The 115,343-nt window shown below is 45.5% G+C and carries 103 protein-coding genes, 1 tRNA gene, 3 rRNA genes and 3 pseudogenes (2 of these 110 cut by a window edge); 44 read left to right on the forward strand and 66 right to left on the reverse strand.

Annotated elements, in window-relative coordinates; all coding sequences use genetic code 11:
- The 5 genes in view from paaE to paaA are tightly spaced (at most 11 nt apart) and all read right to left on the reverse strand, a layout consistent with a single transcriptional unit that may run on beyond the window.
- On the reverse strand, nt 1-477 hold the 5' end (the start) of the coding sequence (gene paaE, locus QJR74_RS14420; protein WP_304372494.1) for a 1,2-phenylacetyl-CoA epoxidase subunit PaaE. The gene continues 591 nt to the left of window position 1, outside the view; 477 of the gene's 1,068 nt are visible here — the first part of the coding sequence; its start codon is at nt 475-477; its stop codon lies off the left edge, out of view.
- 7 nt (nt 478-484) lie between these two features.
- The gene (gene paaD / locus QJR74_RS14425) at nt 485-982 is read right to left on the reverse strand and encodes a 1,2-phenylacetyl-CoA epoxidase subunit PaaD (protein ID WP_304372495.1); all 498 of its coding nucleotides are present in this window, start codon (nt 980-982) and stop codon (nt 485-487) included.
- A gap of 11 nt (nt 983-993) precedes the next feature.
- Nucleotides 994-1,740, reverse strand: coding sequence for a 1,2-phenylacetyl-CoA epoxidase subunit PaaC (paaC, locus tag QJR74_RS14430; RefSeq protein WP_304372496.1), 747 nt, complete (start codon nt 1,738-1,740; stop codon nt 994-996).
- A 7-nt stretch (nt 1,741-1,747) separates the two neighbouring features.
- Nucleotides 1,748-2,035 (reverse strand): 1,2-phenylacetyl-CoA epoxidase subunit PaaB, encoded by a 288-nt coding sequence (paaB, locus tag QJR74_RS14435; protein ID WP_304372498.1) that lies wholly within the window; start codon nt 2,033-2,035, stop codon nt 1,748-1,750.
- A 10-nt stretch (nt 2,036-2,045) separates the two neighbouring features.
- A complete protein-coding gene (gene paaA, locus QJR74_RS14440; protein ID WP_304372500.1) occupies nt 2,046-2,975 on the reverse strand; it encodes a 1,2-phenylacetyl-CoA epoxidase subunit PaaA in 930 nt (309 codons plus the stop codon).
- 284 nt (nt 2,976-3,259) lie between these two features.
- On the opposite strand from paaA, the gene paaZ reads away from it, so the two are divergent.
- On the forward strand, nt 3,260-5,314 hold the full coding sequence (gene paaZ / locus QJR74_RS14445; RefSeq protein WP_304372501.1) for a phenylacetic acid degradation bifunctional protein PaaZ: 2,055 nt from the start codon (nt 3,260-3,262) through the stop codon (nt 5,312-5,314).
- A 108-nt stretch (nt 5,315-5,422) separates the two neighbouring features.
- Here the strand turns inward: paaZ and mdlD are convergent, their stop codons facing one another.
- From mdlD to QJR74_RS14470, 5 genes are all read right to left on the reverse strand, one after another.
- A complete protein-coding gene (gene mdlD / locus QJR74_RS14450; RefSeq protein WP_304372502.1) occupies nt 5,423-6,733 on the reverse strand; it encodes an NAD(P)-dependent benzaldehyde dehydrogenase MdlD in 1,311 nt (436 codons plus the stop codon).
- A gap of 34 nt (nt 6,734-6,767) precedes the next feature.
- On the reverse strand, nt 6,768-8,123 hold the full coding sequence (locus QJR74_RS14455) for a c-type cytochrome (protein ID WP_304372503.1): 1,356 nt from the start codon (nt 8,121-8,123) through the stop codon (nt 6,768-6,770).
- Nucleotides 8,124-8,125: 2 nt separating this feature from the next.
- Nucleotides 8,126-10,324: a PQQ-dependent dehydrogenase, methanol/ethanol family gene (locus QJR74_RS14460; RefSeq protein ID WP_304372504.1), complete on the reverse strand. Its 2,199-nt coding sequence runs from the start codon at nt 10,322-10,324 to the stop codon at nt 8,126-8,128.
- A 26-nt stretch (nt 10,325-10,350) separates the two neighbouring features.
- Nucleotides 10,351-11,226, reverse strand: coding sequence for a transporter (locus QJR74_RS14465; RefSeq protein WP_304372506.1), 876 nt, complete (start codon nt 11,224-11,226; stop codon nt 10,351-10,353).
- Between the two features lie 555 nt (nt 11,227-11,781).
- Nucleotides 11,782-12,282 carry a GNAT family N-acetyltransferase gene (locus QJR74_RS14470; protein WP_304372507.1) on the reverse strand — a complete coding sequence of 167 codons (501 nt, stop codon included), beginning with the start codon at nt 12,280-12,282 and terminating at the stop codon, nt 11,782-11,784.
- Between the two features lie 63 nt (nt 12,283-12,345).
- Between QJR74_RS14470 and QJR74_RS14475 the strand changes: the two genes are divergently transcribed.
- Nucleotides 12,346-12,924, forward strand: a complete 579-nt coding sequence (locus QJR74_RS14475; protein WP_304372508.1) for an XRE family transcriptional regulator — start codon at nt 12,346-12,348, stop codon at nt 12,922-12,924.
- Between the two features lie 66 nt (nt 12,925-12,990).
- On the opposite strand, the gene QJR74_RS14480 is transcribed toward QJR74_RS14475, so the two are convergent.
- The gene (locus tag QJR74_RS14480; protein ID WP_304372509.1) at nt 12,991-13,185 is read right to left on the reverse strand and encodes a hypothetical protein; all 195 of its coding nucleotides are present in this window, start codon (nt 13,183-13,185) and stop codon (nt 12,991-12,993) included.
- Nucleotides 13,186-13,437: 252 nt separating this feature from the next.
- Between QJR74_RS14480 and QJR74_RS14485 the strand changes: the two genes are divergently transcribed.
- The 3 genes from QJR74_RS14485 (at nt 13,438) to QJR74_RS14495 (ending at nt 16,944) form a co-directional block, all read left to right on the forward strand.
- Entirely contained in the window at nt 13,438-14,811 is a 1,374-nt protein-coding gene (locus QJR74_RS14485; protein WP_304372511.1) for an aminotransferase-like domain-containing protein, read from the forward strand.
- 10 nt (nt 14,812-14,821) lie between these two features.
- Nucleotides 14,822-15,277, forward strand: coding sequence for a YlaC family protein (locus QJR74_RS14490; protein ID WP_304372513.1), 456 nt, complete (start codon nt 14,822-14,824; stop codon nt 15,275-15,277).
- A gap of 437 nt (nt 15,278-15,714) precedes the next feature.
- Nucleotides 15,715-16,944 carry an MFS transporter gene (locus tag QJR74_RS14495; RefSeq protein ID WP_304372515.1) on the forward strand — a complete coding sequence of 410 codons (1,230 nt, stop codon included), beginning with the start codon at nt 15,715-15,717 and terminating at the stop codon, nt 16,942-16,944.
- 149 nt (nt 16,945-17,093) lie between these two features.
- Here the strand turns inward: QJR74_RS14495 and QJR74_RS14500 are convergent, their stop codons facing one another.
- The gene (locus QJR74_RS14500; protein ID WP_304372516.1) at nt 17,094-17,291 is read right to left on the reverse strand and encodes a hypothetical protein; all 198 of its coding nucleotides are present in this window, start codon (nt 17,289-17,291) and stop codon (nt 17,094-17,096) included.
- A 727-nt stretch (nt 17,292-18,018) separates the two neighbouring features.
- Here QJR74_RS14500 and QJR74_RS14505 point away from each other — a divergent pair.
- Nucleotides 18,019-18,156, forward strand: a complete 138-nt coding sequence (locus QJR74_RS14505) for a hypothetical protein (RefSeq protein ID WP_304372518.1) — start codon at nt 18,019-18,021, stop codon at nt 18,154-18,156.
- 7 nt (nt 18,157-18,163) lie between these two features.
- On the opposite strand, the gene QJR74_RS14510 is transcribed toward QJR74_RS14505, so the two are convergent.
- The 3 genes and pseudogenes from QJR74_RS14510 to QJR74_RS14520 form a co-directional block, all read right to left on the reverse strand.
- A complete protein-coding gene (locus QJR74_RS14510; protein ID WP_304372519.1) occupies nt 18,164-18,421 on the reverse strand; it encodes a hypothetical protein in 258 nt (85 codons plus the stop codon).
- Nucleotides 18,422-19,018: 597 nt separating this feature from the next.
- Nucleotides 19,019-19,441: a hypothetical protein gene (locus tag QJR74_RS14515; protein WP_304372521.1), complete on the reverse strand. Its 423-nt coding sequence runs from the start codon at nt 19,439-19,441 to the stop codon at nt 19,019-19,021.
- Nucleotides 19,438-20,145 (reverse strand): annotated as a pseudogene (locus tag QJR74_RS14520) (hypothetical protein). Before QJR74_RS14520 ends, QJR74_RS14515 begins: the two are co-directional and overlap by 4 nt.
- Nucleotides 20,146-20,949: 804 nt before the next feature.
- On the opposite strand from QJR74_RS14520, the gene QJR74_RS14525 reads away from it, so the two are divergent.
- Complete coding sequence (locus QJR74_RS14525) at nt 20,950-21,900, forward strand: lipopolysaccharide biosynthesis protein (RefSeq protein WP_304372522.1); 951 nt, start codon at nt 20,950-20,952, stop codon at nt 21,898-21,900.
- Between the two features lie 971 nt (nt 21,901-22,871).
- Here the strand turns inward: QJR74_RS14525 and QJR74_RS14530 are convergent.
- Nucleotides 22,872-23,687: an SDR family oxidoreductase gene (locus tag QJR74_RS14530; protein ID WP_304372523.1), complete on the reverse strand. Its 816-nt coding sequence runs from the start codon at nt 23,685-23,687 to the stop codon at nt 22,872-22,874.
- Nucleotides 23,688-23,705: 18 nt separating this feature from the next.
- Entirely contained in the window at nt 23,706-24,722 is a 1,017-nt protein-coding gene (locus tag QJR74_RS14535) for a zinc-dependent alcohol dehydrogenase family protein (protein ID WP_304372525.1), read from the reverse strand.
- A gap of 489 nt (nt 24,723-25,211) precedes the next feature.
- Between QJR74_RS14535 and QJR74_RS14540 the strand changes: the two genes are divergently transcribed.
- The 6 genes from QJR74_RS14540 to QJR74_RS14565 all read left to right on the forward strand — a co-directional run bounded on the left by QJR74_RS14540 (nt 25,212) and on the right by QJR74_RS14565 (nt 31,842).
- Complete coding sequence (locus QJR74_RS14540; protein ID WP_304372526.1) at nt 25,212-26,780, forward strand: ABC transporter substrate-binding protein; 1,569 nt, start codon at nt 25,212-25,214, stop codon at nt 26,778-26,780.
- The gene (locus tag QJR74_RS14545; protein ID WP_304372527.1) at nt 26,780-27,832 is read left to right on the forward strand and encodes an ABC transporter permease; all 1,053 of its coding nucleotides are present in this window, start codon (nt 26,780-26,782) and stop codon (nt 27,830-27,832) included. The genes QJR74_RS14540 and QJR74_RS14545 overlap by 1 nt, the downstream gene beginning before the upstream one ends.
- Nucleotides 27,829-28,677, forward strand: a complete 849-nt coding sequence (locus QJR74_RS14550) for an ABC transporter permease (protein ID WP_304372528.1) — start codon at nt 27,829-27,831, stop codon at nt 28,675-28,677. The genes QJR74_RS14545 and QJR74_RS14550 overlap by 4 nt, the downstream gene beginning before the upstream one ends.
- Nucleotides 28,667-29,500, forward strand: a complete 834-nt coding sequence (locus QJR74_RS14555) for an ABC transporter ATP-binding protein (protein WP_304372529.1) — start codon at nt 28,667-28,669, stop codon at nt 29,498-29,500. The genes QJR74_RS14550 and QJR74_RS14555 overlap by 11 nt, the downstream gene beginning before the upstream one ends.
- A gap of 2 nt (nt 29,501-29,502) precedes the next feature.
- Nucleotides 29,503-30,180: an ABC transporter ATP-binding protein gene (locus QJR74_RS14560; protein WP_304372530.1), complete on the forward strand. Its 678-nt coding sequence runs from the start codon at nt 29,503-29,505 to the stop codon at nt 30,178-30,180.
- A gap of 93 nt (nt 30,181-30,273) precedes the next feature.
- On the forward strand, nt 30,274-31,842 hold the full coding sequence (locus tag QJR74_RS14565) for an ABC transporter substrate-binding protein (RefSeq protein ID WP_304372531.1): 1,569 nt from the start codon (nt 30,274-30,276) through the stop codon (nt 31,840-31,842).
- Nucleotides 31,843-31,892: 50 nt separating this feature from the next.
- Here the strand turns inward: QJR74_RS14565 and QJR74_RS14570 are convergent, their stop codons facing one another.
- The 4 genes from QJR74_RS14570 to QJR74_RS14585 all read right to left on the reverse strand — a co-directional run bounded on the left by QJR74_RS14570 (nt 31,893) and on the right by QJR74_RS14585 (nt 36,597).
- Nucleotides 31,893-32,693: a glucose 1-dehydrogenase gene (locus QJR74_RS14570; protein WP_304372532.1), complete on the reverse strand. Its 801-nt coding sequence runs from the start codon at nt 32,691-32,693 to the stop codon at nt 31,893-31,895.
- 138 nt (nt 32,694-32,831) lie between these two features.
- Nucleotides 32,832-33,620: an alpha/beta hydrolase gene (locus QJR74_RS14575; protein WP_304372533.1), complete on the reverse strand. Its 789-nt coding sequence runs from the start codon at nt 33,618-33,620 to the stop codon at nt 32,832-32,834.
- A gap of 112 nt (nt 33,621-33,732) precedes the next feature.
- Nucleotides 33,733-36,012, reverse strand: a complete 2,280-nt coding sequence (locus tag QJR74_RS14580; protein ID WP_441007661.1) for a TonB-dependent siderophore receptor — start codon at nt 36,010-36,012, stop codon at nt 33,733-33,735.
- A gap of 135 nt (nt 36,013-36,147) precedes the next feature.
- Nucleotides 36,148-36,597, reverse strand: a complete 450-nt coding sequence (locus QJR74_RS14585; protein WP_304372535.1) for a DUF4385 domain-containing protein — start codon at nt 36,595-36,597, stop codon at nt 36,148-36,150.
- Nucleotides 36,598-36,905: 308 nt separating this feature from the next.
- Between QJR74_RS14585 and QJR74_RS14590 the strand changes: the two genes are divergently transcribed.
- The 3 genes from QJR74_RS14590 (at nt 36,906) to QJR74_RS14600 (ending at nt 38,625) form a co-directional block, all read left to right on the forward strand.
- Complete coding sequence (locus tag QJR74_RS14590; RefSeq protein ID WP_304372536.1) at nt 36,906-37,439, forward strand: GNAT family N-acetyltransferase; 534 nt, start codon at nt 36,906-36,908, stop codon at nt 37,437-37,439.
- 62 nt (nt 37,440-37,501) lie between these two features.
- The gene (locus QJR74_RS14595) at nt 37,502-38,218 is read left to right on the forward strand and encodes an aspartate/glutamate racemase family protein (protein WP_304372537.1); all 717 of its coding nucleotides are present in this window, start codon (nt 37,502-37,504) and stop codon (nt 38,216-38,218) included.
- Entirely contained in the window at nt 38,215-38,625 is a 411-nt protein-coding gene (locus QJR74_RS14600; protein WP_304372538.1) for an ASCH domain-containing protein, read from the forward strand. Before QJR74_RS14595 ends, QJR74_RS14600 begins: the two co-directional genes overlap by 4 nt.
- Nucleotides 38,626-38,627: 2 nt before the next feature.
- On the opposite strand, the gene QJR74_RS14605 is transcribed toward QJR74_RS14600, so the two are convergent.
- Together QJR74_RS14605 and QJR74_RS14610 are read right to left on the reverse strand one after the other, a co-directional pair.
- Nucleotides 38,628-39,245, reverse strand: coding sequence for a LysE family translocator (locus tag QJR74_RS14605; RefSeq protein WP_304372539.1), 618 nt, complete (start codon nt 39,243-39,245; stop codon nt 38,628-38,630).
- Nucleotides 39,246-39,285: 40 nt separating this feature from the next.
- Entirely contained in the window at nt 39,286-39,783 is a 498-nt protein-coding gene (locus QJR74_RS14610; protein WP_304372540.1) for a DUF1543 domain-containing protein, read from the reverse strand.
- Nucleotides 39,784-39,888: 105 nt separating this feature from the next.
- On the opposite strand from QJR74_RS14610, the gene QJR74_RS14615 reads away from it, so the two are divergent.
- The gene (locus QJR74_RS14615; protein ID WP_304372541.1) at nt 39,889-40,623 is read left to right on the forward strand and encodes an AzlC family ABC transporter permease; all 735 of its coding nucleotides are present in this window, start codon (nt 39,889-39,891) and stop codon (nt 40,621-40,623) included.
- Nucleotides 40,620-40,913 (forward strand): AzlD family protein, encoded by a 294-nt coding sequence (locus QJR74_RS14620; RefSeq protein WP_304372542.1) that lies wholly within the window; start codon nt 40,620-40,622, stop codon nt 40,911-40,913. The genes QJR74_RS14615 and QJR74_RS14620 overlap by 4 nt, the downstream gene beginning before the upstream one ends.
- Before the next feature lie 159 nt (nt 40,914-41,072).
- On the opposite strand, the gene QJR74_RS14625 is transcribed toward QJR74_RS14620, so the two are convergent.
- Nucleotides 41,073-42,074, reverse strand: a complete 1,002-nt coding sequence (locus tag QJR74_RS14625) for a zinc-binding alcohol dehydrogenase family protein (RefSeq protein WP_304372543.1) — start codon at nt 42,072-42,074, stop codon at nt 41,073-41,075.
- 95 nt (nt 42,075-42,169) lie between these two features.
- Here QJR74_RS14625 and QJR74_RS14630 point away from each other — a divergent pair, with 95 nt between their 5' ends.
- The gene (locus QJR74_RS14630; protein ID WP_304372544.1) at nt 42,170-42,529 is read left to right on the forward strand and encodes a winged helix-turn-helix transcriptional regulator; all 360 of its coding nucleotides are present in this window, start codon (nt 42,170-42,172) and stop codon (nt 42,527-42,529) included.
- 176 nt (nt 42,530-42,705) lie between these two features.
- Here QJR74_RS14630 and QJR74_RS14635 read toward each other — a convergent pair whose 3' ends face one another.
- The 6 genes and pseudogenes from QJR74_RS14635 to QJR74_RS14660 form a co-directional block, all read right to left on the reverse strand.
- Nucleotides 42,706-43,146: a GNAT family N-acetyltransferase gene (locus tag QJR74_RS14635; RefSeq protein ID WP_304372545.1), complete on the reverse strand. Its 441-nt coding sequence runs from the start codon at nt 43,144-43,146 to the stop codon at nt 42,706-42,708.
- A 394-nt stretch (nt 43,147-43,540) separates the two neighbouring features.
- Nucleotides 43,541-45,169, reverse strand: coding sequence for a type I restriction-modification system subunit M (locus QJR74_RS14640; protein ID WP_304372546.1), 1,629 nt, complete (start codon nt 45,167-45,169; stop codon nt 43,541-43,543).
- Nucleotides 45,166-46,380, reverse strand: coding sequence for an AAA family ATPase (locus tag QJR74_RS14645; RefSeq protein WP_304372547.1), 1,215 nt, complete (start codon nt 46,378-46,380; stop codon nt 45,166-45,168). The genes QJR74_RS14640 and QJR74_RS14645 overlap by 4 nt, the downstream gene beginning before the upstream one ends.
- On the reverse strand, nt 46,377-47,711 hold the full coding sequence (locus QJR74_RS14650) for a restriction endonuclease subunit S (RefSeq protein ID WP_304372548.1): 1,335 nt from the start codon (nt 47,709-47,711) through the stop codon (nt 46,377-46,379). Before QJR74_RS14650 ends, QJR74_RS14645 begins: the two co-directional genes overlap by 4 nt.
- Complete coding sequence (locus QJR74_RS14655; protein WP_304372549.1) at nt 47,701-50,727, reverse strand: type I restriction endonuclease subunit R; 3,027 nt, start codon at nt 50,725-50,727, stop codon at nt 47,701-47,703. Before QJR74_RS14655 ends, QJR74_RS14650 begins: the two co-directional genes overlap by 11 nt.
- 24 nt (nt 50,728-50,751) lie before the next feature.
- Nucleotides 50,752-51,366 (reverse strand): annotated as a pseudogene (locus QJR74_RS14660) (IS1595 family transposase).
- Nucleotides 51,367-51,415: 49 nt separating this feature from the next.
- Between QJR74_RS14660 and QJR74_RS14665 the strand changes: the two are divergent.
- Nucleotides 51,416-52,113, forward strand: a protein-coding gene (locus QJR74_RS14665) for an IS1 family transposase (RefSeq protein ID WP_304372550.1) whose coding sequence is annotated in 2 segments (ribosomal slippage) — nt 51,416-51,665 and nt 51,665-52,113 — 699 coding nt in all. Because the reading frame shifts where the segments join, the coding sequence is not laid out codon by codon here.
- On the opposite strand, the gene QJR74_RS14670 is transcribed toward QJR74_RS14665, so the two are convergent.
- From QJR74_RS14670 to ravA, 20 genes are all read right to left on the reverse strand, one after another.
- Complete coding sequence (locus QJR74_RS14670; protein ID WP_304372551.1) at nt 52,104-52,508, reverse strand: TnsA endonuclease N-terminal domain-containing protein; 405 nt, start codon at nt 52,506-52,508, stop codon at nt 52,104-52,106. The genes QJR74_RS14665 and QJR74_RS14670 overlap by 10 nt on opposite strands.
- A gap of 216 nt (nt 52,509-52,724) precedes the next feature.
- A complete protein-coding gene (gene glmS, locus QJR74_RS14675; RefSeq protein WP_304372552.1) occupies nt 52,725-54,557 on the reverse strand; it encodes a glutamine--fructose-6-phosphate transaminase (isomerizing) in 1,833 nt (610 codons plus the stop codon).
- A gap of 35 nt (nt 54,558-54,592) precedes the next feature.
- Nucleotides 54,593-55,969, reverse strand: a complete 1,377-nt coding sequence (gene glmU, locus QJR74_RS14680; protein ID WP_304372553.1) for a bifunctional UDP-N-acetylglucosamine diphosphorylase/glucosamine-1-phosphate N-acetyltransferase GlmU — start codon at nt 55,967-55,969, stop codon at nt 54,593-54,595.
- Nucleotides 55,970-56,125: 156 nt separating this feature from the next.
- Nucleotides 56,126-56,545, reverse strand: coding sequence for a F0F1 ATP synthase subunit epsilon (locus QJR74_RS14685; RefSeq protein ID WP_304372554.1), 420 nt, complete (start codon nt 56,543-56,545; stop codon nt 56,126-56,128).
- Nucleotides 56,546-56,568: 23 nt separating this feature from the next.
- Nucleotides 56,569-57,966 (reverse strand): F0F1 ATP synthase subunit beta, encoded by a 1,398-nt coding sequence (gene atpD, locus QJR74_RS14690; RefSeq protein WP_241627131.1) that lies wholly within the window; start codon nt 57,964-57,966, stop codon nt 56,569-56,571.
- A 30-nt stretch (nt 57,967-57,996) separates the two neighbouring features.
- Nucleotides 57,997-58,863: a F0F1 ATP synthase subunit gamma gene (gene atpG / locus QJR74_RS14695; RefSeq protein ID WP_099824397.1), complete on the reverse strand. Its 867-nt coding sequence runs from the start codon at nt 58,861-58,863 to the stop codon at nt 57,997-57,999.
- 51 nt (nt 58,864-58,914) lie between these two features.
- Entirely contained in the window at nt 58,915-60,456 is a 1,542-nt protein-coding gene (gene atpA, locus QJR74_RS14700) for a F0F1 ATP synthase subunit alpha (RefSeq protein WP_304372555.1), read from the reverse strand.
- A 14-nt stretch (nt 60,457-60,470) separates the two neighbouring features.
- Nucleotides 60,471-61,004, reverse strand: a complete 534-nt coding sequence (gene atpH, locus QJR74_RS14705; protein WP_048913083.1) for a F0F1 ATP synthase subunit delta — start codon at nt 61,002-61,004, stop codon at nt 60,471-60,473.
- A gap of 14 nt (nt 61,005-61,018) precedes the next feature.
- A complete protein-coding gene (gene atpF, locus QJR74_RS14710) occupies nt 61,019-61,489 on the reverse strand; it encodes a F0F1 ATP synthase subunit B (RefSeq protein ID WP_092676886.1) in 471 nt (156 codons plus the stop codon).
- Nucleotides 61,490-61,597: 108 nt separating this feature from the next.
- The gene (gene atpE / locus QJR74_RS14715; protein ID WP_028684986.1) at nt 61,598-61,837 is read right to left on the reverse strand and encodes a F0F1 ATP synthase subunit C; all 240 of its coding nucleotides are present in this window, start codon (nt 61,835-61,837) and stop codon (nt 61,598-61,600) included.
- A gap of 48 nt (nt 61,838-61,885) precedes the next feature.
- Entirely contained in the window at nt 61,886-62,704 is an 819-nt protein-coding gene (atpB, locus tag QJR74_RS14720; RefSeq protein ID WP_099824391.1) for a F0F1 ATP synthase subunit A, read from the reverse strand.
- A gap of 8 nt (nt 62,705-62,712) precedes the next feature.
- Nucleotides 62,713-63,093 carry a F0F1 ATP synthase subunit I gene (gene atpI / locus QJR74_RS14725; protein WP_304372556.1) on the reverse strand — a complete coding sequence of 127 codons (381 nt, stop codon included), beginning with the start codon at nt 63,091-63,093 and terminating at the stop codon, nt 62,713-62,715.
- Between the two features lie 418 nt (nt 63,094-63,511).
- Nucleotides 63,512-63,808, reverse strand: coding sequence for a hypothetical protein (locus QJR74_RS14730; protein WP_304372557.1), 297 nt, complete (start codon nt 63,806-63,808; stop codon nt 63,512-63,514).
- 153 nt (nt 63,809-63,961) lie between these two features.
- Nucleotides 63,962-64,582, reverse strand: coding sequence for a 16S rRNA (guanine(527)-N(7))-methyltransferase RsmG (gene rsmG / locus QJR74_RS14735; RefSeq protein WP_304372558.1), 621 nt, complete (start codon nt 64,580-64,582; stop codon nt 63,962-63,964).
- 49 nt (nt 64,583-64,631) lie between these two features.
- Entirely contained in the window at nt 64,632-66,521 is a 1,890-nt protein-coding gene (gene mnmG / locus QJR74_RS14740) for a tRNA uridine-5-carboxymethylaminomethyl(34) synthesis enzyme MnmG (RefSeq protein WP_304372559.1), read from the reverse strand.
- 431 nt (nt 66,522-66,952) lie between these two features.
- The gene (gene mioC, locus QJR74_RS14745; RefSeq protein WP_304372560.1) at nt 66,953-67,393 is read right to left on the reverse strand and encodes an FMN-binding protein MioC; all 441 of its coding nucleotides are present in this window, start codon (nt 67,391-67,393) and stop codon (nt 66,953-66,955) included.
- 153 nt (nt 67,394-67,546) lie between these two features.
- Complete coding sequence (asnC, locus tag QJR74_RS14750; protein WP_048913076.1) at nt 67,547-68,008, reverse strand: transcriptional regulator AsnC; 462 nt, start codon at nt 68,006-68,008, stop codon at nt 67,547-67,549.
- Nucleotides 68,009-68,053: 45 nt separating this feature from the next.
- A complete protein-coding gene (gene ovoA, locus QJR74_RS14755) occupies nt 68,054-70,177 on the reverse strand; it encodes a 5-histidylcysteine sulfoxide synthase (protein ID WP_304374065.1) in 2,124 nt (707 codons plus the stop codon).
- Between the two features lie 55 nt (nt 70,178-70,232).
- Nucleotides 70,233-71,693 (reverse strand): ATPase RavA stimulator ViaA, encoded by a 1,461-nt coding sequence (gene viaA / locus QJR74_RS14760; protein WP_304372561.1) that lies wholly within the window; start codon nt 71,691-71,693, stop codon nt 70,233-70,235.
- Nucleotides 71,690-73,186: an ATPase RavA gene (gene ravA, locus QJR74_RS14765; protein ID WP_304372562.1), complete on the reverse strand. Its 1,497-nt coding sequence runs from the start codon at nt 73,184-73,186 to the stop codon at nt 71,690-71,692. The genes viaA and ravA overlap by 4 nt, the downstream gene beginning before the upstream one ends.
- A gap of 202 nt (nt 73,187-73,388) precedes the next feature.
- On the opposite strand from ravA, the gene kup reads away from it, so the two are divergent.
- Nucleotides 73,389-75,257 (forward strand): low affinity potassium transporter Kup, encoded by a 1,869-nt coding sequence (gene kup, locus QJR74_RS14770; protein ID WP_304372563.1) that lies wholly within the window; start codon nt 73,389-73,391, stop codon nt 75,255-75,257.
- Between the two features lie 44 nt (nt 75,258-75,301).
- Here kup and QJR74_RS14775 read toward each other — a convergent pair whose 3' ends face one another.
- Nucleotides 75,302-76,177, reverse strand: a complete 876-nt coding sequence (locus tag QJR74_RS14775) for a LysR family transcriptional regulator (RefSeq protein WP_304372564.1) — start codon at nt 76,175-76,177, stop codon at nt 75,302-75,304.
- A 98-nt stretch (nt 76,178-76,275) separates the two neighbouring features.
- Between QJR74_RS14775 and budA the strand changes: the two genes are divergently transcribed.
- From budA to rbsR, 9 genes are all read left to right on the forward strand, one after another.
- The gene (gene budA / locus QJR74_RS14780) at nt 76,276-77,058 is read left to right on the forward strand and encodes an acetolactate decarboxylase (RefSeq protein WP_441007618.1); all 783 of its coding nucleotides are present in this window, start codon (nt 76,276-76,278) and stop codon (nt 77,056-77,058) included.
- 12 nt (nt 77,059-77,070) lie between these two features.
- Nucleotides 77,071-78,750, forward strand: a complete 1,680-nt coding sequence (gene alsS, locus QJR74_RS14785) for an acetolactate synthase AlsS (RefSeq protein WP_304372565.1) — start codon at nt 77,071-77,073, stop codon at nt 78,748-78,750.
- A 13-nt stretch (nt 78,751-78,763) separates the two neighbouring features.
- The gene (locus QJR74_RS14790; RefSeq protein WP_304372566.1) at nt 78,764-79,537 is read left to right on the forward strand and encodes a (S)-acetoin forming diacetyl reductase; all 774 of its coding nucleotides are present in this window, start codon (nt 78,764-78,766) and stop codon (nt 79,535-79,537) included.
- 248 nt (nt 79,538-79,785) lie between these two features.
- Entirely contained in the window at nt 79,786-80,205 is a 420-nt protein-coding gene (gene rbsD / locus QJR74_RS14795) for a D-ribose pyranase (protein ID WP_304372567.1), read from the forward strand.
- Nucleotide 80,206: 1 nt separating this feature from the next.
- A complete protein-coding gene (rbsA, locus tag QJR74_RS14800; protein WP_304372568.1) occupies nt 80,207-81,721 on the forward strand; it encodes a ribose ABC transporter ATP-binding protein RbsA in 1,515 nt (504 codons plus the stop codon).
- Nucleotides 81,718-82,689, forward strand: coding sequence for a ribose ABC transporter permease (gene rbsC / locus QJR74_RS14805; protein ID WP_304372569.1), 972 nt, complete (start codon nt 81,718-81,720; stop codon nt 82,687-82,689). Before rbsA ends, rbsC begins: the two co-directional genes overlap by 4 nt.
- A gap of 23 nt (nt 82,690-82,712) precedes the next feature.
- A complete protein-coding gene (gene rbsB, locus QJR74_RS14810; RefSeq protein WP_304372570.1) occupies nt 82,713-83,588 on the forward strand; it encodes a ribose ABC transporter substrate-binding protein RbsB in 876 nt (291 codons plus the stop codon).
- A gap of 49 nt (nt 83,589-83,637) precedes the next feature.
- Complete coding sequence (gene rbsK, locus QJR74_RS14815; RefSeq protein ID WP_304372571.1) at nt 83,638-84,561, forward strand: ribokinase; 924 nt, start codon at nt 83,638-83,640, stop codon at nt 84,559-84,561.
- Nucleotides 84,562-84,571: 10 nt separating this feature from the next.
- Entirely contained in the window at nt 84,572-85,567 is a 996-nt protein-coding gene (gene rbsR, locus QJR74_RS14820; protein WP_304372572.1) for a ribose operon transcriptional repressor RbsR, read from the forward strand.
- On the opposite strand, the gene QJR74_RS14825 is transcribed toward rbsR, so the two are convergent.
- A complete protein-coding gene (locus QJR74_RS14825) occupies nt 85,564-86,958 on the reverse strand; it encodes a DHA2 family efflux MFS transporter permease subunit (RefSeq protein ID WP_304372573.1) in 1,395 nt (464 codons plus the stop codon). The two genes, rbsR and QJR74_RS14825, sit on opposite strands and share 4 nt — an antisense overlap.
- Nucleotides 86,959-87,493: 535 nt before the next feature.
- Here QJR74_RS14825 and QJR74_RS14830 point away from each other — a divergent pair.
- The 4 genes from QJR74_RS14830 to rrf all read left to right on the forward strand — a co-directional run bounded on the left by QJR74_RS14830 (nt 87,494) and on the right by rrf (nt 92,620).
- Nucleotides 87,494-89,036, forward strand: a 16S ribosomal RNA gene (locus QJR74_RS14830).
- 86 nt (nt 89,037-89,122) lie between these two features.
- Nucleotides 89,123-89,198 (forward strand) — tRNA-Glu (locus QJR74_RS14835).
- Nucleotides 89,199-89,389: 191 nt separating this feature from the next.
- Nucleotides 89,390-92,297 (forward strand): 23S ribosomal RNA (locus tag QJR74_RS14840).
- A 207-nt stretch (nt 92,298-92,504) separates the two neighbouring features.
- Nucleotides 92,505-92,620 (forward strand): 5S ribosomal RNA (gene rrf / locus QJR74_RS14845).
- The 16S, 23S and 5S rRNA genes sit together here with 1 tRNA gene alongside, the layout of an rRNA operon.
- A 56-nt stretch (nt 92,621-92,676) precedes the next feature.
- Here rrf and mobA read toward each other — a convergent pair.
- Entirely contained in the window at nt 92,677-93,234 is a 558-nt protein-coding gene (mobA, locus tag QJR74_RS14850) for a molybdenum cofactor guanylyltransferase MobA (RefSeq protein ID WP_304372574.1), read from the reverse strand.
- Nucleotides 93,235-93,329: 95 nt separating this feature from the next.
- Here mobA and QJR74_RS14855 point away from each other — a divergent pair, with 95 nt between their 5' ends.
- From QJR74_RS14855 to QJR74_RS14870, 4 genes are all read left to right on the forward strand, one after another.
- Nucleotides 93,330-94,316 (forward strand): serine/threonine protein kinase, encoded by a 987-nt coding sequence (locus QJR74_RS14855; RefSeq protein WP_304372575.1) that lies wholly within the window; start codon nt 93,330-93,332, stop codon nt 94,314-94,316.
- A gap of 25 nt (nt 94,317-94,341) precedes the next feature.
- Nucleotides 94,342-94,968, forward strand: coding sequence for a thiol:disulfide interchange protein DsbA (gene dsbA, locus QJR74_RS14860; RefSeq protein ID WP_304372576.1), 627 nt, complete (start codon nt 94,342-94,344; stop codon nt 94,966-94,968).
- A 334-nt stretch (nt 94,969-95,302) separates the two neighbouring features.
- Nucleotides 95,303-98,080: a DNA polymerase I gene (gene polA / locus QJR74_RS14865; protein ID WP_304372577.1), complete on the forward strand. Its 2,778-nt coding sequence runs from the start codon at nt 95,303-95,305 to the stop codon at nt 98,078-98,080.
- Between the two features lie 16 nt (nt 98,081-98,096).
- Complete coding sequence (locus tag QJR74_RS14870) at nt 98,097-99,065, forward strand: D-cysteine desulfhydrase (RefSeq protein WP_304372578.1); 969 nt, start codon at nt 98,097-98,099, stop codon at nt 99,063-99,065.
- On the opposite strand, the gene QJR74_RS14875 is transcribed toward QJR74_RS14870, so the two are convergent.
- The 6 genes from QJR74_RS14875 to QJR74_RS14900 all read right to left on the reverse strand — a co-directional run bounded on the left by QJR74_RS14875 (nt 99,056) and on the right by QJR74_RS14900 (nt 105,117).
- Nucleotides 99,056-99,589 carry a lipocalin family protein gene (locus QJR74_RS14875; RefSeq protein WP_304372579.1) on the reverse strand — a complete coding sequence of 178 codons (534 nt, stop codon included), beginning with the start codon at nt 99,587-99,589 and terminating at the stop codon, nt 99,056-99,058. The two genes, QJR74_RS14870 and QJR74_RS14875, sit on opposite strands and share 10 nt — an antisense overlap.
- Before the next feature lie 24 nt (nt 99,590-99,613).
- Nucleotides 99,614-100,267 carry a DUF421 domain-containing protein gene (locus tag QJR74_RS14880; protein WP_304372580.1) on the reverse strand — a complete coding sequence of 218 codons (654 nt, stop codon included), beginning with the start codon at nt 100,265-100,267 and terminating at the stop codon, nt 99,614-99,616.
- Between the two features lie 119 nt (nt 100,268-100,386).
- Nucleotides 100,387-100,971, reverse strand: a complete 585-nt coding sequence (locus tag QJR74_RS14885; RefSeq protein ID WP_304372581.1) for a YceI family protein — start codon at nt 100,969-100,971, stop codon at nt 100,387-100,389.
- 162 nt (nt 100,972-101,133) lie between these two features.
- Nucleotides 101,134-102,399 (reverse strand): TonB-dependent receptor, encoded by a 1,266-nt coding sequence (locus QJR74_RS14890; protein ID WP_304372582.1) that lies wholly within the window; start codon nt 102,397-102,399, stop codon nt 101,134-101,136.
- 26 nt (nt 102,400-102,425) lie between these two features.
- Nucleotides 102,426-103,778 carry an 8-oxoguanine deaminase gene (locus tag QJR74_RS14895; protein ID WP_304372583.1) on the reverse strand — a complete coding sequence of 451 codons (1,353 nt, stop codon included), beginning with the start codon at nt 103,776-103,778 and terminating at the stop codon, nt 102,426-102,428.
- Nucleotides 103,771-105,117 carry a nucleobase:cation symporter-2 family protein gene (locus QJR74_RS14900; protein WP_304372584.1) on the reverse strand — a complete coding sequence of 449 codons (1,347 nt, stop codon included), beginning with the start codon at nt 105,115-105,117 and terminating at the stop codon, nt 103,771-103,773. The genes QJR74_RS14895 and QJR74_RS14900 overlap by 8 nt, the downstream gene beginning before the upstream one ends.
- Before the next feature lie 292 nt (nt 105,118-105,409).
- Here QJR74_RS14900 and QJR74_RS14905 point away from each other — a divergent pair, with 292 nt between their 5' ends.
- Nucleotides 105,410-106,549, forward strand: coding sequence for a porin (locus tag QJR74_RS14905; protein ID WP_304372585.1), 1,140 nt, complete (start codon nt 105,410-105,412; stop codon nt 106,547-106,549).
- A gap of 43 nt (nt 106,550-106,592) precedes the next feature.
- Here QJR74_RS14905 and tauD read toward each other — a convergent pair whose 3' ends face one another.
- From tauD to QJR74_RS14930, 5 genes are all read right to left on the reverse strand, one after another.
- Nucleotides 106,593-107,429 (reverse strand): taurine dioxygenase, encoded by an 837-nt coding sequence (gene tauD, locus QJR74_RS14910; protein ID WP_304372586.1) that lies wholly within the window; start codon nt 107,427-107,429, stop codon nt 106,593-106,595.
- Nucleotides 107,419-108,228: an ABC transporter permease subunit gene (locus QJR74_RS14915; RefSeq protein ID WP_304372587.1), complete on the reverse strand. Its 810-nt coding sequence runs from the start codon at nt 108,226-108,228 to the stop codon at nt 107,419-107,421. Before QJR74_RS14915 ends, tauD begins: the two co-directional genes overlap by 11 nt.
- Nucleotides 108,225-108,998 carry an ATP-binding cassette domain-containing protein gene (locus tag QJR74_RS14920; protein ID WP_304372588.1) on the reverse strand — a complete coding sequence of 258 codons (774 nt, stop codon included), beginning with the start codon at nt 108,996-108,998 and terminating at the stop codon, nt 108,225-108,227. Before QJR74_RS14920 ends, QJR74_RS14915 begins: the two co-directional genes overlap by 4 nt.
- A complete protein-coding gene (tauA, locus tag QJR74_RS14925) occupies nt 108,995-109,978 on the reverse strand; it encodes a taurine ABC transporter substrate-binding protein (protein ID WP_304372589.1) in 984 nt (327 codons plus the stop codon). The genes QJR74_RS14920 and tauA overlap by 4 nt, the downstream gene beginning before the upstream one ends.
- Nucleotides 109,979-110,104: 126 nt before the next feature.
- Nucleotides 110,105-110,479 carry an RcnB family protein gene (locus QJR74_RS14930; protein ID WP_099824918.1) on the reverse strand — a complete coding sequence of 125 codons (375 nt, stop codon included), beginning with the start codon at nt 110,477-110,479 and terminating at the stop codon, nt 110,105-110,107.
- Nucleotides 110,480-110,741: 262 nt separating this feature from the next.
- On the opposite strand from QJR74_RS14930, the gene QJR74_RS14935 reads away from it, so the two are divergent.
- The 4 genes and pseudogenes from QJR74_RS14935 to QJR74_RS14950 all read left to right on the forward strand — a co-directional run bounded on the left by QJR74_RS14935 (nt 110,742) and on the right by QJR74_RS14950 (nt 113,278).
- Nucleotides 110,742-111,500 carry an alpha/beta fold hydrolase gene (locus QJR74_RS14935; protein ID WP_304372590.1) on the forward strand — a complete coding sequence of 253 codons (759 nt, stop codon included), beginning with the start codon at nt 110,742-110,744 and terminating at the stop codon, nt 111,498-111,500.
- A gap of 263 nt (nt 111,501-111,763) precedes the next feature.
- Nucleotides 111,764-111,973, forward strand: coding sequence for a hypothetical protein (locus QJR74_RS14940; protein ID WP_304372591.1), 210 nt, complete (start codon nt 111,764-111,766; stop codon nt 111,971-111,973).
- A gap of 535 nt (nt 111,974-112,508) precedes the next feature.
- Nucleotides 112,509-112,964 (forward strand): annotated as a pseudogene (locus tag QJR74_RS14945) (STM2901 family protein).
- Entirely contained in the window at nt 112,958-113,278 is a 321-nt protein-coding gene (locus tag QJR74_RS14950; protein ID WP_304372592.1) for a DUF1493 family protein, read from the forward strand. The pseudogene QJR74_RS14945 and the gene QJR74_RS14950 overlap by 7 nt, the downstream one beginning before the upstream one ends.
- Before the next feature lie 297 nt (nt 113,279-113,575).
- Here the strand turns inward: QJR74_RS14950 and QJR74_RS14955 are convergent, their stop codons facing one another.
- A complete protein-coding gene (locus tag QJR74_RS14955; RefSeq protein WP_304372593.1) occupies nt 113,576-114,439 on the reverse strand; it encodes a YicC/YloC family endoribonuclease in 864 nt (287 codons plus the stop codon).
- Between the two features lie 138 nt (nt 114,440-114,577).
- On the opposite strand from QJR74_RS14955, the gene QJR74_RS14960 reads away from it, so the two are divergent.
- The gene (locus tag QJR74_RS14960) at nt 114,578-114,994 is read left to right on the forward strand and encodes a DUF3574 domain-containing protein (RefSeq protein ID WP_304372594.1); all 417 of its coding nucleotides are present in this window, start codon (nt 114,578-114,580) and stop codon (nt 114,992-114,994) included.
- A gap of 32 nt (nt 114,995-115,026) precedes the next feature.
- Here the strand turns inward: QJR74_RS14960 and QJR74_RS14965 are convergent, their stop codons facing one another.
- Nucleotides 115,027-115,343: the 3' portion of a NupC/NupG family nucleoside CNT transporter gene (locus tag QJR74_RS14965; RefSeq protein WP_304372595.1), read on the reverse strand. 868 nt of this gene lie beyond the right edge of the window; only the last 317 of its 1,185 coding nucleotides appear in the window; its start codon lies beyond the right edge, outside the window; its stop codon occupies nt 115,027-115,029.

The following is a 115,343-nucleotide window of genomic DNA, read 5'->3' on the forward strand; positions in this document are numbered from 1 at the left end:
TTGGCGGAACATCATGGTTTGGCTGCTACGGTTACCGTAGAGTAGTGTGAATTGGCTACTTGGTTCCTGTAATAAGGTGGCTGAAATAATGGCTAACATCGGCGTGATCCCAGAACCGGCGGCGATAGCCAGATAGTGTCCTTGCCTGTCGGCTTGCGGTTGGTAACCGAAGTTACCTTGCGGCACCATCACTTCTATCTCTGAGCCGACCTGAATGCCTTCGCGGGCGAAGTTAGAAAAGCGCCCGCCCTCTATCGCCTTTACCGCCACGCTGACTTGGGTTGGCGAGACGCCCCGACAGATAGAGTAGCAGCGACGTAGCTCTTCACCGGCGACGCGGGCTTTCAGGGTTAGATGCTGCCCAGGGCGAAAACGATAAGCCGCTTGCAGTAACTCAGGAATGGCAAAAGTAATGGTAACGGCCTCCCGCGTTTCAGGTTCGACGCTGGCGACCTTTAAAGAGTGAAATGTCGTCATAGCAGCCTCAGATACATTTAAAATAGTCAAAGGGTTCGCGGCAGTCGTCGCAGCGGTAAAGCGATTTACAGGCGGTGGACCCAAATTCGCTGATCAGCGAGGTCTGGTGGCTGCCACAGCGAGGACAACTCACCTCGACCGGCTCGGCAGCATGGCAACTATGCCCCACCGGCGGGCTAATCCCGTAATGACGTAAGCGTTGACGGGCCTCGTCGCTCATCCAATCGGTGGTCCAAGCCGGATCAAGCTGCAACACGATATGAATCGGGGTAAAACCCTGGTCAGATAAGGTGCTCTGCATCGCCGAAATCAGATGTTCAGTCGCGGGGCAACCAGAATAAGTGGGTGAGAAGCCGATAACCCAACCCTCTCCTTGCTGATGAACACTCCTTACCATCCCCAAATCAGTAATGCTTAATACCGGTATTTCAGGATCGGGAATCTGGCTGAGTAAGTGCCAAATTTCTGGGATTTCTGCGGGAAGAATCTGCTGTAAACGTTGCATCGTCAGCTCCTTTACCATTGCTGCCCCGGATAAGATCGCGGCAAAATTTGCATTTCTGCCAGCATGGGTCCGAGATGTTCAGTGTGCAGCCCCTGTTTACCGCCTCGGCGATAAGCCGCCTCCTGTGGTAACGCTAAACCTGCTTGACGAACACCGGCAGTGACTTCTTCCAACCACGGCGCTTCAAGCTGCCGAGGATCAATGCCAATACCCGCCGCCGCCATGGCGTCATCGTGCTCATCCGCCTCAAACAACTCAGCGGTAAAACGCCATAATTCATCAATCGACCCTTGCACTTTCTGTGCAGATAACGCCGTCCCTTGCCCTAATCGCTCAAGCCAGCCGCGGCTAAATCGTAAATGGTATTTCACCTCTTTTAAGGCTTTCGCCGCGATTGCCGCAATCTGCGGATCCTGACTCGTGATCAAACGACTGTAGAGCGCGACATGCCAAGCATCGATGAAATATTGCCGAACCAAGGTATCGCCGAAATGACCATTAGGTTGCTCGACCAGCAGCAGATTACAGAACTGACGCTCATCACGCTGAAACGCTAAGCTGTCTTCATCTTGGTCGCCAAGACGCTGCGCCGCATACGTCAGGAAATTTCTGGCTTGGCCTAAAATATCAAGACCGATGTTGGCGAGTGCGAGGTCAATCTCCAGTTCCGGTGCATGACCACACCATGCCCCCAGCCGTTGAGAAAGCACCAAGCCGTTATCGCCAAGTCGTAACACGTAAGTTGTTAAACTATCCATCAGGACCTCACATATGCTCGATGCCATCAGGCAGTTGGTAGAAGGTGGGATGGCGGTAAATTTTGCTTTCTGCTGGCTCGAAAAACTCACCACGGTCTTCTGGCTGCGAGGCGATAATTTCAGCCGCTTTGACGACCCAAATTGAACACCCCTCACTACGACGTGTGTAGGCATCGCGAGCATTTTCTAACGCCATCTGATCATCTGCGGCGTGTAAACTGCCAACATGGCGGTGGGAAAGCCCTTGATGGCTGCGAACAAACACCTCGTATAACGGCCAATAATGTTGATTCATAACCGGCTCCTTAAGCGACATCGCGCTGCGCGCGTTTCTCAGCGTGAGCTAAGGCGGCTGCTCTAACCCAAGCTCCCTCTTCCCAAGCTTTACGCTTAGCGGCTAAACGTTCGTGATTACAAAGCCCGCGGCCGTTAATCACCTCATTGAATTCTTGCCAATCGATCTCACCAAACTGGTAGTGACCTGTGTTGGTATCGAGTTTTAAATCCTTATCTGGCACTTGCATGCCCAGTAACTCGACTTGCGGTACGGTGTTATCGACAAACCGCTGACGTAATTCGTCATTACCGAAACGCTTAATTTTCCAAGCTAAGCTTTGTGCACTATTCGGTGACTCATCATCGTTTGGTCCGAACATCATCAATGCCGGCCACCAGAAGCGATTGATCGCGTCCTGTAACATAGCTCGCTGTTGTTCGCTGCCTTGTGAAAGGACCATACAGGCTTCAAAACCTTGACGCTGATGGAAACTTTCCTCTTTACAGATTTTCACCATCGCACGGGCATAAGGTCCATATGAGGTACGACATAGTGCCACTTGGTTCACGATGGCTGCGCCATCCACTAACCAACCAATGACTCCGATATCTGCCCAGTTAAGAGTGGGGTAATTAAAGATGGAGGAGTATTTCATCTTACCCTCTAGCATCTTCTGGTAGAGGTCTTCACGCGCACAGCCTAAGGTTTCTGCTGCACTATAAAGATATAGCCCGTGACCTGCCTCGTCCTGAACCTTGGCCAGTAAAATAGCTTTGCGTCGTAACGAAGGAGCACGAGTGATCCAATTCCCTTCAGGCAACATCCCGACAATTTCCGAATGAGCATGTTGGCCAATTTGGCGGATCAGGGTCTTACGATAAGCCTCCGGCATCCAGTCTTGAGGCTCTATCGCCGTTTCCTGTGCGATAGCGTTTAGAAAGCGTTGTTCATGACTCATATCAGCACCAGTCGATTCGTTAAAAATAATTAAATTTAAATAAGTGAATCATTAAATCAATACTAATACGTTACACCTATGTTAATAAAGACCCCAATCTTTGTTTAGTTATTCTGTGATCAATCTCTCATCAATTATCAATATATAGTTGATTTAAAAGAAAATAATAACCACACCAATTTGAGATGTTAATCACAAGTTAATCAATAATTAATAAAGGCACTTTAAAATGATTCACAAAAAAACTAGATTACTTATATTGGTGAAACATTTTGGGGTGTGAGATGCAAAAACTATCTAGCTTTGTCTGTAATCAATGGCAAACCGGTCAAGGAGAAGGTCGCGTTATCCGTCACGCTATCACTGACGAAGCGCTTTGGGAGGTGAGCAGTGAGGGGATCGATTTTGCTGCAGCCTGTCACTATGCCAAAACCGTCGGTGCTCCAGCCCTGCAAGCAATGACGTTTATAGAACGGGCAGCCTTACTGAAAGCCGTGGCGAAACATCTTTTGGCAGAGAAAGCCGCGTTTTATGAGATTTCGAATCAAACCGGCGCGACGCGTGCCGATAGCTGGGTCGATATTGAAGGCGGGATTGGGACACTTTTTACTTACGCCAGCCTTGCCAACCGTGAATTACCCGATGATACCCTCTGGCCTGAGGACCCACTTATCCCACTGTCGAAAGAAGGTGGATTTGCCGCCCGCCATGTCTTGACGTCAAAACAAGGGGTCGCCGTCCATATAAACGCCTTCAATTTTCCTTGCTGGGGAATGTTGGAAAAATTGGCCCCCACTTGGCTGGCCGGTATGCCTGCCATCATTAAGCCAGGCACGGCAACTGCTCAGGTCACACAGGTTATGGTTAAATCGATGGTTGAGAGCGGGCTAGTTCCTGATGGGGCGATCAGCCTGATCTGTGGATCCGCCGGTGATCTCCTTGATCAACTCGATAGTCAGGACGTCGTGACCTTTACCGGATCGGCAACGACGGGCCAACAGCTCCGTGTGCACCCTAATCTCGTCAAACAGTCGATTCCTTTTACTATGGAAGCAGACTCGCTAAATTGCTGTGTGCTGGGAGAGTCCGTAACGCCAGAAGATCCAGAGTTTGGTTTATTTATTCGCGAGATTGTTCGAGAAATGAGTGCCAAGGCGGGACAAAAGTGTACCGCCATTCGTCGAATTATGGTGCCAGAAGCACAACTGGATAACGTACGAACAGCGTTACTTGAAAAATTGACCGCAATCCCAGTAGGAGACCCAAGTCAAGCTGGAATCAAAATGGGCTCCTTAGTGAATCGCGCACAACAGCAGGATGTCCAACATCAAGTCGATACCCTATGCCAAGCAGGATGCGAGTGCTTACTCGGCGGTCACATCGACCCACAGCTTCCTGGCGCCGCTTACCCGTTAACCTTACTTTATTGTTCGCAACCTGACACCACATCTGCCGTCCATGCAATTGAAGCCTTTGGACCCGTCGCAACACTTATGACTTATCGTGATAACGACCATGCTATGACACTAGCTCGCGCTGGTGGAGGGAGCCTCGCGGCAACCTTTGTCACCCATGATGATAAGGCTGCGCGTAACTTTATCGCCGGAGCCGCCCGTGCTCATGGACGAATACAAATTTTAAATCGCGAATCCGCTACTGAATCGACGGGTCATGGTTCCCCCCTCCCACAATTGGTACATGGCGGCCCAGGTCGGGCGGGTGGGGGTGAAGAGTTAGGCGGGTTACGCGCGGTGAAACACTACCTTCAACGCACCGCGATTCAAGGAAGCCCTTCTATGCTTGCTACCATCGGCCAGCAATGGGTTCGGGGTGCAAAAGTCCAAGAAGATGTCGTGCACCCTTTCCGTAAATACTTTGAAGAACTTCAACCAGGGGATAGTTTACTGACTCACCGTCGAACTCTCACCGAAGCCGATATTGTCAATTTCGCCTGTTTAAGTGGCGATCACTTTTATGCCCATATGGATAAAATTGGCGCCGAGGCCTCTTTCTTTGGCGAGCGAGTCGTCCATGGTTATTTTATCGTTGCCGCCGCGGCGGGCCTTTTTGTGGACGCGGGGGTCGGACCAGTCATTGCCAATTATGGCTTGGAAGGCCTGCGTTTCCTACAACCGGTGAAACCTGGCGATACCATTCAAGCGCGATTAACCTGCCAACAAAAAACCATCAAACGCCAGCGTAGCGCGGAAGAACGTGCCACAGGGGTTGTACAGTGGGCGGTTGATATTATGAATCAGCATCAGGAGGTGGTCGCGGTCTATTCTATTTTGACCCTGGTCGCACGTCGGGAAAGTGATTTTCCGACTGAATTAAAATGAGAGTGGGAACATTAACGATTCAGATACATCATTATTGAATGTGTCTTAAATTGAGACACGTCAATCTTGTTTCCTTCCCCCCACAACTGTGGGGGGATACCGTCATCTCTATTCAACAATTCGAATAGATTTACGGTGAGTAAAAGCTTGGAAACTAAAGAACCCGTGATATTCACCCATACCAGATCCCCCCACCCCACCGAACGGTAGATAAGGGGAGAAAAAGTGGGTTAATGTGCCGTTAACTTGAGCATCCCCACTCGGTACCGCGCTAATCACTTTTTTACCTGTCGCCGTATCCTTGGTAAAGACATAAAATGCGAGAGGATTCGGGTGACGACGGTTAATCTCCTGTACCACTTGATCAACCTCTTCATAGTTTACGATAGGTAATACTGGCCCAAAGAGTTCTTCCTGCATCAACGCATCATCCCACTGTACATCCGAGACAACGGTCGCCTGTAAATAGCGATTAGCGGGATCGGCTTGGCCACCCATTTCAACATGACCATGAGTCTGCTTAAGCAGTTCGAGTAGATGCTCCACCTGCCGCTGGCTGACGACTTTACCGGTGGAGTGAACATCAGGAAGCTGTTCGCGAATAGCTTGAGTTAACCTATCCACTAAAGCGGCTTTGAGGCTAGAGGGGACTAACACATAGTCTGGTGCGACACAGGTCTGGCCGCTATTAGTATATTTACCAAACATCAGCTGTTGGGTGACTTGATCGAGGTCGGCATCGGGCAAGATTAAGAAAGGCGTTTTTCCGCCGAGTTCTAATACTACAGGCGTTAGATGCTTGGCGGCAGCTTCCATCACCACGCGGCCGACGTTAGGGCTTCCGGTAAAGAAAATAAAATCAAAAGGTAAGCTGAGCAGTAGCGTGTTTTCCTCTCTGGCCCCTTGTACCACCGCCAGATAATGACTATCAAACGCAGTATTAACGATATCCTCAATAACCTTTGCCGTTAACGGAACTTGCTCTGAAGGCTTGATAATGGCGGTATTACCGCCAGCTATAGCCCCGACGACGGGTCCCAGTGCTAATGCGACAGGATAGTTAAAAGGTCCAATAATATAATTCACGCCGTAAGGCTCATGCTGATAGGAACATGAAGAAGGGGCAAGAATAGTAGGGGTTTCTACCTGCTTTTCAGCACACCAGTCGTCGAGATGGGCGAGCGCAAAATCAATTTCAGAAACAACCTCACCGATTTCCCCCATATCAACCAATGCCTTATCACGGCCAAGATCCTCTGCCATGGCGGCGTACAACGGTTCTTTATGAGCCAGTAAACTCTCTTTTAACTTTATTAACGCCTGTTTACGGAAGGCGACATCACGCGTTTCCCCTTGGGAAAAAAAGGTTTTTTGCTGCTGGAAGATCTGCTCGATTTGCGTTTTCTCAGTATATTGCATGGGTTATCCTTTCGTTTCTTAGGTGTTGTAAAAGTTACTTCGCGTTATCGTGCGCATCGTGGTGGCTTTCGATTTGAAAGGTCCACTGCTTACCGTAAGGTTGTGCCTGCATAAAGGTCCACCCCGCTGTATTACCCGCGCCTGCATTACCGCCATCACGGATAATCTGTTCGACATCCTGTGCCGTGACGCTGGTAGAACTGTGATTCCCCCAAGCTCCCCGTAAGTAGTTAATCAGATCAGCTGTCTGCTGCGAGCTGAATTGATCCGCATAGGCGGGCATGCTAACGGTAGAAGGTGCCCAATTCCCCGCAGGCAAGGTAGCCCCCTCTCGAATAATTTTGACCAAAGAATCTGGTAGCGGACCTGTGACGATAGAATTACCGCGAAGCTGCGGGAACATCCTCGCGATACCTTCCCCTTGCCGGCCATGACAGATGGCGCAGTTATCTTGATAAATCGCCTCTCCCGCTGGAGATGTCGTGTTCGATGCGACGACCTCCTTATCAGCAGTCTTACTCACAGGAAGTGTTTTCAGATACTTAGCAATCGCATGGAGATCTTTATCAGTGAGGTATTGTGTACTCCAACTAATCACGTCCGTCATCGGTCCGAAAGAGGCGGTGCGATCGGTACGCCCCGTTTTTAGATACGCGACGATTTCATCCTCAGACCAACTTCCTAAGCCGTTGTAATGGTCCGCACCTAGATTAGGTACAGACCATCCATCAATGACGGTCCCACCGGCTAACCAATGTTCGCCTTGCTGTTCAGTTAAGGCTTTTTCTTGCATCGCCATCCCCCGCGGCGTATGGCAAGATCCGCAGTGACCCAAGCCTTGTACTAAGTAGCTGCCTCGCGCGACTTGCGGATCACTGTAGGTCTGGGCGTTAAAAGGCTTGGCTTCCGGTGCGAAAAGCCCGCGCCAGATCCGTAATGGCCAACGCATCGATAGCGGCCAAGGGATCTCGGTCTCTTTATTGACGGTGGAGTCAGCCTCTACGCCATGCATAAAATAGGCATACAGAGCTTTGACATCGTCATCACTCAGGCGCGAATAACTGGGGTAAGGCATGGCAGGATAAAGTGTTCGACCATCTTTACGAACCCCCTGACGCACTGCATTGCCGAACTCTTCGAGGCTATAACCACCAATCCCTTGTGCGGGATCAGGGGTAATGTTTGTCGAGTAAATGAGCCCGATAGGCGATTTAATTGCCAAGCCACCGGTGAAAGGTTTCCCCCCCACCGCGGTATGACAGGCCACACAGTCTCCCGCTCGGGCCAAATATTCGCCTTGCTGGATTAACCCCGAATCAACCTGCGCGCCATAGCTCGCCATACTCGAGATAAATAATGCTAACCCCGTGAGAAATAGATTCTTGTTCATGGCTATTTCTCCGGCATAAAGTTAGGGCCAATGATGACTGACCCAGGGATCTGCTGAGGATTTTTTCGTGCATCGACCTCTCTCTGATAAGTCGTATTCCCGCGCTGGATGAGAAACTGACGAATAGACTCAATCTGTTCAGTCGTCATATTTTTCTTAAATCCGACCATGCCATAAGCAGTCAAGGCACCGTCGCCAACGACCCTATAGAAAGCATCAGCGTTACGTATCGCACCAGACCACCGTAGATCAGGTAATACGCCGCCCGATTCACCATTATCGCCATGACAGGCGGCACAATAGTCCATGTAGTGGCCATAGCCATTTTTCGCCTGCTCAGGGTCAAATTTTTCCGGTGGCTTGACGGGTAAGAACCCCTTAGTGTTGACAGGTGGTAGGGTTTTATCCCCATCTAAGGAGAAAACGACAATACGCGATTTATTGACTGTCCAGCCTCCCGTTCTTGCTACGCCACCCATTAAAAGGGGATAGATACCGCCCCAGCCGACCTCGACCGCAACATATTGCTTACCTGCCACGGAGTAAGTCATCGGCGCTGCCATCACTGCGCTTTGTAGGGATGTCTGCCAGAGTTGTTGGCCAGTCGTCGCATCGTAAGCATTAAAAAGACCATTAGTCAGACCTTGGAATACCAGATTACCGGCGGTAGCGAGTACCCCTCCATTCCAAGGGCCTTGATGATTGACGGTAAAAGCAGGTGCCTGCTTAACCGGGTCCCAGGCAATCAACCATCCTTTCAGGAGTTCACCAAATTGGGTCTTCACCTTCGCATCATCCGGCGCGCCAATTTTCGACATATCCAGACCGAGGTTTAGACCTTGCGGCTTAAGCTTCGCATCTTGACTCGGCACATAGTTAAAGGGGATCTGTTGGGCGGGAATATAGACGTATCCTGTTTTTGGGCTGTAGGCCATTGGCTGCCAATTATGCCCACCTAAATCACCAGGAAGACCAAACCAAGGCTTTCCGGTAACCGAATAAAGGGCAGCGGGAACGGTGTTCGGACGCCCCGTCTTAGGATCAATGCCTTTTGCCCAATTGACCTCAACATAGTTTTTGGCTGAGAGAAATTCTCCAGTTTTGGCGTCGAGAATATAGAAAAATCCATTTTTCGGGGCATGCATAATCACATGGCGAGGCTTACCCTCCACCAGGATATCTGCAGTCATAATCTGTTGGGTCGAAGTGAAGTCCCATTGATCTTGCGGCGTTTCTTGAAAATGCCAAACATACTCACCGGTTTCAGGACGTAGGGCGAGAATACTACCAAGGAAGAGATTGTCACCTTTTCCCCCTGAACGCTGTTGGTAATTCCACGGAGAACCATTTCCTACACCGATATAGACTAAGTCAGTGACGGGATCATAGGTAATCGCGTCCCAAACCGTTCCCCCTCCCCCCGACTTCACCCAGTTCCCTGGGCCCCAGGTTTTGTAGGCCAAGTCGGCGAGTGGTTTGTCAGAAACGGTATGATCAGGTTTATTTCCTGGCGCAGGGACGGTAAAGAAACGCCACTTTAATTTCCCTGTTTCCGCATCAAATCCAGAAACAAAACCTCGCGCACCAAATTCTGCCCCCGCATTACCAATGATGACTACACCTTTGGCCACACGCGGCGCACCATCAACGATATAGCTACGGACATCACCTAACTGTGCATCGTGCGGAATAGTGTCGGTTTCCCAAACAAGTTTGCCGGTCTTCGCATCCAGCGCCACTAAACGTCCATCAAAAGTACCGAGGATAATCTTCCCATTCCAGAAAGCGGCTCCGCGATTAACCGTGTCACAGCAACCTTTTACCGCCGAATCCCCCGGAACTTTTGGATCGTACTGCCAAAGTAGCTGACCGGTATCCGCTTTATACGCTCGGACTTTACTCCAGTTAGTGGTTGCGTAAAGCACACCATCGACAACCAATGGTGTCCCCTCTTGACCTCGATTCGTATCAAAATCTTGGTACCATGCGATGTGTAACTGCTTAACGTTTTTATCGTTAATTTGCGATAACGGTGAATAACGTTGTTCAGAGTAAGTTCTTCCATAAGTGAGCCAGTCCTGTGGCGTCTTATCTGCATTGATAATCGCCGCTCCCGTATCTTGTGCATAAACCTGATGAGTCATGCTTGAGAGTAACGAGAACAGAATAGCTCCAAGGCTAAATTTATAATTATTTTTCATTAGGCATCGCTCCAGTATTACATCCTTTAAAACATCTGCATCAAGCGAATTTTGATCACACTTTCCGACTTAAATCCGTTTTCAATACTCGCGTCTCGCCCCCACGTCCCGAGTAATTGGGTATGGGAAGGGAACATGTAAGCCGCACCGAAGGAATATTTATTTTCTGCAGGTTTTCCCTGGCTAATACCGTCTACCGAGGAGTTTCCTCCCCACTCTTTGGTGTAGGAAGTACGAATATCTAACGCGGGGGTGAGCAGGTACCGTAAGTGAACCTGCCCTTGATATAAGGTGTTTTGTGCGAGGCGGCTCGACTGCACGCCATAATCGTTATTATCACCGAACTTTGTTGCATCCATGCCCACATCAAGCATCAACTTATCGTAGAGGGGGGTACTAAAGGCTACTTGTAAGGCGTATTTCCAGCGATTCTCCCCCATATTTAGGCTCCCTTCATGGCGATAACGCCCTGTCGGTGCGTAAAGGAAAGGCGTCACGCCAAAGTAAGTTTGTGTCGTCGGGTTGTTGTAGAGCCAAACGGTGGAGGCCAGAATCAGATCCCCTACCCCTTGAGTATCACCCATATCACTCCCCCCCAGACGTCCATTGACATGACCGAAAGGAAGTAAAAATTGTGGATCGATGGTAAAGCCGCCAAGTGTTGTAAAATGAATTACCCTTAAAACTGAAACATCTTGATTTAGTTTTGTGTCACGTTTTGTTGAATGTCCTTGTGAGACATAGTTCCCACTGTGGGAGTGGGTGTAGTAAAGTAGCCCAAGGTTAGTCCCAGCAGGCATAGCGGTGTAATCACCCGCATCAAAATCGATAGCTGAAGCCGTATTGCCGCCCCACCAAATAACACTAATTACTAATATTTTCTTATAATTATATCTCTTCATTTGCTCACTCCACGCTAGTACACCCCTCACCGGCTACTCGAATGATGATCACGGAATTCTTATACTAAGTCTCCATGGTTTCATTCATCTGAAGGATTGATCCAATAAGAATTAGTATTGTCAAACCTAGCTTAAGAGTTAGGAAAAACAATACATCCGATACAAATTACAAACAATAAGATCAAAATCAGAATCATTTAATTAGCAGTTTTAGCCTGTTTTACACATTAAAAAGAATTAATAAACAGAGGCACGTCACAATGCTGAGTGACGAGCGTAAAAAAAACGGAGTAAAAACGAACAGAATGAAGGCGGTAGACAATGCAGACGGAAACGGCTGCGCGGAAAATGTAAAATCAGCCGTTGCACTATTGAGGGGAGAAAAAGAGGTAATTGAACACTGAGTCATGACAAAAATAGTGATTACCATGCAGTGGATGGACGTGTTGATAAGGAACGGTAGAGTGGCGATTAACCGGTTTTCTTCAGTATTAACCGGTAATAATCAATGTATCACTTAATTTACGCCACCCTCCTTGACCGATAATTATTCTCTTACGCTTCGCTACAACGAAGCTGCAAAAAGGTCAGATCTAGCCAACGACCAAACTTTATACCTACCTCGCGAAGCGTGCCAACCTCAACGAACCCCAGTTTGCTATGCAAGCTAATCGATGCCGTATTCGTCGACTCGATACCGGCAACCATAATGTGTTTGCCCTGTTCAACCGCCAAGGGGATCAGAGATTGCATCAAACTTTTACCGATACCCTTGCCCTGCATGGCCGGATGAACGTAAACCGAGTGTTCGACCGTATGGCGATAACCGTCCCAAGGTCGCCAATCCCCATAGGTGGCGTAACCCGCGACATTACCTTGCTCATCGATGGCGACTAAGACTGGAAAACTAGCTTGCTGGCGAGCCTGTAACCACTCTTGGCGATTCGCTCTATCTACCGTGTTATCGTTCCAAATTGCTGTAGTGTTAAGGACTGCATCGTTGTAGATCTCGGCGATAGTTTCAACATCGCTAGCAATAGCATGACGGATTAGCATAGTAGACACCTCGTTCAATATTCACTAAAGTAGACAAATTAAACACTATATTATTTATTCACTATGAAAGATGAAATGTCTAGTAAAGAAGATGAAATTATTCAGCGTATTGCAGGCAAGGTCAGAGAAGAGAGAGAAAAAAAACATTGGTCGTTAAGTGATCTCGCCGAGCGTTCAGGTGTATCGCGCGCGATGATCCATAAAATCGAACGGGCAGAAAGCAGCCCAACCGCGACTATTTTGGCTCGTTTATCGGCCGCTTTTGATATGTCGATGTCTCAGCTTCTCGCCGAAACTGATACACGAAGAGGTACGCTGATTAAATTAGCCGAGCAGCCGACGTGGACAGATCCTGAAACGGGATACTTACGTCGACAAGTCTCGTCTTGGCAGCTTCCTGTGGATATCGTGAGTATTGAATTACCCGCACAGTGTTCAGTGACGATACCCACGGTATCTTATCCTGCTCGTCGTCAGCTAATTTGGGTGAGTGAAGGAGAGTTAACCTTTACTGAGGGCGAGCGCGCGACGGTATTGTCCATAGGGGATTGCCTTGAGCTAGGGGAACCGACTGAGTGTACTTTTCACAACGCTACCGAGACCCTCTGTCGCTATACCGTGGTGGTGGTAAAGCCTGCATAACCGAGTCAGTGGTAGACTGAGCAGCCATCGATTTGAAGCCGTTCCACGTCCAAAGGCATTACTCTATTACGCTGCGCGAATGGTAAAGGCGGTTCGTAATAACGCTTCCGCTTGATCGATTTTTTCAGCATCATTAAGGTGGTGTATAGCTTGAAGTAAACTTGGCAGGGTAATAGGTCGCTGTTGGGCAAGGAGTTGAAGTACTGTTTGGCCAATAATTTCTTCCAGAAATCCATCATGACTCACGATATTAGTATCCATATTATAATCCCTAGAATTCTCTACAATTTTTTATATCAATAACTGTAGAACAAGCCTTTAATTAACTCTACTCGTGAGAAAGTGAATACGTTAAAAAGTATTTCACTTAGTAATTACAGTCAGTTTAGAATTAAATTAAAATTTATATATATCAACATCATAGTGTATTAAATATAGAATTAAATTTTAATATTTGCGAAAAAAAATAGATAAAATTAAAATTTACCTCACGAATTTAATGAGGTCGTCAATATGTTCACTCTTTTAAAATCCCATTTAGTGGTTCTTCGCCCGAGTGAGCAACCTGATTATATTTTACGCTTTTTAATTTCACAGATTGAACAAGGGAATCTCGCCCCTGGATATAAGCTACCTTCTGTACGGGAATTATCGTCTCAACTACAGATTAACTATGCCACTGTGCAAAAAGCCTATCATCAATGTAAATTGGCAGGCGTTATCACCTCACGCCCTGGAAAAGGCAGTTTTATTAGCCGCCGCGGAATTGTTGAAGCGTTACAAACTAGCCATGATTTGACCTCGATGAACTCGCCGCTGAGCGAGCACTCTGAAGCGTTATCCTTAGAATTAAAACAGCAAGCCATCTCATCGGTCTACGACTATGATTTTCGCAAAATTTTTCGCTACCAATCCACACTCGATAACGTCGACATTCGTCAAACAGGTCTAGATTGGTTAGGTAAAAAAGTCCTTCAGCCATCGGTAAATCGGATTTTACCCTGCGCGGGAATTCACGAAGGCTTACTTGCGCTATTTATCCTGCACCAGAGAAAAGGTACCATTGCGCTCCCTCACTACTTTTATTCCGGTTTAAAATCGATTATTCAACTGATGGCGACCCCTTATGTCACGATACCTTGTGATGAGGAAGGTCCATTACCCGAAGCCTTAGCGAAACTGTGTCAGGAAAACCAGATTAGCGCGCTATATATTAATCCCAATATTAATAATCCAACCACCGTCACGCTTTCAATTAATCGTCGGCTTGCGTTAGCGGAAGTCGCCAAGCGCTATCACCTATCGATCATCGAAGATGATGCCTATGGCGCCCTTTCCAGCCAAGGAATAGCGACCTTTAGTCAGATCCTCCCAAGCCAAACATGGTATTTAAATGGGCTATCGAAAAGCTTCGCCCCGGGGATGAGAATGGCGTGGGTTTATGGTCCATCCGAAGCCGATACCCATCAACTGTGTCAGGTCATGGGGGCATTAAAAGTAGGGGATAACCCTCTGACTCACCAGATTGTTCATAAATGGATTAGTTCTGGTGTTGCTCAACGAACCGCAGAGGAGACTCTCAAAGCAACTAGGGTAAGGGTGAAGTTATTTTGTCGATTATTCCCCGATGATAACTTTAAAATCTCCGAGGATGGCTTCCATGTCTGGTTTAGTTTGGGTAAGAAAAATGCTTACGAGATTGCTTTCCTACTGCAACAGGCAGGAATTTCTGCAACCCCCTCCAACGAGTTTAGTTTTGAAAAAAACGATGAGAGCTTTTTACGTATTAGTTTAAGCGGTTACAGCTCCCTTTCAGCATTAGAAATCGCGCTAAAGAAATTTCGCGATGTGTTAAATACCCTCTATTTAAAGCAGACCCAGATATAAGGTGAACGATATGAGCGCAGTACAAGAGATCTTACAACGCGAACTCACACGGATTAATCTTGAGGAGAAACGCGATGATAAGCTAATTTTCGATCCACGTTTTGTGTTCGAAAAAAAAGGCCTCTACGCCATTATGCTCGGGATGTTTATCCTAACTATAGGGCTGCTTATCTATTCGGATATTTTTAGTCGTCTCGATGTGTGGATATGTGTAGCAATTTTTGTCTTATTAAATGGCTTTTTCTTTTTCCATATCACCCCGTCCTATCATCTCGATGATATCGATAAAATTGCATGGAAAAATTGTTATACCGGTGAATGGTATCGAGAGGTCCCAGTGCGATCTGCCGTTATCGATCAGATCCTAAACTCTGATCAAGTCTCTGATCAGAGTAAGCATGAGATCCATCGCCTTCAAGCCTTGGGGGCTGAAATATTCTTTCGTGACCTGGCGAAAATGCACTAGCTCCTCTTTGTCATATTTCTTGTATTTCGTTACGTCGACAGTGATTACTTTTAAATTGCTAGTCACTGTTTGACGATAAGCTCCCGTAAGCTTAATGCCTCAATAACCTTGGAGGCATCAGTATGAAAAAATCTTATTCCGCACTATTGCTTATAGTAATCTCATTAGCTACCAGTGCTCACCCCTCACATCCACGACTTTTCCTATCTCCATCCCATCAGTATCGCCCTCAATGTCCCGACACTGCCGAGTCACCCGATGAATTTATGCAAGGCCCGCTTCGTGAAATAAAACGCTAATGGCGTCGGAAGACTGGTATGAGTTTTACCTCTCCAGTCTCCATCGACTTTACAATAAAGAGGAATTATTGAGTAAATTTGGTTTTTTAGCTGAAAAATAAGAAGATAGTGGACCCACTCTGCAAACTACTATTCACTATGCCAAACAAAAAACAAATCACCCCTCTAAAAGCGATCATTGCTGCTATCAGTGGTTACGCAATGGATGGATTTGACCTCTTAATTCTTGGATTTATATTACCTGCAATCAGTATCAGTCTTTCTCTTGATTCAGCACAAAGTGGGGCCTTAGTGACTTGGACCTTAATTGGGGCAGTAATTGGCGGAATACTTTTTGGATTTCTCAGTGACCGCTATGGCCGTATCAAAATGCTGACCACGACTATCTTAATGTTCGCGATCTTCACTGGACTCTGCGCGTTGTCGCAAGGCTATTGGGACTTACTGACCTACCGTACTCTAGCGGGTGTCGGTCTTGGAGGAGAATTTGGTATCGGGATGGCCCTTATTGCCGAGACATGGCCAGCGCACAAACGTAATCGTGCTTCGGCTTGGGTCGGTATGGGATGGCAGCTTGGCGTATTGCTCGCCGCAATGATTACCCCGCTTCTATTACCCATCATTGGCTGGCGAGGAGTTTTTTTAATCGGCTTGCTCCCCGCATTATTCTCTTTTTTTCTACGCCACGGAATGGATGAACCCGCGGAATATCGTCAGGTTCAGCAACAGAAACCTCGATTAGGCTTAAAAAAAAGCTTAGCTATGTTATGTCGTGACCGCACGACAACCAAAGCCAGTCTGGGGATATTTATCCTCTGTTCTGTACAAAATTTTGGCTATTACGGATTGATGATCTGGATGCCCACCTATCTTTCTCAACAATTCGGTTTTTCGCTCACCAAATCAGGTCTGTGGACTGCTGTCACCGTGCTGGGCATGATAATCGGTATCGGTCTATTTGGCTTCTTAGCGGATCGATATGCCCGTTGGAAAATTTTTATCCTCTATCAACTGGGTGCGCTAACGATGGTAATTCTTTATGCGCAACTACAAGATCCTATGACTATGTTAATTGCGGGTGCGGTAATGGGGATGTTTGTCAATGGCATGGTCGGGGGTTATGGCGCGTTGATTTCTGATACTTACCCAACTGAAATTCGTGCAGTGGCTCAAAATGTACTGTTTAATCTTGGCAGAGGAGTCGGGGGCTTTGGTCCTTTGGTAATGGGGATCATTACGAGTCACGGCTCCTTTGTTCTCGCCATCAGCTTACTCGCTATCCTCTACTTACTGGATATCATAGCAACATTATTCCTTGTCCCTAGACAACAGCCAACGGCTGAAGATCTCTTGGGAGCCATCGGATAATATTCTGCCGTCTTCGTTGGTACGCTTTTGGCGAAGGCGGGTTTGAAAGCGTAGCCGCTTGATAAATGCTGTACATGAGCTTTGGGTTGAAATAATAGTGGTAAATATTATTATTTTTACCTCATCTACGGTACTGCACTATAGATATCCTAAAGCAGATATCTATAGATTAAATATTTAAAAGCGGAAGACAACAGCATATAAATAATGCCTGCGGCTAAATAGATAAAAGCGAATTTTAACGGCCGTTTACTCAACTCTTTTTTTGCGCAAAAAAGCATAAAAGCGCCCCATAGCACACCAAAAACGAGAGCATTTATCACCGCTTCTGTTGCGTTAGCTTCCATCAATCCACTTCCCCATCAGCTCTCTATTTTTCTCTAAATAGTACTAATTAATATCACGAATAGCTATCGAACCAAAAAATAACCAAATACTATAGTAATATAGCGGGAAAATAGTCTTTTTTTACTTTTTAAAATTCATATAAATATAAAATGGATTGAATAGTTGTTTTTGAGAAAAAATAGCTCTATTTATTTTAATAAAACTAGATAAACCTAAAAGCTCTTTGCTAATACGACCTATCGGTAAGCTCCTTCTCGGCATAACTCGGTGTATTGAATCAAAGGTAGACGCTGGTTAATGAGAACCTCAGAGGTAATAATCAAGCCCCCGCTATAAGTCATCGAGCTAGGGTAAGGAAGGACCAAAGCTCCCGCGCTTGGTGATATACTGCTAGCCGAGTAGGTAATCTAGCGAGTTTAGAGAGTAAAAAGATTTACCAACGTCTGTGTAGGCATCTGCTTCGGCGAATGCCTTGAGCTAGGTTAAATTTTTTAAAATTTTTTTATGAACCCACATATCGCTAAGCCCCAGCGTACATGCGGGCTAGGCCAAATTATGTAGAATATCCGCCGTATAAAATTGAATATTTCTTAATACTTACCAGAAATTAATGGTTTTATATGTTAGGCTGCTAACTGTATAGCATGTACATGGTTGGAGGGTATCAAAATCAAGGAAATAGACCTGGGTATTCCCTTAAGAATTATTGGACGAGCAGTACGGCTGATGGTTGAAAGTGATTTAGCTATGGGGAAGGAAGATATCATCGCCCAAATACATACGATGAGTCTGTCAGTCACTGATGCCGAAGAGCTTATCTATTATCGGTTAGCTATCCAAACCGTAGCGAGAAAAAGTCATTAATCTACTTTTACTTTCCACTTAGCCGACAATCTTTTATTGCATAGTTTTCGTTTAGTTCCGGCGCTTTACACCCTGATTTTTTTTCGTGAAGTGATAAAACGATTGATTTCAATGCAGAAATTTCTTCACTACAAGTTGCTTTCGATAACTTATCTTGAAAGACGTTTAACAGAGCGTCGAGAGTAATCGCCTCTTTGTTATCGAGCAACTCAACTGATACTTCACCATATAAACGATCTATAGTTTCTTCAGGGATTAAAGCCATACCGCGCGGATTCCTCTACATTTTTACTGAAATAATTTTACTTAATTTCCTCGACGACTCAACCCCCAAAATGGATTTTATCCCTACCTGTTCTAGCCAGGGACTATGGTTAATAAGGAATGTACGTTAAGTCTTTTATTGATAATGTTTTTTCATCAGAAGATTACTCGTTTTTTGGACATAGTTTCTTTAAGAGAGTACTGAATAAGAGTGAGTGAGCGAGTTAAAGATAGTTAATTATTAACTAAATATTAATTACTTAATAGTGCCCCCCTTAAATTTTTCTTTAAGTTGTTGCCACTCCTTTACCTATAACGCAGATAGGGTCGCTTAACGCTGATATGTTCGAGGACATAGTTAATGATACTAAGGCAGTAATTAATTATTTAATATGAAGATTATTATGGGACCATTCACTTACTTTTTTCCTGTTACGGCCAGAAGTATTTAGTTGCCTGTTGAAATGCTTTCGAATGATGGTTTCTAGCTTATTTAGGCACCTAAAAAATTTTCACATAATATGCATTAGCATGGGGTTTAACGTATTTTGGATAGCGAATGGTAAAGTATTATTAATATCTTTTAACAGCTTAATATTTATAAGGGTCTATATATCTGTATAAAAACACCTATTTGAGACTGAATATTGCCCACACTTACTTCATCCTTAACGGTCGAACTCTGCCAGCATTCAGCTTGAACATTACATTCCGTTTGAGGTTCATACCCTTCTGCCTTTAAATACTCGCGAATGGATTGAGTACTACTCACCCCGTAGAATTTAATAGTAAACACCTCGGCTTCGCTTCCAGAAATTCTACCGTAGGAAAAATTATAGTGATCGGAGATACGAGGCGCCCTTTTCAGGAGTTCAGGGGTGTAGTAGTCATACTCCCATTTATCTTGTAAAGTATAATATGCACTACTTGTAAAACCTGCTCTAAGCAACGGCCAGTTTAAGGTGATAAATCCAACGGATATAAATAACAATATTGCTGTTACGATGATATATTTCTTCACATGCCCATCCTACTATTCCCTGCCCCCAGAACAAAAAATGTTTTATCGTTATCGTTCGGACGGATTATGTTTCCTGATGAAAAATCGTTATAGGGAATAACGCTTTTCATGAATAAAGGTAACTCACCTAAATAGGGCTGTGCATTAGATCTTTCTGCAGGGTCTGGAAATAATAACGGATGGAAGGTGTCATTCTTCCAGCGTCCTATTTTACCGTAGTGATCCCAGCGTCTAAGCGCTTTTTCCTTACTTACTGGCTTAAGCAAAGGAAATGGATTAATGATCGAGATAACGCGGTAAAATCCTAGTAAATCGGAAACTAAATTCTCACCACTAAAACCACTATCAGAGAAGATATTATTAGGGAATCCTCCTTGGTACGCTTCAAATTTTCTAGCCACCGTCATCATCATTGCTAAAGCAATTTGCTTTCTTTCTTCCACTGGCCTACCGTGTCGTATTTGCCAAGTGATTACTTTTCCTGTCCTAACCTGTCCCCATAACCCACTCATTCCTTGAGAGTATTGAACATTATAAAATTTATTTTTTGAAGCTCCACCCTGTGCCATTGAAGATAAAAGGTTTCTTATATCACGGCCCTATGCATGGCCTAAATCTACCCATCCAAGCACCTCGGTATAAATTAATCCATAATGAGAGATGAACGCATCTTTACCATCTATGATATCTGATCGTTTACTCATAAAACATCCTTTTTTATTAATATGTTCTCATAACAACTAAAGATATTATTATTAAATAGAGAGATATTAAGGGTTACTATATAGCAGTAATACAAAGGAGTAGATATAAGAATATTTACGAATGGCTGTCTTTCAAGGTATTTCGATATTCATAAGTTAATTTTTTCAAGTTTTATTGTAGTAATGCTTTATCTGCAGTGGTATGAACAGCTTACGTTCAGATAGATTTGATTAAACTCTTTCTCCAGACGTTACTTTGACAATCTTTCTCTGAATCGCCTTTATCTAGTATCAGTTGAACCAGTGATCAGCGAAGACAGTATTCGATTCATGCAAATGGAGTGTTTTAAACAAATTAACTTATGACCAATGAACCCAAACAAACCTTAAGTCGCTATTTTTTATTATTAGCTGCCTCTTCTTATCGGAATCTCCCTTCTTGAGGATTGTAGTTTTCAAAGATGATTATGGTCTAATTTCTAATACGCTAAGTAAAAATACCCTTATATTACCTCTTATCTAGTATTCGTAGAGAATATGAAGGTTTCTATCACCTCCACTTCCCGATGTAAAAAATAATATTCAGTTAGATGTAGGGATATACTCTTAATGGTTGAATTGGAGAGTATAGGTTAAGGTATAAAAAGTATTATCTACTCGACTTATTATTTGACATTAATTTCATTGTTTTTAAAAAAACATAATTTTTATAAAAATACTCTGGAATATCGATGGTAAATATTTTAAAATATTAAAGAATAACTAAAAATTGGCTATACCAGAAATAAAAAAAAGAGGGGTTTAATGAAAGTTTATTTTTTTAATTGGACTGCTGATTACGAAAGGATTTCGATAGATTATCTTCGTAGTAAATCATCTGTTGATGATATAAAAATAAAAAAAGATCTTTGGCGGTGGCATAAACGACTTCGACATGTCGGTTTCCCTTCCGATCTACTTATACGTAGATACATAAAAAAGAAACTAAAGGATATTAATGATGACGATTTGATAATCTTTAAAGATGATAGATTACATACACCTATGATTCAGTCCTTTTTAAAAGAACTACCAGGAAAAAAAATACTTTTACTTAGAAATCCGGTAAGCAGTAATTATGTCTCTAATGTAAGGGTTCACTTTCAGTCAATTTATACATTTGAAAAAGATAAATCTGAACAATTTGGTATAAAATATACACCTCAATTTTTACCTATTGGTTATTCAGATTTGAATAGATTCAACTCACTAACGTTAAACAACAAAAATAAAAATTGTTTTTTCCTCGGTAGGGATAAATCAAGAGTTTCAATTTTAACAATGCTATCCGAAAAGCTAAAAAAAGTTGGCTGCAATATAGACTTTTCAATCGTCAAAGATAAAACATCAACCATTAACTCTGATTTTTATATTGAAGAAGAAATACCTTATTATCATAGCCTATTAAAGATGATCCTATCTGATGTTATTGTTGAAATAAACCAAGATGGTCAAACAGGTTATACGCTTAGAACTATGGAAGCCCTTTGCTTTAATAAGAAGCTCATTTCAAACAATTTGAATTTATTGAATGAACCATTTTACTCATCAGAAAGAATTTTTATTATTGGAGTTAGAAGATGGGAGGAATTAGAAGTTTTTTTAGCTTCTGAAATCTCACCTCTAGACGAAGATACTCTCTATAAACATAGTCCTGATTTTATGTTTAATACATTACTAATAGATTCGGATAACGCTGATAATTTACTTATATAGTAATGTTAGGATGAGTAAGGTATTCCTGTTTTAGATATGCTTAACTTTTATGGTTAGGCTGTTAAAAATTACCGGAGGAAAGCATCAATAATTTATATCTTGAGGGTAGATATAATTGTTTCCCTCCAAGAAAAAAATTGGTGCAAATATATTTTAAAATATAAACTCAACTTGAAAATTTATTTTTATAAACCTCTCGCAAGGGTAAATCCCCCATTATATACATTTAGGTGATAAGCTTTATCAACTTGTGATATTCTCCATAACATTTTAAGAGGAAGATTTTAATCATAAAAGATAGTTGAAAAATTGATCTATAAAATTCAAATTTTCATTAAAATTAGATAGTTAGGGTTAAAATACACCATGCAGAAAAGCACGAGATTTATATGTGGTATATCATTACCCACAAAGCTTTAACTTCCTAACCTACTAAATTTAAATTTTTTCGATATTTAAATTAATCAGGAGTGAGTAAAAAATTATTATCAAAAATAGTTTTACCCTGAGAATTAAGCAATTGAAAAATATTACTGAGAAAATAAAAAAGGTTAATATAGTCGTAATTCATTTTTGAAGAATATGGATGAATAATATTGTAATAAGTTCATTGATGTCTTTCAGGTTATATACCCATTTCTGTCTTAGGTTTATTGACGGTTAAATTACTTTGTTATGAGTCGTAGTATCCGCCATTGATTATAGATGTGACTGACTTTATATCATCCTACTACCTCAAACCTCTTCAGCATGATAGCAGGTTCGTGAAGATAGCTTAACTTGCCGCAAACGATCAAGGAGAGGGGGAGTTAGGCGTGGTATCAGAAATCTCAGCTACCCTCTTTGTGAGGGTAATAGCAAACCAGGTGAGCCACTAGAGATAGGGATCTAGCGGCTTTATAGTATGAAGAATTTCTGCATGGGTCGGTAATTAACTTCGCCAGATACTCCTAAAGAACATCTGGTGAAGCCTAAGGATACTTAATAGAAGCAGTAACTCCTCCATCGATTAATATATCGCTACCACTGATATAGGTTCCTTTTGGTCCAAAAAGGAACTCGGCAAGATCACCAATCTCATCTGGGGTGCCTCCACGACCTGCTGGCGAATTTGCCAGCATAGTACGGTAATACTCCCCACGTTCAGCGCTAGTCAGTTCGTCATAGGCTAAAGGGGTATAGACGATGCCCGCGCTAATACAGTTGATCCGCGCCCCCCGTTTACCCCACTTGACGGCTTCAGATGCAACGCGTAGCGCATTGCCTCGCTTAGCGATTTGGTAGGCATATAAGCTGTCGTCAATCTCTTTGATCCACGGCAAATCGATCAGCGCCTCGGGGGATAACAGGGCTAGATCATCCGCGGTTTTTTGCGAAAGCGCATCGACGGCTAACCGATGGCTGGATTGAGAACCGATTACTACCCCTGAACCGCCAGCAGCCATAACTTTACCAAAGGCTTCAAATACCACTGCAGACCCGTAGAGATCGACCCGTAGTAGATTTTGTGCTGCCGATTGAGAGGGGGAAAGCCCCGCCGTATGGATAACGCCTTTTATTTCACCTAGCGCCGTCGCGGTGGCGACTAACGCCTCAATAGAATCACGAGAAGAAACATCTACATGCGTGGTACTGACCTCAAAACCGGCTTTCTTTAAGGTCTCTTCTACCGATTTCGCCGTCTCAATATTGATATCAGCAAGGAGAATTTTTTTACCTACGCTGACGCGGCGTGCGATAGCTTGAGCAATAGCACCACTACCGATTACAACAATAACGTCTGACATAAAATACCCTCGTTAACCCTATAGAGTGAGTAATGTTTTGATTGCTTTACGCTGATCCATGGCGGCATAGCCTTCTGCGACATCGGATAACGGCAGCACTAAATCAAAGACTTTTCCTGGCTGGATTTTGCGCGCCAAGGTGAGGTCGAGTAGTTCAGGTAGAAAGCGTCTTACTGGCGCAGGGCCGCCTAACATCCCCGATTGAGCGAAAAACATCTTCTGCCCGTCAAAGGTAACGCCATGCGGTACGCCGACATAACCGATCATACCGCCAGGTCGAACAATACTGGTAGCTTGCTGCATCGACTGCTCCATCCCCACACACTCTAAGACCGATTCGGCTCCAATCCCTCGTGTTAGCTCCATTACTCGTGCAATGCCTTCTTCACCCCGTTCGGCCACGATATCTGTCGCACCAAACGCTTTAGCTAAGGCTTGGCGTGAAGGATGGCGACTCATCGCAATAATGCGTTCGGCGCCGTAGTGTTTAGCGGCAATCACCGCCATTAAGCCTACTGCCCCATCACCAATGACTACTGCGGTGGACCCCGGCGTCACCCTTGCTGCATCGGCCGCATACCAACCTGTACCTAATACATCAGAAACTGCTTGGAGATCAGGATAGAGCGAGGGATCGGGTAAATGGTCGAGCCCGACTAATGTCCCGTCCGCTAACGGAATGCGGGCATAGGGTGCCTGAGCACCGGTCATAAACTCACGTTGCTGACAGGAGGATTGAAAACCATATTGGCAATGAGGACAGGTATTGTCTGATAGGCAGAATGACCCGACTACGAATTGCCCTTTTTTTACCGTTTTGACTTCACTACCGATTTCTACCACCACACCGCAGTACTCATGGCCCATCGCTTTAGGGCCATCAAAATCGCCGTAGCCGCGATAAGGCCAGAGATCTGATCCACAGATACTGGTTACCGCAAGTTGAATAATGGCGTCTGTTGGCGCGAGTATTTTCGGATCGGCAACCTCTTCGTAACGGACATCGCCCGCACCGTACATCATCGTTGCAAACATTGTTAGCTCCCATTGAGTGAGTATGTGATTGCTCAGCGCTTAGCATTGGTTAGATATGAATTTGTGTCGTCGTGAGCATGGCTGCAAACAGAAAAAAATTACGTATTGAAGTGCGTCTATCATGAACGCAGGGGGTTTTCGATTGAGTGGCACGAGCTCAGCCCCCTCGACCATATATTCTCACAAGCCAAAAATTGCTAGCAGAATCCTAAGCTATCGTTAGGTAATGATGGCAATAAAAGCGACAACAGACTAGAGGTCGAATAATGCATGACATTATTAATCTCATTCATTAATCACCACTGAGTGGCGAGAGTCAGCCATCCACAATTAATCGCGGCACTGGCTAGCAGAACGTAAAAAAATCTTATAAATTACTTAAGTGATAAAGAACAGAGTAGATATAACAATAAAGAATAATAAGATGCGCGACAGTGAGACGATACACTCACTCAGTCCGGCAAACACCCCGTTTAGCAAGGAACAAAAATGAAAAAAACGTTGATAAGTCTTTTATTCACCGCATCGCTGACTGCGCTCTCCGCACAGAGTGCCACGCCGCCAAATACCTTAGTGGTCGCGCAATCGCTAGATGATGCCATTAGCTTTGACCCCGCTCAGGGCTTTGAAACTTCTACCGTCCAAGCTTTTACTAGCTTATACCAACGCTTACTACAGTCGGATCCCTCGCACCCTGTCGATTTACGCCCAACACTGGCGACGCATTGGCAAGCCGGAAGCGATAATCGGAGTCTGACCTTCACCTTACGTGACGGGGCAACCTTTGCCAGCGGTAATCCTGTGCGTCCTGAAGATGTGATCTTCTCATTATCACGCGTCATCAAGTTAAACTTAGAACCCTCCTTCGTACTGACACAGCTTGGCTGGAATGCAAAAAATATCGATAGCCAGCTGACCAAGACCAGCGCTAATCAGGTTACGCTACATTGGGATGCGGCAGTCAGTCCAGCCTTTGTACTCAGCCTGCTCTCGGCACCGGTTGCCTCTATCGTTGATGAGAAAGAAGCATTAAGTCACCAAGTTAACAACGACATGGGCCATCAGTGGCTATCTAGCCATTCAGCGGGTAGCGGTCCTTATCAAATTCGTCGCTACGTTCCTCATGAAGTCCTATTGATGACGGCCAACCCGCGCTCGCCAGCCGGTGCCCCCAAACTCAGCACCCTATTAATTAAAAATGTTCCCGAAGCGGCAACACGTCGTCTCTTAATTGAGCAAGGGGATGCGGATATTGCGCGTAATCTAGGAAGTGATCAGTTCAGTGCGCTACAACATAAATCCGGTGTCACGCCAGTCTCTGTCCCTATTGCCTCGCTTTACTACCTGCTCTTTAATACCCAATCTTCCGCGGCGCTTAACAACCCCGCTTTCTGGGAAGCCTCGCGTTATCTATTTGATTACGATGGTATTGCGAATGGCTTGTTAAAAGGGCAATTCTCAATTCACCAATCGTTCTTACCCAGCGGCTATTTAGGCGCCCTCAATGATACGCCTTATACCTATAACCCGGAGAAAGCAAAAGCCATCTTAGCGAAAGCTGGCCTCTCTAATATCTCCTTTAAGGTTGTGGTCAATAACCAACCGCCTTACTTAGATATTGCGCAAGCGCTGCAAGCCAGCTTTGCGAAAGGTGGGGTTAAGATTGAGCTGATTCCAAGCCTAAGCAGTGAAGTGACCGCTAAGATGGCAAGCCATCAGTTCGATGCAACCGTTACCTCATGGGGCCCCGACTATTTTGACCCCAATACCAATGCCGCTGCCTTTGCCACTAATCCAGAAGATGGCAGCAGTACCCTTGCTTATCGCGCTGGCTGGCATATCCCTGAGTTAACGGCTGAAACACACAAAGCCGTGGCGTTAACCGATAACGCCCAACGTGCGGCACTGTATGAAAAATTACAGCGGCAAGTACAGAAAAGCTCACCTTATGTCATCGGTTTACAAGCTCACCAGTTGATTGCCTTACGAAGCAACATTAAAGGGTATCAGCAAGGCATGAACCCTGACATGGTCTATTACAACCAGGTAACGAAATAATGGCAGTGTCTGCGTCCACTTCGGGTCGTAGCATGCCGGTCAGGCGGCTAATACAGCGCCTGGCGGGTAATCTTTTTTCACTGATGATTACCCTGCTCGGTTTGTTAGCGTTTACCTTTACCTTGTCACATCTCTCACCGGTCGATCCGGTATTACAACTGGTGGGAGATCACGCTACCGCATCCACTTATGCTCAAGTTCGACACCAACTCGGACTCGATCACTCGCTGCCTGTTCAGTTCTGGCACTACCTACAGCAACTCGCTCATGGCCACCTCGGTGTGTCGCAAAGTACAGGACAACCCGTCATTGATGACCTGTTACGCACCTTCCCAGCAACCTTTGAACTTGCAACCTGCGCGCTTATCCTTGGAGCGACCTGTGGCATTTGTTTGGCACTGGTATCGGTATGGCATCCTAAAAGCTGGATTGATCATAGTGCTCGAGTCATCTCGTTACTCGGCTATTCTGTTCCGGTATTTTGGATCGGTTTGCTTGGATTGTTACTTTTTTATGCCGGATTGCATTGGTCGGCAGGGCCGGGGCAGCTCGACGATCTCTACGTTTATACCTTGGAACCCAAAACCGGTCTGGTCATCATTGATAGTTGGTTATCCGGCGATCGTGAGATGTTTATTAATGCGTTACAGCATCTATGGTTACCAGTGGTGATCTTGGGGTTACTCTCAATGGCCTCGATCACACGACTGCTTCGCGCAGCGTTATTAGAAGAGAACAGCAAAGAGTACGTCACCCTGGCACGGGCCAAAGGGGCCAGTCGCTGGAGAATTGTCTGGCACCATTTACTTCCGAATACACGTGGAACCCTGATTACCGTCGTCATGCTCTCCTACGTTTCTCTGTTAGAAGGCGCAGTATTAACTGAAAGTGTGTTCGCTTGGCCGGGACTCGGCCGCTATCTAACCAATGCGTTATTTGCGTCAGATATTCCTGCCATCTTGGGAGCAACCCTCATTATAGGAAGTTGCTTTATTATCATCAATGCCCTAACCGATGCGTTAGTATGGCTTACCGACCCGAGAACACGATGACCGAGACTTCCTTGCCACTCCGTACAGTCCGGCCTAATAAGCGCCGATGGTTACTGATCATTGGTTATAGCCTATTAGCATTACTTATCGCCATGGCGCTATTTGCCCCTTGGCTTTCGCCTTATGATCCCAACGCTCAAGTTATGGCTGACCGGTTACTACCACCCGACAGCCACCACTGGTTTGGTACGGATGGTTTTGGCCGAGATCTATTATCACGCGTGATTTACGGCACACGACCTACGCTCTTATTAGTGGTATTTATTCTGATCCTGACCGTACCGGTCGGTATGACGGTGGGCATTACCGCGGGATATCTAGGCGGTTGGGTTGAACGAATTTTGATGCGTATTACCGATATTTTTCTGGCATTACCAAGCTTAGTTATCGCTCTCGCGATGGTTGCGGTGCTAGGACCTAGTATCTTAAATGGCGCCTTGGCGTTGGCACTCACCAGTTGGCCCCCCTTTGCGCGACAAGCCCGCGCGGAAACACAGCAATTAAGACGAAGCGATTATTTAGCAGCCGCTAAAATGCAGGGAATTAAGGGTTTACCCTTGATGTTTGGTCATCTGCTACCACTTTGCCTACCTAGCGCGGTAGTTCGTGCCGCCTTAAGTCTTGGCGGAATTATTCTCTCTGCTGCGGGCTTAGGCTTTCTCGGTATGGGCGTTCAGCCCCCAACCGCTGAGTGGGGATCGATGGTAGCAGAAGGCGGTAAAGTGATTTTTGACCAATGGTGGGTGGCAGCAGCGCCAGGCGGAGCAATTCTTTTGGCAAGCTTAACCTTCAATTTCATCGGTGACGGTCTGCGGGACCGCTTGGATAGTCGCAATGACAGCTAATACCACCCCATTTATTATTGCTGACCAGCTTACTATCGGCGTTCCTGGCGGTCGCCCCTTAGTCGACGGAATCTCCTTTAACATCGGAAAAGAGCGGGTAGCGTTAGTCGGAGAGTCTGGCTCGGGTAAGTCGCTGACGGCCCGCAGTTTAATGGGACTGCTTGCCCCATCGCTGAGCCTTAACGCCTCACAACTCTCCCTTGCCGGGAACGATTTACTGCATCTTAAAGCCTCACAATGGCAAGCTCTGCGGGGGGGAAAAGTGGCAATGGTGATGCAAGACCCGAAATATGCCTTAAATCCTTCTAAAACCATTGGTTGGCAGGTTGAAGAGCCGTTAATTTTGCACCGTAAACTCTCCCGCCGCCAGCGCCAAGAGAAGGTATTGGCGATGCTCGAGGCCGTGGGGCTAACCAATCCGCATCAGCTGATTAAACGCTACCCTAATCAACTCTCTGGGGGAATGGGGCAGCGCATTATGCTGGCCATCGCATTGATTACCGATCCCGAGTTTCTGATTGCTGATGAGCCGACATCGGCATTAGACCATGCGATGCGTGACCAAGTTCTCTCCTTGATACAAGAGCTCGTGGCGCAGCGCGATATGGGATTATTGCTGATCAGTCATGACTTACAGCAAGTCGCAGACCACTGCCAACGGGTCATGGTGATGTATCAAGGACAGATTCTCGACCGCTTAGCGGCAAGCGATCTTGCGCACGCGACCCATCCTTATACCCAAACGCTCTGGGCTTGTCGGCCTAGTCTAGCGACCAAAGGTAAGCGCTTACCCACGCTAGATCGGGCAGCATTGGAGAGATAATTATGAGCGCTATTACAGTTAACCACCTCAATGTCTTTCACCCTCAGGGATATCATTTACGGCAAGTGGTGGAAGATGTCAGTCTAACAGTGGAACCTGGTGAATGTTTTGGGCTTGTCGGCCCCTCTGGCTGCGGAAAATCGTCGCTACTCTGGGTGATGGCAGGTCTTAATCCCCATTGGAGCGGGGAGATGGTATTAGCGGGTACTCACGTACAGTCCGGTTCCTCTTTTACCGGACAGTTACGCCGCGATGTCCAGATGGTGTTTCAAGATCCCTATGCCTCTTTACATCCTCGTCACCGTTTACGCCGTACGCTCGCAGAACCCTTAAAGCGGCTAGGTTTCGATAATATTGATGACCGGATAAGCCAAGGTTTCCAGCAAGTTGGCTTAGCGAGCGCATTGATTGACCGTTATCCCCATCAACTTTCAGGAGGGCAGCGGCAGCGGGTCGCTATTGTCCGTGCGCTACTTCTGGAGCCAAAAATACTACTACTCGACGAGCCAACCTCCGCGCTGGATATGTCAGTGCAGGCGGAAATATTGAATTTACTCAATCAATTAAAAGCCGAGCAGCAGTTAACGATGGTGTTAGTGAGTCATGATCCAGATGTGATCGACCACATGTGTGACCGCTCAGTCACCATGCAGGCTGGGCGAATTACCCAGCTTAGCTAAAAACTCGCTTTAGATATCACTTAAAACGAATATTCAGTCGAAGAGATCGACCCTATACTCCTAATAACGCATCGTTATTAGGAGGCTTTACGAGTGAAACCCTATCTTCCGTTATTCCTTGCTACCCTCTTTTCCTCCGCCAGTTATGCGGCAACGCCACCGGATAGTTTGGTAGTTGCGATTCCCTTGGATGGTATTATTAGTTTTGACCCCGCAGAGAGCTTCGAAACGGTGAGTACCAGTAGTCTGGTAAATATCTATCAAGGTTTAGTCAGTGCCGATCGTAATCATCCGCAACAGATAGTGCCCGCGGCGGCGGCAAGTTGGACGACCGGTAGCCAGCCGCATAGCCTGCGTTTTACCCTAAAACCTCATCAAACCTTTGCTAGTGGGAATCCGCTCACTGCTGAGGATGTGATTTACTCGTTAAGTCGCGCCGTAAAATTAAATAAAGCGCCGGTCTTTATTTTAGGGGAATTTGGCTGGACCCCTGAGAATATCGATGCCTCATTACAAAAAATCAGTAATACAGAGGTCGAGATTCGTTGGCAGAGTAATATAGGCCAAGATCTTGCCCTACGATTACTGTCTGCGCCTGTCGCCTCGATAGTGGACCAAAAATTAGTAAGTGAGCACCAACAAGCGGGGGATTACGGGAATAACTGGCTTAAGAATCATTCTGCTGGCAGTGCCGCTTACAGCATCCAACGCTATGTTCCGCAACAAGCCTTACTGTTAGAAAAAAATCCGCATAGCGCTATCCAACCCAAAATAGCGCATGTTTTATTGAAAGGGGTGCCTGACGCCAGCGCTCGCCGGTTATTACTCACGCAAGGCGATGCTGACATCGCCTATGGATTAGGCGCCGATCAGTTTGCAGCATTGCGCCAGACCTCTGGCGTGAAAGTGGCAAGTTTTCCCTCTAGCCTAATTTATTACCTCGCCTTTAATACCCAAGATAGCCAACAACCGGTATTGAGAAATCCAGCCTTGTGGCAAGCGGCGCGCTGGTTAGTGGATTATCGCTCTCTCTCACAACAATTATTGAAGGGGCAGTATCAAGTTCACCAATCTTTCTTACCGATAGGGTTTGATGGGGCGTTAGAAAAAACACCTTTCACCTTGGATGTGGCGAAAGCAAAACAAATTCTAAACAAGGCAGGCATCAAACCCGGTACTGCCTTTACTCTCTCCTTCACTAATCAACCGCCCTACAGCGATATCGCCCAAGCGTTACAAGCCAGCTTCGCTCAAGCCGATATACAGATTAAGCTCCAGCCTGTGCCTGAAGCGGAACTCTGGGGGAAAATGCGTAGTCGCCAATTCCAATCAATTTTCACTTATTGGGGAGCTGATTATATAGACCCCAATACCAATGCCAGCACCTTTGCCTATAACGTGCCGAATGGCCCGAAAACCTTGGCGTGGCGAGTCGGCTGGTCTATTCCACAACTCAGTGAATTGACACAGCAGGCCGCGGCGACCAGCGATGCAGCGAAGCGCCGAGCGCTCTATGGGCAGATTCAGACTAGCGTGATGGAAGATTCACCCTTTGTTGTGGCGTTACAAGGCGCGCAGCAGGTGGGGTTACGCAGTAATATTGAGGGGGCACAGCAGAGTTTAGGGGTCAGTATGCTCTATTTTGACCAGATCGCTAAATAGCGAAGTGAATAGGGGGTAGCGTCGACTCTACCCCCTTTCAAACAGTAGCGTTAGCCGTTACCTCTGAATTCAGGGTATAAGCTCATGCCGCCGTCGATAAAGAGTGTCGAACCATGAACGTAGTCAGACAGATCACTGGCCAGCCACACCACCGCATTCGCCACATCTTCTGAGGCACCGATACGACCATAAGGAATTAACTCCAGCAGCTTCTTCGCCGCGTCCCCTTCGGTGTTCTCGGCATTAATTGCCGTTGCGATAGCGCCCGGGGCGATCGAGTTCACTCGAATCTGCTCTTCGCCAACCTCTTGCGCGATACTGCGCATCAGTAGATCCACCCCACCTTTTGATGCGGCATAGTTCACATGACCCGCCCAGGGGATAAGTTGGTGGACAGAGCTGACATGAATAATTTTGCCGTTCGCGCGACTAACTTGGCGCTGCCCTTTCTGTTTACGGAACTGTAATAACGCCGCTTGTGCCGTCAAAAATTGACCGGTAAGGTTAACATCAATCACCTTTTGCCACTCTTGTAGCGTCATATCACCAATTGCAGCATCTTTTTGCAGGCCTGAGTTGGCAACCAGAATATCTAGCCCACCGAAGTGTTCAACCGCCTGCGCAATTAAGTGGTTCACATCGTCTTGCGACGAGACATCACCCTGTACAGCGATAGCTTGACCACCTTGTTGACGTATTTCCTCAGCCAGCTTTTCAGCAGGCTCGGCTTGGCTATTGTAATTAATGACGACACTGGCTCCGGCCTCGGCAAGCCCTTTTGCACAGGCATAGCCTAGACCCGAGCTGGCACCAGTTACGAGGGCGACTTGCTTAGCTAACGATATTTGCATTATGACTCCTGAGCTAGTTTCAATAAGAGTGAAGCATGGTATTGAGTATAGGACAGGACTGGAAATTTGATCGGATTCACAAAAAAGAGGGGTAAGACACCCCCGCTCAATAAAGAGCGGAGAGTGACAGAATGACTATTATTGACTCACGTCGTTAAGCGCGTCCTGCAGCGAAGCGCCGAACATAGCCCCGTGACTCAATCCAGGATAATTAACGACAGAAATCCCCAGACCTTGCTTTTGCCATTGAGCAACCCGTGGTGACAAATCGATAGCGGGAGCGACACCTGCTCTAGCCGGTTGCGAGGATCCAACCATCAATGTAAGGGTTGCCGGGTTCTTGGTTTGCGCCTGAATATCATCGACTAAAAATTGAAACCCTTGGCCCAACGACGGACTTGCGGAGAAGTAGTGACTAAACCGAGTGGAGTGTAGATAAGTATCTAACACAAACAATCCTCCAAAAGAGTGCCCCCATAAAGAACGTTGCGCCTGGTTGATAGGTAAGGCCGCCTCACTCTGTGGAATGATTTTCTGTTCCAGTAAGAAACGGAAAATAGCACTACCGCCGCCAACTCGTCCACGACCTAGCATCGAGCCGCCCTCAGTAGCATCTTTCTTGATAGGAGTATAATCAAACGATCGTGCTGCCAGATCAAAAGGCAGTGGCGTATCGTAGCCAATGAATACTAATACAGCTGGATTTTTCTGGCTTATCCCCTGTAATTGAGACTCATTAATACGGCTGAGGCTCGAATTGCCGTCTAACAGATATAAAATGGGGTAACCTTGCGCAGGGGCAGGCTTGTTAGGCACCGCGACCCAGATTTTGTAATGTCGCTGGTCATCTACGGAATCGAGTTTATACATCCTAAAACGATAGAACTGCGATCCCTGATCGGCAATTGATGGACCCAGAGGCGCCATATTAGGCCTTGAAAGAACACTCGGCGAATTCACTAAAAGTAAAAACAGTATAATCACCGCTTTTCGATAAAGACCTAACATAACGCCCTCGTTTTATTATTAATAAACTAGATTAGAAGTGCATACCGACTTCCATATAATAAGTTCTTCCGGACTCATTATAGGTATTAGCGCCCGCTCCCCACAGATAAGCGCCAGTTGTGGCATTACCTGTCGTTTGGGCATTGCCTTCACGGAAGTGCCGCTTATCGAAGAGATTATCGATGCCCGCGGTTAAATCAAGATTCTTATTGATGGTATAAGTACCACTCAACCCGACAATGGCGTAAGGTGAAACTTCACGCGTTTCACTGCCCGAAGTACGTTCACCCTGGTAGTTATACTTTTTCGGCTTTTGACGACCATACCACGTTAAGGTGCCCTCGAAGGATAACTTATTCGTTGCCTGCCAATCCAAGGTCGAATTTATCGTGTATTTAGGGATAACTGATAAATAGTCATGGGTTGTCTTATTTTCATTTTTCAGAATATAAGTCAGGTTATTTTTTAGGGAAAGTGTATCCGTAATAGGGAAATTAAGCGTCCCCTCAATCCCTTCCACCACCGCTTTCGGCACATTCTCCCATTTATAAATATTCGCAGTGCCATTGTTATATTCACTGGTATAACCGGCCTCAATTTTATTGTGGTAATCGTTGCGGTACCAGGTCACGCCTGCCTGCACATCATTAGCATTATGGTATTCGATGCCAATTTCTTTATTCACGCTAGTTTCAGCGCTGAGATCCTTATTACCTTGCAGGTAACAACTGCCACCGCCGTAACAGCCTTGACCGTTGCTGTATAAAAGATAGTTAGGGTTTGTTTGATAGAGGTTCGGCGCCTTCCAAGCACGAGCAATCCCCATTTTCAAGGTAAAATCGCCTCCCAACTCTTGGGAGAGGTTTAAGGATGGGCTCCAGTCTCCACCGGAAATACTTTGGTGGTTAAAGCGAATACCCGGGACGAGTTTAGTGCTATCGGTCAGCTGCATATTGTCTTCAGCGAAAATACCATAGATATCCGCTGAGCTATATTTAGAACGCCCGGTACTGGAAATACCGTCAACGCTACCCGCACTGGCCGTCACAGTATTAGAAGTTGGATCTCGCATCGCTTGGTGGTTAAATTCAGCTCCTACCGTCAAAACGTGATCGACCCATGCTTGGAAAGGAATACTGACATCCGAGTGTACGTTAGTATCGTACAGAGTAATGGTCGAAAACCCAGTATTGGTCGTACTAAATATGCCGGATGCGCCACCCGTTAGGCCTTCATTCAGTCGTGTATTACGCGTTTTTTCAAACTGAACATAGTTATTGGTGGAGACACCATTATCCCATAGACCGGTATATTTAAGCGCTAGCGTTTGTCGATAGAGGACGTTGGTTTCATTACCGTAATTCGCTTTGACTAACGCATTACTATTGGTATTTTGTGTATCTCCCGCATAGATGTTCCCTTGACGACTAAATCCCGTATCGAGCTCAAGATTCTGGTTAGGGGCAAATTCCCAACGTAGTGCGGAATGAATGTCACGATTTAGCGAGCCTTCGCGCCCTGCAGGATAAGTGCCTGCGTAGGTCCCTGTACGAGTTTGTGTGTGGCTCTTATTGATATCTTGCGCATCGGCCTGGGTTTTACTCCAGTTACCGTATAATCGGAAAGTAAGGTTATCCGCTAATTCACCGCTCAAGCTCGCGTTATAGCGTTGAGACGCCCCCTCAGCTTTATGTTCAGGAGAGTTGAAGTAAGTGTTGAAGCTTCCGTGCCACGCTTTACTGGTCGGTTTAGTAATAATATTGACCACGCCACCCATTGCGCCGTTGCCATAGAGTGCGGCCGCCGGTCCACGAATCACATCAATACGCTCAATCATTTCCGGTGGTACCCAGTTAGTATCACCGCGTGTATCGCGCTCGTCACTCCAGCCATAGCGAACTGAATTACGGCTGGTAACAGGCATGCCGTCGATCAGTATCAGCGTATTTTCTGGACCCATCCCGCGAATATCGATCTGCCGGTTATTACCGCGTTGGCCACTGGTGGAGTTACCCGTGAGGTTAACGCCCGGTTGCGTACGAATTATTTCGGAAAGATCACGTTGGATAGGGTGTTTCTTAATAGCTTCGCTGGTGATGGTGGAGACGCCTGGAGCTTGAAGCGTCTGCTGGCGAGCGGTTACGACTAATCGCCCTTCAGTCGACTTATCACTGAGCGTGTCGTTGGTATCGGACTCTTTTTTTACGGTTTTATCCAATGATGTGGTATCGGTTGCCGCCACAGCAGTAGCTTGTAGCCCGACAATCATTAAAGGAATAAGGAGCGGACGTATTACTTTTTTTATAACCATGGGTGTATAAAGCGCTAAGCAGGAAGAGAGTGCCAATAGAGTAACCGAATGCATAGTAATGTAAATGATATTGATTAGCATTTACATTTTCTTATCACTCTCCTTGCTTTACATTGTCGCCAGCACTGAACGGAATTATCCAAACTGTTGCTGATGACGCTTTTTACGCTGCAGATAGTCGTCATCCTCTCTGAGTTTATCCCATGAATGTTTAAAGATTTTTGCCGCCGCCGCTTTCTCTTCATCGAGTTGATAAGGGAGAATTTCACGATTCTTGTCATATTTTTTACCGCCAGGATGGTTGGCGTAGCGTCTAGCACGAGTATATCCCATCTGTATAAATTTACGCGCCATATCCATTCCCACAAAATCGTCTTGTTTTCGATAATCCTCAAAGAGTTGCATGATTTTCTTAGCAGAGGCGGTTGCACTGGCGACATCTTTAAATCGCCAATAGGGAAGAATTTCACTTTTATAAGGTTCGACCATCAACACTCCCTGTTCCCCTCGCCCTACTTGGTAGCGTTCTGGATGCTTACGAAAATCAATACTTGAAAAATCTTGTTGGTAGTCGAATTTTTTCATAAATCGCCTCTCCTTATTTACTTGCTATTAAGTATAGGTGAGAGTGATAAGGGCGAGCGGGGAATGATTGGATTTACAAAGTATCTCAAAATAATCGTCTTCACAGAGTGTGAATAAATTAGACCTTATCGCGTAAGTATCATTATCCTAGACTTCGCGATGTTTTATTTCTAATAATTATTAGATCAATAAGTCCTTTATAAAATCGCTATCCAATAATGATAAGGCTATAGACATAATAAGCTGAGTCGATCTGTTCATGTTATAAGATATTTAAACCCTATCTTAATTGACCGAAGGGAAACTCGATGAATGATATTAACGCTTCAAGACTGGAATATCGCAGCTTATCTCACAGTGATTGGCCATTTTTCTTGGCTTTGAATGCTGATCGTCGAGTGATGTCTTTTATCAGCGATCCCCTTGATGAAGAAACGATCCGCCGCGACTACTTTGAACCACGTTTACAAGCTTGGGAGAAAGGTAGTGAACATTGGCTTTGCCTGGTGATCAGCGAAAAAGACACAGGCAAACCTATTGGTGTAACGGGTTTTATTGAACGTAATGAAGGCATCGCTGAGGTGGGATTTATTCTCAAACCTGAGTACCAGAGGAAAGGTTACGGAAGCGAGTCTTTAACAGAGATGATTAAATTAGCCTTTACCCATTATAACTACCATAAAGTCATCGCCACCGTGACGGCAGGAAATGAAGCCTCACGTAAAACGCTAATAAAATGCGGATTCCAACAAGAAGGCAGCTTAAGGAAAAGTTATTATCTGAATGGGCGCTGGCAAGATGACTGGCTGTTTGGATTACTCAAAGAAGAGACCCACTATTGATATTTAACTAGTCATCGACTTATCAATAGGGTAATCAGGAAATCACTTTAAGAGCGCAAGTAATGAATAAAAGTAAAATAGGTATTTTAGCGGGTATGGGGCCACGATCCACCGCCCCTTTTCTCGAAAAAGTTATCGATGAATGCCAACGGCAATATGGGGCAACCTATGATATGGATTTTCCCGAAATTCATATTATTTCTCTACCGACACCTTTTTATCCTGGTAGCGCGATTGATTCCGCGAAGATGATTGAAGCTTTACAGAGAGGGATTACCGATTTAGTAAAGAGTAACGTGAGTTTACTTTCAATCCCTTGCAATCTTGCGCATTGTTATTTTGACGAAATAAGCGAGGTTTCACAGGGTATCCCATTATTACACATCGCTGATGCGCTCTATTCTTTTCTACCACCGCCGCCATCAGCTGTCTGTATACTTGCCACCCTCCCCACCCTGGAATCCGGTTTTTATCAACAGAGGCTGGCTACCAAGGGGATCACTCTTGTCGATTCCAAGGTGTTAAGGGAAAAGACAACGGCTCTCCTTCCAGTGATTAAAGCTGAGGGCTACCACAGTGACCGCGTTCACGCTTTGTGGCAGGAAATCATCACTGAGATAGCAAAATTAGAAATTAATGAGGTTATCATCGCCTGTACTGATCTTAGTCCTCTGACCACTATAACCCATGGATACTCCATCACCTTTATTGATTCGATGGCGGCTTTAGCGGTGAAAACAGTTAGTGAGTATTTACGTCAAAGAGAGGAGCTGCCATGAAGGTAATGAAAGAACTGAAGGCAAAATATCCCAGCGCACTCGCCTGGGGATTTGGGGATAGTGCTGCAATGGCAGATGAACTTTCCCATCATATCGTCGCTGGGCGTAAAACCGCTTCCTGCGGTTCACTTGCTGCCTACCTAAGTGAGGAATTACCTCCCACTGTGGGGAGCTACCATATTATCCTCAATGGTCGCGAAGAGCCCGTTTGTGTAATTCGTATCATTGCGATGCGGATTGTGACGTTCGATAAGGTAGAGGCTGAATTTGCCTATAAAGAAGGCGAGGGTGATCGTAGCCTGAATTATTGGCGACAGGAACATGAAGCCTTCTTTACCCGAGAAGGAAGTTTCAGCCCAACCATGGAACTTGTCGCGGAAGAGTTCGAATTAGTCGAAGTTGTCTAAGATTACTTCAAGAGTATCTTTAGCCCAAGCAAGCCTAATAGCCCTGCACTAAGACGATCTATCGTCACTTTACAGCTTAGGTAAAAACGACGCAGGGTAGCGCGACTTAGGATCAAGGCGACAAAAATAAACCAGACGAAATCGATTAAGAACGTCATTCCCGGCACCATAAAATAGAGCGTCGTCGATAAATGAGGTTGGAGCAATGGGGTAAATAGGCTCGCAAAGACAATGGCTGTGTTTGGGTTACTGAGTTGCGTAAACAGTCCACTGAAAAAAGCTTGGCGGAAAGTCAGCACAGAGATAGCTGAAGGCTTGCCTTTTGCTCGCGGTTTTTGACGTAACATGTTGACTGCGCTGACTAGCAAGTAACCGCCGCCCAGAACTTTCAAAACATTATGCAGTTCCGGAATCATTGTTAACACTGCATGTAATCCTGACAGAGCAGCCAGTGCAAAAACCATTGCCCCAGCCCCTAAGCCAATGGCCACTCCGAGTGAGGCGTAAAAAGATGAGGAAAGCGCAACGCGGGTAGCGAGCAAAAAACTCGCACCGGGGCTCATTGCGCCAACGGCAATAGCCAAAGCGATCGTACCAAGCTGAAATAATTCGCTGTTCACGTTTCCCCTCAGTTATTTTTTCGCCTAGATGCGTAATCACTTATATCGGTTGATAACCCTGCCAAGCAGGACGGTCAAGTTGCCCCTCAGCCATTGGGGTTAAGTGCAGATAGCCCTCCCCAACTTTATCGAGTAATAAGCAATTATCAACGTCTTTAAGGTTATCTTTATGCTGATGCGCTGCCCCGGATAATAACCGACTTAATGCCTGTTTTTTTGCCTGCTTCGCATCTTCAGCGACAAATAGTCCAAATTCATGGAGCTCAGCCAGCGTGTCGGAACGGTAAGCTCCGACATTGACGAAAAAAAGCTTCTGTGACGTCGTCGAGGGGGTAGCTTGTAAACTCACACTGTAGCCATCAACCCACGTGATCTGGGTGTAGCCATCAAGATGAACTTTATTTTTATCCCCAAACCATGCCTTTTTTAACGTTGGCCAGGCTTCCTCAGGCGTGTTGGCTGCCACAAATTGAATATCATGGACTTCAATATTCGACTTCCCGGCATTGCCCCCAAGATAGAACATATATAAATTCACTCAAATCTCCCAATATCGACTCGATTTCGTCTCGTATTTTATATAATTGCCGCTTAGTATAGTGACTATAAGAATATCTTATCACAGCCATTTAAAGAGGATCGTATGGCGCAACCTTCGTACCAGCCCCCCTCCCAGCGTCAGTATTATCACGAATTTTTACGCGGTGCGACAATGGTCATTCCGGTAATGATTGGTGTGCTTCCTTTTGGCCTATTATTAGGCGCTCAAGCGGCTCAAAAAGGATTGTCTGTCGGTTTATTAAGTATGATGACCGGCTTGAATTTTGCCGGGGGATCAGAGTTTGCCGCCGTTGCGCTATGGAGTTCCACCCCGCCGCTCATCACTATTGTCTTGGTCAGTATGCTAGTAAACAGTCGCCACTTAGTGATGGGCGCCGCCCTTGCGCCCTATATTAACCATTTGCCTCGTCGAAAAGCTCTAGCCGCATTATTCTTTATGTGTGATGAAAATTGGGCGCTCGCCATGGCAGATGCCACCCGCCGTCGTGCGGCAGGACAAGAACCCGCCTTCAGCTTGAGCTTCTATTTCGGTTTGGCGGTTACCCTTTGGACAGTCTGGCTAATCTCGACCACCTTAGGGGTAATACTGGGGCCTGAGCTCGGTGATATAAGCCGTTGGGGCTTTGATATGGCATTTCCTGCGGTATTTTTTGTTTTACTAAAAGGGATGTGGAAAGGGTTGCGCTGTGCAATCCCTTGGCTAGTGAGTTTACTCAGCGCTGGCTTTGCTTATCATTATTTGCCTGGGGCGGCCTATGTCCCGATTGGCGCCATTACCGGTATTATTACTATTGTATTAATGGGAGCTAAGGTGTGAATATTTTACCTGTCGCGACCATTTTACTGATGGCGTTGAGTACCTACTTTACCCGCATTATCGGCTATTTATTACTCCGTAATCGCCAGCTCAGTCCGCGTATGCAAGCCGTAATGGATGCTGCCCCCGGTTGTGTATTAATCACTATTATTTCGCCCTATTTTGTCACCGATAAACCCGCCGATCTTCTGGCGTTAGTCATTTCACTCTTAGCAGCATCACGCTGGGGCCTTTTACCCGTGGTGGTTATTAGCGTGGTAAGTACAGCGGTGTTACGGTTTTTATTGTAGTGGCAAAAAGAGAGGGGCATTGCCCCTCGTTGAAGTTTTATAAACTCTCTCTGGCCCATGATGACGTTAGTCGATATTCAACTACTTTAGGGTTTCACGGACTGTTTATATCTCTTCAGGTCTCTTGATATTTCAACAGCCAAAGAGGCTAACCAATGGTTAGAAACCCGATAAGATAACTTTCCCCTTAGCCTTACCCGATTCGATTAGTTGATGTGCTTGCGTTAAGTTCTCAACATTAATAGGTCCCAATACCGTATCCATTGTCGTCTGCACTTTCCCCTCCTCAACCAAAGTCGCGAGCTGATGTAAAATCTCGCCTTGTTGCGCCATGTCTTTCGTTTCGAACATAGAACGAGTAAACATTAACTCCCAGTGGGTGGAAATAGATTTAGGCTTTAACGGCATGATATTGAGGCTTTCTGGATCATCAATTAAGCCAAATTTACCTTGAGGGGCAATAAGGTCTGCAATCTGCTGCAGATAAGTCTCTGTCGCGTTCGTTGAAAAGACATAATCTGGCTGGGCTAGTCCTAATTGCGCCAATTGTTCCTCTAGCGGTAAGTGATGATTGATCACATAGTCAGCGCCTAATGCTTTCACCCAATCTTGAGTCTCCGGGCGAGAGGCGGTCGCAATCACTGTCATCACTGTTTTGGCTTTGAGTAATTGAATGGCAATTGAGCCGACACCGCCGCCACCGCCAATAATTAAGATGGACCCACTCGATTGCTGAGTGATACCGAAGCGATCGAAAAGCATCTCCCAAGCAGTCAGTGCAGTAAGCGGTAGCGCTGCAGCCTCTTCATTCGATAATGACTTAGGGACAAGACTGATAATACGTTCATCAACTGCTTGATATTCAGCATTACTCCCTTCACGGGTTAAATCACCGGCATACCAGACTCGGTCACCCGCAGTGAAGTTTTCGACCTCGCGACCGATTTCAACCACTTCTCCCACCGCATCCCATCCTAAGATGCCCCGAGAATGTGTCGGGATGGATCCGTTCCTCACTTTGGTATCTACCGGATTGACTGATATTGAAGAAATTTTCACCAATACATCCCGTGTATTAAGCTCTGGGTGTGGGGTTTCAATCTCAAAGAATTGATCGGTGGCCTGACCCGTTGTTGGGGATAAACACGATATCGCCTTCATTGTAATCTCCTGTTGTTTTCCCCCATAATAGTTCAATAAAAAAATTCGGTTATACCCACACTTTTGGGTACTAGTTACATAAAAGGTACTATTGGATGGCTAAAATCAAACACTCAAGATTTGACTGCACACCAGGTTGTTCGGTCGAAGCAGCAATAGGCCTATTGGAAGGAAAATGGAAAAGTATCGTTCTGTGGCATTTACTTACGGATGAAGTGCTGCGGTTTAGTGAACTTCGCAAACGAATCCCAGTTGTTACCCCGAACGTACTGACTCGACAATTACGAGAACTGGAAGAAGATGGGCTGATTGTTCGTAAGGTGTTCGCCGAAGTCCCCCCACGAGTCGAATACCGGTTGTCGCCCTTAGGTAAAACCTTAGCTCCGATATTAGAAGCATTAAAAGCCTGGGGTGACGAAAATATCGACCTCTACGGTAAGGCGGTTCAGAAGTGATGTTTGAGTAATATAACCAATTGCTTAGGTTAAATTGGGGGTAAAAATTTAGGTAAGGATTTCAACTTAATACCTAAATTTTAAAAACTTGGTGTTATTGTCGCAAACTTTACTATCTGACGATGTTAAATGTGGGATAGATATAAAGCGAGTTTACTCATCTCTATTCAGTTAATTCATACCTTGATGCTGTAGCGGACGAAATCCTCCAGAACTGCCAGCCGATCGTAGAGCACCCGTGCTGGATTGGATTCACGTGTAATCCAGTAAACTTTCGCCCATGATTTATCCTTAGCCTCGTCCCGGATAGCTTCTATAAGTGACTTTCCAGCTCCGATGCCTCGCTTTTTCTCGTCAACATACAAGTCTTCCAGATAGCAGAGTGGGCGCGTCACCCAAGCACCTTCGTGCAAAACAAAGATGGCAAAGCCGATAATATCTCCATCCATTTCAGCAACTCTACACATCAGGGGGGAATCTGAGGACAAAGCACGATTCCAAGTAGATAAGGTGATTGATCCATCTAGATCACATCCTGCAAAGGTTAGATATTTCCTCCACAAAGTGATCCACGCCTCGTGGTCTTCTGCTTTAACCTCACGAACGTTGATACCCATCTTTTATCCTCATATCAGTTTTCAAATACTGGTAGTAAACACCTAATATTTTGTAATGTTAACTTTTTCGATAGCGCTCTCTAACATAAGGTGATATTGCGCGCTTTACTCAAACGCTCACAGATCCGCTCGGCTGATTGTCCCTATTAAAAAAGCCCAGTCTGCTTTCAATTAGCAAAACTGAGCTTTTTATTTTACAACTAGTTTGTCATCCAATAATCAATGTAAACAGACAATAAAGTATCATACTCAAATTGCAGTAAGTAACTGATTTTTCATTCCAAAGTAAACAATAAAATTTCATACTAGATGCTATTTATTATTTACAATTATGAATTTAGGAACAATAAAGTATCATACTAAATTGTTCCAATCATGGAATTTTCATCTTGTTTTAGGGCAACTCGGATAATCCGATCTCTCTTAAAAAGGCATTATGGGTATCTTTAGATTGTTTAATTTCTTCAGCAATTTTTTGAAGATTTTTATTAACCTCTGTCAAATCAATCTCTTTTTCAGCTTCTGAAGTATTAATATATCTAGAGATATTAAGATTGTATTCATTTTTATTCTTTATCTCATCCAAACTTACACGTTTTGAATAACGCTCTTCTTCTTTACGATATTGATAGGTATCAACAATTCTCTCAATATCTTGTTCGCGTAAGTAATTTTGTTTTTTACCTCTTTCGAAGTAATCAGCAGCATTGATAAACAGGACATCATCAAATTTCTTGCAGCGCTTTAAGATTAAAATACATACAGGAATGCCTGTTGAGAAAAACAGATTTGCTGGTAGTCCAATTACTGTATCGATATGACCATCATCAATGAGTTTTTGTCGTATTTTTTGCTCAGCTCCTCCACGGAATAACACTCCATGTGGCAAGATAATAGCCATGACTCCATCATCTGCTAAAAAATGGAAACCATGCAACAGGAATGCAAAGTCAGCAGCCGATTTAGGGGCCAAACCGTAATCTTTAAAGCGAAAATCTTTAGCTAAAGCTTCAGTCGTATCCCATTTTAAACTAAATGGTGGATTAGCTACAATGGCATTAAATGTAATTTTCTTAGATGGATTTAGCTCATTTAGAATATCCCAATCATTTGCTAAAGTATCACCATGGAATATTTGAAACTCAGTATCTTTTACGCCATGTAAGAGCATATTCATACGGGCTAAGTTATAGGTGGTAATGTTTTTTTCCTGACCGTAAATTTTACCTACCTTGCCATTATGCTCTTTTACTTGATTACGTACATTTAGTAATAATGAGCCCGAACCACAAGCAAAGTCTAAGATCCGATCTAAAGATTTTTTATAACCAGTACTAGGGTCTTGACTATCTAAAGATACAATTCGAGATAAAATTGTCGATATCGGTTGTGGTGTATAGAATTCACCTGCTTTTTTACCAGAACCTGATGCAAATTGTGCAATTAAGTATTCGTAAGCATCACCTAATGTGTCATTATTTGTTGAGAAATTAACAAGCTTTTCTTCAATACTACTAATGATTGAGCATAGTTTGGTATTGCGTATCTTGTAATCTTTACCTAATTTTTCAGAGTTAAGATTAATCTCAGAGAAGAGACCATTAAAACTACGTGCGAAAGATTGTTCTTCAATGTATTTAAAACCAGCATTTAATGTTTTAAGTAGATCATCATGTTGAGTACGTGCAAGTTCTGCAATATTACTCCATAAGAATTCGGGTTTAATCACATAGTGAATTAAACTTCTCATACTATCTTCAAAGTCAGCCACATCTTCAGCATTATTGGCATACCAAATATTAAGTGATGTCTGCTTAACTAAACCATCATCATTTTTAATTGGTTTTGGATAATCTTGCCCGAGTTCTTTAGCAGCAGCTTCTTCATAGTTCGCAGATAAATAACGCAAGAATAGGAATGACAACATGTAATCCCGAAAGTCATCTGCATTCATTGAGCCACGTAATTGGTTTGCAATGTCCCAAAGTAAGGCACCAAGTTTTTGCTGTTCCTGTTCGGTCATGACTGAATTTCCTGTGGGGTAGCTGTTTGAGTAGATGTAGATGTGGCTAGCTGAATAGCCTCACCGACAGTAGGTAACTGAAATGGATAGTTTTCTAAAAATGCATTTAGAATATCTTTAAATAATTTTTGATTATCAGGTAGCATGTTTCGTGGCTCATATACGGAATATTGACCATGACTCATCAAGTTTAACGCACGTGAAAAAAGTTTCTCATTATCAATATCTTTCATACAAAATGAAAAATCTTCAGCCCCAAAAAAAGAAGCGGTTTTTTCCATAATACTACGTAAAATATTAAAATGATAAGTATAAAGTTTCGATGGAATAGCATGAGCAGCTTCATGTAACTCTTTTAACATAGCAACATGGTAGAAAAAGGGTGTATCGCCTGTAGTTTGTAACTGGTATTCATTTGTAAGTTTATTCTTGTACAGAAAATAGCATTTATGATTATGATTTTTTATTTCATTGGTCATAATATTGAAGAAGAGGCCATGATGCGTAGAGATTAGTACTTTGACATTATCTTGTGCTTCACGTAATAAAATAGCTAAATCACTTGCTATAGCAATCACATTATTCTCATCTAATGATGAAATAGGATCATCAATATAAATATAGCTAACCCAGTCATAGCCTTCTTGTCCATCAATAGCTAATTCGCAGATTGCTAAAAATGTACACCAAATGAATAAATTTTCTTCTCCACGAGAGATTTTAATGTTATCAACTGTACAAGTAGATAATTCAGAAGAGTTATAAGGTTTGTAAATTTCATTTCGACTGAAAGAGACAGTCCGAACATCCTCACCTTTTACTGGTTCATATTGAATCTTAAAATCAAAGTCTGCAAATTTTATTAAATGGGCTCTAATTTTATTTTCTAAATCAATCTCTTCATCAAAAACATTGAAGAATTTTGAATATTTATTTAAACAAAGTTTACGATTAGTATCATCTTCTAAGTCATTATCCCAAGTAAATAAATCTTCAGTGAAAGCATTAAAATAAAGAGTATCTCCTTTGCTAGTCCTATTCCTTACTCCTATCATTTTTCCTTTATTTTTAAACTCCATTGATAGACGAGTTTTTCCTGTACCGTTATAAGCGTAAAGAAGTATGTAATCTTTACTTTGCAAGTCACTTCTAAAAAGCTCAACTATTCTGTTCATAGTTTTATATTTTTTAATACTTCTTTGATTACTCATGCGCAAATTTCCTCAACTACTGGGAATAATTGTTGCATTAAGCCTATCTTATGTTTTTTAAGTTGCTCAATATAATTTGTCTGATTGGAAATTAAACTATCAAGTGAAGTAAAGCAGCAAGCAACTTTTTCTTGCTCTAGAAGAGATGGCTGCATAACATTTATTGATAAAAACTTATCAATAGAAATATTATAACGACCTGCTCTAGCACCCTCATTTACAATTTTCTTAATTTCACTTTCATAGGTTTTAGACTCGAAAAAATACTCCCAAAAAACTGGATTTTGATTTTTTTCAAAGCGGAAACATTTATAAATAGGTGAAACGATTCCACTTTCATAAAGAGAAAGTCTTTTAATCGTTCCATAGGTTGAATTTTTAGTGATTCGATCGTTATATACAAAATCATTCTTTTTTAAAACGATATACCGCTCAGTATTGTCTCCAGCAACTTTTTTTAAGAAATAATCCGCTTGAGAAACTACTCCATGTTCATTAGAAAGAGATAAAACTTTAATTTCATCACCTGTAGAATTTTTCTTCTTAACAGGTTTAGCAATTTCAGACAGCTCAATGCCCTTCCATTTTTGACTAAATTTTCCTAATCTTAACTTCGGTAAATTTTCTCCATTTTTAGGAAAAAGCAGTTGTAGAAGGCCAGTTCTGTGTTCTTTATAAAGTTTAAGTTTGAATGATGAACTTTCTATAAGCTTATCTAGAGATGAAAGAAAATCAGCTATTTTACGCTGTTCATCTGCTGAAGTTGGGAGATATATTTTGATCCCAGATAGTCTTCCAGCGGAAATACCTAGAACTTTAGTACCTTGTGATTCTTTTTGAATTTGTTGACGCAAATATCTTGAACTAAATAAATAGCTCGAAAATCCTGTAATAAGTGAATTATCTATCTTTCTAGCTAATAAAGTATGGGTACCAGATATAACTTTTTCATTATTCAAATTTATGATTTCGATATGTTTTCCGACATCTTTCAAATCTTCGGATGCATCAGCGAAAATTATGTCTCCCACTTGACAGTAATTATCAGGAGAAATTTTATCTAAATTTACATTTGCATTCACATATGGAACTTCTTCTAACTCTATATTGAATAAAGTTGAAAATTTAGTATGAATATCACCATAGTGTATATTTTTAATATTGCCTGATTTGTAATTTAAAAATTCTCTTGAAAAACTATTGGTAGTTTTAAAAGTAAACAAAGATTTAAAAGGCCTAACCTTCCAACCTAAATCCTCTTTAAATTCATAAAAGCGGATTCGTGGGAAATACTGTTCTTCATCATTTTTCAGTAATTGATTATTTAACATGTGCACCCCACCCAGAAATTTCACGCCCATTAGCACGTTTTTGCATTGGTTCAGTTAAATCCTGTATTAAAGCTTTACGAGTTTTACTACGTTCTTTCCAGCCTAAGCCAAGCGGGGAAAGTAACTCATGTAGTAAATCATTATCTAAAATCATGAGAGCTAGTGTTGCATCAACAAAGAGTCTGAGAGCTTCATCTTCTAAACCATATTTTTCAGCGATTTCTTCAATTTTATAGTCAGTTTTTTCTAGTTTAAATTGCTCAAAACCACATTTGATATCTTCTACACTCAAACCTTCACCGATTTTTAAACTGAAGATATATTCCTTGATATCTTCAGCATCATCGACAAACTTAGCATCGCTGCTAATTAGATTGAGCAGCTCTTCACGGGTCATACTCTGTTTTTCAGGTGATGTATGGCTGTAATCACTAATCAGTTTCATGATGTAGTCATAGTCAATCATTGCAGAGTTAAATAAGACAAATTCAAAATCAACTTGCTGTACTGTCTCATCTGAGACATTATCTGGATTGTCTTGCTTTGGCTTTAAACGCTTTGCAGTCTCTAAGTAAACAGATTGAAAACTTCTCAATTCATCTTTAGGCATAATCTTATTGATAGATTCAGTTTGCTCTTCAGTTAAATCTGTGTATTGACTTAATTGAGTTTGTAAGCGTTGAATTTCTTTGAATTTATTAATAAATTCAGCTTTTGCGGTATCGCCTTGTAAGTTAATAACTTCTTCAGGGGTGGTTGGTAGCCCTTTTGATTGCATGAACGTATCGAGTTTCTGTTTAGCAACAGCAAGTTTAGCAATTACTTGTGTAGCTGATTCAACTAGCCAGATTTCTTTAATATGATCGTCTTTTTCTAAGTTGGAAAATAATTTTACTGACTCATCAACAGCAGACTCTAAGCCTCGGAAGTCGATAATTGTCCCATAAGGTTTAGAATCATTTAAGACTCGATTCGTTCGTGAAAATGCTTGAATTAAACCATGATATTTTAGGTTTTTATCGACATATAAAGTACTAAGATATTTAGAATCAAAACCTGTAAGCAGCATATCAACTACAATCGTGATATCAATTTTCTGTGCTTGAGGAAAAGCCTGACTATTTGGATATATCTGATCTTTAATGCGCTGTTGAACATCTTGATAGTAATTATCAAACTGTGCCAAGCTGTGACTGGTACCAAATTGAGCGTTATAATCATTGATGATTGTAGTTAAAGCTTGCTTTTTTTCATTTGGCTTATCTAAGTTATCTAATTGCTCATTTGGTAAATCTTCAGATAGCTGTTTGACATCAGCATCACCTTCGGCAGGAGGAGAGAAAACGCAAGCAATATTTAATACGTGGTAATCTGGATTGGTTTCTAATAATTCTTCTTGTTTTGTCTTAAATAAATGGTAATAACTAATTGCATCATTAATTGAGCTTGTTGCAAATATGGCATTAAACTTTCGCTCATGAGTTGCGTGATGATGCTTATTAAGAATGGCTTCAACAATTTTTTCTTGGGTTATAGGATCACCCACACGAGCTGTAATAGGTTTATTTTGATCAACCTGAGCAGCACGAAAATATTCAATATTAAACTTTAAAACGTTTTGATCTTCTATTGCATGAGTAATGGTATATGCGTGTAACTGTTGTTGAAAAATATCTTTTGTTTCAGCGTAACTTGCTTCTCTTCCATCTATCCTTTGCACCGTTGAATTTTTTCCAAAAATAGGTGTACCAGTAAATCCAAATAGTTGTGATTTAGGAAAAAACTTTTTGATTGCTTGATGATTTTCACCAAACTGTGAACGATGACACTCATCAAAAATAATTGCGATTCTTTTATCTTGAAGAGGTTTTAATTGTTCTTTAAAGCTTGGAGATTTTGAACGTGAATTCTTAGTTTTTTTAAGATTGTCTGACTGATCATTTAACGCAAGCGCTAACTTTTGAATTGTGGTTACAATGACCTTATTACTATAGTTCGTAGAAAGTAGGCGTCGAACTAATGAAGCTGTATTGGTATTTTCCTCAACGCATCCGTCTTGGAATTTATTGAATTCTTCACGTGTTTGACGATCTAAGTCTTTGCGATCAACCACAAATAAGCATTTTTCAATATCGGGATTATCTTTAAGTAAAGTTGATGCTTTAAATGAAGTTAAAGTTTTACCACTACCTGTAGTATGCCAGATATATCCATTACCACGATTTTGTTTAATCGTTTCGATGATCGCTTCAACAGCATATATTTGATAAGGCCGCATGATCAAGATTTTTTGTTCTGTCGTTACTAGAACCATATAACGGCTGATCATTTTTCCTAGTTTACATTTATTTAGAAACTTTTCAGAAAACTCATGCAAATCATTGACTTTACGATTATCAGGATCAGCCCATTGATAAATTGGTAAAAACTGTTCGTCAGCATTGAAGTTGAAATGTTGCTCTTGGTTATTGCTAAAATAATAAGTTTGCTTTTGATTGCTAACAATAAATAATTGCATGAACACAAATAGAGTATTGGTATAACCATTACCAACATCATTTTTATAGTCCACAATTTGTTGCATTGCACGACGAGGAGAAATATCTAAGGTTTTAAGTTCAATTTGAACTAAAGGTAAGCCATTAATTAAAATAATAACATCGTAACGATGATGACTATTCTGAGAATTTACACGGAACTGACGGATGACTTCAAATTCATTTTTACACCAGTCTTTTGTGTTAACTAGAGTGTAATAAAGAGGCGTACCATCTTCTCGGTCAAAAACATGCTGTACTCGTAACCGTTGAGAACAAGCGAATACATCAGAGTTAATATTTTCTTGTAATAAGCGCTCAAATTCAGCATCTGTAAGCTGAACTTGGTTTAACTCATTAAACTTATTCCGAAAATTAGCATTGAGTGAGTCTAGATCATGAATTTCATTTTTTTTATATTTTAACTCTTCAAGCTTAGCTATAAGTGAATTTTCGAGATTGTTTTCGGAGCTAGACATGTTATTTCATAGGGTATTAGAAAGTTAAAGAGGATTATTCCTTAAAATTTTAAGAATTTCAAGATATAGATTATCATGTAGATAATTAAATCGAAACTCTGTTTCTTTAAGGTGCAAATAAAAGGTCTTTTTGGGAACGCCATTAAACTTTGTGAGTCGTCTTTTAGTATAGCTCCAAAAACTCTCAATTCCGTTAATATGACTTTCCCCTCTAACAAATTCATTGGCCCCATGGTGAACCCTAAAATGCTTATCAAAGCCTAAATCAACCAAGCCATCATAACCCCGCCATCCATCAGAATGAATCACAGATTCAGGATCAATTTTTCATCGAATGATGCCTTGTAATGTTGCTTTTGAACAATCAGAGACAATTTCTGTATATACTTTACCTTCTCGTTTCAAAAGTCCAAAGACAATCGTTTTTCCACTCGCCCCACGTCCTCTTTTTCCTCTTACTCTTTGTGCTCCGAAGTAAGACTCATCCACTTCAATGGCTCATGATAAAGGAGAGGATTGCTCACAAACTTCGGCTAATCGTGCTCTTATTTTTAGAAAAATGGTATTAACAGATCGAGTAGAAATATTTGTCAAAATAGCGGTATTGATTGCTGTTAAATCCATCGAAAAATAGGTAATGCTACCAACTTGCTGATTTAGTGTATGATATCTATTTTGAGCTTATAACATGGCTTCCCTACCTATTCATTGTCCTGCTTGTTCTGCAACTAAAGGTGTCGTACGTAACGGTAAAAGCACTTCCGGCCATCAACGTTATCTCTATCAACATTGCCGTAAGACATGGCTGCTCTCTTTCACTTATGCCGCTTCTTATCCGGGTAAGCCTCAACAAATTATCGACATCGCTATGAATGGCGTCGGGTGTCGGGCAACAGCAGAAATTATGGGAATTGGACTCAATACGGTTCTTCGCCACTTAAAAAACTTAAACCACTCTCAGTAACAACGAGACTTAACCCCGGTGCTGAAGTCATTATCTGTGCAGAGCTTGATGAACAGTGGGGTTGGGTAGGCTCCAAGTCTCACCCTAGATGGCTGTTTTATGCCTATAATAAACAGCATAAGTCGGTCATTGCTCATGTATTCGGAGAAAGAAATCTGGATACACTGGAACGTTTGCTGGCTCTACTCTCTGAGTTCGATATCGTGGTCTGGATGACAGATGGTTGGCCGGCTTACGCGAAAAGACTGAAGAGAGAGATACATACTAATAGTAAACGTTTTACTCAACGTATTGAACGGCATAACCTAAACCTAAGGCAGCATATCGCTCGTTTAGGGCGCAAGACGTTATCGTTTTCAAAGTCGGTTGAATTGCATGATAAGGTAATAGGGTATTACGTAACTTTAAATCACTACCAATAAATTGGAGTCACCACCGGAATTTCTTTACTTTTCCAATAACGTCGTTCGATTTCTAGCTTTTCAATTGTACGGATATTTTCAAGGTCTTTCTGATATTTAGCCTGTATACTAAATCGAGGATTTATAGGGTCGGAACTGAATACATAAAAATCCGTACTCATTATCTGCTTAATGCCTCTAACGGCTGGGTGTGGAATAAAATTTAAATCGGCAATTTCTTCAGTTTGTTCTATTCGAAGAGGGAATTGTTCTCGTATATTTTGAATAAATGGATTCCATTCTAAAATTAAGAAAATAGCAAGCTCTAAGTCTAATAGTAAATGGTGTGTCCGCTTCGTTTTATGACCATAAACTCGATGAGAGCGACCACGTGACGATAGATCACGGACAGTCAACCAAGGTTTATATGATGAGAATTCACCATCACCTCGACCATCTTTGATCTATTTCTGTTGTTGTTGGACTGATAGCATAAAAAAACACCTGTTGTGTTCATTTGAAATGAGCATAACAGGTGTTCATAAAACAAACAATATAGTATGATACTTTATTGTTTAGTGTGAGACTTTATTTTCTGCTCACAATAATCAAAGCACTATCCGCGCTTAGCTTTACTCTACCGTTACCGATTTCGCTAAATTACGAGGTTGATCGACATCTGTTCCTTTAATCAGCGCAATATAGTAAGAAAGCAGCTGCAGTGGGATGGTATAGATGATCGGAGCAAGCACCTCTTCGACATGTGGCAGTGGGATAATTTTCATATTCGGGCTATCACTAAAGCCGGCATCTTGATCGGCGAAGACATAGAGTAAACCACCGCGAGCCCGTACCTCTTCAATGTTGGACTTTAGCTTTTCCAGTAGTTCGTTATTTGGCGCAACAATAATAACCGGCATATCGGCATCAACTAAAGCCAACGGCCCGTGTTTTAGCTCGCCCGCCGCATAAGCTTCGGCATGAATATAAGAGATCTCTTTAAGCTTTAATGCCCCTTCCATGGCGATAGGGTATTGATCGCCACGACCTAAGAACAAGGCATGATGTTTGTCAGAAAAATCTTCCGCTAGACTCTCAATGTTCTTATCTTGCGAGAGTATTTGTTCAATACGCCCCGGTAAGGCTTGTAGTGCATGAATAATCTCGTGTTCCACCGCTTCAGGCTTACCATTCAGGCGAGCCATCTGTGCCACCAGCATTAAGAGTACGGTTAATTGGGTAGTGAACGCTTTGGTCGAGGCGACGCCGATCTCGGTACCCGCCTTGGTCATTAACGCCATATCCGACTCGCGTACCAAAGACGAGCCGTTGACATTACAGATTGTCAGCGCGCCTAAGTAGCCAATCTCTTTGGATAAACGAAGGGCTGCAAGGGTGTCCGCCGTTTCGCCGGACTGCGATAAGGTAATCAGTAGGCTATCGGGACGTACCACCGATTTACGGTAACGAAATTCCGAGGCAATCTCGACATCGCACGGAACACCAGCAATAGCCTCAAACCAGTAACGGGAGACTAAACCGGAGTTATAAGAGGTTCCACAGGCAACAATTTGAATATGCTTGGCGCGAGAGAGTAGCGCAAGACCTGACTCCCCTAATTCGCTTAGATCAATTTGCCCGTCATGGAAACGACCTTGTAGAGTATTCTTAATCGCGATCGGTTGCTCGTAGATCTCTTTTTGCATGTAGTGACGGTAAAGACCTTTATCGCCAGCATCATATTGAGCAGACGATTCGATGACTGCGCGAGTCACTGGCGTTTCGTCACGTTGGAATAGGGAGACGGTGCGGCGAGTTACTTCAGCGACATCACCTTCCTCTAAAAAAATAAAACGACGGGTGACCGGTAATAACGCCAGCTGGTCAGATGCCACAAAATTCTCACCCACCCCTAAACCAATCACTAATGGGCTGCCAGAACGTGCAGCGACCAGAACTGAAGGGTCATTGCTATCCATAATCACCATGCCATAGGCACCGCGTAATAATTTAATCACGCGTTGTACCACTTCACGTAAGCTACCACCATGCATTTTCTGCTGCTGGTGGATTAAGTGAGCAACCACTTCGGTATCGGTTTGTGAGGTAAAAACATAGCCATCGGCCAGCAGCGCTGGGCGTAACTCATCGTGATTTTCGATGATACCGTTATGTACCAGTACAATATTATGAGAAACATGTGGGTGAGCGTTCACTTCGGATGGAACACCGTGTGTGGCCCAACGTGTATGCGCAATACCAGTGCCGCCTGTGACGGGTTGTTGCTCAACTGCATCCACCAGCGCCTGCACCTTACCTAAACGACGAAGACGCGTTAAATGCCCCTGTTGGTCAGCCACTGCCAAGCCCGAAGAGTCATAACCGCGATACTCTAGACGGCGTAGGCCTTCTAATAAAATTTCAGCAATATCACGTTGTGCTACCGCACCCACTATTCCACACATAACATTATCCTAAACTGTTTGAATGTAAGCCGTTTTTACGAGTTACTTTTCTTTCTTGAGGGCTGCCAACCGGCTTTGCTTAACTGCTCTTTGGGGTTGTAGGCCAACGATGCTGAGGCTATATCACGCATCACCGTGGTACCTGCAGCAATAGTCACGCCGTCACCGACCGTAACCGGTGCAATAAGTTGAGTATCTGATCCCACAAAGACATGATCACCGATCACCGTTTGGTACTTATATTTACCGTCGTAATTACAGGTAATGGTTCCTGCACCAATATTGACATCACTGCCAATAGTCGCGTCGCCAAGATAGCTTAAATGACCAGCTTTCGTCCCTTTACCTAGTTGAGATTTTTTAACTTCGACAAAATTGCCGACATGAACCTCTGCCGCTAATTCAGCGCCTGGACGTAATCGTGCAAACGGGCCGACAGTACAGGCCGTACCGAGCTCGGCACCATCAATCACGCTATAGGGGCTTATTTCTGCGTTATCACCGATCACACTGTTACGGAGAATACAGCCAGCACCAATTTTGACGTTATTTCCCAGTACCACATCACCTTCGATAATCACATTGCAGTCAATTTCAACATCACGACCATGAGTTAAATGACCACGAAGATCGAACCGCGAAGCGTCACGTAACATAACACCCGCCAATAATAACTGCTCTGCACGGTCGTGTTGATAAATACGTTCTAATTGTGAGAGCTGTAAGCGATTATTCACCCCTTCCGTTTCACTCTGCTTCGTCGGATGAACCGCACAGATTTCACGTCCTTCGCGGTGAGCAAGCTCAATAATATCGGTGATATAATATTCACCCTGCGCATTGTTATTCGTTAGCTGACTCAACCAACGTTTTAAGTCTCCACCGTTGGCCAATAAAATACCCGTATTGACTTCTTTTATGGTCAACTGCTCGGCTGAGGCATCTTTCTGCTCAACAATACCGGTTATTGTATCGTGATCACGCAGAATACGACCATAACCGGTTGGAGTATCGGTTATGACTGTCAATAAGGCGATGCCACCATGAGGTTTCGAGGCATGTAAACGGCGTAAAGTATCAGCGGCGATTAGCGGAACATCACCGTAAAGCATTAAAATGTCTTCATCATCACTGAATGCAGGGGCAGCTTGTTGCATGGCATGGCCGGTACCTAATTGCTCTGCTTGATAAACCCAATGCAGGTCGGGGTCGGCTAAATGGCTTTTTAATAATTCGCCACCATGGCCATAAACAAGATGGATTTTTTTTGCTTCAAGGACTTTGGCTGTATCAATGACGTGCTGCACCATCGGTTTACCTGCCAAGTGGTGTAACACTTTTGGAAGGTCGGAATACATCCTTGTCCCCTTGCCTGCTGCAAGGATCACCACACTCATCGCTTTACTAGACATACAGATCCTAATTCGTTTGATTCGCTTGAAGAGATAATCACTTTACTGCACAGGATACACCATATTTCTCTTACCAAAATTAGATATTGTGAAGAAAAATAGCTAAAAAAAATGCCAGCCGGTAAGGGCTGGCATGATTCAGAGCACTAGGCCTGATTACATCGCTTTTCTGGTCAGTTCAATGACCCGCAGCTTGGCAATCGCTTTCGCCAGTTCCGCAGAAGCCAGAGCATAATCAACATCAGTGTTGTTTTTACTCATAGACTCTTCAGCTTGACGCTTCGCTTCAAGCGCCTGCGCTTCATCTAACTCTTCGCCACGAATCGCGGTGTCCGCCATTACGTTAACGTCGTTAGGCTGAACTTCCAAGATACCGCCAGAGAGGTAAATAACCTCTTCGCTATTATCTTGTTTAACGATACGAACCAAACCAGGCTTAATGGCGGTCAGTAACGGGGTGTGGCCGTGGAAAATCCCTAGCTCACCTTCGCTACCTGACACCTGGATATGTTGAACAACACCAGAGAACATCTCTTTCTCTGCGCTGACAACAGTCAGGTGAAAACTTTTAGCCATAATTATTCTCCTGGAAACTGTAATTACAGTTTCTTCGCACGCTCAACGGCTTCTTCGATGGCACCAACCATGTAGAATGCCTGCTCTGGCAGGTGATCGAATTCACCTTCCATGATGCCTTTAAAGCCACGGATAGTATCTTTCAGAGAAACATACTTACCTGGTGCGCCAGTAAAGACTTCTGCAACGAAGAACGGCTGAGACAGGAAGCGCTGAATTTTACGAGCACGAGAAACCAGTAGCTTGTCGTCTTCAGACAGTTCGTCCATCCCAAGGATAGCGATGATGTCTTTCAATTCTTGGTAACGTTGCAGTAATGACTGAACGCCACGTGCCGTATCATAGTGATCTTGACCCACGATTAATGGATCCAGCTGACGACTGGTAGAATCCAGTGGGTCAACCGCTGGGTAGATACCCAGAGAAGCAATTTGACGGCTCAGTGTCACTGTTGAATCTAAGTGAGCAAAGGTGGTCGCTGGTGATGGGTCAGTCAAGTCATCCGCAGGAACGTAGACCGCTTGAACAGAGGTGATTGAACCCGCTTTAGTAGAAGTGATACGTTCTTGAAGAACACCCATCTCTTCTGCCAGAGTTGGTTGGTAACCTACTGCCGAAGGCATACGACCTAACAGTGCTGAAACTTCGGTACCGGCTAGGGTGTAACGGTAGATGTTGTCAACGAACAACAGTACGTCACGGCCTTCGTCACGGAACTTCTCAGCCATAGTCAGACCAGTCAACGCAACGCGCAGACGGTTTCCTGGTGGCTCGTTCATCTGACCGTAGACTAACGCTACTTTATCGATAACGTTTGAGTCAGTCATTTCGTGATAGAAGTCGTTACCTTCACGAGTACGTTCACCGACACCGGCAAACACTGAGTAACCTGAGTGCTCGATCGCGATGTTACGGATCAGTTCCATCATGTTTACGGTTTTACCTACACCCGCACCACCGAATAGACCAACTTTACCGCCTTTTGCAAATGGACAGATCAAGTCAATAACTTTGATACCTGTTTCCAGAAGCTCAGTGGAGTTCGCCAGCTCTTCGTAGCTTGGTGCAGCGCGGTGGATAGGGTTAACTTCCACAGTACTACCGTCTTCGTTCGTCAGCTCACCTTTCATATCGATTGGTTCGCCCAGAACGTTCATGATACGACCTAGGGTTGCTTTACCGACTGGAACCTGGATAGGTTTAGCCAGGTCAGACACTTGAAGACCACGCTTCAAGCCATCAGAAGTACCCATTGCAATCGTACGAACAACACCACCACCTAATTGCTGTTGAACTTCCAGCACTAAGCGAGCGTCGCCATTTTGAACCTCAAGAGCATTGTACACCTGTGGTACTGCATCTTGAGGGAATTCGACGTCAACGACCGCGCCGATAATCTGGACAATCTTTCCAGTTGCCATCTTGAATCCTCTACCTAATTCGTTACCTGGTTAAACCGCGGAGGCCCCCGAGACGATCTCGGTAAGTTCCTGGGTGATGCTGGCCTGACGAGCTTTGTTGTAAACCAACTGGAGCTCTTTGATCAGGTTTCCGCCGTTGTCGGTTGCAGCTTTCATCGCCACCATACGTGCGGCCTGCTCGCTGGCCAGGTTTTCCACAACACCCTGATAAACCTGAGATTCGACATAACGGCGCAGCAAAGTATCCAGCAACGCTTTCGGATCGGGTTCGTACAGGTAGTCCCAAGTTTTCGTCTTCAACTCTGCTTCGCCTTCAGCTGGCGGTAACGGCAGCATCTGGGTAACGGTTGGGGTCTGGGACATCGTGTTGTTAAATTTGTTGCTAACGACATAAAGCTTGTCGATACGGCCTTCATCGAAGGCTTGTAACATCACTTGGACTGGACCGATGATATCAGCCAGTGCAGGTTTATCGCCTAAGCCACTTGCTTGAGCAACAACGTTACCGCCAACAGCTTTAAAGAATGAGAGCCCTTTCGAACCGATAATGGCCAGATCGCTCTGAACACCTTTATCAGACCAAGCTTTCATCTCTGTCATTAATTTTTTGAACAAGTTAGTGTTCAAACCACCACAAAGCCCGCGGTCGGTAGAAACGACCAAATAGCCGACGCGCTTAACGTCACGCTCATCCAGGTAAGGGTGCTTGTATTCCAGATTTCCTAACGCTAAGTGACCGATCACTTTGCGAATAGTCTCTGCATACGGACGGCTGGCTGCCATGCGTTCCTGCGATTTACGCATTTTGGAGGCGGCTACCATTTCCATCGCTTTGGTGATTTTCTGCGTATTTTTTACGCTTCCAATCTTACTACGTATCTCTTTTGCGCCGGCCATGAGCTTCTCCTCAAAGTCAGGCGGCCTGCTTACTCAGCAAGCCGCAAGACATTACCAGGACTGGGTTTTCTTGAACGTTTCGAGGAGAGCTTTGAACTTCTCTTCGATTTCGCCGTTGTAATTACCAGATTGGTTGATTTCCTGCATCAGTTCCGCATGCTCGCGAGCAGCATAAGCTAACAGAGCAGATTCGAAGCTGCCGATTTTAGACAGTTCAACATCGCTCAGGAAGCCACGCTCAGCAGCAAATAGAACCAGACCCTGTTGAGAAACAGACATTGGCTCGTATTGCTTTTGCTTCAGCAATTCAGTCACTTTCTGACCGTGATCTAATTGCTTACGAGTCGCTTCATCAAGATCTGATGCGAATTGGGAGAATGCTGCCAATTCACGGTACTGTGCTAATGCGGTACGAATACCACCAGACAGTTTCTTGATGATTTTGGTCTGCGCTGCACCACCCACACGAGATACAGAGATCCCTGGGTTAACGGCAGGACGGATACCGGAGTTAAATAGGTTCGATTCTAAGAAGATCTGACCGTCGGTAATAGAGATTACGTTAGTCGGAACGAACGCAGAAACGTCACCCGCTTGAGTTTCGATGATTGGCAGCGCGGTTAATGAACCGGTCTTACCTTTCACTTCGCCTTTAGTGAAGTTTTCAACATACTCAGCGCTAACACGTGAAGCACGCTCTAGCAGACGAGAGTGGAGATAGAAAACATCACCAGGGAATGCTTCACGTCCTGGTGGACGACGTAGCAGCAGTGAAATTTGACGGTAAGCAACAGCTTGCTTAGACAAATCATCATAAACGATCAGCGCGTCTTCACCACGGTCACGGAAGTATTCACCCATCGCACATCCTGCATAAGGTGCAAGATATTGCAGTGCAGCAGATTCAGAAGCTGAAGCCACGACAACGATAGTGTTAGACAGTGCACCGTGCTCTTCTAATTTACGAACAACGTTCGAAATCGTTGAAGCTTTCTGACCGATAGCAACGTAAACACATTTGATGCCTGAATCGCGTTGGTTGATGATTGCATCGATCGCCATCGCGGTTTTACCGGTCTGACGGTCACCGATGATCAGCTCACGCTGGCCACGGCCGATTGGAATCATCGCATCAACTGCTTTGTAACCTGTTTGAACAGGCTCATCAACAGATTGACGGTCGATAACGCCTGGAGCAATCATTTCAACTGGAGAGAAACCGTCGTTTTCAACAGGTCCTTTACCATCGATAGGTGCACCAAGAGTGTTAACAACACGGCCTAACAGACCACGTCCAACAGGAACTTCTAAAATACGGCCAGTACACTTCACTTTCATGCCTTCGGCAAGATCAGCGTAAGGACCCATCACTACTGCACCAACAGAGTCGCGCTCTAAGTTCAGTGCGATAGCGTAACGGTTGCCGGGTAGGGCAATCATCTCACCCTGCATAACATCATTGATGCCATGAACACGGATGATCCCGTCACTTACAGAAACAATTGTACCTTCATTGTGAGCTTCGCTCACGACATCGAACTGAGCAATACGCTGCTTGATCAGTTCGCTGATTTCGGTGGAATTCAGTTGCATATGCTCCAGTCCCCTTAAGACTGCAAGACGTCTGCTAGACGATCTAGACGGCCACGGATACTTCCGTCGATGACCGTATCACCCGCACGGATGATGACGCCTGCCATTACAGACTTATCGATTTTGCAATTCAGCTTAACTTTGCGTGATAAACGTTTTTCCATCGCGGCACTGATTTTAGCCAGTTGCGCTTCATTCAATGCGCTTGCAGAGATAACGTCGACTTCCGCCGTTGCTTCATACGCATCACGTAATTGAATAAAGCTTTCCAGAACTGCAGGAAGCGCGGTCAAACGACCATTTGTAGCCATTACCTTAACCAGGTTCTGACCATGGGCATCAAGTTGATCACCGCACACAGCGTTCACCGTGGCAGCTGCTTTTTCAGAGGCGATAGCACCTGAAAGTAAATCAGCAAGCTGCGGAGTGCGAACGACTTCTGCGGCAAATGCTAGCATGCTCTGCCAGCGATCAATAGCTTGGTGCTCAACAGCAAAGTCAAAAGCTGCTTTGGCGTAGGGGCGAGCTACAGTAATAAGTTCAGACATCAGCCCCTCCCTCCTTACAGTTCAGCGACCAGTTTATCAACGATGTCGCTGTTAGCAGCTTCATCCACGGAACGCTCGATGATTTTCTCAGCTCCTGCGACAGCCAGTAACGCAACTTGCTTACGTAGCTCTTCACGGGCACGTTTACGCTCAGCATCAATTTCTGCCTGCGCTTGTGCGACGATCATAGTACGTTCAGCATCTGCTTCAGCTTTCGCATCTTCAAGAATCTGTGTACGACGTTTGTTCGCCTGCTCAATAATAACCTGAGCGTCTTCTTTGGCTTTTTTCAGCTGGTCGGTCGCATTAGCTTGCGCGATATCCAAGTCTTTCTTTGCTTGTTCTGCAGAAGATAAACTGTCAGCAACTTCTTTCTGACGTTTTTCGATAGCAGCCATAATTGGCGGCCATACGTACTTCATACAAAATAAGACGAACAGGATAAATGCGATGGCCTGGCCGAGGATTGTTGCATTAATATTCACAGCACAATGCCTCTCAATAAGTTAACTTGCTCTGCCGCTTGTCATAATAACAAGCGGCAGACTCTGTTCTTCGTTTATTGGCTTGCTTAACGCTCGCCAACAACGTTACTAGGCGACGGCAAACATCACGTAGAGACCCAGACCTACAGCGATCATAGGAATTGCATCCACTAGACCCATAACAACAAAGAATTGAGTACGCAGCAGAGGAATCAGGTCAGGCTGACGAGCAGCGCCTTCCAAGAATTTTCCTCCAAGGATGCCGATACCGATCGCAGCACCAATAGCAGCCAGACCCATCATCACAGCGGCAGCCATGTACAGCAGATCCATATTCACGTTTTCCATGACAGTCTCCAGTTTGTTTCAATCAAATCAATAATGTTGGTGTAAAAATCAATGCTCTTCAGATGCCATCGACAGATAGACAATCGTGAGGACCATGAAAATGAAAGCCTGTAACGAAATAATCAAGATGTGGAAAATGGCCCATGGCACATTCAGAACCCACTGTGACCACCACGGTAACAGACCTGCAATCAGGATAAAGATCAACTCACCCGCATACATGTTACCGAACAGACGCAGACCCAGTGAAACAGGTTTCGACAGTAAGCTAACACCTTCAAGAATCAGGTTGATAGGGATGAAGATCGGATGATTGAAAGGTTGTAAAGTAAGTTCTTTAGTGAACCCGCCTACCCCTTTCATTTTGATGCTGTAGAACAGAATCAAAATAAATACGCCCAGTGCCATCGACAATGTCACGTTTACGTCAGCTGATGGGACGACACGTAATGCTGGCAGACCTAGTACATGCTCACCAATATATGGCAGCAGGTCGATAGGTAGCAGATCCATGAAGTTCATCAAGAAGACCCAGACGAAAATTGTCAGTGCCAATGGAGCGATCAGTTTGCTTTTGCCATGGTACATATCACGTACGTTGGCATCGACAAAACCTACAACAAGCTCAATTGCCGCCTGAAGCTTACCTGGCACTCCGCTCGTTACGTTTTTAGCAACTTTACGGAACAACACCAGAAAGATCAGTCCCAGGACAACAGAAAAGAACATAGAGTCCAGATTCAGTATCCAGAATGTTGCCGGAGCGTCGTGCGCATTCACCAACTGGAAAGTACGAAGGTCAATCTGTAAATGAGTCAGATGGTGACCAATGTATTCCTGTGGGGTTGAGATTTCTCCTGCGGACATGATGCTTCTTACCCTTTTTTGTTAATTACAACCGGTGCGATAACTTGAACTACACACACCGACAACCAGCTTATTGCAAGGGGCCAAAATGCAGCCCCACACACACCTAACGCCACAATAAGCATGATGATGGTTAAAATAACCTTCATCGCTTCACCGAATGCAAAGCTCCAGGCAACACGCCCTTTTGCTGGTGATTGCCCTTGCAGGCGCCAGGCCAGAAACGTAAATAGGATATTAGGCAACCAGGCCGCTATCCCTCCTGCTAGAGCAGAAACTCCATCGTGAGTGCTTTTTAGGGTAAAAAGAAGACCTAGAACGATTAATGTTCCAAGCTGGATAATCAGTACCGCCTTAGCCAATCGCATACTGTAAAAGGCTAGTGACATAACGTGAAAATTCCCCTTTAACCCGGAATGGTATTTCGTGTGCTTAAAAAGCTGCTGTGGCCACTTAAAGAGTGAACAGCAAAAGCCGTGCAAATTATACGGGGAGCACCTACGATTTCAATCTGTAACTTGCGAAAAGATGAACAATTATTTAAATTTCTTTCAGAAAAGCGTTATTCAACGAATAATTACGAAAAAATAACTAAAATAAGCGAGTCAGTGACAGTTTACTTCGTTAAAAATTAACGTAAATAAAACATTATTGAAACAATATCACTTCTCGAGTGAATTAATCCTTATGAATAATAAGGTTAAAATCGCAGCTTTTAGTAAGATAAATGACGAATATTTTTACTTTTTGAGTAAGTTGAAAAGCAGAAATATTATCTTTTCATACTTCTGCTTTTCAGCCTATCGATTAACGGCCTTGAGCCGCTTTCTGTTCATTGATGCTATTTTTATTTTTGACAATGCTCACTACACCCAGGCCGATACCTAAGGCGGCAGTAATCGGAGCGATGCCTACTGCAGCACCAATACCAGCCCCCAATTGTAAGCCAGACCATTTAAATGAAGTCTTTAAATTACTGACCTTACACGCCTGATCAACAATTGTTCCAATCGCTAAGCCCATTACGGCACCAATCGGTGTGGTTACAAACCCAAAAATCCCCCCAGAGACTTGCTGAGATTGCTGTACTGTTAATTCTTTCATAGTGATTCCTTTCATAACGGTTAATGATTACTGTTAACGACACATGTCAAAGTGCGCAGTAAGAGTAAATGATCATTTTTATCTTTGTAAACAGATAGTTATGTAGGATTTTAGCTTTAACTATGAAAAAAGGAACCTTATCGGTTCCTTATATTAAATTTTCTTCAGTATTAGTAGATGACGTTCTTCATCTAACTGAGGAACAACCAATCGATGCGATGCTTCAAGATGGATATCTTTGGGTAAAGATTCACACTCTTCAGCAGGATATTGCCCTTTTAACGCATAAAAGCGTCCATGTTCTTCCGCTGGAAGATGCTGACACCAATGCAACATATCATTGATTGAAGCAAAAGCTCGGCTAATCACCCCATCAAATGGCGGTGTGGCGGGATATTCTTCAACGCGTGACTGGACTGGAACAATATTTTCCAGTTTCAATTCATGTTGGACTTGTTTTAAGAATCTAACGCGCTTCCCTAAACTATCAAGTAGCGTAAATTCCGCTTCTGGCATCACAATAGAAAGAGGAATCCCCGGTAATCCTGGTCCCGTCCCAACATCGATAAAGCGTTTACCCAGTAAATAGGGGGCGACCACAATACTGTCCATGATATGGCGGACAATCATCTGTTGTGGATCACGCACTGAGGTAAGGTTATAAGCTTTATTCCATTTATCTAACAATTCAACATAAGCAACAAGACGCTGTTTTTGTTGATCGGTAAGAGAAATGGCCGACTGGTTGAGTAGTTTTGATAGTTGTGTAATCACAGAATTTATTCCGAAAGGGAGAGGAAGTTGTCACTTCCTCTCAACTGACTTAAGCACTTTTACGCAGCAATCCTTGCTTTTTAAGCCATATCAGCAAAATTGAGATGGCCGCAGGAGTAATACCGGAAATACGAGAAGCTTGACCAATGGAGGTTGGCTTATGGTCGTTAAGCTTAGCCACCACCTCATTGGACAAACCGTTAACGTTTTTATAATCAAGATCGACAGGGAGTAGCGTATTTTCATTACGCAGATGTCGCGTGATCTCTTCTTGCTGGCGAGCAATATAACCTTCGTACTTCACTTGAATTTCAACTTGTTCCGCCGCGAGAGGATCCGTTACTGAAGGCGTAAACAAGGCTAATTCAGTCAACGCTTGATAGGTCATTTCAGGACGACGTAATAAATCTTCTCCGTTCGCCTCTTTGGTCAATGGTGCACTCAGTAATTGGTTTAGATCCTCGACATTGGTCGATTTAGGATGGACCCAGATATCACGCAAACGCTGACGCTCAAGCTCAATCATTTCCAATTTTTGGTTAAATGCCGTCCAGCGAGTCTCATCAACCAACCCAAGCTCACGGCCAATTGCGGTGAGACGTAAATCAGCATTATCTTCGCGGAGCATTAAACGATATTCAGCGCGTGAGGTAAACATACGGTAGGGTTCTTTGGTTCCTAACGTACAGAGGTCGTCGACGAGTACACCGATATAGGCTTCATCACGTCTTGGCGTCCACGCCTCTTTATCAGAGGCATAACGTCCGGCATTCAAGCCCGCAAGTAATCCTTGTGCTGCCGCTTCTTCATAACCGGTTGTCCCATTGATCTGCCCAGCAAAGAATAAGCCCTGGATATGTTTGCTCTCTAAGGAGGGTTTCAGGTCACGGGGATCAAAGAAATCATATTCGATAGCATAGCCAGGTCGAATGATCCGCGCATTCTCCAGTCCCTTCATCGAATGAACAATTTGCATTTGTACGTCGAAAGGTAAACTAGTTGAAATACCATTAGGGTAAATCTCATTACTAGTTAGCCCTTCAGGCTCTAAAAAGATCTGGTGCGCATTACGATCAGCAAAGCGCATGACTTTATCTTCGATCGATGGGCAGTAACGCGGGCCAATACCTTCAATGATCCCCGCATACATTGGGCTACGATCCAAGTTATTACGAATAACATCATGCGTGTTTTCATTGGTATAAGTGATATAACACGCCATTTGTTCTGGGTGTTGCGCGGCATTTCCCATGAATGAGAAGACTGGGCTTGGGTTATCACCGTGTTGTGGCGCGAGTTGACTAAAGTCGATCGTACGCGCATCAATACGTGGCGGTGTGCCGGTCTTTAAGCGATCAACACGCAAAGGTAATTCACGTAAACGGCGAGCCAAGGGGATCGATGGCGGATCACCAGCACGGCCACCACTAAAGTTATCTAGGCCGATGTGAATTTTACCGTCTAAGAAGGTCCCTACCGTTAAAACAACTGAACGAGCTTTAAATTTCAAGCCCATTTGAGTGACAGCCCCCACAACCTGATTATTTTCTACGATCAGATCGTCGACAGCTTGCTGAAAAATCATGAGGTTAGGTTGATTTTCAAGAGCAGTTCTAACAGCTTGGCGATAAAGGACTCTGTCGGCTTGTGCACGAGTCGCCCTGACCGCCGGGCCTTTACTGCTGTTTAGTATCCTAAACTGAATACCTGCATGATCGATAGCCGTGGCCATTAACCCACCCAAGGCGTCCACTTCCTTAACCAGATGGCCTTTACCGATACCACCGATCGCGGGATTGCAGGACATCTGTCCCAACGTATCGATGTTATGAGTCAACAATAGCGTTTTTTGGCCCATACGAGCCGCAGCCATTGCTGCTTCTGTGCCAGCATGACCCCCACCAATGACAATAACGTCAAAAGGATCTGGATAAAACATGAAGTGTACCTCGGTTGATGAAATATCTCGGACTGAATGTCCAGGTGATGAATTCTACTTAAATAATCGAATGGGGGAAAGTGGCACGATCCTTAAGGTTTAAAAGAAAGATCTTTATTCTGTATATGATCTTTCTGTTAGATCTCTTATTAGGATCGACCTTTTCTGTGGATAACTACCAATTCCTCAACAATATCAGACTGTTCGATGGGATCAATTCATGTGAATGATCGGTGATCGTTATCCGTATAAGCTGGGATCAAGATCGGCACTTATGCACAGCTCAATAAGTGAACTAAAGTTATATGGTGGATAACCACGGGTTTTACGCATGATTACCCTATAGTTATCCACATAATTTTAGGGATCTTTCTTTCAAAAACAGAGTAAAAAACTAGGGATCTCGAAAAAAAAACGATCTAACGCGGGGATTAAATCTTCTCTACCCACTCCACCAGCCACTCTTCAGCCGGATCTTCAGGAATTTCGTGTTCGAGCACATCAATTTCAAGGCGATCACCTATACGGGTGGCACCAAGTTGGGTTAATTGATCATCTAGCGTCTTTATCGCACCACAAAATAGATCGTACTCTCTATTACCGAGTCCTATCGCGCCATAGCGAACACCGCTGAGATCGGGTTTTTGTTCTGATAAGGCTTCACTGAAGTCGAGCAGATTATCCGGTAACTCGCCAGCACCATGAGTGGAGGTGACAATGATCCAAATTCCTTCTAACGGGACTTCATCGAGCTCTGCGCCATGAAGTAATTCACTGGTATGACCTGCTTCGCTTAATTTATCCGCGAGATGTTCTGCAACATACTCAGCACTCCCCAGTGTGCTACCCGTAATAAAAGTAATTTCAGCCATATGCCCTCCTCAATAAAGGCGGCCATTGTACTCGGTGATCAAGCGGTGATCCACCTGTGGATAATAGGGGGATTATTATTTTTTAACTATTTAGGAAAGATTGAGCACTGTGGATCAAAGCACTGATAACTTTATCCACAGTATTGAGTGCTATTAAGCTTTGATCGGGCGATCAATAGGGTTTTGGAGTGAGATCAGGGTTTCCGTGGACTGTATTTCATCAATGGTCTGGATCTTATTGACCAATACATGCTGCAAAGCATCGATGGATCGACACATGACTTTGATAAAGACACTGTAGTGGCCGGTGGTGTACCACGCTTCGACGACCTCATCGAGTGCTTCAAGCTTTTGTAAGGCAGCAGGATAATCGCGTGCACTTTTTAAAATAATGCCGATAAAGCAACAGACATCGAATCCTAGCTTACGGGGATCGACCGCAATATGGGTACCGGTTATTACACCGCTTTGGCGCATCTTTTCAACACGAACGTGGATGGTCCCCGCACTAACGCCAAACATTTTGGCCAGTTCTGCGTAAGGCGTTTTCGCCTGTTTAAGCAGTACATTAAGAATATCTCGATCCAGTTCGTCGAGTTGAGAGGCATCAGACATATCATAATCCTTGAAAAAACAAACGCCCTAACGGGCGCTTGTGCTCTACGCTTTACGGCGCCAATAACTTGCTTGTGCCACGGTATATTGATGTTTTCGAGCCGTCTCACGGATAACAAACGGAATATCTTCCGCCGACTGAATTTCCTCAAAATCGTCGCGTAGAAGTCGTTGTAAGCTTTGGTAGGTTGTTACGGCTTCACCATTCTCACGAATGCCCCCTAACCAATTTTCTTTAGGCGTGAACTCTTCTAACCAAGTGTAGGGTGAAGAGAGCATCAGCACGCCACCGGGTTTAAGTAACGCGCTAAGACTTTTGAGGAAGCGTGTTGGCTCGCGTAAACGATCAATTAAGTTTGAAGCAAAGATAAGATCATACTCAGCGCGTGTCACCTTTAAATTGCAGGCATCCCCTTGTTTAAAATCCACCTTTTGCCACTGTTCAGCGGTAATGGCTAAATCACTGAGGCGGACTTGATGATAATCGACCAGTTCGCCTTCGGTAGGCAGAGCGTAGCGGAAATCCTCCCCGGTCATCAGTTGTAGCGCCACATCAATAAAGCGTGCGGAATAGTCGATACCGGTTACCCGATCAAAGTAACGACTGAGCTCAAAGCTGGCACGGCCAGTGGCACAGCCAAGATCCAAGGCATGAAGGGTGCTGTGGCAATGGGGGATCACTTTTTCGACCAAGGCTTTGGCATAATTTTCAACCCCGAAGCGGTTCTCGCCATACTGAAAGTCGAGATATTGGGCGACCATGGTGTCAGTTTCGTAAGGATTTTTTAGCATAGTTTCCTGATGAGTCGATTCTACGTAGCGAAAGCCAGCGTGTTGGAAAAAGTGGCGCCGGAAAGCATAGCGTGCAGCTTTTAACGCTTCATTACCGGTGGATATCCAGCTCCCACCCTTAATTAAATTATGTTTCCCATCAAAGGTGGGAGTCGAAAAATCGTCGTAAAGCGGATGAACGGTAAAGCCTTGATAACCGCTGATTGGCGTCGTGGTCCATTGCCAGACATTACCGACGATATCGAAGCACTCACCCTGTTTAAAATGGGTAACTGGGGCTGAAGAAGCCCAGCCTTGTAAATTGATATTGCCGATAGGGGTTTGCCAGTCTGGATGGTCTCCATCGACCTGATCGCGTAACCACGCCCATTCACCTTCGCTAGGGAGCTGAATAGAACGGCCTGATTTCGCTGATTTCCACCGGCAGAAAGCGGAGGCTTCTAATTGATTAACCTCGACAGGCCAGTCCCAGGGAAAATCAATTTCTTCTGCGAGGACGCGAAGCTTAAGGTGATCGGGCGAGGTAATATCGCCTACCCAGAAGGTCGGTTTATCCGCTTTTGTATAGGTTTTCCACCCCCAGCCCTCTTCATCCCACCAGTCGGCGGTTTGATAGCCGCCATCACGGATAAATTCGTAGAATTCGGCGTGGCTCACCAGCATTTTACTGGCGGAAAAAGGCGCTATGGTTTGCTCCTGTTGACCATATTCGTTATCCCAGCCGTAATAGTCGTCTTTTTTACCAAGCGTTAATGCCCCGCCTGATTGAGGGACTAAACTATTGTCAGGAACATCCTGAAGGCGCGATAAGAAGTGTGGACAAACGGGCCAAGCTGGTTGTGGGGTGACCCAATGGATAGGCAGTTGCCGGATAAGCACACTAGAGGTTTCAAGATGAATACGCTCATGTTCGATCCCCATTAATATCGCCCAAGCAGGATCACTCCATTTAATAGGGAGAGTGAGAGGAAGATGAGTAATTACCTCAATAACTTGCTGGCGAACGCGGTCGCGGTAGCGTTGTACCGCTGCAGGAGTGGGCCACTCGTAATGGTCGTCATTCAGATCGTCCCAACTCATCTCATCGACGCCAATCGCCATCATGGCTTCCATTCGCTCATCGATCCGCTGTGTGAGATAACCGCCGGCGATCAACTTATTGATAAAAAAGGTAGCGGTATGCGCGTAATAAAAGATAAGTGGATGGCGAAGCGGAATCGCTTTAGTCGTCCACGCCTGTTCTTCCGTGAGGCAGGTAAACAATTGCTCATACGTGTGCCAAGTGGTTTTAAAGTAAGTGAGAAGTTCTTGTCGTTTCAGCTCAGGATCACTACCTGAGAGCGATGGAGTAAAAGCTGGTGTTAGCGTTGTAGTTATCACGATAGTCGCTTTCCTTAATGATTATGTTCAAACTATAGCAGTCCCTAAATATTTAGCGCCGGACATAGCGCTTTAACCGGCTTTTTAATCCTGTATCAAAAGGCCAGATAAAATCGAAAATAGCGTATAACCGAGGCTTTCCATGATCGGACAGCGTAACGGCATGGAAGCGTTGCTGATGCAGCTGTTGCTGCTGGCGAACCTGTTGTTGAGTCTCTTCGCTGAGACGTTGGCCGACAAAATCAGAAATCACCACGACGTCGGCTTCCTGCCAGCTGTCAGTTTGCAGTAATTTCACCGCTTCTTGTAGGCAATGACCGATATCTGTTCCTCCGCGAAAACGTTGACTCAAAAAACGAATTAGCTGAGGCATGCCACTTTCGGCGGTTAATTCGTATCGAATAATTTCTTGGGTAAACATCATAACAAAGCAGCGGCGGTTTTCTTTAAACGCAATGTTGAGTAATGCTAGGCAAAACGCTTTAGCACAGCGTTCATTAAAGCCGCCCATTGAGCCAGAGGTATCGACGCAGACAATAAACGGACCTTTAGGTTGTTGTTCTTTTTCTTGATAGATAACCGGACGTTGTGTCGTTACAGGCTGGTGGTCTTCACCTTGAAGCTGATAAGTGAGGAGCCGTTTTTCGATCAGTTTACGATAAAACTCGATTTCTAACTCATTCAAGCTCAGTGAAGCCAGTTCCGGTGGTAGAAGGCGTAATACGTCATCACTCTGATGTACGCCTTGAACCTCTTCTGGAAAAGTACTGGTAATCGACTGTAAGCGTTGTTCGAGACCGAGTTGATGATTGTCTGCGGCGATTGCTTTGGATTCTCGGCTACGCCCTAGTTTTTGTGCCAATTCATTGAGTTGCGGTTGGGATCGTAAAAAGTGGCTGTACTCCGTTAAACGTTCGCTGTCTGCGGTATGCAGCGATGATTTACTCAAATCCCATAAACGTCCATGACTCATCTCTTCATCATCATTGAGCAGTGGCGCAAGAAAACCGCTCATCGCGAGTTGTTTTTTTAACTCTTCTATTAATCGCTGTTTATGCTGTTCCAGTAGATCATCGTTGAGCGTTAAGGCTTGTAGAGTCAGGTTCATTCGCCAACGTTGAATAAATAAACTGTGTTGGGCTGGAGTGAGCGACTCTCCTTCTGTCTGCTTGAGTAAGCTTTGCGCTTCGTCGTAAAAAGGAGAGTTGAGTAATTCAAGCTGCTGACAAGTCTGTTGCAGTTGCTGAGTAAATTGATAGTAGGTCAAACCTAGCGTTTGGGTATAGAAAGCGAATTCTTGCGCCAATGGGTCAGGGACAGGTGTATCTTTAAGTTGTTGTGTAATGGAGGCCTTGATCTGCGGTAACTCGCGTTGCAGCATTTTCTTTAGTTTGGGGCTTTTTTCTAAAAGTAGCACTAATTGCGGCGCCGTAAGCACGGTTGCCAAAAAGTCATTCAGATTAATACTGTCATTCAGCGTCAGCAGATTAAGCAATGTATCCAAGGAGATCATTGCTGAGCCTGTTCAATATGTGCCGCAACCTCTTGGAGGCTTGCCTCAATTTCGGCCAGCCAATCACTATTAATAAATAGACATTGCTGCTGTTGGCGGAAGAGGAGCCGTTGCTGCTGAAGACGGTCCTGTAACTGAGAAAATTGAGTAATAATTTCATCAGGTACATCGCTACTCGTGACATCGTCCTCATAGTTTAAGCGTGTCGCTTGTAGACTAATGTCTCTGACTACAAGGCAATCTTGTTCATCGACCGATAAATCGAGAGATTGTGGAAAACCAATACCGTTCAATTTGCCACGCACGTCACCACCTTTTTGTAGCCAGTGATGAAGCGCTTCACGTTCAATAACAATATGTGTGACACGTAAATGATGAAGAGTAAGAGGGTGCTGTAACAGTAAGGTAAAGCTCTCGTCAGTAAGGGTGCTAGGTAACTGATAATGTGGCTTACGGCTAAACATCGCACTTTGCTTCGCGAGTTTGAAGGCTTGGGTCAGGCTCTGCTCTTGATGAAGCGTCTGCTTACGTGCTTGGATTTGCTGCAAGGCTAACAGCATCGGTTGCTGCTGCCAGGCATGGTGGAGTAGCAGGGAACGAATCTCTTGCTCAATAAGCGTGCGCGAAGCGGCGTTATGCCATAAACACTCTTTTAATAAGATGAGATCTACTGGGGCAATCGCTTGTCGGCCACTGAAAAAGGCGCTGGCCTGGAGTAGATGAATGGCTTTCTTCCATCGACGGTCTGAAATATAAGGGGCTTCAGGAAGCTGCTGAAGCTGTTGGCGCAGTCGATAAACGAGTTCGAAGATCGCTTCGGGTAGTGATACCTTCGGAATGGCTTGCTGCCATTGGAAATATTCTTCGTCGGTAATCGCGAGGTTATCGTCTTCCAGCGTAAAGTGACTATCTTCTACTTGTAATAGCATGCCGTGAAAGTGGCGTTTTTCATTAACATTGGTAAGCCACAGACGGATCAACATCCGGTCATAGAGTGCTTCCAATCCACTCTCTTCATCGGGTAATTCATTAGAAGCGCTGATTAATAAGCGCATCGGGATTTTCTGCTCATCTTTGCCATTACGGAATCGGCGTTCATTAATGGCGGTTAAGAGCGTATTGAGTATTGCTGGACCGGCTTTCCAAATTTCGTCTAAGAACACCACTTCTGCATCCGGTAAGTATCCTTCAGTGATACGCTGATACCGTCCTTCATCTTTTAAGGCTTGAATAGACAGCGGCCCGAAGACTTCTTCTGGCGTTGAGAAACGCGTCATGAGATATTCAAAGGCAGTTGCGTCTTTAAACGCACATTTAATACGGCGGGCAATTAAACTTTTCGCAATCCCGGGTGGCCCCATCAGAAAGACACTCTCGCCACTGAGCGCGGCTAATAGACAAAGACGTATGACATCGTGGCGTTCATACAAGCCTTTTTCTAATTGATTACTCAAACGGACAATTCTATCGGCGAGGAGTTGTGCGGGTATCATCAGGCATCCTTAAATCGCAGCTTAGTTCGCTATCTAGCGAGGCGAGCGTAAGTTTTTCTCTTTGCACTGTAAATGATTTTTGTCATTAAGTAATAGCATATGTTAATGCATGATAGGTTTTTTACTAAAACTGTGCATACTGTGCGAACTCTATAAATTATCAAGGTTGTTTAAGACTAATCGATCTAAACAGAAGATTTTTATGAACTCAGAGAATAAACAGTCTACAGCGGCGTTGACACTGGCAGCCATAGGTGTCGTTTACGGGGACATCGGGACAAGTCCCCTTTATACGTTGCGAGAATGCCTTTCTGGCGAATTTGGTTTTGGTATCGAACAACAGTCTGTTTTTGGTTTCCTTTCCTTAATTTTTTGGTTACTGGTAATAGTCGTCTCGCTGAAATACATCAGCTATGTCATGCGTGCGGATAACGCTGGAGAAGGGGGGATCTTAACCCTTATGTCGCTGGCAGGGAGAAATACCCACGCCACTGCCACGGCGGTGGTGCTGATTCTGGGATTGATTGGCGGCAGTTTCTTCTTCGGTGAGGTGGTCATCACCCCAGCCATGTCGGTACTCTCTGCAATAGAAGGCTTGGAAATTGCCGCGCCCTCATTGGACGTCTTTATCGTCCCCATTTCGATAGTGGTGCTGACTTTACTGTTCGTGATTCAGAAACATGGCACTGGGCTGGTCGGAAAGCTGTTCGCGCCAGTGATGTTACTCTGGTTTATTCTTTTAGCAGTATTTGGGATTAATGGGATTATAAAAAATCCAGAAGTGCTACAAGCCTTAAACCCGTGGTATGCCTTACAGTTTTTCTTACACTATAAGACCATTTCTTTCTTCGCATTAGGCTCAGTAGTGCTGGCCATTACTGGCGTAGAGGCGTTATACGCCGATATGGGACACTTTGGTAAACTGCCAATCCGTATCGCTTGGATGCTGGTGGTGTTACCTTCCCTGGTTCTTAACTACTTCGGCCAAGGGGCGTTGTTATTAAAACACCCTGAAGCAATTAAAAACCCATTCTTCTTATTAGCCCCTGATTGGGCGTTAATCCCGATGCTAATTTTAGCGACGCTAGCAACGGTTATCGCCTCTCAGGCAGTTATTTCTGGGGTATTTTCATTAACTCGACAAGCGGTGCGCTTAGGCTACCTTCCGCCAATGCGCATTATTCATACCTCGGAAAATGAGTCAGGGCAGATTTATATCCCAGTGGTGAACTGGCTACTTTATACCGCAGTGGTGTTGGTTATCGTGAGCTTCAAGCATTCGAGTAACTTGGCGGCCGCCTATGGAATAGCCGTCACCGGTACAATGGTACTTACAACGTTACTTTCCTGCACGGTGGCGAAAAAAAATTGGCACTGGAGCTTATTTTCCGTGATTCCGCTTTGTATCTTCTTACTTTGTATTGATGTGCCGTTATTCTCGGCAAACTTAGTGAAGATCTTATCCGGCGGTTGGTTACCTCTGACACTGGCGTTAGTGATGTTTATCATCATGACGACATGGAAGAGTGAACGTTTCCGGGCACTCAGGAAGATGCATGAGCACGGTAACTCACTGGAAGCGATGATCTCTTCTCTAGAGAAACATCCCCCTGTGCGCGTCTCAGGAACCGCGGTCTATATGACCAGAGTGAAGAACATCATTCCTTTCGCGTTATTACATAACCTTAAACATAATAAGGTCCTGCACGAGCGCGTTGTTCTACTGACCTTACGGACTGAGGATGCGCCTTATGTGCATAATGTGCATCGTGTCAGTATTGAGCAGCTATCACCGACATTTTGGCGAGTTGTCGCCAGTTATGGTTGGCGAGAAATCCCTAATATGGAAGATATCTTCCATAGATGTGGTCTAGAAGGCTTGAATTGTCGAATGATGGAGACGTCATTCTTTATGTCAAACGAGTCATTAATTCTCGGTAAACGGCCATGGTATCTGCGCTTACGCGGTAAGTTATTCTTACTGCTACAACGTAATGCCTTGCGCGCACCAGACCAATTTGAGATTCCACCTAACCGGGTCATTCAACTGGGCACCCAAGTGGAAATTTAATAAAAAATAGGCGCATGATGCGCCTATTTTTTTATCAGATAACGTTATTCGTTATCGTCCCTGACTAAGGCAAGAAGATGCCTGATGATAGGTGAGCGATCCCAGCGACGCCATGCTAAAGCGATCTCAGTGGTAAACTGCGGGTCCTCGATTCTCCGATAGGTCACGCCAGGCATCGCAATGATGGTGAGTGATTCAGGCACAAAGGTAAACCCAAAGCCGCTGGCGACCATAGTGATCGAGGCAGACATCTGCGGCGCTTGGGTTGCTAGCTGTGGTACGACACCCTGATCATGGCAAAAACGGATAATCAGGTCATAAAGACTGGGAGCCAACTCTCTTGGGAATAAAATGAGTGGCGATTCTGTAAGGAGGGTATTGAGAGGAATATTCTCGTCTTCCTCGCGAACCACCAGAAACATCCTTTCTTGCGTCAGGGTTTGCAGAGTAAACTCTTGGCTCGTTTGGCAAGGCAATCGGACAAAGGCGGCATCTAGCGCCCCGTCGCGCAAGGATTGCATCAATTGCGACATATTACTTTCTTCTGCAAGCAAGGTTGCAGAAGGGTAGCGCGTTTGGAACTTTTTTAGCCGCTTAAACAGTATGGGGTGGAAGACGCTGGAACAGGCAAAGCCTAAAGTTGCTTTACCGTTGATTCCACGTGCAATACCGCGGGTCTTTTCCAGCGCCTGATCGGTCAACAATAATATTTGCCTGGCTTCTTTATAAAAAGCCTCCCCCGCCTCGGTTAATTCCACCCCACTTTTTAAACGAAGAAAAAGAGGGGTACCAATTTCTCTTTCTAAACGCATAATCTGTTGGCTTAAGGGGGGTTGGGAAATTGACAGCTTCTCAGCCGCACGAGTGAAGTTGCGCGTTTCTGCAACAGCAACAAAATAACGAAGGTAGCGCAGTTCCATATCAATAACGTCTTAAAGTCGGGCCTTCCCTATATTGGAACTCGATAACGTCATAGGTCAACATACTTTCTAAGGTTTTTACTTATAGAGAGGAAAGCATGGCTGATCATCTTATTGATTGCGACTGTGCCTCACAACTCGGACAGATGGTTAAACTGGCCCATCAGCAAGGCCCTGAAAAAGTGATTTTTCAAACATCCTTGATGAGTGCCTTACTAAGTGGGGTTTATGACGGCTCAATGACCGTTGCTGATCTGCTCGAGAAAGGCGATTTCGGTTTGGGCACCTTTAATCATTTAGATGGTGAACTGGTCGCCCTCGATCATCAAATTTACCAACTAAAGTCTGACGGTAGCGCTCAACAGGCAAGAGTAGATCAACAAACCCCCTTTGCGGTGATGACCTTCTTCCAACCAGAGTATTGTCTCGAGCTGGACCAGCCCACGTCACGCCAAGCTATTCATCGACTGATCGATCAGCACCTTCCTTCAGACAACCTGTTCTGCGCCCTGCGGATAGAGGGAAACTTCCAGCAAGCGCAGACTCGCACCGTACCGGAACAGTGTCGGCCTTACCGACCCATGCAAGAAGCGATAGCCGAGCAACCTATCTTTACTTTTAATCAAGAAACCGGCTCGGTGATTGGCTTTCGTACTCCGCAATATATGCAGGGAATCAATGTTGCCGGATACCACGAACATTTTATTACTGAGGATCGGCAAGGGGGCGGCCACCTGCTGGATTACCGATTACTGGCTGGGACGCTGACCTTTGGTGCGATTCACAAGCTAGTGGTGGATTTACCGACTGACCATGAGTTTCTGAATGCCGATCTACACCCAGAAAATCTCGATCAAGCGATACGCGCAGTAGAGAGTTAAGTGGAGACGATGATGCGTAATAAAATCCAAGATAAGCAGTGGCAATCCGGTGCAGACCTCGTTGTCGCACAACTCGAAGCACAGGGCGTGAAGCAGATTTTTGGTATCCCAGGCGCTAAAATTGATCGTGTTTTCGATTCCTTAGTTGATTCATCCATAGAGATGATCCCGGTTCGGCACGAGGCAAACGGGGCCTTTATGGCCGCAGCAATTGGCCGTTTAACCGGCAAAGCCGGGGTAACCTTAGTCACCTCAGGCCCGGGATGTTCCAATATTATTACCGGTGTCGCCACCGCGACCAGTGAGGGTGACCCAGTGGTGGCAATAGGCGGCGCGGTCAAACGCTCCGATAGCGCAAAGCAGGTACACCAGAGTATGGATACGGTAGGGATGTTTCGCCCGATCACCAAATACTCAGTAGAAGTTAATTCGGCGGATGCAATCAGCGAAGTGATCACCAATGCTTTTCGTAAAGCTGAGCTGGGACGGCCCGGCGGCACCTTTGTGAGTCTGCCACAAGATATTATTAATGATCCGGTACGCGGCCATACGTTGCCAGTCATTCCCTCAATGAAACAAGGACCAGCCCCCGTTAATGATATTAAAGCCCTCGCGAAACAGATTGAGCAGGCGAAAAATCCGGTAATCTTGCTGGGTCTGATGGCCAGCCAAGCGGATAATGCACAAGCACTCAAGCAGCTATTGGATGCTAGCCATATCCCGGTGACGAGCACCTATCAGGCGGCAGGAGCGATTACCGAAGCGCACTTTAGTCGCTTTGCGGGGCGTGTCGGACTATTCAATAATCAAGCTGGTGATAAGTTATTACGGCAAGCAGACTTGGTGATCACCATCGGCTATAGCCCAGTAGAATATGAACCCGCTATGTGGAGCGACGGCAATGTTGCCTTGGCTCATATCGATGTCGTGCCTGCCGAACCGGATAATTATTATATTGCGGATATTGAGCTGATTGGTGATATTGCCCAGACCCTCACGCTATTAACCCAACATATCAGCAGTCCACTCATTCTTAGCCCAGAGACGAGCCTAGTATTAGAAGATAGGCAGTTGCAACGGCAAATTCTCTCTACGAAAGCCCATCAGTTAAACCAGTTTGCGATACACCCCTTACGAATCGTGCGGGCGATGCAAGACATCATTAATAACGATGTGTCGTTAACGGTTGATATGGGGAGTTTCCACATTTGGATCGCTCGGTATCTTTACAGCTTCCGTGCACGGCAAATCATTATTTCTAATGGACAACAAACCATGGGGGTCGCGCTTCCTTGGGCTATTGGTGCGTGGCTGGTGGATCCTTCACGAAAAGTGGTGTCGGTCTCGGGAGATGGTGGATTTATGCAGTCCAGTATGGAACTGGAGACAGCGGTAAGACTAAAAGCCAACATTTTGCACATTATTTGGGTGGATGATGAGTACAACATGGTGGCAATGCAAGAACAAAAAAAATACCAACGCGTTTCTGGGGTTAAGTTCGGGGCGATCGACTTCAAGGCCTATGCTGAAGCTTTTGGTGCAGCAGGATTTGCCGTCGAAAGTACCGACCAACTTGAGCCTATTTTACAACGCGCAATGGATGTGGAGGGGCCTGCGGTCGTAGCGATTCCCGTCGATTATTCTGATAATCCACGGTTAATGGAAGCGCTACATCTTAGTCAAATTATCTAAGAAGGATAATAAGATGAAGCATAAAGTGGCAGTAGTGACAGGGGCAGGACAGGGTATAGGTGAAGCGATTGCATTACGGTTGTCCCGTGATGGGTTTGCTGTCGCGGTGGTGGATCTTGATGTGCAGGCCGCTACCCGCGTCAGTAAGAAAATTGAACAAGCGGGGGGAAAGACCTTGGCGATTCAGGCCGACGTAGCCGATCGCGCGCAGGTGTTCGCTGCGGTACAGCAAGCGCAGCAGACGTTTGGGGGCTTCGATGTCATTGTCAATAATGCTGGGATTGCCCCATCAACGCCTATTGAGTCGATCACTGAGGATATTGTCGACAAGGTCTATAACATCAATGTGAAGGGTGTTATTTGGGGGATGCAGGCGGCTATCGAGGCATTTAAGCAACTCGGCCATGGGGGAAAAATTATCAATGCTTCCTCTCAGGCTGGCCACGTAGGGAATCCAGAGCTTGCGGTGTACAGTTCCAGTAAGTTTGCCGTGAGAGGGTTAACCCAAACCGCTGCTCGTGATTTGGCTCCGCTAGGGATTACCGTTAACGCCTATTGCCCAGGCATAGTGAAAACGCCGATGTGGCAACGGATTGATAAAGAGATTTCAGCGGCAGCGGGGCAACCCGAAGGCTACGGAACGGAGCAGTTTGCAAAACGTATTACCTTGGGACGCTTATCTGAAGCCGAGGATGTCGCGGCCTGTGTCTCCTACCTTGCTAGTCCGGACGCTAATTATATGACCGGACAATCGCTATTGATCGACGGTGGAATGGTCTTTAGTTAATCCTTTCCCCCACTGTCTTCCTTAGGCAGTGGGGATCCCCATCTTTATCGAAGGGCTTAGGTCAAAAGCCGATCGTCTAAACATTTATTCCAGTAATGATTTACAGCGTTACATTAATTATTTGGTGTATATCACTGTTTCAGCGAATCGATTCGATGGCTATCACGTTTTTCTTATTACGCCATTGAGCGAGCGATCGGGCTTAGTTCATGCTACTGCCAGCGAAACGTTTCGCTGAGGAGCGAAGTATGAACAAAGGTCATCTTTTACATCCCGATATTGCCCATCTTGTCACGCAACTCGGTCATTTTGAGACGCTAACGATTGCCGATGCAGGACTTCCTATCCCGTCAGGGCTTCCCCGTATTGAACTGGCGTTGACCCAAGGTGTCCCTAGCTTTCGACAAGTGAGCGAAGTGGTTGCTAACGCGATGCAGATTCAAGCGGCACATATTGCCGACGAGATCGTTGAGCATAATCCTCAGGCCCATCAGCAGTTGCTGGCATTAATTGAACGAGTGTCAGTCGAGCAGGGACAACCGATAGAGATTTTCTACCTCTCCCATGAGCAGTTTAAATCGCTCACCCATCAGTCGCGCGCCGTCATTCGTACGGGGGAATGTACGCCTTATGCCAATGTGATCTTTACGGCGGGAGTCACTTTTTAAGATGGAAACTCAATGTCTCTTGGCCCTTACCCATATTGAAAAATCGTTTCCAGGAGTTAAAGCGCTGGATGATGCTTCACTCTGCGTCAAGGCCGGACGCGTCATGGCTTTAGTGGGCGAGAATGGCGCCGGTAAGTCGACCATGATGAAAATTATGACGGGTATTTACCAAAAGGATGCTGGAACTTGCCAATGGTTAGGGAAAGAGACGGTCTTTTCTGGCCCGAAACAGTCACAGGAAGCCGGTATCGGTATTATCCATCAAGAGCTTAACCTAATTGGTACCTTGACAGTGGCTGAGAATATTTTTCTTGGCCGAGAGCCGCGGCTTGCCTTTGGACGTATCGATTGGAAAACACTGTATCGCGAGGCCGATCGGTTACTAGCCCGACTAAAGCTCCGTTTTTCCAGCAAAGTCTTGGTGGATAGCTTATCGATTGGCGATCAACAGATGGTCGAAATCGCGAAAGTATTGAGCTATCAGTCGAAAGTGATCGTGATGGACGAGCCGACAGATGCTTTGACCGATACAGAAACCCTCGCCCTGTTCGAGGTGATTAATGAATTAACCGCCCAAGGGTGTGGCATCGTCTATATCTCTCACCGTATGAAAGAAATTTTTGATATCTGCGACGATGTTACCGTTTTTCGAGATGGCCGGTTTATTGGCGAATATCCCATCGACGATATTGATGAAGAACGCTTAATTGAACTGATGGTGGGTCGAAAGCTTGAGGATCAATACCCCCATCTTGATAAAGCGCCTGGCGCGATACGTTTATCGGTCAAGCAGCTATGCGGTCCTGGTATCCATGATATTAGCTTTACGTTACGCAGCGGCGAGATCCTTGGTATATCCGGGTTGATGGGGTCGGGGCGTACTGAGCTAATGAAAATGATCTACGGCGCCCACCCTATATCTGCAGGCGAACTGTACTTGAATCAACAGCCGATCCATGTGCGAACCCCACAGCAGGGACTAAAACAAGGCATTGTCTACATTTCCGAAGACCGTAAGCGGGAAGGACTGGTACTCGGAATGTCGATTAAGCACAACATGTCACTCACCGCCCTGCCTTACTTCTCAGGTTATGGCGGACGATTGAAACACCACGAAGAACGCCTCACTGTTGGGGACTTTATTCGCTTATTCAATATTAAAACCGACTCAATGGATAAGACTATCGGCTTGTTGTCGGGAGGGAACCAACAAAAGGTTTCTATTGCACGAGGATTAATGACGAAACCGAAAGTCTTGATCCTCGATGAACCGACGCGCGGCGTAGATGTGGGGGCAAAAAAAGAGATTTACCAGCTTATTAACCAGTGTAAAGCACAAGGGTTGAGCATCATCATAGTCTCCTCGGAAATGCCAGAAGTGTTAGGGATGAGTGACCGTATTTTGGTCATGCACGAAGGGCGTATGAGTGGCGAGTTTACTCGGCAACAGGCGACACAAGAAAAACTGATGGCAGCCGCCGTCGGCAAGCAGCATAGCGAGGAGTTAGTCATATGAATCCCACCACCGCCAACCCGATAGTTAAACGCTCGTTATGGCACGGTATTCGCGAGCAAAAATCCTTTATCGCACTACTGCTATTAATTGCGGTAGTCGCAACGCAAAGTAGTAATTTTTTCACCCTAGCGAACCTCTTCAATATCTTACAGCAGACCTCCGTCAACGCCATTATGGCGGTGGGGATGACCTTGGTGATTCTGGCTGCAGGTATCGATCTATCGGTCGGCTCCTTACTGGCCTTCACTGGTGCCTTAGTCGCGTCGTTAATCGGTCATGAGGTTAATGCACTACTAGCCGTTAGCGCAGCCTTAATCGCCGGGGGGCTCATCGGTGGTGTAACGGGGATAGTGATTGCGTGGGGGAAGGTCCAAGCTTTTATCGCAACCTTAGTCATGATGCTGTTACTCCGTGGTGCGACCATGGTCTTTACCGACGGTAGCCCGATCAGTACCGGATTTAGCGATAATAGCGATCATTTCAGCCTGATCGGTATTGGGCAGTTGTTCGGTGTGCCGGTACCCGTGTGGATTATGGCGGTTGTCTTTATTGCCGCATGGTATCTGCTCAATCATACCCGTTTGGGTCGCTACATTTACGCACTGGGCGGTAATGAGGCCGCTACCCGACTTTCAGGAATCAATGTTACTCGCATAAAAATCACCGTCTATGCCCTTTGCGGCGCCTTGGCAGCTCTGGCGGGGACAATTGAAGTTGCTCGCCTCTCCTCAGCGCAGCCCACCGCAGGAACGGGGTACGAATTGGATGCCATTGCGGCAGTCGTATTGGGCGGTTGTAGCTTATCCGGTGGTCGAGGACGTATTACGGGAACCTTGATCGGGGCCTTGATCTTAGGGTTTCTCAATAATGGATTGAACCTGATGGGGGTTTCGTCATATTTCCAAATGATAGTTAAAGCCATTGTTATCCTGCTGGCTGTATTAGCAGACAATAAAAGTCACCAATAACGGTTCACTTTAAGGGTATTTAGATGAAAAAATTAACGGCTCTTTCTCTCTTAATGAGTACGATGATCTGCGGTAATGCACTGGCTAAAGAGACATTAGGCTTAGTGGTATCGACCTTAAATAACCCCTTCTTTGTCTCATTGAAGCAAGGGGCGCAGCGTGAAGCGGATAAACTCGGCTATGATCTCGTAGTGGTAGATTCACAGAATAACCCCGCACGGGAGCTTGCGAATATCCAAGACTTAACGGTACGTGGCACCAAACTGTTACTGATTAACCCAACGGATTCTGATGCGGTGGGAAATGGAATCAAAATCGCTAATCAGGCAAAAATTCCGGTTATTACGCTTGACCGTGTCGCGACGCAAGGGGAGGTGGTCAGTCATATCGCTTCCGACAATGTAAAAGGTGGCAAGATGGCGGGTGACTTTATCGCTCAAAAATTAGGTGAAGGAGCTAAAGTTATCCAGTTACAAGGAATTGCAGGGACCTCGGCGTCGCGTGAACGAGGAAAAGGTTTCGCTGAGGCTGCACAAGCTCATCACTTCACACTTCTGGCTCGCCAACCCGCCGATTTTGACCGTACTAAAGGCTTAAATGTTATGCAGAATTTGCTTCAAGCCCATAGTGATGTCCAAGCCGTATTTGCCGAAAATGACGAAATGGCCTTGGGGGCGTTACGAGCCTTACAGACAGCGGGAAAAAAAGAGGTATTAGTGGTCGGTTTCGATGGGACGGCTGATGGGATTGCGGCAGTGAAACGAGGAAAGATGGGGGCCACCGTTGCACAATTACCTGAGCAAATTGGGGTCACTGGCGTCGAGAATGCTGATAAAGTTTTGAAAGGTCAGGCGATACCTAAAGTCATCCCTGTCGATCTCACTTTAGTCACTCCTTAACGATGTTTAACGCGGTATCGGAATGGGATACCGCGAACGGAAGGCGATAATGCAAGCGAATAAAAAAATGGTGGTACTTGGGAGTATCAATATCGATCATGTCTTGCAGGTCCCGCATTTCCCAAGACCGGGTGAGACGTTGTCTGGAACTCATTACCAGATGAGTTATGGCGGAAAGGGCGCAAATCAAGCCGTGGCCGCCGGGCGTAGCGGTGCTTCCATTACCTTTATGGCCTGTGTTGGTGAGGATGACATTGGCCTAGCAGTTCGTGAGCAGTTGGCGAAAGATAATATTGATACCTCGGTTATCGAGATAGCTAACGGTGAGGCGACCGGTCTTGCGATGATCTACCTCGATGATCAGGGTGAAAATACCATTGGTATTTACCCCGGTGCGAATGCCTCACTGACAAGAGCTTATATAGAGAAACATCGGCAAGTAATTACCGAAAGTGATGCATTATTACTTCAGCTTGAAACGCCACTGGAAAGTGTATTGGCAGCGGCTCGGCTTGCTCATCAACACGATAGTTTACTCGTTTTAAATCCAGCACCGGCACAACCCTTGAGTGATGAACTGCTCTCCCTGATTGATATTATTACCCCTAATGAAACCGAAGCGGAAGCTTTGACAGGAATTAGCGTACAGACCGACCAAGATGCCGAACAAGCGGCCCGTTACTTACATCATAAAGGCATCGATACCGTGATGATTACCTTAGGGGCGCGCGGTGTTTGGCTGAGTGTGAAGGGGCAAGGACAACGTATTGCTGGTTATGATGTTACGGTGAAAGATACGATTGCTGCGGGCGATACCTTTAATGGCGCTTTTCTCTGTCGCTATATAGAAACGGCAGATTGGCAGCAAGCAGTCGATTTTGCGCAAGCGGCGGCGGCTATTGCGGTGTCACGCCAAGGGGCACAAACGTCGATACCTTGGCGTGATGAGATTATCGATTTTCTTAAAGAATAAGGACAGCGTGTTGGCGACGATAAAGGATGTTGCAAGAAAAGCAGGGGTATCGACCTCAACGGTTTCGCACGTTATCAATCAAAATCGGTTTGTGAGCGATAAAATACAGCAACGAGTCTCAGAAGCTATCGCCAGCCTCAATTATACCCCCAGTGCACTGGCACGAAGTCTCAAGCTGAATCAAACGCGTACGATCGGTATGTTGGTCACCGCCAGTAGTAATCCTTTTTATGCAGAAGTCGTTAAAGGCGTCGAGGATAGTTGCTATAAGCGCGGCTATAGCTTAATCCTTTGTAATACTGCGGAGGATGTTCAGCGTATGAGCCGTAGTCTTGAAACATTAATTCAAAAGCGGGTGGATGGTTTATTACTAATGTGTAATGAAGGACACGCTACACTCGCCCCCATATTGCAACGCTATCCAGCTTTACCAATAGTGATGATGGACTGGTCTCCGCTAACTGGCTTAAGTGATGTCATTGAAGAGAATGCCTTGCTCGGTGGAGAGTTAGCGGCCCAGCATCTGATTGATCGGGGGTATCAACACATTGCGTGTATTAGCGGTCCCCTAGATAAGAGTCCAGCACGACGACGGGTAGAGGGATTTAAGCGGGCGCTACGTAATGCGGGTCGGTCAATTAATGAAGCGTATATTATCCAAGGCGATTTCGAGTTTTCTGGTGGGATGACGAGTATGCAGCAGTTATTAACGCTAACGCCGCGACCGGATGCAGTCTTTGCTTGTAATGATGCGATGGCGGTCGGGGTCTATCAAGCCCTATTCCGTGCCGGACTGACTATACCGGATGATGTTGCCGTGATTGGCTATGATGATATCGCGTTATCGGCATACCTTACCCCGCCCCTAACCACGATCCATCAACCGAAAGATACTCTCGGCCAAGTCGCTATCGATTTATTACTTCATCGAATCGAAGAGAAAAAAGGGGGAGCACCCGTTTCTTGGGCACTCACCCCCGAATTGATGGTTAGAACATCGACCTAGCTTTTTTTGGCCGGTCTTTTAATAAGGTTTTCGCCATCACTCTTCATTAATAATAAGAAGGTACTGCCAGCGATTACCGTGACAATCCCCATAGTAATAAAGGTGGCTTGAAACTGTCCTTCCGTTGTCGCTTGGGTGTTCTGCCAAAAACGTAAGACGGCGGCGCTGACACTCACACCAAAACTAATGGCTAATTGTTGAGTGACGGCTAACACACTATTACCACCACTGGCATGTTCATCGGTGAGGTCTGCTAAGGTGATGGTGTTCATCGAGGTGAATTGTGTAGACATTGCCATACCAATAAAGAATAGGGGCGGTAGCAACCAAAGAATGGAGTGTTGCGCAGACTGCAGGGCAAAGCTCATTATCAGTAAGCCAATGATGACACTGATGCCGACAAGCGTTCGGCGATAGCCCTGACGGCGTAGGAGCGGAGTTACTGTCGACTTGGCTAAGATTGCCCCTGCTGCGGTGGCGATCATAATAAAGCCTGCATAAAGCGCGGAATAACCAAAAGCCACTTGTAGTAATAAAGGTATAAGGAAAGGAATACACCCCGTACCTAAACGTGAAGCAACGTTTCCAGCAATCCCTACAGAAAAGGTGCGGATTCTAAACATCGCAAGGTTGATTAAAGGTGTCTTATACTTGACCGCATGCTTTATATAGAAAGCGAGCAGTAAAACGCCCACTACCATTGCGGCTACCGCAACATTTAATGAAACTTGTGCTTCACCCAACAACTCTACGCCAATTGATAGCGCAACGATCGATCCACTAAATAGAAAAAAGCCAAGTGAATCAAATTTCCGCTTCGGTACCGTAAAGTCTGGCATGTATTTACGGGCAAAGAAAATCCCCACCAGTGCAATAGGAATATTGATCAGGAAAATCCAATGCCAGCTGGCGTAGGTCACGAAGAAGCCGCCGAGCACAGGCCCCATCACGGGGCCTAATAACCCAGGCATGGTGACAAAGTTTAATATAGGCAGGAGTTCATTCCGGGGATAAGCACGCAGTAGCGTAAGGCGTGCAACGGGCATCATCATGGCACCGCCGATCCCCTGAACAACACGAGAGATAACCAATAGTCCCAGTGAGTTTGATAGAGCGCAGGCGAGAGACCCTAGGGCAAATAAGGAGACGGCACAAATGAATACCTTTCTCGTTCCACATCGATCGGCTAGCCAGCCGCTTACCGGAATTAACATTGCGACCGTTAGCGAGTAACTGATGATCGTAGATTGCATGGCGAGGGGGGAACGATGCAGACTTTCGGCAATAGCAGGGAGTGCAGTGTTTAAGATGGTGGCATCTAATGCCTGCATAAAGAAAGCCATCGCCGCAATCCAAGGCAATCCGGTGAGGTCGCTGGTGGAACGAACCATTGAGAGGTCCTTTATTTATTGAATTAGTCTGCTAAGTATACGCATCTTAGGCGCAGAGTTGAGGCTTAATTAAAGTAATGCTGTCATTTTATTAATTTAGTGAGGGAGATTTGTTGTAAAAAGCGGCGCTTTTATTAGGGGTTTGTCTGATATCTGAACGTTTGGTTTGATTTATCACCACTCAGTAAAAAAGTTTAAATAATCCCTTGCGCTCTGAGCGGAACTCCCTATAATGCGCATCCACTGACACGGCAAAGCGAGATACGCAGCGCGGTGACAGGGACTGAAGCGATTCGGTCCAGGAGAAAAAATCAAAATAATGATTGACTCCTGAGGTGAAGCGAGTAATATACGCCACCTCGCGACAACGAGTTAAAACGTTGATTCGCAATGCTCTTTAACAATTTATCAGACAATCTGTGTGGGCACTCGCAGGATTGATATCACAAAAAAACTTTGTAGTATCAAGTCTTGAAGAGTGACACTGAAAATTCATTTACGAATAACAGAATAATTTCTTTGAGCATCAAACTTTAAATTGAAGAGTTTGATCATGGCTCAGATTGAACGCTGGCGGCAGGCCTAACACATGCAAGTCGAACGGTAACAGAGAGTAGCTTGCTACTTTGCTGACGAGTGGCGGACGGGTGAGTAATGTCTGGGGATCTGCCTGATGGAGGGGGATAACTACTGGAAACGGTAGCTAATACCGCATAATGTCGCAAGACCAAAGCGGGGGACTTTCGGGCCTCGCACCATCGGATGAACCCAGATGGGATTAGCTAGTAGGTAGGGTAATGGCTTACCTAGGCGACGATCCCTAGCTGGTCTGAGAGGATGACCAGCCACACTGGAACTGAGACACGGTCCAGACTCCTACGGGAGGCAGCAGTGGGGAATATTGCACAATGGGCGCAAGCCTGATGCAGCCATGCCGCGTGTATGAAGAAGGCCTTCGGGTTGTAAAGTACTTTCAGTCAGGAGGAAGGGTGTGAAACTAATACTTTCATGCATTGACGTTACTGACAGAAGAAGCACCGGCTAACTCCGTGCCAGCAGCCGCGGTAATACGGAGGGTGCAAGCGTTAATCGGAATTACTGGGCGTAAAGCGCACGCAGGCGGTTTGTTAAGTCAGATGTGAAATCCCCGGGCTCAACCTGGGAACTGCATTTGAAACTGGCAAGCTTGAGTCTTGTAGAGGGGGGTAGAATTCCAGGTGTAGCGGTGAAATGCGTAGAGATCTGGAGGAATACCGGTGGCGAAGGCGGCCCCCTGGACAAAGACTGACGCTCAGGTGCGAAAGCGTGGGGAGCAAACAGGATTAGATACCCTGGTAGTCCACGCCGTAAACGATGTCGACTTGGAGGCTGTTCCCTTGAGGAGTGGCTTCCGGAGCTAACGCGTTAAGTCGACCGCCTGGGGAGTACGGCCGCAAGGTTAAAACTCAAATGAATTGACGGGGGCCCGCACAAGCGGTGGAGCATGTGGTTTAATTCGATGCAACGCGAAGAACCTTACCTACTCTTGACATCCAGAGAATTTAGCAGAGATGCTTTAGTGCCTTCGGGAACTCTGAGACAGGTGCTGCATGGCTGTCGTCAGCTCGTGTTGTGAAATGTTGGGTTAAGTCCCGCAACGAGCGCAACCCTTATCCTTTGTTGCCAGCACGTAATGGTGGGAACTCAAAGGAGACTGCCGGTGATAAACCGGAGGAAGGTGGGGATGACGTCAAGTCATCATGGCCCTTACGAGTAGGGCTACACACGTGCTACAATGGCGCATACAAAGAGAAGCGACCTCGCGAGAGCAAGCGGACCTCATAAAGTGCGTCGTAGTCCGGATTGGAGTCTGCAACTCGACTCCATGAAGTCGGAATCGCTAGTAATCGTAAATCAGAATGTTACGGTGAATACGTTCCCGGGCCTTGTACACACCGCCCGTCACACCATGGGAGTGGGTTGCAAAAGAAGTAGATAGCTTAACCTTCGGGAGGGCGTTTACCACTTTGTGATTCATGACTGGGGTGAAGTCGTAACAAGGTAACCGTAGGGGAACCTGCGGTTGGATCACCTCCTTACCTGTAAGATACATTGCTGCGAAGTGCTCACACAGATTGTCTGATAAAAATGTAAAGAAGCAAGGCGTCTTGCGAAGCAGACTTATGTCCCCTTCGTCTAGAGGCCCAGGACACCGCCCTTTCACGGCGGTAACAGGGGTTCGAATCCCCTAGGGGACGCCACTTGCTGGTCTGTGAGTGAAAGTCGCCGACACTATTATCTTAAAGCTGACTTACGAGTCGTCTTTAAGATATTGCTCTTTAAAAATCTGGAAACAAGCTGATAAATTGAAAACACTGAATAATGAATAATTATTCGGAGTCTCTCAAAGACTTTTACAGTCTACAACGTCTAAGACGTCTGTGGGTTGTGAGGTTAAGCGAATAAGCGTACACGGTGGATGCCCTGGCAGTCAGAGGCGATGAAGGACGTGCTAATCTGCGAAAAGCGTCGGTAAGGTGATATGAACCGTTATAGCCGACGATATCCGAATGGGGAAACCCAGTGTGTTTCGACACACTATCGTTAACTGAATACATAGGTTAACGAGGCGAACCGAGGGAACTGAAACATCTAAGTACCTCGAGGAAAAGAAATCAACCGAGATTCCCCTAGTAGCGGCGAGCGAACGGGGAGGAGCCCAGAGTCTGCATCAGTCAGTGTGTTAATGGAACGGTCTGGAAAGTCCGGCGATACAGGGTGATAGCCCCGTACATGAAAATGCACTGATTGTGAGCTCGAAGAGTAGGGCGGGACACGTGGTATCCTGTCTGAATATGGGGGGACCATCCTCCAAGGCTAAATACTCCTGACTGACCGATAGTGAACCAGTACCGTGAGGGAAAGGCGAAAAGAACCCCGGCGAGGGGAGTGAAATAGAACCTGAAACCGTGTACGTACAAGCAGTGGGAGCACGCCTTGAGCGTGTGACTGCGTACCTTTTGTATAATGGGTCAGCGACTTATATTTTGTAGCAAGGTTAACCGAATAGGGGAGCCGCAGGGAAACCGAGTCTTAACTGGGCGTTAAGTTGCAAGGTATAGACCCGAAACCCGGTGATCTAGCCATGGGCAGGTTGAAGGTTGGGTAACACTAACTGGAGGACCGAACCGACTAATGTTGAAAAATTAGCGGATGACTTGTGGCTGGGGGTGAAAGGCCAATCAAACCGGGAGATAGCTGGTTCTCCCCGAAAGCTATTTAGGTAGCGCCTCGTGAACTCATCTTCGGGGGTAGAGCACTGTTTCGGCTAGGGGGCCATCCCGGCTTACCAACCCGATGCAAACTACGAATACCGAAGAATGTTATCACGGGAGACACACGGCGGGTGCTAACGTCCGTCGTGAAGAGGGAAACAACCCAGACCGCCAGCTAAGGTCCCAAAGTCATAGTTAAGTGGGAAACGATGTGGGAAGGCCCAGACAGCCAGGATGTTGGCTTAGAAGCAGCCATCATTTAAAGAAAGCGTAATAGCTCACTGGTCGAGTCGGCCTGCGCGGAAGATGTAACGGGGCTAAACTATGCACCGAAGCTGCGGCAGCGACACTATGTGTTGTTGGGTAGGGGAGCGTTCTGTAAGCCGTTGAAGGTGAACTGTGAGGTTTGCTGGAGGTATCAGAAGTGCGAATGCTGACATAAGTAACGATAAAGCGGGTGAAAAACCCGCTCGCCGGAAGATCAAGGGTTCCTGTCCAACGTTAATCGGGGCAGGGTGAGTCGACCCCTAAGGCGAGGCTGAAAAGCGTAGTCGATGGGAAACAGGTTAATATTCCTGTACTTGGTGTTACTGCGAAGGGGGGACGGAGAAGGCTAGGTTATCCGGGCGACGGTTGTCCCGGTTTAAGCGAGTAGGCTGATAGTTTTGGTAAATCCGGACTATCTTAAGGCTGAGACGTGATGACGAGGTTCTACGGAACTGAAGTAATTGATGCCATGCTTCCAGGAAAAGCCTCTAAGCTCTAGGTAACATTGAATCGTACCCCAAACCGACACAGGTGATCAGGTAGAGAATACCAAGGCGCTTGAGAGAACTCGGGTGAAGGAACTAGGCAAAATGGTGCCGTAACTTCGGGAGAAGGCACGCTGGCGCGTAGGTGAAGGGACTTGCTCCTGGAGCTGAAGCCAGTCGAAGATACCAGCTGGCTGCAACTGTTTATTAAAAACACAGCACTGTGCAAACACGAAAGTGGACGTATACGGTGTGACGCCTGCCCGGTGCTGGAAGGTTAATTGATGGGGTTATCCGTAAGGAGAAGCTCTTGATCGAAGCCCCAGTAAACGGCGGCCGTAACTATAACGGTCCTAAGGTAGCGAAATTCCTTGTCGGGTAAGTTCCGACCTGCACGAATGGCGTAATGATGGCCAGGCTGTCTCCACCCGAGACTCAGTGAAATTGAAATCGCTGTGAAGATGCAGTGTACCCGCGGCAAGACGGAAAGACCCCGTGAACCTTTACTATAGCTTGACACTGAACATTGAGCCTTGATGTGTAGGATAGGTGGGAGGCTTTGAAGTGTGGACGCCAGTCTGCATGGAGCCAACCTTGAAATACCACCCTTTAATGTTTGATGTTCTAACGTAGACCCGTGATCCGGGTTGCGGACAGTGTCTGGTGGGTAGTTTGACTGGGGCGGTCTCCTCCCAAAGAGTAACGGAGGAGCACGAAGGTTAGCTAATCACGGTCGGACATCGTGAGGTTAGTGCAAAGGCATAAGCTAGCTTGACTGCGAGAGTGACAGTTCGAGCAGGTGCGAAAGCAGGTCTTAGTGATCCGGTGGTTCTGAATGGAAGGGCCATCGCTCAACGGATAAAAGGTACTCCGGGGATAACAGGCTGATACCGCCCAAGAGTTCATATCGACGGCGGTGTTTGGCACCTCGATGTCGGCTCATCACATCCTGGGGCTGAAGTAGGTCCCAAGGGTACGGCTGTTCGCCGTTTAAAGTGGTACGCGAGCTGGGTTTAGAACGTCGTGAGACAGTTCGGTCCCTATCTGCCGTGGGCGTTGGAGAATTGAGGGGGGTTGCTCCTAGTACGAGAGGACCGGAGTGAACGCACCACTGGTGTTCGGGTTGTCATGCCAATGGCATTGCCCGGTAGCTAAGTGCGGAAAAGATAAGTGCTGAAAGCATCTAAGCACGAAACTTGCCCCAAGATGAGTTCTCCCTGACTCCTTGAGAGTCCTGAAGGGACGTTGAAGACTACGACGTTGATAGGCTGGGTGTGTAAGTGCAGCGATGCATTGAGCTAACCAGTACTAATGACCCGTGAGGCTTAACCTTACAACGCCAGAGGCGTTTTGGAATGAGAGATTTATCAGCGCGTTGACAGATTTTAAGAAACGAATTTGTAGAAACGATGAATTTTTATCGTAATCAAGGCGACGACCAAGCGATAGGAAGGAGCATACACCGGTATGTGACTGACTAGCGCGAGGGAAGTTAACGCCGAGTACGTTAAAAAGACACGTTTTTAGCACCAAGAATTTGCCTGGCGGCACTAGCGCGGTGGTCCCACCTGACCCCATGCCGAACTCAGAAGTGAAACGCCGTAGCGCCGATGGTAGTGTGGGGTCTCCCCATGCGAGAGTAGGGAACTGCCAGGCATCCAATAAGTCAAAAAGGCCATCCTAACGGATGGCCTTTTTGCGTTGGATCGTTTTTATTTTAACGATGCTTCATCATTGAAATTAGCAAACAGAGGCAATTTCTCACTGAATTCTAGTGCGCTACCGTGACGGATAAAAAATTCTATCACTTTTCTTCCCTGCTCTTGGTGGAGAAATTCGTGCAGCGCTTCTCGTAACTTTCGATGAATAAGGCAAAAGAGTGGATGATCTCGGCCATCTTGACGTACCCAAGAAAGTGCTAGCTTGTTATGCTGTGAAAAATCGTAAAGTCGTTGCACATAATCATTGGGAAACAATGGACTGTCACAGGGCGCAACGGCAAGCCATTCTGTTTCTATTGCCTCTAATCCCACCTCGATACCTGCTAAAGGACCAAGAAGGGTCTGCGCCTTATCTTGAATGACAGGATATCCTCTCTGTTGATAGATCGAAATATGTCGGTTGGCATTAATGGTTAAGTGGCTAACTTGTGGCGCTAAATGCTCGATTACATGGTCAATTAACGCTTTCTCGTGCCACTGCACGAGTCCCTTATCTTTCCCATTCATGCGTCGTCCCGCACCGCCTGCCAAAATAATGCCACTGATCACAGTTAACCCTTATCAATTAATCGCTCAAATAATCAGACTGCCAAGCAGGGTTGATGGTATCCTGCTGCTCAGTTTTCTACATTATTGCAGAGATTATGATCCAACCGAGCTTCGATTTCCAAACACTTGATCCCGAAACCGTATTAGACGCGTTGTGGAATACGGGGATGCGCGTTGACTCGGGGTTAACCCCGCTCAATAGCTATGAAAACCGTGTCTGGCAATTTAGCGATGAAGACCGAAAACGTTATGTGGCTAAATTCTACCGCCCACAACGTTGGTCGCTTGAGCAGTTACATGAAGAACATCAGTTCACTCAGGAACTCGCCGAGGCTAATCTTGCGGTCGCTGCACCACTCAGTTTTCACGGAACCACTGTACAGCAAACAGAAGGTATTGCGTTTGCCATCTTCCCCAGTTTGGGAGGGCGGCAATACGAAATTGATAATGATGACCATCTTGAACAAGCTGCTCAAACGTTAGCGCGTATCCATCAGGTGGGTCGGCAACATCTATTCCACCATCGACCGTCGTTGGGTCTTGATGAATATTTTCATCAACCTCTAGCCTTACTAAAAGAGACATCACTCATTCCAGCAGTCTTAAAAGCCGATTTCATCACCGCGCTTACTCGATTAGGGGCACAGTTAATTCGCTTGTGGCATAACGATTGGGATAGCCTGCGCTTACATGGCGATTGTCATCCGGGCAACATCTTGTGGCGTGATGGACCTTTGTTTGTTGATTTAGATGATGCGCGCAATGGTCCGGCCGTACAAGACCTCTGGATGTTAGTCAGCGGTGACCTGAATGAACAACGAGTCCAATGGGATATTCTGCTAGAATGTTATACAGAGTTAACCGAGTTCAATATTAACGAATTGTCACTGATTGAGCCTTTACGTGCGATGCGCATGGTTTATTATCTAGCGTGGGTAGTCAGACGTTGGCAAGATCCTGCTTTTCCTAGAGCTTTTCCTTGGTTTGCAGAGGCTGATTTCTGGCGGCGGCAGATTGCTGAAATTAAAGCACAGACAGTGTTGTTACAATCGCCTCCATCGCTGAAAATGCCTCAATTTTGAATAATAATTTGGAGATAAGTAAAAAATGAAAAAAGTATTATTTGCTCTCTTTGGGGCAATGCTTGCCTTTGGCGCTTCTGCGGCAACCTTTACCGAAGGTAAGCAGTATCAGGCGATTGAAAAGCCAGTGAATGGCGCGCCAAAAGTTGTCGAATTTTTCTCATTTTTCTGTCCACACTGCTACGACTTCGAACGTACCTATAAAATCAACCAAGCGGTTGAACAGGGGCTTCCTGCAAATGTGAAATTAACTCGTTATCATGTTGATTTCTTGGGTGGTGATTACGGTCCTATCCTGACCCATGCTTGGGCAGTTGCTATGGCGCTAGGTGTTGAAGATAAAGTTATGGATCCCATCTTCGATGGCCTGCAGAAGTCTCAAACCATTAAAGACCAACAGAGTTTAAAAGAGGTCTTTGTCAAAGCTGCGGGTATTACTCCAGAAGCCTATGACTCAGCATGGAACAGCTTTGCAGTGAAAGCGCTAGTTAGCCAACAAGAAAAAGCGGCGACTGATTTCAATATTAACGGGGTGCCTGCACTGTTTATCAATGGCAAATACCAGATCAACAATGCTGGGCTAGATACTAGCTCATTGCCAAACTTCTCAGCGGATTATGTCAACGTCACGAAGTTTTTGCTGAATAAATAAGCGTATTACCTCTGAATACTGAGGTGTTCAGAGGTTTACCCTATTTGGAATGAGAAACTCGATCCTTTTATTCACAGAAGTATAACGCAGCAATAATGTAAGGAAACATCGATGATCTAATTTAACATCATGTTTTATATGATTTTTATCTAGATTAATTGTATGTTTCGGTCAATTTGTAATTAACGAAATAAATAGATCCACAGAGTTATCCACAGGATCTTAGACCTGATTTTCTTTTATGTGATCATGCCAATGACTGCCATGTTCAACATTTATTCTATTCTGTGGCATGCTAACGCTTATCCACGGACCAACTCAGAAATTAATACCTATGGCTCAAATCGCACCAAACCCGCTGATCCTAATTGATGGTTCTTCTTATCTCTACCGAGCATTCCATGCTTTCCCGCCGCTTACCAATGGTGCTGGGGAGCCGACAGGAGCGATGTACGGCGTATTGAATATGTTGCGTAGCTTATTACTGCAATATCAGCCGAGCCATGTTGCTGTCGTGTTTGACGCCAAAGGAAAAACCTTCCGTGATGAGTTATTCGCGGAATACAAATCGCATCGTCCCCCTATGCCAGACGATCTACGCTCGCAAATCGAGCCCTTGCATCAGATGGTTAAAGCGATAGGTTTACCCTTACTCGCGGTATCAGGCGTGGAAGCCGATGATGTTATCGGTACGCTCGCTCGTCAAGCAGAGCAAGAAGGGCGGGATGTATTGATCAGTACTGGCGATAAAGATATGGCACAGCTGGTCAGCCCCCATATCACTCTTATCAATACTATGAACAATACTGTGCTTGGTCCTGAAGAAGTTAACGAGAAATACGGTATTCCTCCAGAGCTGATTATTGATTATTTGGCATTAATGGGTGACTCGTCCGATAACATTCCCGGTGTACCGGGTGTAGGTGAAAAGACTGCTCAGGCATTATTACAAGGGTTGGGAAGTTTAGAGACTATCTATGCCGATCTCGATAAAGTCGCGAGCTTGAGTTTTCGTGGGGCGAAAACAATGGGTAAAAAATTGGCTGAAAACCAAGAAATGGCCATGCTTTCCTACCAACTTGCCACAATTAAAACCGATGTTGAGTTAGATCTCAGCTGTGAGCAACTCAAGGTCGGCCCATTAGATCAAACACTCCTGCTCGACCTGTTTGCCCGCTATGAATTCAAGCGTTGGCTAGGGGATGTGGAGAACAACCGTTGGCTAAGTGGTAAGTCGATCCCAAAGGCCACAAATACTGTATCGGCGGAAGCGGCCCCTGTACCCGAAATCAGTCTATCTTCCGAACACTACCAAACGATTTTTGATCAGACGTTGCTGGATGAGTGGCTTGTTAAGCTGAAAAGTAGTGAGCTGTTCTCCTTTGATTTAGAAACAACCTCTCTGGATTCTTACTCTGCTGAAATTGTGGGTCTCTCTTTCGCCACCGCTGCAGGCGAGGCGGCCTATCTCCCGCTGGCCCACGACTATTTGGATGCCCCTGAGCAACTCAACCGCGACGACGTACTGGCTCAGTTTACGCCATTACTAGAAGACGAGAATTTGGCAAAAGTTGGCCAGAATCTAAAATATGACCGTGGCGTACTGCTTAACTATGGCATTGAATTAAAGGGTATCCGTTTCGATACCATGCTGGAGTCTTACCTCTATAACAGTGTGGCGGGTAAACACGATATGGATAGCCTCTCACAACGCTGGTTAGGCCATAAGACGATCACTTTTGAAGAGATTGCGGGTAAAGGGAAAAAACAGCTAACCTTTAACCAAATAGCGCTCGACCAAGCGGCTCAGTACGCTGCAGAAGATGCCGATGTCACGCTACAGCTGCATCAGAAAATTTGGCCTTTGTTAGAAAATGAAGCGGGCCCTAAAAAAGTCTTCGACGAAATCGAGATGCCCCTTGTACCGGTTATCTCGAAAATCGAGCGCAATGGCGTATTAATAGAGCCGCTGATTCTTTCGGCACACTCCCAAGAGTTGGCGCAACGCCTCGAAGAGTTAGAGAAGAAGGCGCACGAGCTGGCAGGGGAAAGCTTTAATCTCTCATCGCCTAAACAGCTGCAGACAATCTTATTTGAAAAGCAGGGTATTAAGCCGACGAAAAAAACCCCGGGCGGAGCGCCATCAACCAGTGAAGAAGTCTTAGCAGAGCTAGCGCTTGATCACCCGTTACCTAAAGTGATTCTTGAACACCGTGGTCTCTCGAAACTGAAATCGACCTATACCGATAAGTTACCTCTTATGATTAGCCCAGTTACCGGCCGATTACATACGTCTTATCATCAGGCTGTCACCGCAACAGGGCGACTTTCATCGACCGACCCTAACCTTCAAAATATACCGGTACGTAACGATGAAGGTCGACGAATCCGTCAGGCGTTTACTGCTTCCCCTGGCCATAAAATTTTAGCAGCGGACTATTCACAAATTGAGCTGCGGATTATGGCGCACCTTTCGCAAGATAAAGGTTTGTTAGAGGCTTTTGCCCAAGGTGAAGACATCCACCGAGCCACGGCTTCGGAAGTCTTTGGTACCCCTCTCGAAAAGGTGACAGGCGAGCAACGTCGTAGCGCTAAAGCGATTAACTTTGGACTGATTTATGGGATGAGCTCATTTGGCCTATCGCGCCAATTAGGGATAGCACCTGGAGAGGCGAAGAAGTATATGGATCTCTACTTCGAGCGTTACCCCGGTGTCTTGACCTATATGGAAACTACACGCCAGAGTGCGGCCGAAAAAGGGTATGTGGAAACGATTGAAGGCCGCCGACTTTATTTACCCGACATTAAATCGAGCAATGCGATTCGCCGCAAAGCCGCGGAACGGGCAGCAATCAATGCGCCAATGCAGGGGACTGCAGCCGATATTATCAAACGTGCGATGATCGGAGTTGATCACTGGTTAACTACGCAAGATCCCGATCGTATCAAAATGATCATGCAAGTACACGATGAACTCGTCTTCGAAGTGCATGAAGATTTACTCGATAGTGCGACGCAAAAAGTACGCGAAATTATGGAAAACTGCGTCACGCTAGCCGTTCCGCTGCAAGTGGATACCGGCCTAGGTGATAACTGGGATCAGGCGCATTAAGCGAGAAGGTTAAATAATGTTAATTGATAACTACCCGAAAATAGAGTTAGTGGGTGCGCCGACGCCCATTGAGTACCTACCGCGCCTATCCGATTATGTGGAACGCGATATTTACATTAAACGCGATGATCTGACCCCCTTAGGATTAGGGGGGAACAAGCTACGTAAACTCGAGTTTCTCGCCGCACAAGCCCTACAAGAAGGCGCGGATGTTTTGCTCACTGCTGGGGCTATACAGTCTAATCATGTTAGGCAGACGGCGGCAGTGGCGGCGAAACTAGGTCTAAAATGTATGGCGATTTTAGAGAACCCTCTAGAGGACGCGCCGGAAGGTTATCAGCATAATGGCAATCGCTTATTACTCGACTTATTAGGCGTCAATGTTTTACCTGCACAGGTTGGGCCTTCCCTCGCGGAACAGCTGAGCACGCAAGCAGAATTGCTGCAAGCACAAGGATTTCGTCCTTATATTGTACCGGTAGGTGGCTCGAATACTTTGGGCAGTTTGGGATACGTTGGCTGTGCACAAGAAATTATGCATCAAGTGGCGGATATTGCGGATCTCGCGGCGGTCGTCGTCGCATCGGGGAGCGGAGGGACGCATGCCGGCCTGTCAGTGGGTCTGGAACATTATCTTCCTCAGGTTTCCTTGGTGGGGGTGACGGTTTCGCGCAGTCAGGCGCAGCAGCAGCCGATTGTTGAAGCGTTACGTCAATCTTTAGCGGAGACACTGAACGTGAGTGTGAAACAGCCACTCACGTTGTGGGATGACTTCTACGCACCTGGCTACGGCTATACCAATGATAGCGGTAATGATGCGCTCAACTTAGTGGCCCAGCTGGAAGGGATCTTCCTTGACCCCGTTTACACAGCGAAAGCAATGGCAGGAATGTTATCGGGAATTAACAGTCAACGTTTTGCGGGTAGTGGCCCGTTACTATTCATCCACACTGGTGGTTCACCAGCACTCTTCGCCTACTCCTGATCGGTCCACAGTAGTTGGTCGATAGCGAATCCCGCCTGCTTGGCTTTCACTAATAGCGTCTGACGCGATTTAGCGGTTAAGTGGGGCTGGCGGGAGAGGATCCAGAGATAACTTCTGTCTGGTCCGCAGACTAAGGCCGTTTGGTAATCATCATCCAAGGCAATCACGTTATAGCTGGCATAGAAAGGTCCAAAAAACGACACTTTCAATGCTGCGCGGTCACTACTTCCGGTAAAGCGGGCCTTGCCGACACTCTCGGACCATTGTCCTTTTTTAGGATTGAACCCACGGTTTATAACAGTGACGGTGCCATCATTTTGTAACCGATAAGTCGCGGTAACGTGGGTGAGGCCTTTCTCAAACCGATTCTCAAGTCTTGCGACTTCAAACCACTTACCTTGATATTTTTCGATATTAAATGGAGTGACCGGTTTCACGCCTGATGGAGGCGTCAAATTCTGACAGGCCGTTAATAGCGCGAGAGAACCCAAGCCGATAAGGGGTAACAGCAGTTTATATTTCATCTCTATTGCCTTATTTCCGTGTCGTTATAGTATCTCTTTAGTCCCATTATAAAGATGCAGGACTAATTCGCTTTTCCAGAACTCGCCGAGAAAAACATCTTCTACAGTTAATGATTTCTCGTTAAGTTTGGCGGTAAGCCACTCTTCATCTTTTTCGATGATTTCTAAACCATGTTGACGAATTTCGCCGGTTTTAATCACTAATACAGAAAACATTGTTGCTTCTTTAGTAATCACGCTGAGTTGCCCGCCTGGCTCAACTTGTGCATAACGTACCTCTTCAAAGGAATTTATCCCTAAAGAGTGAAGCTGTGAAGTTAGGCTAACGATATCGAGCTTATTTCGACTTTTAAGGACATTCTCGAGAATAAAATTACCGTTTTTCATAATGGGAATTGGGTCACCAATTGTAATGGTACGGATTGCCGAGATGTGCTTACTGGCGAAGTTTAAAGCGCTAATCAATATCACGCCGAGGAGAAGTAGAATTACATATTGTTGAAGAGGAATGGTATCGCTATAAATCACTCCGCCAATAATGCCACCCAACACGAAATTGCCAATAAAATCGATCGGTGTCATCTGTGACAGTTGAGTCTTACCGGTAAGATTGAGGTGAGCAATAAGAACGCAGAAACCAATCAGTAATTTGAGGAAAGTAAATTCGTAATATCCCACAAATTATCCTTACTATTTTGATCAAAGAATGACTCTAAGGATAATACAAATTGTCTAGCAGAGAGAGGATAGGTCGAAATTGTTCCCAATAAAAAATCTTACTGGGAACGTGAAGGGAATTACTTAGCGTAGGCTTCTGTCGAAATGTTCAGGCTAATGGTATCGCTTACCGCAGGTACATATTTATCAATACCGAACGCTGAACGCTGTAGAGTGCCGCTAGCATCAAACCCAACCGCTTGTTTTTTCACCATTGCGTGTTCACCAATCTTGTTCAGGGTGGCATGCAGGGTGACCGGCTTAGTGACACCTTTTAGGGTTAGATTTCCTTCAACGTCATAGTTGTGTTGGCCGCGTGGGGTCACTTTCGTACTGGTAAAAGTTGCTGTGGCATATTTTGTGGTATCGAAGTAATCGCTACCTTGGAACTCTTTGGTCAAGGCGGGTACATGGGTATCAATATTACTTACTGGAATAGAGACTTGTACCGATGATGCAGCAGGATGTTGCGGATCAAATTTTATCACCCCCGTTGCGCCTGGAATATCAGCAGTAGGGTGCGAAAATCCAAAATGGTCCCAACTCACCACAATCGAAGTGTGGGCGGTATCTACTTGGTAATCCACCGCCGCCGCGTGGGAGGCTGCACTGTATAGTGCGCTGACTGCAACAAAAGGTAAGAGAACGGCGCTGATTTTTTTCATTATTTTCTATCCTGTGTAGGGTGAATTCATTAATCATGGCTTATTTACTGATTAACAGATAGTTAATAGTTTTGTTCTCTTAGTTCAAATAAATTGTTCGAATTAACGACAGTCTTCACAGCTCTGTATAAAAAAGGGTGCCTGCGTAGGCACCCGAAACGGTTAGAAATCGTATTGCAGGGCAACGCGGTTTTGCCAGAAATCTTTCTTATAAAGAGGTGATGTCTGTACGCCAACAAAATCGGTCAAGCTTAAGCCTTTGAGGGCACCACCAAAGCTATAAATACCATAAACAAGATACTCAGACTGACGTAAGCTACCGTTGCTATTGGCTGGTTTAAGGTCCATCCAAGAGTAGCGAGTCCCCACGGTCACTTGCTCCGTCGCGCTATAATTCAAGCTGGTGGCCCAAGCGTTACCATTACCTAAGTCTTGAGTACTGGTGAAGAAGGGTTGAGCGAAATAGGGGCCGGAAGAGGCGTTGTGTGCATATGGCGTGACCAGAGGGTATTGATGGCCACTCGCATTATTGGCTAGATAGTCATAGCCAACTTTCCAGTTCAGGTTGCTCAGCAGATTGAGTGAGAGCTGCCAGCCGATGCTTTGGCTATTCACTGGACCCGCTAAATCTTTACCGTTACCGGTACCGCGAAGGTATTGGATACCAAAATCAGGCTGTAAAGGCGCTTGGTTCCATTGTACATGCCCTTCGGTATAGAAGATATCGCTGTAATCGTTATAATTTTCGTACCAGGCAACGCCGTTCAAATGAACATCGTTAATATCCCAATGGTGCCCAGCGCCCAGCGACCACATACCATTTGTTTTTTCGTCAGACCCATAAGCGGTATAACGCTGCTGACGATCCGAGCCCCAAGATTTATAGCGGAAGACTTTGGTTGCTCGGATGAAATCTTCACCCTGACCATATTCGGCGTCAATCGCTTGATAGATCATCGGCGTAATACGCCAGTCGTAATTCCCTAAGAAGGGTATATCAAGTTGTTGGTTACCGGCCGTGATCCGAAAATCGTCATTACGCCACTGTAACCAGGCTTCGCCAACATTGGTTTGATTATCGCCAAGTTCACTCACGGTCTGACTGGCTGCGCCGTGATTAATACCGCGTACAAATATGCCACTCACGCCAAGGTTAAAGCCATCGAGCGGTGCAGTCTCATATTTTAGAAAGCCACCGTAACTTATGGTGTCTTGATTCAAACCCTGAGCAAAATAGGCATTATGGGTTGAATAGTACATTGAACGTAGACTACCGCTGACTTTACCTTGAGTAATAGCCTCTTCTAGGTTCGATGCTGAGCTAGTGTCAGCGGTGGCGGCATAACCAAACATGGGGACAAATGCCGTTAAAACTAAATAGCGGGCAAGCCCACGCGTGCGATGCGTTGATGCTGAGTGTGTATGCATGTTATTCCCTACCTGAATAAAAATTATTATAAATCGATCAAATGTTTAGCGGCTTTGCGGTGATGGCTAAGAAGTCTTGGAAGGTCCATATCAACGATTTCCCCGTCGATGACCCGCCACTTTCCTGCGACCATGACACGATTAGCACGCTCCGCACCACAGAGTAGTAATGCCGCGAGTGGATCGTGGCTTCCGCTAAAGCGAATATCTTCTAAGGTGAATAAAGCTAAATCGGCCTGTTTTCCGATAGCAATTTCCCCTATATCGTTTCTACCTAAGGTTTGTGCCCCTCCTCGTGTTGCCCAGCCTAATACCAATTCTGGCGTAATCGTTTGCGTCCCGTAGCGCAATCGTTGCAAGTAAAGTGCTTGCCGTGCTTCATACATCATATTCGAGGCATCGTTTGATGCCGATCCATCCACCCCTAAACTTATAGTGGCGCCCGCTTGCAGTAGCTCCTGCGTCCGACAGATGCCCGAAGCGAGCCGCATATTAGAAACTGGGCAATGGCTAATGGCAACGCCTTCTTTCCCCAAACGGTAAATTTCTTCATCATTGAAGTGAATTCCATGCGCCAACCAAGTACGAGAGCTTAGCCACCCTACTGAATCTAAGTAATCCACCGTACGTAAACCAAAAAGCTTTAAACAAAATGCTTCTTCATCCAACGTTTCTGCCAAATGGGTATGTAAGCGAACGTTCTTCTCTTCCGCGAGTTGTGCGCTTTGCTTCATGATTTCAGGTGTCACCGAAAAAGGTGAACAGGGGGCAAGGGCAATGTTAATCATGGCCCCGTCCTGCGTATCGTGGTAACGCTCAATCAATCGTTGGCTATCTTCTAAAATAGTCTCGGCGGCTTGTACGGTGTGTTCAGGAGGTAATCCGCCAGATTTCTCTCCTAAACTCATGGAACCGCGGCTTAAGGTTGCGCGCATCCCAAGATGATTCACTGCGTCGACTTGGATATCTATAGCCTCTTCCATCCCTATCGGAAAAAGATAGTGATGATCGCTGGTGGTCGTGCACCCAGAAAGTAGCAATTCGGCTAAGGCGACTTCGCTTCCCAGACGTAACGCCTGCGGCGTTAATTTGGCCCATACCGGGTAAAGGGTTTTCAACCAAGGAAAGAGTGGTTGATTGATAACGGGTCCCCAAGCGCGGGTTAACGTCTGATAAAAATGGTGGTGGGTATTAATCAACCCCGGTAAAACCACATGTTGGCGCGCATCAAAAATCGTCTCGCAGGGGTGGGACGGCTGTTGTCCCGTAGCAAGGACTTCAACGATTTTACCGCCTTCAATCACCAGGCCATTTGTTTCAATTTGCTGGGTTCCATTGAAGCAGGCCAAGGGTTGCTTAATCCATATACGCTCAGTCATCCGTTTTTTCCTTTGAAGTAGGTAAGAGCAAATTCAGCAAGATGGCTAGGGTTCCACCACTGGTGACGGCATTTTGGAAGAGAGTTTGGAAGAACTGAGGCATCGCTTTAAGAATGTCTGGCTGAGATTCAATTCCTAGCCCCACGCCAAAAGCTAGGGCGATAATAAGCATGCTGCGACTATCTAAGCTTTCTCTTGTCATGATACGAATGCCCGCTGCCACGACACTCCCGAACATCACTAAGGTTGCGCCGCCTAGAACGGGTTTCGGAAGTTGCTCAAGTAATTGACTGAACTGAGGAAATAGTCCTAATAGGATAAATAGCGCACCAATCCATATTCCCGCATAGCGGCTGGCAACTTGCGTCATCTGGATGACACCATTATTTTGCGCGAAGGTAGTATTCGGGAAGGAAGAAAATATTGCGGCCACTAAGCAGCTGACGCCATCCCCTAAGATCCCTCCACGGATCCGATTTTGAAAATCTGGACCTACCAGTGGCTGCTTTGAAAGCATACAGTTAGCGGTTAGATCTCCCACAGTTTCAATGATTGAGATTAACGATACCAAAGCGATAGGAATAAAGACCGACCATGAAAAACTCAAGCCAAAACGAAAAGGTATAGGTAAAGAGGGCAGAAGATCTGAACTAAAATGCGGATGGAACTTACCCACTATCGCGGCAAGAATAGATCCTGCAACAATCCCAACGATAATACTGGAGAGCTTACACCAAGCACGACGGCTACAGTTCATCAGCACTATAATGAGCAGAGTGAATAGTCCTAGGCCAAGATTATGTGGAGAAGCAAAGTCTGTGGCGCCAAATCCACCGCCCCAATCGGTTATACTGACTTTAATTAAACTGATACCGATTAGAACAATAACGATACCGGTGACCAGCGGCGTCAATAAACGCGAAAAAGTATGGATAAATTGGCTAACAATCAGCGGGATAATTGCCGACACTAAAGTACAACCAAAAATCATTGCCAGAATCTGTTCTGAGGTCGCCCCCTGTTGTTTTAGCAGTAACCCCCCCGCAATAATGACGCCCAAGAAGGCAAAGCTAGTGCCTTGCAGGCAAATCATCCCCGCGCCGATATTACGAAAACGTACGGCTTGAATGACCGTGCCAACACCTGAAGCAAATAGCGACATGCTGATTAAATAAGGAAGCCACTGTGTTAGGCCAAGGGAACTGCCAATAATTAAGGGTGGCGTCACAATCCCAACAATACTCGCCAACATATGCTGGACGGCGGTACAGACTGCAGGTATGAAAGGTAAACGATCGTTTAGACCGTAAAGTAGCGGTTCATCATTTGTTTTTTGCATTGGCTCGCATCCCCTGTTTTTTCCTAACCACAGCAAAAACTATTCCACTTATTAAAGTGAGGCGGAATAAGGTCAAAACAGGGCGTTGAAAGCCATTGCGAAGATAAGAACACTTTTAGGTAAGTAATTTTTGATTCAGTTAATTACTTTTTGAGGCTTATTAGGTCATTACGCACCATTTTGGTGCTTAATTTTTAAGACTATTCCAAGAAATTCATATTTTTGTCATAAAGCGTAAGGATAATCACCTTGCTCGATTATTGCAGTGTTTAATTACAGGATAATGATATTAATGAAAACGCGTTTATTTTCGCCCTCAATCTTGGCGTTATGTTTACTGGGACTTCCCGCGGTCAGCCAAGCAGAAATTACTCTCTTAAAACAAGATCCTCAGGCGACAGATCCTCTCAGCCGCTTAAATGTCAAAGTGGGGGGGAGTATTCGTCCTCAGTTTAATCATCAGACCGGTGGCAAAGATAAATCGTACAAACGTAACGGTTTTGATGGTGGTACACGTTTTCGTTTCAGCGTGGATTACGCACTGACACAAGATATCAACTGGGTAAACTACTACGAAGTCGGTGTTAATATTCCTAAGGTCTTTAACTGGGATAATCATTACGCTTCCGGCGCAACCAACACGACCCGCCGTCAATGGTTTACTGGATTAAAGAGCCAGCAGTATGGTCAATTGACCTTCGGACAACAGAACAGTGTTTATTACGATGCGGTCGGGGCAAAAACCGATATTTGGGATGACGATATGTTAGCTCAAGCACCGGGTAATGGGGTTAACGGCGATTACGATGGATCATACCGTTCTCGCAAAATGCTGAAATATAAAGGCCGAGTGGGTGATTTCGATGTCTATGCATCCTACCTGTTTGGCGACGATCCTCTACTAACCAGCGATAAGATGCGCTACAAACGTAAAGGTGGTGGTTCTGTAGGGGTCGATTATCACATCACCAAAGACCTGTCATGGGGAACGGCATGGAACTATACCAAAGCGACCGTTTATGATCATGCAAAGGGTCAGAGTAAAGATTATAACCAAAATATCGTGGGGACCTCTCTGGGCTGGACACCGGGTAACTGGACCGTTGCCGCAGGCGGTGGTTACTACCAAAACTTCCTGAAGACCAAGCTTAAGAATGCAAATAACTACTTTGCAGGCGATGCATGGGGCGTAGAATATTTTGCCGGTTATAAGTTCCCAATCCAGCAGATGGGTGTAAAAGCGGTAATGCCTTATGTCATGGGTGACCGTCTTGAATACGTTAATGGCCGTAATTACAAACGTATTGATAATGGCGTAGGGGTGGCGTTATTTGCTTATTACGGCTTCCGTGTCGACTATGAGCACGTCTTTGCTTCCACAACGGATAAAGAAGGGGATATGAACCTCGTACGTTTCCGCTACGACTTCTAACGCTTCACCGGTGTCTTCATCCTCTGGGTGAAGACACTTTCCATTAAGGACCTATCGGCTTGTCGCCCAAAATAGTTGCTCGGTGCATGACTCGTCGTTGTGGATGATAGTCATCACAGGCGTAATGCTGAGTAATACGATTGTCCCAAAATACCACGTCATTCGCCTGCCAATGCCAACGAACCGAAAACTCGGGACGAGTACTGTGAGTAAAGAGTAACTCCAGCAATGCGCGACTTTCCACTGCACTTAAGCCAATAATCCGCCGTGTGAATCCTGGGGTAACAAATAGCCCTTTCTTACCGGTATCGGGATGAACTCGAACCACAGGGTGAATGACGGGAGGATGGTCTTGGCGAGCTTTAGCGACCTGTTGTCGTGCTTCAGTGGTCGTACTAAAACGCTCATCGGGAAAAGACAGTTGAATATCATGTTCGGCATCGAGACCGTCTATCAGCTGTTGAATCGGCGGTGAGAGCGCATCGTAGGCTGCACTGCTACTCGCCCATAATGTATCACCACCGTATTCAGGGACTTGGATGGCATTAAGGATGGAACCTAGGGGAGGCGTTTCGATAAAGGTGACATCGGTATGCCAAAGAGCGTTATCCCGTAAATCATTGAGCGCCGTATCGAGAATTAAAATTTCGGGTTGCTGTTCCACTTTCGGGTAAATGGGGTGGATATGTAAGTTACCGAATCGGCCAGCAAGCTTAGCTTGATCGGCGGGCGTCAGGTGTTGACCACGAAAGAAAAGCACTTGGTATTTAAGGAGTAATGAATAGACCGTGCGCTGATTATCAGCGGTCAGTTCGGTCAAATCAATACCGTCAATCTTTGCGCCAAGTGCAGGGGTAAGTGGGGTCGCGTTAATAGTCATAAAGGCTCCAACGAGCAAATCTTTTCTGTAATTGTCTAAGCAGGAGTTCGATAACCAGTGCTACCGCTGCAATGAGGAGGATTCCTGCGACGACGACATCAGTCGATAAAAACTGTGCAGCAGATTGCACCATAAAGCCTAATCCACGATTAGCGGCGATAAGTTCTGCAGCCACTAAGGTCGACCAGCCGACACCCAAGGCAATCCTTATTCCCGTCAGCAGTTCAGGAAGGATACTGGGTAAGATTACCCACTTCATAACTTGCCAAGACGATGCACCCAAGCAGCGGACGGCTTGAACTCGGTGTGGTTCGATACGGCGTACCGCTTCCGCTGTACTGATAGTTAAAGGGGCGAAAATCGCTAAGAAGATGAGGAGAATTTTCGACACTTCACCGATCCCCAACCAAATAACGATTAAGGGTAAATAAGCCAGTGGCGGGATGGGGCGATAAAAATCCAAAATAGGGGTGAAAATAGCCCGCACTACCGGCGTAAGTCCCATGAGAATACCGAGAGGGATTGCTGTTACTAACGCAATGGCTAAGGCGACTAACACCCGAAGCAAGCTGGCGGTAACATGCTGACCTAAGCTAATATCGAGGTAACCTTGTTGCCATAATTGCTTAAATGCCAGAAACAACTCTTTGGGTGATGGAAAGAATAGCGTATTGATCCAACCGTAGTGAGAAGCGGTAAACCATGCCCCTACGATCACCAGAATGGTAAAACTGGAGATTAGGGATAAATAGCGGGTAGCGTTGTATCGAGAATAGGAGGTGCTACGTAGCGACGTCATGCGACCTCCAATAATTGATCCAGCAAGGATTGCCGATCATCAGTGAAACGGCTATCAGACTTGAGCGATCTGACCGTCTCACCCTCTAGAAAACGACGGGCAAAGGGGGGCTGTTGGTGTGTCATAATTTGCGTAGGAGGCCCCTGTAGTAGATATAAATCTGTAGCCAATAACAGGGCTTCATCAACACTATGGGTGATTAGCAGAAAACCCACTCCCGTCTCTTTCCAGATCGTCAGTAGGAGTGCTTGCATTTTTTCTCGTGTCAGCGCGTCCAGTGCTCCAAATGGCTCATCCAATAGTAGAAAGTCAGGTTTAATCGCGAGGGCACGGGCGAGACCTAGCCGTTGCCGTTGCCCCCCTGAGAGCTGTTGTATTGGATGCTTAGCATGGGCGGCTAATCCGACCAATTCGAGATAGTCTTTGGTAATTTTTTGACGCTGTGCCTTGGCAACACCTTGGATCTTAAGGCCGATCTCGACATTGTGTTCGGTAGTTAACCAAGGTAATAAGGCATCATCTTGAAACACCACCGCCCGCTGTCCAGATGGCCCGTTAAGGCATTGATCATTCAGGATAACCTGACCTTGATCCAAAGATTGAAAGCCGGCAAAAACGTTGAGTAGGGTAGATTTACCGCATCCAGAGGGGCCAAGCAGCACAACACTTTCCCCTTTATTGATCGACATCGATATCTTATCGAAGATAGGTTGCTGCGCTTCGCCGTGAGTGAAGGTTAAATGCCCTTGAATAATCTGTAGCTGGCTCATGGTTGACGACTCAACTTGACGAATTTATCGCTAATAAACGGGCGATAGTCAGGTAATACGGCAGGAATACGATGCTGTTCAACCAAGAATTCGGCAGTCGCTTTGGTGGCTATTGCGCTGCCACCCTCCAGAAATGATGCGCTAAGTTGTTGCGTATAGGTGGGATAAACACTACCAGAGAGCAGGCCAGGAATATCTTGGGCGGATACCCCGACTAATTTAGCAATTTTCTGCGCATTTTCGCTGGTGGCACGGTATTGCTCAGGATGTTGAGCATAATGATCGAAACTTTCTAATACGACATGTGCGTACTTTGCTAAGACTTCTGGGTGCTGCTCAGCGAAGTCTTTGCGCGTAACCCATACTTCAAACGTGGGGTTACCCCATTCACCCACCTGTTTTGCGTCAGTCAGCACTTTGCCATCTTTTTCTATTTGGCTGAGAGCGGGTGACCAAACAAAAGCGCCATCAATATCCCCTCTTTTCCAGGCCGCGGCGATTTCCGGAGGGTTAAGATTAACAATCTTCACGTCACCGGGTTTGTAGCCCCAGTGCTTCAATGCCGCCAGTAAGCTGTAGTGCGACGTCGAGACAAAAGGCGTGGCCAAGGTCTTACCTTTCAAATCCTGATAACTATTGATATGGCTGGTATTACGGACAACCAAGGCTTCGGCACCGTGAATTTGAGTCGATACTAGGAAAGCGACAATCGGCAGGTTCCGCGAGGTCGCGGCAGCAAATGGGCTAGAGCCTAAATTACCGATTTGAATAGAACCAGAGGCTAATGCGGCGACAACCTCCGGTCCGCTATTGAAGCGACGCCAATCGAGTGGTTGACCAATTGTTTTTTCAAAAACACCATCGGCTTGAGCGACTTTTGACGGGTCAACGCCCGTTTGGTAGCCAATCACGATGGGAGCGGCGAGAGTGGTAAAGGGGAAGGTTGCAGCGATCAGTAAACTAGCGAGTAGGCCTTTCATAGATATTCCTTATTCGTTTTTTAGAAATCTAATCGAATAAGGGAGGGCGCCAAACTACATATTAGGCATTTAGAAAGACTAAAATTAGCTAAAGCCCCTCAGGTAGAATACCTGAGGGGTGGGGAATTATGGATGCATACCGTTAAGGATAATTGAGGTGATGATTCCCGTGGTTGCTGCGACCAGTAGGTAATTACCATCTACATAAGCCCAATGCTGGCCATGTGGAGGGGACGGTAGTCCACGGTCACGCCAATCATCCACGCGATAGTCAGGGCCGCGAAAATCATCGGGTACTGGGCGGCCACGATCAAAATCATGACCACGATATGAAAAATGACGTGGGCCATCATCATGACGACGATACTCTCCATGAGAAGGGCCTCCGTCGTAGCGATCATCCGGTCCTCTGCCTGGGCCATCTGCTAAGACAGACTGGCTCACCATTAATGCTGAAAGTGATAGCAGAGAAAGTGTTTTCCAGTTAGCGAATAATTTCATAATGACTCCAAAGTAACCCTAAGCGGATTGATAACGTCAATGATGCCGAACTTCAATCGATGTTGTGTAGTGTAGGGGATGTCATGTCAGGCGATTTAGAAAAACTGATAGGATTGCTATAAAGAGTATGACAAAGCATGTCAATCTTAACGATTTCTAGGAAGATGAGAAGAAAGGACACATTTTGTTGTAGAAACCTCAGGTAGAGCGAGAAAGAGGGATTACGCTTAAGAGTAAGCAAACTCATTACTCAGAGGTTAGGATGATATTAACGTCAATTCAGAAAGGTAACCCCCAGCACCCCCCCTTAGTCTTTATGCATTATCTTGGGGGGTCAGCAAAGACTTGGCTTCCCGTTGTCGAAGTGCTCTCGCAACACTTTTACTGTATCTCACTGGATATGCCTGGCTTTGGTGATTCTGCTCACCTTGCACCGGCATCTATTTCAACGCAAGCCGAAGCTGTCAGGGCGACCTTAAAGGAATTAGGGGTGAGTCAGCCATGGCTCATCGGCCATTCGATGACTGGAAAGCTGGTTGCCGCCATGGCGCTGGAAGCCCCGACTGAGGTGTCAGGTATTATATTGACGGCTCCCTCGCCCTTATGCCCGCAGCCCATGACCGATCAGCAATTTGCAATGCAATATGAGTGGCAGGCAACACGTGAGCATGCCAGTCAATTTGTGGCGGGTTCTCACCAGAAGCCTTTATCACCAGAATTAGAGCAACGTACCCTTGATGATGTATTGAGGGCGAATCCTGCAGCGTTCCCTTATTGGGCGAAAACGGCTAGCCAAGAGGATTTGACTCACCGCTATGAAGATATAACGCTTCCTGCATTATTACTGTTAGGCGAAGAAGACGACAATGTTCCACGCCTTGAACAGCAACGCTCCTCGACCCTTCACCAGTTTTCTCCCAACGAGTATCAGATCATGGAAGGTTGCGGCCATTTACTCCCACTTGAAGCAACTGAAAAACTGGTGGCGATAATCAGTGGATTTATCAATAAATATTCCTGATAAATCTTGGCCTCCCGCAGAGGTGTTTTACTGCGGGGGGAACGAAATAAAAGACGGTAGGGAAAACTTCTTTCAAAGGATGATGGTTGATAGTATTAAAAAATAATAATAGGACTATTTGTGTTTTTTATTTTTTACATTGATTATTCTTGTTCTGGGATGTGTAGCGGTAAGTTATACTTTTCCTGGTATGTAAGAATATATATCTATTTTTTTACCGTATTTTATATTTAAATAAAATTTCAAGATAAAAGGATGTGTCGATGAAAATACTACATTCATACGAGGTAGATAATGTTTTTGGTGGAAACTCTAACTCTAATTGGGAGGCGGCGAGGAATACGGGTAGTCGCTCCCAAAATAGAGGAGGTTCCTATGGTGCTGTCGATTCTTGTGGCGCTGGAATATTGGGTGGATTAGTCGCTGGAGCACCGGGTGGGCCACTGGCTATGGCTATTGGAGTGCTTGGCTGAATGATCGCGGGACAATGTAAGATAAGTAGTTTTAGTCGTAGCAATGGGCGCTCACAAAATTCGAATGCTTCTTCTGAAAGAAACCTTGGGGGCCAATGTACATGGTAATTATAAAATTATAAGAGGATATTGTTAAAGTGAAAAAAATAATTTATTTTTTAGTTTATTTCTTATTATTTCTCATTGGTTTTTATTTACTTAAATATTCTCATGTTTTTGAGATAGATGAATCAGCATCAATCCTCGAATCAGCATCGAAATTTATCGTAATGATTATAACTCTAATGGCATTAACTCGATGGGGAATGAGGATCTATAATTTCTTTATAAAGTGATATCACTACAGTGTCTCGATGATAGGTGATTTTTCGCGCTAAGGGATTACCTTAATGTTTGAAGAAAAGGAGGAGATTCGGCATATACACTGTACCGACTTATGTTTATTTTCTGTGTTGATATTAAGGGTTTTACAGTGTTTATTACTTAGAGGGTAATATTTTTAGCTATTAATATATTCGATAAAAGGACATTATGAATTGATACGGTAGAGGAACTTAACGGTACATATTTTTTCGATGGAACAAGCAATCTTAGTCCGTAGGAGCTTCTTTTCTGGGTAATGATAGATGAGGCACACAAACAACTGGGAATTAAAGATATAGTCGGTCTTGCGTCAATAATTTTGGGAAATAATGTTATCGATATTCCTGGAAAACCCATAACTGCTACGCGTGGAACTTCCCCAGCCTCACCTTTTTTTCTTAAGCATCTGAGTCACAAATTTAGAACTAGAATACTGCCAACCCTTACTAAAAAATCATTCACCCTCCGAGGTATAAAAATATTTTGGGTTAATAATCTCGGTGCATTTGCAGGCAGGGCTGTACCTGTACTTGGCTGGAGTATTATGGCTGCTGATGTTGTAATAATTAGTTTTAATACAGTCAACAGGTTTAATACTATCGTACGTTCGGAGGAAAAAATATGGTGAATCATTATAGCGACGAGGGGATTAGAGAATTCCTCCTTGATCACCTACCAAAAGTGACAAGCTTTTTTAAGAAAGTGAATGTTTCTGATGATGAAGCGTTACAGGATATTTTTGAAAGTGAAGACTTGGCAGCGCTGGTCAATGATTTATCATCTGAACTGAATACTGATTGTGAAAATTTAAACATGATTAGGTATTTTCCGTGGAACTTCGAATCTATTTTCGACAGGCATCCAGACAATACAGGCAAAGCACCACTATCACTCAGAATGTTTGTTGAATCGGTAAAAGCAGGTCGGTGGCTTTACGATTAAGCGCAAAAAAGCACAGTGCTTTCATAAAATTACTATCCTAATTTTTACGATGCTTATTTTATAATACGAGACCCCACTTGCGGGCCTGTATATCTGTTAATTTGGGTTCTCACGAAAACCGGAATATTGAAGAAGAGGACGTACCCAAAGAGTATTTCTAAGTACCATCGGGCATGCCTTTGAGTACACAGTATTTACGTATTTTATTGCGTCTTTATGATGCTGGCGATAATAAAAAACCGCGACAGTGCGCGGCTTATGAGGATTTTGTGCGGGTAGGTGATTCTTTTTAAGTGTTTACTCAATATTCTGAATCTGCTCACGCATCTGTTCGATCAACACTTTTAACTCAATCGCCGAAGTCGTAATGGTTGCATTGATTGATTTGGACGCAAGCGTATTCGACTCTCGGTTGAATTCTTGCATCATAAAATCCAAACGGCGGCCGACGGCTTCTTTTTTCTTAAGAATATTGTAGGTTTCTTTGATATGCGCGTCGAGACGGTCCAGCTCCTCGGCAACATCAATACGCTGTGCCAACATGATCAGCTCTTGTTCAAGTCGTTGCGTATCGACCTGAATCGCGGCATCGTCCAGTTTACTGACCAGTCGCTCACGCTGCCAAACGAGCACAGCAGGCATCTCTGTTCTGACGGTAGCGACTTCGTGACTGACTGCCGCTAGCCGCTGTTCGATCAGTTGCTTTAGTGCGGCACCTTCCGTTTCTCTCGCCTCAACAAATGCATTCAATGCTTGGTCAAGTCCTACCATAAGCTGTTGATTAATGGCGTCTAAATCTTGCTCGCCCGCGCTCATCACACCTGGCCAACGGAGGATATCGACAGGATTAATCGACCCTTCATCGGTTTGACATTTTACCCAGTTTGCGGCGTTGATCACTTGCTGCGCTAATGTCTGGTTTAAGGATAATTCGCCTTGCGCACCGGGGTTCGGTTCAAAACGAAGCTGGCATTCGACCTTACCTCGGGTTAAACGCTGGCGAATACGATCGCGAATAACCGGCTCCAAACTACGAAATTGCTCAGGAAGGCGAATATAGGTTTCAAGGTAACGTTGGTTAACTGAGCGTAGCTCCCAGCTGGCGTTGCCCCATTCTCCTTTCATATCGTGGCGTGCAAAAGCGGTCATACTGCGGATCATAGTGATTACTCATTTTGGTCAATTTACCGGTGAGTATAGCCGCCCAGGCGCTGTGAAAACAGCGCAGTCTGTAAGTCGATGGCTATACGGCTCATTACCCCTTAGGATAGGCGCTCGCGTATCAGAGAAGGAACAAAGATGAAAATCTCAGTCTATTCATTATTATTGACCAGTGGATTACTCCTCGCAGGCTGCCAGTCGCGGCAGCCGGATAGTGCATCTTGTCAGGTGGGAAGCGCCATGCAACAAACTCAGCTCTGGTTTGGTCTCAGCAAACCAGATGGACAGTCCATTTCAACGCAACAGTGGCAACACTTTGTTGACCAAGTGATCACTCCCGCCTTTCCACAGGGATTATCAGTAGTAGAGGCGAGAGGTCAGTGGCTAGGAAACGACGGTGTGCGTGTCAGCGAAAATAGTCGTGGAGTATTACTGATTTATCCCGCAAGCAAAGAGAAGTCACAAGCGATCGATCGTATTCGAACCCGCTATCAACAACTTTTTGCTCAAGAGTCGGTCATGCGCATCGACCAACCTGTATGTGTTGCCTTCTAGATGTTGGGCGCAACCCGTGCGCCCGCTTTAGCTTAAAGGAACAGGCTTGCGAAGGTGGCTGACAGAAGGCTCACTAATGTTGAGCCATACACCAGTTTCCAACCATAACGAGAAACAATATTCCCTTGTTTTTCGTTGAGGCCTTTCACCGCTCCTGCAACAATACCGATGGAGGCAAAGTTGGCAAACGAGACCAAGAAAATCGACAAAACACCCAGGCCTTTGGCCGTAAACTCTCCAGCTATCTTTTGGAGATCAATCATCGCCACAAATTCGTTCGAGACCAGTTTGGTCGCCATAATACTTCCTGCTCTTAATGCATCCTGCTTAGGGATACCGACTAACCAAG

It is taken from the genome of Tatumella ptyseos, from assembly GCF_030552895.1.
GTDB lineage: Bacteria > Pseudomonadota > Gammaproteobacteria > Enterobacterales > Enterobacteriaceae > Rosenbergiella > Rosenbergiella ptyseos_A.

What these genes read in the sequence shown, in the direction of transcription:
- QJR74_RS14635 (WP_304372545.1), bottom strand. Translation starts at nt 43,146, where the DNA reads ATGGGTATCAACGTTCGTGAGGTTAAAGCAGAAGACCACGAGGCGTGG.
- QJR74_RS14870 (WP_304372578.1), top strand. Translation starts at nt 98,097, where the DNA reads ATGTTAATTGATAACTACCCGAAAATAGAGTTAGTGGGTGCGCCGACG.
- QJR74_RS14455 (WP_304372503.1), bottom strand. Translation starts at nt 8,123, where the DNA reads ATGAACAAGAATCTATTTCTCACGGGGTTAGCATTATTTATCTCGAGT.
- QJR74_RS14510 (WP_304372519.1), bottom strand. Translation starts at nt 18,421, where the DNA reads ATGGCTTTAATCCCTGAAGAAACTATAGATCGTTTATATGGTGAAGTA.
- mnmG (WP_304372559.1), bottom strand. Translation starts at nt 66,521, where the DNA reads ATGTTTTATCCAGATCCTTTTGACGTTATTGTCATTGGTGGGGGTCAT.
- QJR74_RS14570 (WP_304372532.1), bottom strand. Translation starts at nt 32,693, where the DNA reads ATGCAAATATCGTTAGCTAAGCAAGTCGCCCTCGTAACTGGTGCCAGC.
- dsbA (WP_304372576.1), top strand. Translation starts at nt 94,342, where the DNA reads ATGAAAAAAGTATTATTTGCTCTCTTTGGGGCAATGCTTGCCTTTGGC.
- QJR74_RS14460 (WP_304372504.1), bottom strand. Translation starts at nt 10,324, where the DNA reads ATGAAAAATAATTATAAATTTAGCCTTGGAGCTATTCTGTTCTCGTTA.
- QJR74_RS14890 (WP_304372582.1), bottom strand. Translation starts at nt 102,399, where the DNA reads ATGCATACACACTCAGCATCAACGCATCGCACGCGTGGGCTTGCCCGC.
- QJR74_RS14895 (WP_304372583.1), bottom strand. Translation starts at nt 103,778, where the DNA reads ATGACTGAGCGTATATGGATTAAGCAACCCTTGGCCTGCTTCAATGGA.
- alsS (WP_304372565.1), top strand. Translation starts at nt 77,071, where the DNA reads ATGCGTAATAAAATCCAAGATAAGCAGTGGCAATCCGGTGCAGACCTC.
- QJR74_RS14590 (WP_304372536.1), top strand. Translation starts at nt 36,906, where the DNA reads ATGAATGATATTAACGCTTCAAGACTGGAATATCGCAGCTTATCTCAC.
- ravA (WP_304372562.1), bottom strand. Translation starts at nt 73,186, where the DNA reads ATGATACCCGCACAACTCCTCGCCGATAGAATTGTCCGTTTGAGTAAT.
- paaC (WP_304372496.1), bottom strand. Translation starts at nt 1,740, where the DNA reads ATGGATAGTTTAACAACTTACGTGTTACGACTTGGCGATAACGGCTTG.
- tauA (WP_304372589.1), bottom strand. Translation starts at nt 109,978, where the DNA reads ATGAAAGGCCTACTCGCTAGTTTACTGATCGCTGCAACCTTCCCCTTT.
- QJR74_RS14470 (WP_304372507.1), bottom strand. Translation starts at nt 12,282, where the DNA reads ATGCTAATCCGTCATGCTATTGCTAGCGATGTTGAAACTATCGCCGAG.
- QJR74_RS14625 (WP_304372543.1), bottom strand. Translation starts at nt 42,074, where the DNA reads ATGAAGGCGATATCGTGTTTATCCCCAACAACGGGTCAGGCCACCGAT.
- QJR74_RS14955 (WP_304372593.1), bottom strand. Translation starts at nt 114,439, where the DNA reads ATGATCCGCAGTATGACCGCTTTTGCACGCCACGATATGAAAGGAGAA.
- rbsD (WP_304372567.1), top strand. Translation starts at nt 79,786, where the DNA reads ATGAACAAAGGTCATCTTTTACATCCCGATATTGCCCATCTTGTCACG.
- QJR74_RS14550 (WP_304372528.1), top strand. Translation starts at nt 27,829, where the DNA reads ATGACCGAGACTTCCTTGCCACTCCGTACAGTCCGGCCTAATAAGCGC.
- QJR74_RS14530 (WP_304372523.1), bottom strand. Translation starts at nt 23,687, where the DNA reads ATGTCAGACGTTATTGTTGTAATCGGTAGTGGTGCTATTGCTCAAGCT.
- QJR74_RS14575 (WP_304372533.1), bottom strand. Translation starts at nt 33,620, where the DNA reads ATGGCGCCTCTGGGTCCATCAATTGCCGATCAGGGATCGCAGTTCTAT.
- viaA (WP_304372561.1), bottom strand. Translation starts at nt 71,693, where the DNA reads ATGATCTCCTTGGATACATTGCTTAATCTGCTGACGCTGAATGACAGT.
- QJR74_RS14790 (WP_304372566.1), top strand. Translation starts at nt 78,764, where the DNA reads ATGAAGCATAAAGTGGCAGTAGTGACAGGGGCAGGACAGGGTATAGGT.
- QJR74_RS14585 (WP_304372535.1), bottom strand. Translation starts at nt 36,597, where the DNA reads ATGAAAAAATTCGACTACCAACAAGATTTTTCAAGTATTGATTTTCGT.
- QJR74_RS14905 (WP_304372585.1), top strand. Translation starts at nt 105,410, where the DNA reads ATGAAAACGCGTTTATTTTCGCCCTCAATCTTGGCGTTATGTTTACTG.
- QJR74_RS14595 (WP_304372537.1), top strand. Translation starts at nt 37,502, where the DNA reads ATGAATAAAAGTAAAATAGGTATTTTAGCGGGTATGGGGCCACGATCC.
- QJR74_RS14555 (WP_304372529.1), top strand. Translation starts at nt 28,667, where the DNA reads ATGACAGCTAATACCACCCCATTTATTATTGCTGACCAGCTTACTATC.
- QJR74_RS14935 (WP_304372590.1), top strand. Translation starts at nt 110,742, where the DNA reads ATGATATTAACGTCAATTCAGAAAGGTAACCCCCAGCACCCCCCCTTA.
- atpG (WP_099824397.1), bottom strand. Translation starts at nt 58,863, where the DNA reads ATGGCCGGCGCAAAAGAGATACGTAGTAAGATTGGAAGCGTAAAAAAT.
- kup (WP_304372563.1), top strand. Translation starts at nt 73,389, where the DNA reads ATGAACTCAGAGAATAAACAGTCTACAGCGGCGTTGACACTGGCAGCC.
- glmS (WP_304372552.1), bottom strand. Translation starts at nt 54,557, where the DNA reads ATGTGTGGAATAGTGGGTGCGGTAGCACAACGTGATATTGCTGAAATT.
- QJR74_RS14915 (WP_304372587.1), bottom strand. Translation starts at nt 108,228, where the DNA reads ATGACGTCGCTACGTAGCACCTCCTATTCTCGATACAACGCTACCCGC.
- QJR74_RS14885 (WP_304372581.1), bottom strand. Translation starts at nt 100,971, where the DNA reads ATGAAAAAAATCAGCGCCGTTCTCTTACCTTTTGTTGCAGTCAGCGCA.
- paaA (WP_304372500.1), bottom strand. Translation starts at nt 2,975, where the DNA reads ATGAGTCATGAACAACGCTTTCTAAACGCTATCGCACAGGAAACGGCG.
- QJR74_RS14920 (WP_304372588.1), bottom strand. Translation starts at nt 108,998, where the DNA reads ATGAGCCAGCTACAGATTATTCAAGGGCATTTAACCTTCACTCACGGC.
- QJR74_RS14630 (WP_304372544.1), top strand. Translation starts at nt 42,170, where the DNA reads ATGGCTAAAATCAAACACTCAAGATTTGACTGCACACCAGGTTGTTCG.
- atpI (WP_304372556.1), bottom strand. Translation starts at nt 63,093, where the DNA reads ATGTCACTAGCCTTTTACAGTATGCGATTGGCTAAGGCGGTACTGATT.
- paaB (WP_304372498.1), bottom strand. Translation starts at nt 2,035, where the DNA reads ATGAATCAACATTATTGGCCGTTATACGAGGTGTTTGTTCGCAGCCAT.
- QJR74_RS14505 (WP_304372518.1), top strand. Translation starts at nt 18,019, where the DNA reads ATGGTTGAAAGTGATTTAGCTATGGGGAAGGAAGATATCATCGCCCAA.
- QJR74_RS14480 (WP_304372509.1), bottom strand. Translation starts at nt 13,185, where the DNA reads ATGGATACTAATATCGTGAGTCATGATGGATTTCTGGAAGAAATTATT.
- tauD (WP_304372586.1), bottom strand. Translation starts at nt 107,429, where the DNA reads ATGACTATTAACGCGACCCCACTTACCCCTGCACTTGGCGCAAAGATT.
- atpD (WP_241627131.1), bottom strand. Translation starts at nt 57,966, where the DNA reads ATGGCAACTGGAAAGATTGTCCAGATTATCGGCGCGGTCGTTGACGTC.
- QJR74_RS14900 (WP_304372584.1), bottom strand. Translation starts at nt 105,117, where the DNA reads ATGCAAAAAACAAATGATGAACCGCTACTTTACGGTCTAAACGATCGT.
- QJR74_RS14855 (WP_304372575.1), top strand. Translation starts at nt 93,330, where the DNA reads ATGATCCAACCGAGCTTCGATTTCCAAACACTTGATCCCGAAACCGTA.
- paaZ (WP_304372501.1), top strand. Translation starts at nt 3,260, where the DNA reads ATGCAAAAACTATCTAGCTTTGTCTGTAATCAATGGCAAACCGGTCAA.
- QJR74_RS14775 (WP_304372564.1), bottom strand. Translation starts at nt 76,177, where the DNA reads ATGGAACTGCGCTACCTTCGTTATTTTGTTGCTGTTGCAGAAACGCGC.
- QJR74_RS14525 (WP_304372522.1), top strand. Translation starts at nt 20,950, where the DNA reads ATGAAAGTTTATTTTTTTAATTGGACTGCTGATTACGAAAGGATTTCG.
- QJR74_RS14560 (WP_304372530.1), top strand. Translation starts at nt 29,503, where the DNA reads ATGAGCGCTATTACAGTTAACCACCTCAATGTCTTTCACCCTCAGGGA.
- QJR74_RS14655 (WP_304372549.1), bottom strand. Translation starts at nt 50,727, where the DNA reads ATGTCTAGCTCCGAAAACAATCTCGAAAATTCACTTATAGCTAAGCTT.
- QJR74_RS14960 (WP_304372594.1), top strand. Translation starts at nt 114,578, where the DNA reads ATGAAAATCTCAGTCTATTCATTATTATTGACCAGTGGATTACTCCTC.
- atpE (WP_028684986.1), bottom strand. Translation starts at nt 61,837, where the DNA reads ATGGAAAACGTGAATATGGATCTGCTGTACATGGCTGCCGCTGTGATG.
- QJR74_RS14540 (WP_304372526.1), top strand. Translation starts at nt 25,212, where the DNA reads ATGAAAAAAACGTTGATAAGTCTTTTATTCACCGCATCGCTGACTGCG.
- QJR74_RS14600 (WP_304372538.1), top strand. Translation starts at nt 38,215, where the DNA reads ATGAAGGTAATGAAAGAACTGAAGGCAAAATATCCCAGCGCACTCGCC.
- QJR74_RS14500 (WP_304372516.1), bottom strand. Translation starts at nt 17,291, where the DNA reads ATGGAAGCTAACGCAACAGAAGCGGTGATAAATGCTCTCGTTTTTGGT.
- paaD (WP_304372495.1), bottom strand. Translation starts at nt 982, where the DNA reads ATGCAACGTTTACAGCAGATTCTTCCCGCAGAAATCCCAGAAATTTGG.
- QJR74_RS14645 (WP_304372547.1), bottom strand. Translation starts at nt 46,380, where the DNA reads ATGAGTAATCAAAGAAGTATTAAAAAATATAAAACTATGAACAGAATA.
- atpH (WP_048913083.1), bottom strand. Translation starts at nt 61,004, where the DNA reads ATGTCTGAACTTATTACTGTAGCTCGCCCCTACGCCAAAGCAGCTTTT.
- QJR74_RS14730 (WP_304372557.1), bottom strand. Translation starts at nt 63,808, where the DNA reads ATGAAAGAATTAACAGTACAGCAATCTCAGCAAGTCTCTGGGGGGATT.
- QJR74_RS14640 (WP_304372546.1), bottom strand. Translation starts at nt 45,169, where the DNA reads ATGACCGAACAGGAACAGCAAAAACTTGGTGCCTTACTTTGGGACATT.
- QJR74_RS14875 (WP_304372579.1), bottom strand. Translation starts at nt 99,589, where the DNA reads ATGAAATATAAACTGCTGTTACCCCTTATCGGCTTGGGTTCTCTCGCG.
- QJR74_RS14485 (WP_304372511.1), top strand. Translation starts at nt 13,438, where the DNA reads ATGTTCACTCTTTTAAAATCCCATTTAGTGGTTCTTCGCCCGAGTGAG.
- mioC (WP_304372560.1), bottom strand. Translation starts at nt 67,393, where the DNA reads ATGGCTGAAATTACTTTTATTACGGGTAGCACACTGGGGAGTGCTGAG.
- QJR74_RS14940 (WP_304372591.1), top strand. Translation starts at nt 111,764, where the DNA reads ATGAAAATACTACATTCATACGAGGTAGATAATGTTTTTGGTGGAAAC.
- atpA (WP_304372555.1), bottom strand. Translation starts at nt 60,456, where the DNA reads ATGCAACTGAATTCCACCGAAATCAGCGAACTGATCAAGCAGCGTATT.
- rbsK (WP_304372571.1), top strand. Translation starts at nt 83,638, where the DNA reads ATGCAAGCGAATAAAAAAATGGTGGTACTTGGGAGTATCAATATCGAT.
- QJR74_RS14825 (WP_304372573.1), bottom strand. Translation starts at nt 86,958, where the DNA reads ATGGTTCGTTCCACCAGCGACCTCACCGGATTGCCTTGGATTGCGGCG.
- QJR74_RS14650 (WP_304372548.1), bottom strand. Translation starts at nt 47,711, where the DNA reads ATGTTAAATAATCAATTACTGAAAAATGATGAAGAACAGTATTTCCCA.
- QJR74_RS14685 (WP_304372554.1), bottom strand. Translation starts at nt 56,545, where the DNA reads ATGGCTAAAAGTTTTCACCTGACTGTTGTCAGCGCAGAGAAAGAGATG.
- QJR74_RS14950 (WP_304372592.1), top strand. Translation starts at nt 112,958, where the DNA reads ATGGTGAATCATTATAGCGACGAGGGGATTAGAGAATTCCTCCTTGAT.
- QJR74_RS14495 (WP_304372515.1), top strand. Translation starts at nt 15,715, where the DNA reads ATGCCAAACAAAAAACAAATCACCCCTCTAAAAGCGATCATTGCTGCT.
- QJR74_RS14490 (WP_304372513.1), top strand. Translation starts at nt 14,822, where the DNA reads ATGAGCGCAGTACAAGAGATCTTACAACGCGAACTCACACGGATTAAT.
- glmU (WP_304372553.1), bottom strand. Translation starts at nt 55,969, where the DNA reads ATGTCTAGTAAAGCGATGAGTGTGGTGATCCTTGCAGCAGGCAAGGGG.
- QJR74_RS14930 (WP_099824918.1), bottom strand. Translation starts at nt 110,479, where the DNA reads ATGAAATTATTCGCTAACTGGAAAACACTTTCTCTGCTATCACTTTCA.
- polA (WP_304372577.1), top strand. Translation starts at nt 95,303, where the DNA reads ATGGCTCAAATCGCACCAAACCCGCTGATCCTAATTGATGGTTCTTCT.
- asnC (WP_048913076.1), bottom strand. Translation starts at nt 68,008, where the DNA reads ATGTCTGATGCCTCTCAACTCGACGAACTGGATCGAGATATTCTTAAT.
- QJR74_RS14475 (WP_304372508.1), top strand. Translation starts at nt 12,346, where the DNA reads ATGAAAGATGAAATGTCTAGTAAAGAAGATGAAATTATTCAGCGTATT.
- QJR74_RS14535 (WP_304372525.1), bottom strand. Translation starts at nt 24,722, where the DNA reads ATGTTTGCAACGATGATGTACGGTGCGGGCGATGTCCGTTACGAAGAG.
- QJR74_RS14545 (WP_304372527.1), top strand. Translation starts at nt 26,780, where the DNA reads ATGGCAGTGTCTGCGTCCACTTCGGGTCGTAGCATGCCGGTCAGGCGG.
- QJR74_RS14465 (WP_304372506.1), bottom strand. Translation starts at nt 11,226, where the DNA reads ATGAAGAGATATAATTATAAGAAAATATTAGTAATTAGTGTTATTTGG.
- QJR74_RS14580 (WP_441007661.1), bottom strand. Translation starts at nt 36,012, where the DNA reads ATGGTTATAAAAAAAGTAATACGTCCGCTCCTTATTCCTTTAATGATT.
- QJR74_RS14615 (WP_304372541.1), top strand. Translation starts at nt 39,889, where the DNA reads ATGGCGCAACCTTCGTACCAGCCCCCCTCCCAGCGTCAGTATTATCAC.
- rbsB (WP_304372570.1), top strand. Translation starts at nt 82,713, where the DNA reads ATGAAAAAATTAACGGCTCTTTCTCTCTTAATGAGTACGATGATCTGC.
- atpB (WP_099824391.1), bottom strand. Translation starts at nt 62,704, where the DNA reads ATGTCCGCAGGAGAAATCTCAACCCCACAGGAATACATTGGTCACCAT.
- mdlD (WP_304372502.1), bottom strand. Translation starts at nt 6,733, where the DNA reads ATGCAATATACTGAGAAAACGCAAATCGAGCAGATCTTCCAGCAGCAA.
- rbsC (WP_304372569.1), top strand. Translation starts at nt 81,718, where the DNA reads ATGAATCCCACCACCGCCAACCCGATAGTTAAACGCTCGTTATGGCAC.
- budA (WP_441007618.1), top strand. Translation starts at nt 76,276, where the DNA reads ATGGCTGATCATCTTATTGATTGCGACTGTGCCTCACAACTCGGACAG.
- rbsA (WP_304372568.1), top strand. Translation starts at nt 80,207, where the DNA reads ATGGAAACTCAATGTCTCTTGGCCCTTACCCATATTGAAAAATCGTTT.